This is a genomic window from Thermobaculum sp. T2p (genome assembly GCF_059335935.1).
Genome location: NZ_JANZYQ010000026.1, coordinates 1 through 87,688 on the forward strand (window position 1 = coordinate 1; position 87,688 = coordinate 87,688).

Sequence of the window (87,688 nt, forward strand, 5' to 3'; positions counted from 1 at the left end):
GTAGGCCGCCGCGCTCCCTGCCCTATATACCCCTCTGCTATACTATTTTGCTTGAATCTTCTGGTAGCTAGTAGTTAGGAGAAACTCTCTCTAGGGCAGGATTGACTCCAGGTCTTCTGCCAGCCTTAGCCATCTCTATCCACTCACCATTTACGCGTACCCTGACGACGTCCGCTGTGAAATCGGTGTTAGTACCATCGTCCTTGGAGTTGTTAAAAAGCCAGGAACCAACCGCGTATATGTCTACAGGCACTCCGAGCTGCTCAAATCTCTTTATCCTCTCAGGTGTAAAACCTCCACTAGCAACAATCTTGACCTGTCTGCACCATTCCTTAGCTCTCTCTTCCCACTCAGATGGTAAGTCCCAATCCTTCCAAGCGTTATCCATGGCGTTACGCATGTTGAATATCAATCTCGGAACCACTCCAAGGTCAAGCTCAGGGTCACCTAGAGGTTCTACACTTTTATCACGTAGCGAACCAGATGTGTCAGGCCTGACACCATATAGTCTAAACTTCTCGGCCTCTTCGTAATTACCCTCGTCGACACATCTCTTGAATTCCATAAACATAGCTCTCATAACCTGCAAAGTATCGGAAACACAGTCATTGTGAAAGTCCACGAGAGCTACCCTTGGTATGTCTACAGGGCGAGTACGAGCAAACGCCATCATAGCTGCGGCAGTGTCCCCAAGAAAGGAAGCTATCGCGGCGTGCGCTATAGTACCACCTCCCAGCCCCCCCCACCAGCTACCTTGTTCATCAGTGCTCACACTAATACCAGCGTCTTTAGCATACTTATGATTGAATAACTGCACAGCTATGCTGTACGCGTAACCATCAGCGGCTTGGACTTCGTGAGCATCGAACCTCGCAGGGAAAAAGAGCACTGTTTTACCATTAGCTGCCTTGAGTGTCTCATAGACATTAGTTGCGACCCTAGATCCCCTAGTAAGGACACCTACTATAGGCGTCTCCAAAAGAGCGAAATCCCTGTATCTACCTCTAATACGCATTACGGGCACAACATTGGAAGGATCTCCTTCATATGGCACCATTTCGCCATCATGCACGGCCTCTACTTCCAATCTATCGAATGTGTTCACAAAACAACCATTTTTATCATAGTACCCAGTACACTCTTTTAATATAGCTAGCGCCTTATCTACTCCCACGACGACAGCATAAGGCTTCCTACGATGGAATATCTGCATCTCGACTTCTATGTTGCCGATCTCATTGGCTCCAAGCCCCTTAGTGGCCCCAATAGAAGTAGGAGAGCTCCACTCTACTGGATAACCATCCTCTGCCAGAGCGGTCAATAATCCTACTATATTCAAGAAATACTTATCACTATACCAACCCTGACGCATGCGTTCGACATCAAGCTTAAACGTCGAAACAGGTAAACGCTTACGATCAAATATACTCACAGCTACTTCCCCCAAGTAACTGTCGATACGACTTTACAGCCAACTAGAGCTATATGATAAAGGAATAGTTGGTGCATAAGATCGCCAGGATGAGGCAAGGCACCTACCTTCATTGCATCCTCGACCCTTATGTCATATGTATCTACCAAGTTGGCCGGCACTATAACATCCACTTGCCTCTCATGTAGATAATTAGCAAAAAGTCGCAAGAAAACAGACGACTGGTAGACACATAGATCAGTACAATCACCCATAATTACAAAGGTGCTGATGCCTTCATTGATAAAGTTGGTAATTTGGGCGTCTATACCAGTACCTATAGCTGGGCTCAGGGTAGGTTTATCAACATAGATAAACTCAGAAGAGAAAGGCAAGCTCTTGATCTCTTCAACTGTCTCCTCCTCACCAGAACCCTTCACACAGTGAGGCGGAAAAGCGCTAAACTCCCTATCATCTTGTTTGTGTGTGTCCTCGACAACTATAAAACGCCTTACGCCGGCGCTATAGGCATCAGATAAAGATTGCTTTATAGGCTCTATAAGAGCTCCTATTCTATCACTAGCAAGGTTACCGGTCTTGCAGAAACCATTGACCATATCTACAACCATTATCGCTACATTCTGGACATCAGCTATCTCCTGCTTAGGCAGAGAGCTAACCCATTCATCCAGCCATCTTAGAAATGCTGAACGCTCATTAACAGGTGAACTAGTCCTACTATTTTCCATCATGAGACTTGCCTCCACATTCCTGAAGCTGTGACATAATCTTGTTTTTGTCCTCGCTGGAAAGCCATTCAGGATTTATTAATCCCTTTCTAATAGCGTCTATTGAATAAATACACATTGTAGAGATAATCTCCCTGTGATCAAATGCTAACTCATCAGGAATAGATTGCAACTCAAATATTTGTACCTTGGAAGCATCTGATCCAGCCTGTAATCTAACCTCTTCTAATAACGACAAACAGGCAAATGGAATACTTATTACTCTTCCTCGGGGATCCCTATTAGGATCATCAAAGGCTGGCCCTTCTATAAGATCTCGAGGCACAACTCCTATCTCCTCCTGTGCTTCACGAGCCGCAGCATTTCGTAATGTCTCATCTATTTCCATGAATCCACCCGGAAGCGCCCAATACCCTTTGAAAGGGTCGTTTAGTCTCTGTACAAGCGGTATGTATAGCTTATTACCATCCCAAAGAAACATTACCAAGTCTACTGTGAGTGAGGGCTTAGGATAGTCATCATGCTGCATAGCTTAACCCGCAAAAATAGGGTGCACGAAGTACCATTCTGGCTCTGATTGCAAGATTATAGCACACAGCAAAAAGAGGTAAGGGGCACATTATGAGATGAGTTTATATATAAAAAAGATGAGAGCTCCCAAGATTTTTGCCAAAAGCTCTCGTCTACTAGCCGATCTGGACTTGATCTTCTGCACTACTCTGGGCACGTCCCTGGACCCACGGAACGTGCATCGAGACTTCGAGTTAGTGCTCCAGAATGCGGGACTGTCGGGTGTTCCCTTTCATGATCTGTATTAAGTATCAGCCAGCTTGATGCTTTTAGCTGACGGTGCCCGTCAAGACGATCCAAGAGCGGCTGGGACACACTGGCATCTTGCTGACGTCGCAAACCTACTCCCAAATGCAGCCCACGATGCAGAAGACGGCAGCCGAACGACTCAGTAAGCTGCTGTCAGGGGAAGATAGCTAACAAAAGTTTGGGACAAAGCAGATTCCACAGTCTCAGCAGAGGATTTTCATACAGGAGCTGTGCTTGTAACCCTTAGAAAATAAGAGTTTCATTGGTGAGCCGCGTAGGACTCGAACCTACAACCCGCTGATTAAGAGTCAGCTGCTCTACCAATTGAGCTAGCGGCCCTTGCCACACACTAATATACAATGTCGATCTGTATACGTCAAGGAATAATTGGGATATTTCTTGCTATATTAAAGTCGGGTTGCCTAATGGTAAATACACAATAGAAGGCTATTACAACTTTGGATACAGAAACATTTATTGCTAGAGGCCAGAAAATATATCTTCGTGAGTTCACCCGCGCTGATGTTGATGAATGGGTTAACTGGCCTCCTCATGCCGATCCTCTATTCCAAGATTATAATCCTCCTCGATTGAGTCCTCTCGAGAGGGATATTTGGTACATAGAACGTGCCTCAAGGTCTGATATGATGCTTTTTGCTATTGTAGACGAAGATGGCAAACTCATTGGAAGACTATTTCTAAGGCAGGTAGATAGGAGTAAGAAATCAGCAGTACTAGGGATAGACCTTCGTAGTGACAAGCTAGACAAAGGTTATGGAACTGATGCATTGCAAACCTTCGCCAGATACTATTTTGAGGTATTAGGATACAAAGTACTTAGATTGGATGTTGCTGCCTTCAATAGAAGAGCTCAGCGAGTTTATGAAAAAGTGGGTTTTATATATACTGGTGAACATTGGAGCTCGTATCCACCACCATACTTCTCCGAGGTTTTTTCCGAAGATAAATACGAGAATATTAGAGGATACTTTCGACGGACAGGTAGCGGTATATCGGTGAAGCACTACGATATGGAATTAACCAGAGACCGTTGGAGTGAAAGGCAAAAGTATGAAGGCTGACATATTATCTATAGGTGCTGAGATTCTAGCAGGAGAAATAGTAGATACCAATGCAGCATACATAGCAAGGAAACTAGTAAACTTAGGCATAGAACTTAAGAGGGTCACTCAAGTTGGAGATAATCTAGCTGATATCGTCGACGCACTCTCACAGGCTTGTTCCAGATCAGACATTATTATCTGTACTGGTGGAATAGGTCCTACTCCCGATGATCTGACTAGGGAAGCTGTGGCTCAACTATTGGGGGAAGAACTTAGTATTGATCCAAATCTAGAGTCAAAGCTGCGAGATTTCTTCAGAAGTCGGGGTTCAAACATGCCCTCTATGAATATCAAACAGGCCACTCTCATACCTAGTGCAAGTCCACTCGACAACAAATGGGGAACTGCGCCTGGATGGTGGGTAGAGAAGGATAATAAGGTCATCGTGCTGCTACCCGGGGTGCCTAGGGAGATGTATGCCCTATGGGAGCATGAAGTAGAGCCTAGGCTAAGAAACATATCTCGACGACATATAGTTACAAGGACCATAAAGACTTTCGGGCTTGGAGAGTCCACAGTAGCGGACATGCTGGGAACATTATTTAGTTCTAGTAACCCACTTCTAGGGACTTATGCAAGGGCCGATGGTGTTCATGTTGTTGTCAGATCGATTGGAGATACACAAGAAGAGGCAGAGAAACTAGCTGAGGATGTAGTTTCTAAGATCAGGATTATCCTTCAAGGATATATTTGGGCAGAAGACGATGTTGATTTGTCACAATTAGTACGTAAGCTGCTTTCCGACGCCAAGAAGACATTGTCTACTCATGAGTGGGCCAGTATGGGGCTGTTATCAAGAAGTATTCTAACCCAAGGGACAATCTCTATATTTGCTGGAGGTGTAGTAGGTAGCGAACAACAAATACCAGCCGACCTACTTCTTGAGACTAGTAAAGCTATCGAACAGAGCGGTAGCTTGAAATGCTTGGTAAGATTGATAGACCTAAGCAACAACAATGAATTGGCTAAGAGCGAGGTATATGCTAGCTCTATTGATGCGCTAGCTGAAAGGTCTACTGTGAGCGCACTACACCTAGTACGTAGTTATCTGTCATGTAGAAGATGACAGATTATCAGAGCTTGTGAATGTGGATAGAGCCTTAGATACTATATAATCCACACGATTCTGCATCTCTTCTCTCTCTTGTGGAGTTTGATCATCCCACCCTAAGAGGTGAAGCAATCCATGTACCGCTAACACACTTACTTCAGTCTCAACAGGATGTCCTTGATCCTTGGCTTGTGCCTCCGCAGTCTCACAAGAGACCACTATATCACCCAGAAAATGAAAGTTCTCTCTATCAAAATCGGATGACGGCCAGGACATCACGTCAGTAGGCCCCTCGATTCCCATATGCTCGAGATGGAGCTTTGCGATCTGATCATCATCAGTCAACAAAACAGATACAGAATAGCCCTCAGGAACTTCTTCTTCCCTCAGAGCAACACATATCGCTCTTTTCACATATGGGATAAAGTGAGATAATTGATCGGAGCTTACAGCGATATCAATAGAGTATTTATGGTTACTACTAGACACTTTTAAAATCAAGAATTTTCAAGCATTTCTTTAGCCAAATTACTTACGACCTTCCCGTCTGCCCTACCCCTAACCTGTGGCATAACTATCGACATTACCTTACCCAGATCCTTAGGAGATTGAGCACCAGTAGTCGAGATAGCCTGAGCTACGATCTGCCTTATCTCCTCTTCGCTCATCTCTGCAGGCAGATATGACTGTATGATCTCAAGCTCCCGCCTTTCTTTCTCCGCCACATCGGATCGGCCTAACCTCTCATACTCCTCTATAGACTCTTTTCTACGTTTAGCTTCTCGCTGTAAGACAGAGAGCTCCTGCTGGTAATCCAGAGGAGCTCTGTTTTCTATCTGTTGGTTCTTCAATGCAGCCAGCAGCAGCCTTATTACACTCTTGCGATTGTCATCGCCTGAGCGCAAAGCTTCCTTAAGATCGTTGTTAAGCCTCTCGGTGATACTCAACTACCACTCGTCCTCCCAATTATCTACTTTGCTGCTGCTTTAGCTTGGCTTCTATCTTGCGTCTGCGAGCTGCTTCTTTGCGCTTCCGACGCACGCTTGGCTTCTCATAATGCTCTCGTCTGCGCGCCTCAGACAATATACCTGCCTGCTGCACTTTTTTGTTGAAGCGACGCAGAGCACTCTCGAAGCTCTCGTTCTCACCTACTACAACTTCGGCCATGCGCGCATTTCACCCCCCTTCTGTCCTGGAGTCGCGCGGCCGTTACAGGCCAACGTGTTGGACGCGTGATTATAAACAGCTGAGAGAGGATATGTCAATAGCTCCAACAATATCAGCCAGGAGGCCAACTCATACTGCGTCCACCAAGCACATGCAGATGCAAGTGATTGACGCTTTGCCCCGCCTCTGGTCCAGTATTGATTACAACACGATAACCAGAATCATTGATATCTAGCTTTCGAGCCAGCTCTGATGCCGTCAAGATAAGCTTGCCTGCTAGTGATTGATCCTGCAGTTGGTCAAGAGAGGTAACATGAGATACAGGAATAACCAATACATGTACAGGAGCCATGGGATTTATATCCCTGAAAGCAACCACATCTTGGTCACGCCAGACCTCATCAGCTGATATCTCTTTATTTGCAATCTTACAAAAGATGCAATCCTCAGCCACCCATTACCTCCGCAATAGTTCTAGTATTTTCCTCTCTTTCCCTAGCTTCCTTTTCCATCTTATAGGTTCTATATGCTACCCAGAGGGCTATAAGAAGCGTAAGAATATCGAAGCCACCAACACGCTTAGATTGAGATCTAAAAAGTCTATAAGACAATAACATTCTGGCCAAAGGTAAACGCCTCTTCTTAGCCATTGCAGGCTCCTCTACTCGCCTTCTGGTGTATAACTAGAATTGTTAAAATCAAACTCTCTGAATTCTGACCACTTATGCTTTATATAAAGCAGCAAAAGCACAAACAGAGCTATAAGGATAGGAATGTCGAAAGGTCGCATATAAGCCCTTATAACTTCCCAATTTTCACCGGTTATATAACCTAACCAAGCCAAAAAGGTGCACCATATGAATGAACCCATAAAGGTATAAACAGTAAACCTGATTGGATGCATCCTCACAACACCGGCCGGAAAGCTCACGAAAGTGCGAACTACCGGTAGGAGTCTACTAAAGAAAGCGATTTTATCCCCCCAACGATCAAACCAACTCTCAGCCCTGTGAAGGTCTCTTTTACTTATAAGCAGCCATTTTCCATATCTCTCGACAAAAGGCCTACCTCCCCATATACCTAAAGCGTAGTTCGTTAGTGACCCTACGGTATTTCCGACAGCTCCCCAAAAACCAGCAATGAATACAAAATATAGAGGAAGGTTTTGCTCCTTTATCAGCATCCACCCAGCTAGAGGCATTATTACCTCAGAGGGGAGAGGCACATTAGCACTTTCTATAGCCATAGCGACTACAACACCCAGCCAACCCAATGACTGCATTAGAGCCCTTAATAGTTCGATTATCCACTGCTCAAAACCGTGTAGCAAATATTGTCCTCCTTATATCAACAAAGCAAAGATAACACAAGAGTGGGAGAAGGAAAATGATTACCTCTCCCACTCTCTAAAAAGCTTGTCTTACTATGCAGGAGCTAAGCCACCAGATAAGTCTGGCAACCCTTTCAACTTATCATCTTCCTGAGGCTTAACTTCCTTAGTCTTACCGCCCAGCTGGGGTATCGGCACTACCTTAGGCTGGGGTCTTGGAGTATCGAACAGAGACTCCATATCTTCGTTATCCAGCGTCTCCTTCTCCACGAGCAAGGAAGCAAGCGCAATGAGTTTATCCATGTTCTCGGTTAGTATCTGCTTAGCTCTCTGATAGGCGTCATCAATAAGCTTACGTATTTCCTGGTCTATCTGCAGTGCTATCTCATCGCTATAGTTACGTTGCTCGCTTATCTCTCTGCCAAGGAAGATAAGCTCTTCCTTATGTCCCAAGGCTACTGGACCCAACTTCTCACTCATTCCATACTCAGTAACCATCTTGCGAGCTATATTAGTAGCCTGCTGAATATCATTCTCAGCACCTGTGCTGATCTCGTGGAATATCAGTTCCTCAGCTACTCTACCTCCCATCGCAAAGGCGAGGGTATCCTCGAATTGGCTCTTAGTCATAAGATGTCGGTCTTCGGTGGGTAGCACTCTAGTATAGCCTCCCGCCATACCACGCGCTACTATGGTTATCTTGTGCACCGGATCCATATTGGGAAGCATACGGGCTACCAAAGCGTGACCCGCCTCGTGGTAGGCCGTAACCCACTTTTCACGCTCGGTAATTATCCTACTCTTGCGTTCAGGTCCCGCAACTACTCTATCTATGGCATCTTCAAAATCTTGCCGTGTTATGACCTTGTGATTTCTCCTAGCAGCTAGAATTGCTGCTTCATTTACGGTGTTCTCGAGATCGGCACCAGAGAAGCCCGTAGTTTGTTTAGCCAAAGCATGCAAAGATACGTCCTTATCTATTGGCTTGCCTCTAGTGTGAACCCTTAGTATAGCCTCCCTACCCCTTATATCGGGACGGTCAAGCACGACCTGACGATCAAATCTACCAGGCCTAAGGAGAGCTGGATCAAGCACATCCGGACGGTTAGTTGCGGCTATAACTATGACATTAGTGTTGGTATCGAAGCCATCCATCTCAACCAATATCTGGTTGAGAGTCTGCTCACGCTCATCATGACTACCACCTAGGCCAGCTCCTCTCTGGCGACCTACAGCATCAATCTCATCGATGAACACGATACATGGAGCATTCCTCTTTGCTTGATCGAAAAGGTCTCTCACTCTTGAGGCACCAACACCAACAAACATCTCCACGAATTCCGAGCCTGATATACTGAAGAAAGGCACTCCAGCTTCTCCAGCAACAGCCCGACTTAGTAGGGTCTTCCCAGTACCAGGCGGACCCACCAAAAGCACTCCTCTCGGGATCCTTGCACCGAGGGCCGCAAACTTTTCTGGATACTTGAGGAACTCTACGATCTCAGCTAGCTCTTCCTTAGCTTCTTGTACCCCAGCTACATCATCAAATTTCACTGTGGGCTTATTACCATTGAAAAGCCTTGCACGGCTCTTACCAAACGAGAGCGCCTGATTATTTGTTCCCTGAGCCTGCCTCATAAAGAATAGGAAGACTCCGATAAGGAAAAGGGTTGGCAATATAAAACTAAGTACACCTAACCAGTTGCTCCAAGAAGAAGCAGGTTTAATATCTATCTTGATATTAGATTCGTCAACACCGCTCCTATCCAAAGCCTCCTGAATGGGTATCTGGGTACGAGATCTCTTTATCTCGCCATCATTGTATCTGACGACAATGTCGCTACTATCCACTTGGCCTTGGATAGACTCTATCTTACCTGCCTTAGCATCCTGAATAACTTCAGTAATTGGTACTTCAGGGATACGGGATTGACGATTCGAGAATAGAGTCATCCACACAGTGAGAAGAACTACTGCCGCAACCAGCCATACTAGGCTGTTGCGCCAAAGCTTTCTATCGTTCATAGGGGCCTCCGGCAATATTCATATTCCTTCCAATATTTATTTCTAAGGGTTCTATGGCTTAGAAGCCGGTCCCTCAAGCGATTATAGCGATGCGTGAGAGACCAGTCAATTTACTTTACAGAACAAAAAGACTAGGGAATTTACTCTTGCTAAAAGTGTTACATCTAATTGCCCTTTCTGTAAAATCTAATGCAAACGTAGGGTTCATAATTATACAAGATCTTATGTCGATCATCTATCCTCCAGCCTACCAACCATATGATCTCTCCATCCTGCTCGATAACAGGTACATGCTCCCTAATAAAATAAGGCACTTTGCGATCAAGTAGGAACTCATCCACAGTTTTTTCAAATTTCATGCCAAGGGGAATAAACTTATCACTTCTTCTGGCTGGCCTTAACCTTATCTTGTTAACATCACAAACAACATGCTCGTGAAGGTTATTTCCAGGCCAGGCATGTGGTTGAACCAGTGCCGTGGATGGGGTTACCTCCCAACCCCAGTTTGGAGATAGTCTGTAATCGTCCGCCATCAAGGGAAGTGAGTAAACTGCATCTATGGACAATGTTCCTGACCAAATTATCAAAGCCTTCGGGACCTTAATTGCCTTTATACCCCCTGGCAAGTTGATACTATTCCCGGATTTGCCCCTGGCCAAGAGATAAATGGCTTCTAGATGCCTTGAACCAAAACCTTCGTCGGATCCAAAGGCTTGAGATAACGCCCTTTTGAGAGCGCGAATGAACAAAGACTTAGGACTGTTCATAAATGCCATAAGCTCAATAGAAATAAAGTTATGTCTAATAACAGAATGTTGAGCTAGAAAATCCATGGCAAGGTTATCAAGAAGGTGCTTCTCCTGCTGAAGGATACTGGTCGTAAGAGCTATATGCTTCACCACCTCCTGATTTACCTGCTTCAAGGCCGGCAAAACAATGTGTCTAATCTTATTTCTTGTGAAATCTAATGATAAGTTGCTGGGGTCTTCTATAACTGGAAGGGACTTTAACCTACAGTAGCTTCTAATGTCCTCATAAGCAATATCCAAGAAAGGTCTGACAAGTTCTACATCAGGGTTACCAGGTACCCTATCTATCGGTAACATACCGCAAAGTCCATCTAGTCCAGTCCCCCTAGCTAGATTGAGCAAAAAAGTCTCGGCTTGATCCTGTTGGTTATGAGCAACACAAACCAGGGCATTCTCCTTCCTGGCGCAAGCCGCCAAGAAGTCGTACCTGTACTTACGGGCTGTATCCTCTATAGAAGCCTTAGCCTGCAATGCAGCTCCAGCCACATCGGCACTACCTAGATAGAAATCTACGTCAAATTGTTCTATGTACTCTGCTAGCTGATTTGCCTGGTCTGAGCTCTCGGGCCTGAGCCTATGATCAAAGTGTGCTACTGAGATATTTATCTCTAAGATACTTCGAAGCTCATAAAGAACATGGAACAGGGCTATCGAATCAGCCCCACCGCTTAAACCGAGGACCAAATTATGTCCTCTAATGTATTCCAATTGTTCCTTGCTAGCTAATAGGAAGTTATGCAGGAAAGAGTCTGGAGTGGAGGAATTAAGATCAGTCACAAGTAGAATACCGGATAGAGATATATATCAAGAGTTGGTGGCGAGGGTGAGATTCGAACTCACGACCAAGGGCTTATGAGTCCCCTGCTCTACCGCTGAGCTACCTCGCCTCTCACCTAGACAAAAAGGTGGGGCCTTTCGGCCCCACTGGTTGCGGGAGTGGGATTCGAACCCACGACCTTCGGGTTATGAGCCCGACGAGCTGCCGCTGCTCCATCCCGCGTCGACATTAGTAGTATAAGTCAGCATTCGAGTTCTTGTCAACCCTAGAAAAACTATACTTATATAGTAAACCTGGAAACTCCAATAGCATGCTGTATCTCTAATGTCCTTATGAGTATAATACGCTCAGAAAATATCAATGGAGGGTTGAGAATGAGGCTGATAGTTAACATCCTAGCTGTTATAGGTGGAATAACCGTTGCTGCTCTACTTGCTTTGGCAGGTCTCATATTATCCTGGGAAATAGAGCTCAGGCGAAACGAGGCGCAGCTAGAGGATGAAACCGTTGAAGTGCCTGTATCATAGCGACTGAGTTAGTAGGATAGAAGTATGAGCAACCAAGGACAGCAAGAATCGTTGCCCATACAGCTGTCCCTATTTGATGTCGAAAGCCCTGCGTTGGGAAGCAGACAACGCAAGAATAAACTAGATAAGAGATCTATAACTCCAGAAAGTGACCTTCAAACCGCTCGGTTCTGGTTCAGGGTACATCTTGAGTCTAGTGGACATCCCAAAAACACAGTGTATGCATATACAAATGATCTGGCAGTCCTAATAGACATCATAGGTAACAAGACGCTTAGACAGATAGACGAAAGGGATATAGGTATCTATCTAAACTCAGCACATAAAAAGAGCACTAGAAAAAGAAGACTAACATCTCTTAGGGAATTCTACGCGTATCTCATACATGACCTCAGACTACAGATAGACGATCCAACAACACCTTTTTATCCTGAGAGGGTTAATCTGAAAACCCCGGTCCCACTCTTTCCCAAAGAGCAAAAACGCCTTTTGGCTACTGCTAGAAAATTAGGTGACAAGTACTTTCTAATGGTGTATCTGATGCTGAAACTAGGACTGACCAGGACCGAGTTATTAGCACTCAAGAAGCAACATGTGGATGTGTCCGACCCATCAGAACCGATTATATATATCAACTATGGCGATCCCCGTTGGAGACACAAAGACAGGGCACTAAAAGCCGATAAAGAGTTCTCTCAAACCTATATTCAATATAGAGATACTATTGAAAGTGACACTCTATTCCCTATAATACCTCAATCAGTGAACGCTATACTGCATAGGATTGCAAAGATCGCTGAGATAGATAAGCAGGTAACACCCCAGCTGCTTAGAGACACGTTTGGAATCGAGCAGGCAAAGAGCGGCAAGGCTGAGGAAGAGCTGCTAGCGATACTGGGATTGGCTGATGACCCTAGAAATAGGGATAGCGTACGCAGATACATCCGTCTGGCAAATCCCGTGGGAGAAGTAGGAGATACCTCAAGTGACAGCAAATAATCCTAAAAATCAAAAGCTCGTAATCACAGTAGTCCAAAAGGATGATGGTGAAAATGTGCTCAATGCACTTCATAGGGATGGGTACGCATCACTCCTCATAAGTAGTTCAGGTGGTTTCTTGAGAAGGGGAAATGCTACTATTCTAACGCTCTGCAGCTCAGAAGCCGTGGATAAGGTAATCAAAATCATAGCAGATCATGCTAGCGAAAGAACTGAGATAAAAGAGCCTAACCTAGGAGTACAGGTTAGCGAGTGGTATGTGCCTCAAAGTGTTAAAATCCAAAGGGGAGGCGCTAGTATATGGGTGCTTGATGCAGAGTTAGCAGGTTATGTCCGCGCTGGAGCTTTCAAGTAAGGCACAGGCGAACACTACTCCATGAACATCCCTAGCTCCAGCTCTTAGTAAGACTTTAGCACACTCACTCAACGTCGCTCCAGTAGTTAGCACATCATCAACTAGTAACACTAAATCTCCGGACAGGCTCACATTAGCTACAAATGCATCTCGAACGTTGCGCCAACGCTCTTCTCCATTGAGCATATATTGGGGGTTAGTAACCCTAGCCCTACTAAGCACACTTTTCATAGGTATGCCCGTAAAGCTAGATAGGTATCTACCTATAACCTCGGATTGGTTGTATCCTCTATAGCGCCTTCTCTTAGGATGCATCGGTACTGGTACGATAGCACTATAGATATCTTGGGAAACAAGCGGAGCTATCTGCTGCGCCATCCACTTACCTATGGAGAACACCCCTCTATACTTAAATTCATGCACCAGCTCTCGAATGGTATCGGTGTATGCGTAGACGGCATAGGTTACAGTCAGGTGAGGAACAGTCCCAATCGTCAATGAATCCACACGTATACAGCTACCCAGGCAACTGGCACAAACCCAACCGCCAGATGATGCACAACGTACGCAGCGCTTAGGATAAAGAATATCCCATAACTTCTCTAAGTAATCATCAATCCTGGAAAACAATTACATCCCCTACCCTAACATCGCTGCGCACCAGAGTACCTGCAGGCAGTTCAATTACCTTCCTGGCATTCCTGACTATACCGGTCACACGCCAAGGTTTGAGCTCGCTATACATTCGCAGCACACGATTATTCTCATCCAGAAACATGGCATCTATCGGAAATCGCATGAAGAAACAGTGAATGCTATTGCATGGCATAATCATCAATCCCATTCCCTCGGACAAACTCTTCTTTCCCATCAACCCTATAAAGCGCGAGAAGAAATTATCTGCCACGCGGCAATCAACACATAACGGGAGACCATTTCTGGCAACTATAACTTTCACGCTCGATAACCCTAATACTTTACTAAATTTGGGAATCAGTTCAAATTATATTAGAAACTCCATTATTCGACCTATATTCAAAGTCGTTATATAATCCTCATCAACAAAAGGATGTAGAGCAGGAAGGAGGAGAGTGTGAGAGCTTATCCTACAAGCAGAATCAGAAACATAGGGCTATTCTCACATGGAGGCACGGGGAAAACCTCTCTTGCAGAAGCTCTGCTATTTGCCAGTGGCAATTCCAAGAGGCTCGGAAGAGTTCTTGAAGGTAATACTATAAGCGACTACGACCCAGATGAGATCAAGAGGCATTCTTCGATTAGCTTATCGCTAGTACCGATAGAATACAGGGATCATAAGATAAACCTAATAGATACACCTGGTTATTCGGAATTCATAGGTGACATGCAATGTGGTCTAAGAGTCGCTGATACAGCGTTGATACTAGTGGATGCACACACTGGCATAGAGGTGGGAAGTGATCTTATGTGGTCCGCAGCGTCCTCCCTAGGACTGCCAAGAGTCATTGTAGTCAACAAAATGGACCGCGAGAACAGCGACTTCGATCAAGTAGTCGAGCAGACTAGAAGCCAATGGGGATCAGCTGCTACCCCCCTATTCGTGCCCATAGGCAGAGAGCAGGAGTTCAAAGGCATAGCTAGTATTCTTACAGAGAAAGCATATATTTATAAGATCGATACTGCTGAGTTCCAAGAGGTAGACGTACCGCCAGAAATAAGGGAGAGTTTCGAAAGGTATAGAGATGACCTAATAGAAAGGATAGCTGAAACCAGCGATGACCTTACAATGAAGTACCTTGAAGGAGAATCGCTGTCAGCAGACGAGATTACGAATGGTTTGAGAGCTGGAATATTATCATGTTCAATATTTCCAATAGTTCCAGTATCGGCCCTTCACGTAATCGGAGCTAGTCAGATACTTGACTTCGTCGTCGACTTCTTGCCATCTCCAGATATGCAACCTTGCAAGGCATTACAGGATGGTAAGGAGGTAAACCTACAACCACAATCTTCAGGAGACCTAGCAGCACTTGTCTTCAAGACCATAGCTGATCCATTTGTAGGTAAACTTAGCTACTTCAGGGTCTACAGCGGTACTATTAGGAGCGATACGCACGTATTTAACCCAAGAACAGGTAAAGAAGAGCGTATAGGGCAGCTGTTCTTCGTGAGAGGTAAGGAACAAAAGCCTACAGATAGAGTAGAAGCTGGAGATATAGGGGCAGTTGCAAAGTTAGCAGAGACCCTAACTGGTGATACACTAACTAGCCAGTCCAAGCCGATACAGCTTCCCAAGATAGAATTTCCACACCCCATTTATACTGCTTCTATCAGACCTAAGACAAAGGCTGACCTCGATAAGATGGGCAGCGCGCTACAGAGAATGCTTGAGGAAGATCCCACCCTTCATGTTAGCAGAGATCCCCAAACAGGGGAGACTTTAGTAAGCGGTATGGGAGAATCTCATATAGAGCTGATGGCAGAAAGAATGAAGCGTAAATTCGGCGTAGAAGTCGAGATAGGTATACCAAGGGTACCTTACAGGGAGACTATCACAGCTCCAGCTAGAGCTGAATACAAGCATAAGAAGCAGACCGGAGGTCATGGACAATACGGTCACGTTATACTCCAGATTGAACCCAACCCAAACTCAGAATTTGAGTTTCAATCCACGGTAGTAGGTGGAGCTGTCCCCAAACAGTACTTCCCAGCGGTGGAAAAGGGTGTACAAGAGGCCATGCAGGAAGGAATCATAGCTGGTTATCCTGTGGTTAACGTGAAGGTTACCTTAACCGATGGTAGCTATCACTCGGTGGATTCTTCGGAAATGGCCTTCAAGCTGGCAGCATCGCAGGCTTTCAAGAAGGGAATGAGCGAGGCCAAGCCAGTCTTACTGGAACCTATCATGGAGGTATCCATATACGTACCGGACCAATTCGTAGGAGACGTAATGAGCGACCTCAACAGCCGCCGTGCCAGGGTGGAGGGGATGGATCCCTCAGGTGCTGGTTTTACCATAATTAGAGCTCAGGCACCACTAGCTGAGATGCAGAAATATAGTAGCCAGTTGAGATCGATAACACAGGGGAGAGGGACCTTCACGATGGAATTTTCGCATTATGAGGAGGTACCTCCCCATCTGACGGACCAGATAGTGCAGGAAGCCAAAGCTTATAGAGAGCTCCAGAATTCCAGTCACCACTAGTTAGCAGGGAAGCTTCCCTCTAGCAGAGATTGCAACAGATCATATAGTGTGTTGAAGACATAGTCAGGTTTACAAGTAGATATTGTTATGTCTTTTTGTGTCGACACGCCCGTGAGCACTAAGACAGTAGTAAATCCCAGTCTTTTACCTGCCTCTATATCCGTATCAAGACGGTCACCTATGACGATTACCTCCCCATCAGGGGGAAGAAAATCCAAAGCTATCCTATAAAGGTTGGGCTCTGGTTTTCCAATGACTATTGGTTTCCTACCCGTCACAGCTGTTATTACGCTGAGTAGTGCCCCGGCACCAGGAATAAGCCCTTCTTCTGATGGATAAGTAGTATCCAAATTCGTAGCCACAAAATTTGCGCCCTTCTGAATCGCCAAACAGGCCATCTTCAACTTGTTATACGTTATGTCAAAATCCGTGCCGGCCACTACCCATTCAGGATTATCCCAATCTGGCACGAAGCGGTTTTCAGGAGTAAAGATAGCTTCAAAGAGCCCTGCTGCCCCCACAACCATCACTCGCGCACCAGAAGGGGCTTGCTTACGAAGCCATTTAGCAGTGGCAACTGCAGAGGTAACTATCCTATTCTCATCTACACATATACCTAACCCACGTAGTTTATCAGCTACCTGTTTAGGAGTTTTAGTAGAGTTATTGGTAACCAAAGCATAAGAGTATCCTGCAGAACCAATATTCTCTAAGAATTCCTTTGAGCCTGGAAGCAAGGTATTACCTCTGTAAATTACACCATCCAGGTCTATTAGGAACCTCAAGTTTTCGGCCATTTACCCCCCAAGGCTTTGCAATTTTAGGGCTCTAACTATTAGATGGTAGCTTGCCATAGTATAGCTTATTGCCAGCAAGCAGAATCAACTTTGCATTAGCTTCGTCAACAAAGACTGCAGATATATTACCAGTTACTTTACCAGGTAAATCCGGAATCAATTGAGCAACCAGCTGACCATCAGCAGACATTTCTAAGATTCTATCTCGCCCCTCATCTAGAAAGTATAAATGCTGATTGGTGTCCAAGGCGACAATACCAAAAGGTGCCAACACGGGAGGGCTAGCCTCTATCCAGAGCTTCTTGTTGATCTTACCGTCAGTTATCTGTATGAGGCTACCATCCTTCGGAATCAAAGCCCACACATTGCCATCAGCGCCAATACTAGATGAGCTGAATGTAACGCCTTTCCTATTGCCCCTGATTATAGAGGCGGCACCAGGATTACGGACATCATATTCTAGAATCCCGTTGAACCCCTTAAGCGACACATAAGCCCTAGTCCCATAGGTATCAAAGCCGGTAACCTTATCCCAATCCCAATTCCCTCCTAAACGCGTTTGAGTCCATCTTCCTGACGTGAAATCATAATCAAATAGTCTTCCTGTTCTATCTAGAATAAGCAGTCCACCCTCTCGCCAAGAAATCCCGACAAATCTTATTGAACGTGAAGGAGAGATAAACCCTGGGCCACCCCCAGTTATATTCTTGATATAGACACGCCCACTATCCTTATTCAGGACCACAACCTTATTATCAAGCAGTATAATCTTGGCATCTGCAGAGGATCTTAGTCCCGGTACGGTTCCTAATAACTTTAGACTCTTGAGATGCTTTATCTTACGAACCTTTTCCCAATTTGACTGTATAGCAGCACGGACAACACCTATCTTTGTACTGGAAGGATCTATCTTCTCGGCATCCGCTACCAAGCTTTGAGCATTCTGAAGATGCCGCACAGCTTCCTGTAGAGATGCATTATGAGCTGCAGAAATTTCCTCCTGGGCCTTGGACAATAGGTTCTCAACCTTGTTAACTCTTTGGAATCCCTCAAATGCTCGGGCACCAAGTGCCATAGCTAGGGCAAATATTAGTACTATCCCAATAATAGAAGCTGTTCTTGCAAGTAGAGCTCGACTCTGAAATCTATGGCTTATAGTTCTCCTTGCATTAGTCCAAAAGCGATGGGAATTATTAATACGCACTAACGGTATAGGCCAACTCTGGTCATCCATGTTCGGAGCATGTTTATCTTTATGATCCTTGTGAACTAAACGCCCATCTATCTTTAGTTTGTTTTGCACCCAGGTAGACACACCTTGCCAAGATGGCATATTAGATAGGGGTCTTCTGTTGGGCGAATCCGGGAATTCGATTACTAAAGCATGTCCATCCAATATAGACTTCTCGATAGAAAGCATAAACAACTTGTCAATAACAGCCTCGTAGTCGTCATACAAAAATTCTTCCTTAGTAGACTCATATAAAGCGGAGGCCAGATCGGTAGAAAGTGCTACTACAGTATCGCCTTGCCTGAAACTACTTCTGTGCAGTTCAACCTCGGCACGCTGTTCAAGTCCCAAAGGAGTAAGTTCTTCTTCCGGCAGAATCCCATCAGGAGGAAAGAAACTTACTTTGCCACCATGTATAACGAGAACAGCAGCAGGCTGAACTTGCGCGACGTAAACCTCTTGGTCATGTAGCACGATACAGCTTATTCCAAGATAAGCTTGCTTATGTATCGGTGCTCCTGAATTGTACTCATACATGAGCCTATTAGCCTGGTTTATCGCTTCCTCTAGCGCACCAGTAATAGTAGGGGAGTTACTTGTGTAGTAGGACTCTTCGACCGTCTCCATCACAAGCTTGGCAGCTGTAGTTGCACCAACACTAGGACAAGCAGGCTGAGTCAGTATCCAAAGTTTACCCCTTGAACGCAAGATTCTAGCTGGTCTATCCCTGCCACCCTCCAAGGCAAAATCTGTTTGATCTTGCCTTATTCCGCTTATAATCCCTATCTGAGCTGTATTCACTTGTATCTTACTCATATTAAGGCCTCCTCAGACTTGGCAAGGCATACACTAACACCTTAGCAACCAGGACAATACCTAACTAGAGAGTGTTAAAGTTTGTTATCATCTTCTTCACGGAGGTGACTGGCAAACGTGCGCATAGGAATACTAGGACCTGTTGCTTGGAGAATTCCTCCCAGGAAGTATGGAGGGTGGGAAAATGTAACCTATCTCTTAGCTGAGGGACTAGTTAATCGAGGTTACGATGTAACCCTTTTTGCTACTGCTGACTCGGTAACGAGCGCCAAACTCGAGAGCGTAGTCCCAAGACCTTTAGAAGAAGATAGTTCATTACCCCCTAGAGTTTATGAGACTCTCCATATAGTGAATGCTTACGAAAAAGCTAAAAACTTCGATATCCTACACAACAATATAGGAGTATATGGCACTGTCTTATCCAAGCTCTCTCCGATTCCAGTGCTGACTACCCTTCATGGATCAGCAGCTGAGCCTGATAGCAGGATTATCTATACCAGATATAGAGATCATCCGTATGTTTCAATATCCAACGCCGAAAGAAGGATTTGCCCCGAATTAAATTATATAGCCACTGTATACAATGGCATAGACATATCCTCGGCACCAGAACCAACTACTCCAGAGGATTACCTGTTATTTGTTGGAAGATTATCTCCCGATAAAGGAATCCACAATGCTATAAAGGTTTCGCTCGCAACTGGAAGAAGATTAATTATAGCCGGCATAATACCTAAAGCTAATGAGGAATATTATGAGAAAGAAATCAGCCACTATATAGATGGCAGAAATATAATATACATAGGACCTGTTGATCCTATTAACCGAAATCACCTCATGAACAAAGCCTACGCTTTGCTTCACCTAGTGGAATACGAGGAGGCATTTGGACTAACCATGGCTGAAGCTATGGCAACTGGCTGTCCAGTAATAGGTAACAACCGGGGCTCAGTTCCTGAAGTCGTCAGGCACGGAGAGACGGGATTTGTGGTCAACACCTTGAACGAAGCAATAGAGGCCATAGATAAGGTTAAATCTATCGATAGAAAGAAGTGCAGAGAATGGGTCAACCAAAGGTTCTCTGCAGATCAGATGGTATCCGGCTATATCGAAGTTTATCAGAAGTTGTTAGGGTAGCAGTTTATGACTATCAATTCATATGCAGATGCACTCCGTTATATTTATAGCTTTGCTGATTATGAGAGGAACAAGCCTAGATCTCCCGAGGGGATGCACTTAGAAAACGTTAGGCTCTTGCTTGAAGCTGTAGGAAATCCTCATGAAAAGCTAAACCTAGTGCACATAGCAGGGACCAAAGGCAAGGGATCAACTTCCGCCATGATCTCCTCGGTACTCATATCATCAGGGTATAAGGTAGGCACATATACATCTCCTCATCTGCATACTCATAGAGAGCGTTATCAAATCAATGCTCAGCCCATCGATGAAGACACGTTTATAACTGTACTTAATAAAATAAAACCTATAGCTGACAAGCTTGCAAAAGATAGAAAAGTAACCACTTATGAGGTCACAACAGCCTTGGCATTTAAGTTGTTTGAAGAGGAAAATATAGACTGGGGTGTAATAGAGGTGGGACTTGGGGGGAGGCTGGATTCTACCAACGTGATCACCCCTAAAGTTTCGGTTATAACTGCTATAAGCCTCGACCATACTGAAGTATTGGGAGACACACTAGCCAAAATTGCAGCCGAAAAGGCCGGCATAATAAAACCACAAGTCCCTGTAGTTATAGCTCCACAATACCAGGAAGCTATGGAAGTTCTGAAGCAAAAGGCCCTTGATAACCACTCTCAGGCCTTCATAGTAGACGAGTTAATAGAGGCTAGAAATATACAAACCGAAGGCTTATCTAGGCAAAGTTTCACCTTGCACACGAATCTATGTCTACATAACCAGACCCTAGATAGCCAAAGCTTCACAATACCCCTTATAGGTAGATACCAAATAGATAATGCGCTCACAGCTATCACCACTGCGTGGTTCCTGTCACAAGATGCCGCGCTAGCTATTAACCTCACGGCTCTAATAGAAGGCTTGCGCAACGTGAAGTGGCCTGGACGGTTCGAGGTTGTGCCGGGAACACCACTAATAATCCTGGATGGGGCTCACAATCCAGAATCAGTAGGAAAGCTAAAGAACACAGTTAAAGAATTGTTGTCGAATAAGAGATGCATATATGTCTTCGGGGCTGGGTTTGGGCACGACTTTCATGGTATGTTAGAACAGCTGAGAGAAGAAGAACTGATAATATGTAAGTCTATCCACCCAAGAGCGGTACCTCCCGAGACACTAAGTCAAATCGCTTCCAGCTTAGGTATAAAGCATCAAGTTAGATCTACAGTGCAGGAAGCCTTAGATTTAGCAAAAAGCTTGGGCTATGTTGATGTGGTAATTGTGTGTGGTAGTCTATTTGTTGTAGCAGACGCAAGGCTAGCGCTAGGGCTAACTACTTACATCGATCCTGTCACTAGCTGACGGTAGCTTTCTTTTCCTTCTCGACTCATAGGGCTCTAAGTAGTATGTCAGACTCTGCATTGCGGCTACAGGATCTATATCATAAACCCTAACGTCATCGGGCACTTGTATGGTAGCTGGTGCGTAGTTCAGAATAGCTTTGATTCCAGATCTTACCAACTCATCAGCTACTTCCTGAGCAGATGATGGAGGCACTGCAATTATGGCAATGCGTATATCCTCTCGAGAAATCTGTTCAGGCATTAAACTTACGTCCTCAACTACCAAGCCATTTAACCTAGTATTTATCCTATTGGGATTATGATCATACACATGTCTGATACGGAAGCCGTGTTGCGTCAGCCTCGGATATCTAGTAACAGCCCTACCTAGCGAACCGGCGCCGACTAACACTACATCCCAGTCCCTATCCAAGTTCAAAATCCGTCGGAGCTCGGATAACAGCAGTTCTACACTATATCCCTTTCCCTGCTTACCGAACTCTCCAAAATAAGAAAGATCCCGTCTAACTTGAGTAGCAGTAACACCAGCAGATTTAGCTAACTCCTGAGAAGAAACTACATCTTTTCCCAGCTGAGCCATCTGCTGTAAGGAGCGATAGTAAATTGGCAATCTTTTTATAACTACCTCTGGTATATCTCTTTGCATTACCTAGCTGATAAACCCGCTGGAAATATTTTTACCTTCCTAATAGTAAAAGCAGCAATATAACTGAGGCAAGCGCAATTCTATAGAAGGCAAACACCTTTATTGAGTGTTTTTTCAAATAGTCGATCAAGAATGCAATACTAAGATAACCGACAACCGCAGAGGATGCCATCCCTATAAGGAAGGTAACTACCTCCCCTTCTGGTATGCCTTCCCCCAGAAGTTTCACAAATTCGAGCAAGCCTGCACCTAATATAACTGGCACAGATAGCAGGAAGGAGAATCTAGCAGCATCGGACCTGGCAAATCCCAGTAGCAAAGCCGCTGTAATAGTAATGCCAGACCTAGACACTCCGGGCATAAGGGCTAATGACTGGGCAATACCTATGAGAAAAGCGTCACTCATACTCACATGGCAAATCTGCTTCTTTCCGTAGCCCCTTGAATCTGCCCAGATTAAGATAAGACCTACAATGACCAGCCCAGCTACTATAGCTAACAAGCTGGTAGTGCTTCTGGTTCCAGAATGGAAAAAGTTATCTATAGGGTTTTCGAAAATGTAGCCGATAACTGCGGCAGGGATAGAGCCGATCGCAAGCAAAAGCAACATTCTTATTGATTCTGTATCCCTTTTGAAACCAGAGACGACACTTCTGATACTACCATGTGCTATCCCGAAAAGATCCTTCCAGAAATATATAAATACCGCTACTAACGTTCCTACCTGTAGTGCTACATTGAAGGCGAGCCCTGGTCCTCCCCAACCTAACATCCAAGGTACTAAGATTAAGTGAGCAGAGCTACTCACAGGAATGAATTCAGTAAGCCCTTGTACAATTCCTAGTATTAGGGCATGAAAAGGGTTGTCCAAATTTATTTCCCTCCAGAAAGATCTATAATCGCATCTTTGCCTGTAGCGAGGCTAGATACAACACTCAACCTAACACCAAGCAGAAACCATAATAAGGTACCAAATAGAATTACTGGAACTACCAAGACCACATGCAGGAGAAAAGCATATCCCAGTATAGCTTCTTTAGAAAGAAATGAGACCGATCCTAATGCTAACAACACCCCCGCCTCAAAGGTACCTATATAGCCTGGAGCTGCAGGTATGAGAGTGAAAAGATTTGCAACAGCTAGAGTTAGTAATACGTAAGAAAAACTAATATCGAAGTCGATGGATTTTGCCACCAGCCAGTAAGTTATCCCCTCGATCATCCATGAGACTGATGATAAAATAAGTCCCCAAAATACTATCCTAGGACTGCGAAGAATTTTCACACCTGATATGAACCTTGTACAGATCTCCCTGATCCTGTCAAAACCCCTAATAGGGAACATGCGGCTAATGAATGTGGTGGTGCTATAGGGGAAATAAGCGATAGTTATAAGAAACAGTATTGCCACCAAGAGCAGCAAAGCTACAATCAACATTACATGGACAGCATCTCTTGAAATTGATACCAAGAAACTGGCACCGAAGGCAATTGCCAACATCACAATGGCATCCATAAACCTCTCAATAAGTATTGTCCCAAGCGAGAGACTCTTGGAAACCCCTTCAAATTTAGACAGTAGGTAAACCCGTACGAACTCCCCAGCCCTAGCAGGTAATACATCGTTACCCATGTATCCTACGGTAAGTGAAGAAAAGAGATGTTTGATCGAGCATCTCTTGTATGGAGACAATAGCAATCCCCACCTGAACGCTCTGATTAGTACTCCTAAGAAGTACACAGCTATCGCTGCCAAAAGCTCTGGATAGCGAGTATTACTTAATATCGATGGTATCTGTCTTACATCAACACTCCTGAACGCTAGCCACAGAAAAACGAGACTTACCAAAAATGTAAACCAGCTCTTCCATGAAAACAGATATCTATAATTCTTATTCATCCCAGATAACTCTGACATTAGTGTTTATCACCTACTTCTGATTTGTCTCCAAATATCCTGCCTCCAAGCTATCAGGACGTTTTGTGGATACTGGTTTCCCCAACTAGTAGTGTCTCTAATAGTCTCTACGATGTAACCCTTTCTTGGAAGCAAACCTGAGCTAGTTGTGACATAAGCCTCGTCTGATGGCACCACCTTTCCAACGTTTACCCTTCTTAGATCACTTAGATACCATCTAGCTCCGTAGGCCAATTCTTGTGATACCCCGACGATCATAGCTCTGCCACCTTCAGGTTCACTGACAGTACGATCTAGTCGATAGACCTCTTTTGATACTTTAACGACTCTCTCAAAAGCTGATGAGACAACCTGAGAAGTAAATCCTACTTCAGCATAGCCTTCACCCGTTAGAGCAAGAGCACGATGTGACCAAGGCGTCAAAGAGCTGATAGCGGCTACAAACAAGAAAACTGCTAGTAAAGTCACCATCAAGACCCTACCTTGCAGAAGTCGAGTCAGAGCTAATGTAAAGAACCAGCATCCAATAAAGGTAGACAGCATCAATATTATGTAGACTGGGAAATCCAATAGTAGAACTAGCAGGGTCCCAAGCATCAGGATAGCCAACAGAGATAAAAACATATAGATCTCTACATGCAGGTTTCTATAATGCTTGAGATACAGATAGGCTACCAAACATGTAGCAAGGATCAAAACGAAGAAGGGCGCAGAGGTTATCATATAAACAAATATCCTCACCGGGCTGCCCAAAGGATCAGAAATATATCCCCCTTCGAAGATATATTCGAGAGCAGGAAGCTTTGTAAATCCATAACTTAGGGTAAAAATTACTCCCAATAACCAAGAAACAAATAAGCAAGCTATCGTAAAGTGTGTCCAACCTAATCGCCATGTACGATAGAGAGCCAAAGACAAGAGGAAAATACTCAAACAGATACCAGTAATACCCAGGCCGAATACAAATCCAATGGCAAAGAGCATAACTACCATAACTACCAATGACCTGGCGCTTATTAACCAGGGCAAAATCGAGAGAGTAAGAAAAATAGCTGAGCTCTCAGGCAGTGCGAAAGAACTTAGAGCCGCCCAAGATGGAAACAGAGATATTGAAAGTATGAAAGACAAAGTAGGAAAGCTATATCTACGATAGGAGTAGAGGTATGCCGTCAATGATCCAATAGCCGCTATACTAAGCAGCAAACTCAAGGCTCTGACTGAGTAATCCGACTTACCAAAGATAAACAACAATAAGGCTAGCAGCTGGACCTGAGCAGGAGCAAGAGAAATATCACTTACTTGCCCTTCCCTAAGCAAGTTTAGTGCTGCCAAAGCATACTGAATCTCAAAAGACGAGAGCGAAACCCTAACCAGGGACATAAGACGCAATAGTAAAGCTACAAGAAACGTAAAGGCTAGTACTAAGACAAGAAGATACCTACCTGAAAGGGTAAATAGACTAACGTCCTTAAGAGTCTTGAGCAGAGAACGCATCCTACTGCGTTCTCCCCTGGTTGAATAGAGGCAGTAAATCATTGCGAACGTAAACTACCATATCGAAAGAATCTAAGGTGCCATCAGGTTCGCGATATATGTAGTAACGCCATAGCTTTGCTTGTCTCTCCGGCTCACGTAGTTTCCATAGGCTATTGGCGATAGAACCCAGCTGATGGACAAACGAGTCTTTACCACTAGTTTCAGGTGCTAGATCTCTATACATGCTCTCTGGAAACCACCAACGCATTGGATAGACAAAAGAGGTATAGCCTTTCATATAAGGCTCAACTTTGTTTTGATTAGCAACGCCTACTATAACGAATTGCGCATTTTTTGGAGCAGAAGTTGGTCCCTGAGGTTCATAGCTAGCATTTGGAAAGTTTCTAAGGTACCAAACAAAGGGCCAGGATACCTCGGAATCGTAGATAATACTAGCACTTTCGGGGGTGCCGTTGATCTTCTCGGAAACATATTCAAACGCTTTGATTAGATTGGGAACTCTAGGAGTAGTCTGTACATATATAAGCATCTCTCTGGGTATATCACCATAGATATACGAAGCCTGTATGGCAGATCTGATAGTGTAGATAACACATAATGATAGTACAACAATAGTTAGAACCGTCATCGTGGTTCTAAATCTCAAAAACCAAAGGGAGATAATCAAGACTATTATTGCTGCTGTAAGACCTATATACAGAGGTGAGATACCAGGGATATTAGGGTTATAACCTGGAATTGAGACCTGATTAGCGGAATCAACCACCATTTTGGTCCAGCTAGCCATCTGAATGAAAGTCCACATAGCTATGATAAGCAGTACCGATATCGGTAGCAGTAATCTTCCTAGCTGCCCCTTTTTAACTAGAATTCCAACGTTCGATAAAAGATGAGAAACAACCACGGATGCCAACAGGAGAAAAGGCAAGGTTATGTGAAGAGAAAGCCAGGGCATCTTCTCTCCAGCCCAGCTATAGATTGCAAAGCTCATAATTGCCCAATACACGAGAAACATATAAGTGAAGAAAGGCAGGTCAATGTGAGAGTCCTTCTTATAAACTTTTCTAGTCAACCAGAACACGCCATAAAGTATTCCTATTAGCCCAAAGAGAGTAGGAACAGGCTCATATAGAGGCTGCATTACAGCGTAATAGAACCATGGTTGTCCACCCCGACGTTCCTCATGCTGCGCTAGCCAATAGAACAGCTGCCCAAAGGATCCACTTAGCAAGCCACCTAGCACATTTGTGTAGAGGCTGGTATAAAGAGGCACTGCTATTACCATAAAAGATCCAATCATCACTGCAAGCTGCTTACCAGGATGAGGCATGAATGCTATAGCTTCGGATAATGGATCACTGCTAACATAACCTTTCCTGATATAAACTAAACTCTTCCAAAATCCATCTCTCCTCAATATCACAAATAAGATCCCAAGCCAAACTATCAAGAACAAAGCTAATAGCTGTACTTGGGGGCTGGATATCATACCAAAAGCATAGTCTAAGCACTGAGAGAAAGTAGGGTGATCAAAAGGTATAGCCGGCAGTGGTGCCCAGTTCAGCATTTCGGGAAGAGCTTTAATCGTTAATAACCATGCTATAGGGACCGCTAAGTTCCAAATCAGGGCCTTCTTACTATGCACCAGCAGAAGATACAGATAGATAAAAGAAGCAAATATAAATATGATAATAAAACTTATCTCTTTGGCACAGAATAAGAAAACCCAACTTATCCATGCAATATGCATCCATAATGGGTTGCGGGATGCAACCCATCTGATCAAGCCTGCAAACATCAACAATCCCCAGAGGGCTCCATAGATATCATTACGTATAAACCTCGAATAATAGAGCATCTCTGGAGATATCAGAAGCAAAAAAGAAGCTAACAAAGCAGTTCTTCTACCAATTAGATCACGGAGAATAACTGGGATAGGAACTAAGATTGTACCAAATAGAGCGGGGACGATTCTAGCTGTATAGTCCGAGTCTCCAAACAGGGTATATATAATCGCGTTGGTATGAAACAGGAAAGGACCATGCATCATGGGGTCATGGACATACCCGAAACCTTTATAGTACAACCAAGAGAAATATGCATGCAGGCTCTCATCGTGATGAAGGGCACGACTACCCAGATCCCAGAATCTCGTAAGAGCAGCAATTAGAGTGAAAAGCACATAGAGAGCCAGCTCCCATCTACTTAACTGGGATCTGGTCTCGAGCTCTTTAGATGGGCTCGTTTCGGTACTTACGGACGAAGTCATCATAAAAGAGTGGCTGTCCTAATCTCCCTTTGTATGTAATCCTAGTAAAGGACGCAAGAAATTCTACATTAGTTTCAACTTGTGGCCATTCTCAAGACTAGAGCCAAGTCTCCTCTGAAAGCTCCTCTGGCTCACCAAACGATAGGAGACGAACAAGAATCGACCTTAAGAAGTAAGCAATTTGGCAGAAAAGCCACATAGAAACGGGCAATGCTATAACTAAGAACAAGCCGTAGATACTTACGGGACGCCCCGTAAGCAAGCATCTGAACGCATAGAGAACGAACAAGAAAGAACCAATTGTGGTACCCAGCCACATTAGGGCAGAAAAGCCAGTCGATTTATCCCCCGTTCTAAAGGAATAATATGCCAGGTCCAACAACTCTTTAAATATTGATGGTAAAGAAGAAACGAATATCCTAATCCAAAACATGCTTATCAAGATATAAGACTAAATTCCTTAAGGAGATAATAGAGGTGATAGTGGCCAAATACACAGAGACAATAAAAGTAGTTTAACTTAGACGATCTAGGTGTGGAGTCAGGAGGAAGGCTCTACCCTCTCCTGACTCTTGACAACAACCTTTCTCTAAGGTCTCTTCCAGATGAAGGTGCCTGTAGTAGTCCCACTATAACTCCCGCAAGTAAGCCCAAGATAAACCCTGGGATTAAACCACTTTCTGGGTCCTTCCTAATTATTACTATCTGGTTCTTACTCTCCTTATTTGCCATTACCTCTCCTCATAAAAGCCTGAACTGCGGCTCTAGCTCCAGCAGCAGCTGCTGATACCTTGATAAGCGGAGCAGTTATTCTCTCCCCTACAAAAGCAGTGGTACCCCTTACTGTCTCAGCACTCGAGTTAGCCTTATCGAGTATAGGGCCAATTTTTTCCCTAATAAGCGCAAATAATGCAATAAGAACGATCGTCAGCCCTACCATGAGTATGGCCCAAAGTAGTAAGAAGAAGCCCAATGCAATAATAACAATATCTCTCCACTGGGCTAGCGTAGGAGTAAAGATAACTCCTATCAGGACGATGATGAGGATCAACACAAGCAAACCTATACCTATAGCAAGAAAGGCTCTCTTCAAAAGATTCCCTCCGTATTTGATTTCCTAAGTGAAGAGTATAACTATAAAACGGATCTAAATGTGGCGTGTAGCAATCTTCACGCCAAGACACAATCAGGAAGTTGCCTTCCCCCCTCCCAGAACCTCTTCACCCTGATAGAATACCACAGCTTGACCTGGTGCCACATTACCCGGCCCCAAAAGTTCCACCCTTACAGACTTATCGTCTTCTGGATGTACAATAGCAGGGATACTAGCACCGCGATATCTGAGCTTTACCTCACACTCAAAAGATTCTGCTCTTGGAGAACCATCTATATAGTTGACATCGCATAACCTTATCTCACGCGAACTCAACTCTTCTTTGGTACCCACAACCACCATGTTCTTTTCCGGATCGAGTTTAACAACGTACATGGGCTTGCCCACAGTTATCCCCAAGCCCTTTCTCTGACCAATCGTATAGAAGGCCACACCATGGTGTACCCCCAGCTGCCGGCCACTTGTATCAACTATTGGGCCAGGGGACTCAGCATGGGGAGCTAAGCGCCTGACAAATGCTCTATAATCCCCGCTAGGAATAAAGCATATATCTTGACTCTCAGGTTTATTAGCCGTTACCAACCCATACTTCTTGGCTAACTCCCTGGTTTCAGCCTTAGTCTGCTCACCAATGGGCAAAAGCGTCCGCTCAAGCTCTCTCTGAGAGAGCATATAGAGGGTATAGCTCTGATCCTTAGCTGCATCCACCCCTGTAAGGAGCTTGACTCCGCTATCGGTTCTACGAAGACGCGCATAGTGGCCTGTAGCTATGTAGTCGGCCCCAAGGGCCATAGCCCTCTCAAAGAGATGGTGAAACTTGATATGGGCATTGCATGCTAAGCAAGGGTTAGGAGTTTTACCCTGCAGATACTCACTCACGAAGTAATCTACTACATCCTTCGCAAACTCTCTTTCCATATTCAGAGCGTAAAAGGGTATGCCTAACTTCCTGCACACCGCCTCGGCATCCCTCATAGAATCCAGCGTGCAGCATTGCTTACTTAGGCTATAGGCATTGGGATCTTCTTTGGAGTACAGACGTAAGTTGACGCCTATGACATCATAGCCCTGATCGCGCAGCATAGCTGCAGCGACAGAACTATCGACACCTCCGCTCATTGCAACTACTACAGTAGGCATATCTCTCCTAACAAGCCTTTCGTCTTCATACAATCACTTCATACAATATTTATGTTACCTAATTCAGACACTCGAAGTCATGCTTGGAACGAGTCAAAAAGTCTGCTAGCATCTAATGTATGTCTATACGGTCAACTACTAAGCATTGGCGAGTAAAGTGGTCAGGTGATAACTCCCTGCCAGCAACTGAAAAGCTACTACTGAGCAGGGGGTTAGTGTCTGCATATGATCGCGACCTGTTTTTCGTTGAGAATCCCCTCTACCAACTTGGAGACTTACTGGGAAACCCTTTCGAACTTCCTGATGCGGAGCAAGCTGCATTTGAAATCCTTAAAGCTATAAACAATAATGAGGACATCTGGATATATGGCGACTATGATGTCGATGGTGTGACCGCTAGTGCCATTCTGGGTAGGGGATTAAAGCAGCTAGGAGTTACGCCTAAGTTTTATATACCGCATAGAATCGACGAAGGATTTGGGCTCAACAAAGATGCTATTACCACCATTGCAGAAAAAGGCTGTAAGACCTTAGTAACAGTAGACTGCGGCGCCAGCAATGTAGAAGAAGTTGAGTACGCGACATCTCTAGGATTAAGAGTAATCATCACTGACCATCACACCACAACATCGGAATTAGACTTTCCTGTCCCAGTAGTGAACCCTATCAGGCAGATAGGAAACTATCCATATAGAGAGCATACAGGTGCTGGTGTAGCCTATTCCTTTCTAAGAGCTATAGTGTACAAAAGCCCCCATCGTAAAAGGATAAAGGTTCATCCACTTATACAGCTAGCAGCACTTGGTACCATAGGCGATGTTGCCCCCCTAACCGGTGAGAACCGGTTATTGGTGAGAGCGGGACTACAGTCAATGCGAACCGTCCCTCTGGTAGGATTGAGGGCTCTCTTCCAAAGAAGTGGCATAATTTCTTCTTTTGTAAATGAAGTAGATCTAGCATTCAAAGTCGTTCCTAGGCTCAACTCAGCAGGCAGGATGTCTCATGCAAAGGTAGCACTGAAGCTTCTACTGACAGATGACCCATTGGATGCCTTCAAGATATCACTGAACCTAGAAAAACTAAACGCACTTCGGAAAGCAACCACCGATAGCATGCTAGTTGAGGCTAGGCAGATGATAGAAAGCGGCATAGCTCTCAACGGTAATATAATCACCGTAGCTAAGGATGGCTGGTCACCAGCGCTGTTAGGTATCATCGCTGCCCAACTTGTGCGTGAGTATGGCAAACCTGTAATAGTTGCTAGCATATCAGGAGATAAGGCTAGAGCTAGCGTGCGATCAATTACTGGCAAGGATATTATGACCCCCCTTAACAACTGCTCTTCCCTGATGCTAGAGTTCGGAGGGCATTCCCATGCTGCTGGATTCACATGTGATATATCTGCTCTTCAAAACATACACTATCAGTTAGATGCTGAGATACCTAGCATTAGATCTGTTGAAGATCTACCCGAGGTGGATATAGAGATATCACCCGAAGACTTAAATGAGGAGCTATCAGATCTACTTTGCAAGATGGCACCATTTGGTCATGGGAATCCTGAGCTCAGGTTTGGCATAAACGATGTCCAAATGCACAATATACAGTTGGTGGGCAGTGATTTCTCGCATCTCAAGTTCGAGATTGAAGGAGCAAGCGGTAGAAGGATTGAGGTGCTTGGTTTTGGAGCAGGCAGGTATTATAGAGAAGCTATTAGAGCAAATACAGCTAGTATGGTTATTGCACCGCTGTTAGATAGATGTGGCAGCTACAAGCTGCTGCGCTTCAAGCTCATCCACTTGTTCTTAGCGTAACTCGACCACTCACCCAGCCTCTAATTTGCAAGGTTTTCCAAGAATAATACGCCAGCCAAAGACTATCCTAGGTATCTGAGGGTTTTGCATCTGCGATCGGTAATCCTCTCACAGGTCTTTCCAATATCAGGACTTATTCACCACCTTAGATGCACGAGTGCGATTGCAACCTTCTAATAGATTACAGTTTTGCTAACAAACCTATAACTTACTCCTGCTACAAAACTATTGAGTAGAGCTCTGGAGATCTAACAACAAATAGCAAAAGTTACCTAATCTTGGGGGACAAACTATATAGTACTAAAGTAACATTCCCATCACCCGTATCTAGCTCATATACTTTTCTCAAAAGCGTTGTATATAGTTGTATATAATTGTAGTTCTTGTTAGCTTGTTCGAGATTTATATGTGTATAGATAGTGATAACTATAACACTGAATATAATCAGATAGTTCATGAATCTTCTGTATACATTACAACGATCAACAGTAACACAAAAGCATATAAAGCTGTTTTACAGATCTGTAAAACACTTGGCTTCAAGGGGTTCACTCTTATGGAGAGGAATGATGAAAGAATCTCAATAAGAGTTCCAGCTGAGCTTAGGAGTCAAATACAAGACCGTGATCTAGATAAACTTGCTAGGGACATCTTTTACCATTCCAAGCAGAATACATTCAATTCCGAGAGCACGTGTTTTATAGATAATACAAGTAATATGTTAGTTACTTTGGGCGAGGACAAATATATAGCGCTCCTTGGCAAGAAAGCCGACTCCTTACCAATTCCATCCGATAGCCTAGAGAGTATACTACAAAAGCTATTGGACTTGGATAAAGAACATCGCTTACAAGCTCGAGCAAACGAGCTCGTATTAGATCTGAACGAAGCCTCAGATCCAAAGCAACTCTTGGCAAAACTATATGAGAAGCTTGTTGAATTCAGCGACCACTTAGCACTCGCGATCCGGATTTCTTCCCAAGAGACAATAGTTTACCACCCTGAAGATAAAAATATACTCAAGATCATAGTGGATGCTAAAGATGCTCAAGGCGAGGTACTTGGGTACATCCTGAAGTCTTTTCCCATATCCAATAAGGAGAATCCTCAAGATAGCATTGGGACCATATATGTGTTGGTTGATATTATGTCTTCATCCAGCTCCATCTATAGAGAGTTGTTGGAACTTATTGAGCTGCTGCTGCCACACCTCTATGTATGGATTAACAGATACCTTCAAGTCCATAAGATAGAGCTAGAAACTGAGAAGAAAAACCTCATATTCAACGCTACCTCAGATGCTATTCTCGTATTCTCAGAAGATAGGCTAATTCAGGTAAATCCTGCGGGTAAAAAGCTGCTAGGAATAGATCGGGTAGGCGAACGGCTGCAGGATCTCGATAAGATATGTGACATCGGAATAGACGAGATTCTAAATTTAGATTCTCCTAGCATCATTAGAATCGAGACTTCTATAGGCACTAGAGAGTTGGAGGTTAGAAAACTCGAGCCAGAGAATCCAAATGACAACCAAAAAATTATTACTATGAGAGATGTCACTGAGCAGAGAGAACTTGATAGAGCTAAGAGCAACTTTATATCTATGGTTTCTCATGAGCTCAGAACCCCTCTTAACTCCATACTAGGGTTTGCTAACGTCATACTCAGTGGCGCTACTGGTCCTCTATCGGATAGACAAAGAGAGTTCCTTGAGTACATACAGGCAAGCTCAAGACACCTAGTGCAACTGGTTAGCGATATCTTGGACCTATCTAGAATAGATGCTGGGACCTTTACATTACACAAGAGTAAAGTATTACCTGAGATCATAGCTAAACAGGTCGTCTCTCAGCTCTCTGGGTTAGCAGCGGAACAAAACATAGAATTAGCCTTCTTATCTGACAAGAAGATTCCCAAAATTGAGGCAGATGGGAGAAGAGTAGAACAAGTACTGATTAATCTCGTAGGCAATGCGATAAAGTTTACCCCCTCTGGTGGGAAAGTGATCGTTAGAGTAAGAAACAAAGGAGATCACGTGCTTTTCAGCGTTAGCGATACCGGCCCAGGCATCTCTGAAGAGGACATGGATCGTATCTTTGAGCGCTTTTACCAGCCAATCATGAATCCCCAAGCAGCAACAAAAGGAACAGGGCTTGGTCTAGCGATAGCAAAATCTTTGGTTGAACAGCATGGGGGTAAAATCTGGGTAGATAGTACTCCTGGCCAAGGGGCAACCTTCCACTTCACTCTTCCCATAAAGCCTTAGACTATCTTAAGCCTCGCCGAACTCGGACAATCAGCTCTTCCATGGAAAAAGGCTTTGTTATGTAATCATCCGCTCCTCTTTCTAAGCCGGCGGCAACTTCCTCTACACCAGCTAAGCCTGTGACCATAATGACAAAAGTATCACACAACAAAGGATCAGATCTAATATTTTCAAGAATATCGTAGCCGCTTATAGAAGGCATAGTTATATCGAGCAAAACAACTTCCGGTTGGAGACGTCTTATGGCTTCCATGGAATTAGAAGGATCCACCGCTAGGGCTTCTATATCCTCGCGATCCAACATCTCTACTAGAAGTTCGCGCATTTCTAGTTCATCGTCTACGATTACTACCATGTAGGCATTTCCAATCCTAGCTAGTTAAAACTAGCTAAACTTCTTCTCTTACTAGTAGAGTAGTTAGTATTACCCGTTGCCTCTAGTAATAAGTATCTAGGGAAAGTTATACAGAATACAGAGCCTTTTGGTTCGTTGTCTTCAACCCAAATCTTACCGCCATGAGACTCCACTATCATCCTGGCAAAGTAGAGTCCTAAACCTGCCCCAGCTACATCTCCAACATTACCACCCCGGGAAAAAGGTTCAAATATCAGTCCTCTATCTTTGGGCAATATACCCCTACCTTGATCAGAGATTTTTATAAGCAGCCCATCGGCTTCTATCGTTTCGAGATGTACAACTACCTGCGCCTCCTCAGGAGAATATTTGAGACCATTATTGATGACGTTAGCTATTGCCTGTTCTAGTAAAGTACGATCAGCAAAGACCTCGAACTTTTCCACTTGGGAATAAAATACTACCCTTTGGGAAGAATGTGTGACTTCAAACCTGTGTACAACCCCTCTTACCAGCTGTACCAAATCGATATTATGTTGATGCAAGCTGAGAGACGTACCAGTGCTGCTGTGAGCAATACGATGAAGCAAATCAACTATACGTTCTGCCTGGGATGTCATGAGCTCTACATGATGCATAACCTTTACTGGGATAAATTCTCGATCCTTCTTGATCAACTCTGCGCATCCCCTGATTACAGACACTGGAGTACGTATCTCATGGTCCGCTATCCGCAACATCTCTTCCCTAGCTTGAAGCAGGGCTCTTTTACGTTCAAACCTCTCTAGGTTGGTAATATCCCTTAGGATCAAAAGCATATCCCCTGAACCTAGGAAATCATTTATCCTATATACTGAGAGCGTAGCACGATGCTCTTGCCCATCCTTTCCACCTAGAGTGACTATTAGCGAACTGTCTGGGTTACAGGTAGTAATCTGTTCTATATCCGCTTCTAACTCACGATCGGGCAAACTAAGAATATCACCTATCGGCCTCCCATCAGCTTCATGATCTAACATCAATATCCTTCTAGCAGCCTCATTCATCATCTTGACACGTAGATTGCTGTCTAGAAGCACCATGCCGTCTGCGGAACTGTTAAACATCGCGTTCCAACACTGAATAGCGCTCCTTAATTTCAGATCCTGCTGCACACTAAATTTGAGAAGCACAACTCCTGAAAGCAGCACCATACAAAGGAGGATCAAGGCTAGTATTAGAAAGTCCTGTAGCCTTCCACTCTCCAGACCATCCTTGAGAGTAATTAGAAATATAGCTCCCGAGGCGACCACTATCATAAGGCTAGAAATAAAAACTATAGGGGCAAGAGAGGAGATTATCTTTGCCTTGCCAAGCGTTAGGACAAGAGCAACTATACCAGCCAAAAGTAGCATGGTAGCTGCCCAGGTAATACCATCGCTGTAAGATAGCAACATAGTCATGCATTTAGCATACTGCCTTTACCTGAAAGGTAGATTAACAAGGCAATGTTGGCACATGACAGAAAGGTGAATCTACTCTATATGAACCATGTCATCAACTAACGGCTCCGGGACAGCATCACCCGAGGGATCGAACATGGAGAAATTGAACATCTTCTTGAGCTGAAAATCTACTAGGTCTCTTCCTAGCCTATTCTTCTCTATACTAAAAACCACCCAGCCTGACATCTGTATTGCCTTGTAAGCCGTAAGGTCAACTGCCTGTCTAGAGACAATTCGACTCTTTTCGTTCATTACTACGATCAAGTCGGCCTCGTACAATAGAGCCGATGACCCTCTAAGGTGGTAAGATCTAAGCCTCCGCGCACGAATACCTTCCTTATCAGCTGCAACGATAGCTAGGATCGGGATCTCACGACTTAGTGCAAGGTCCTTAAGCCCCTCAACCACCTTTCCAGTTCTATCCTCCTCGCTCAGAGCACGCTCGTTGCTATAGACCTTTTGAAGGTAATCGATCACCAGAAATAGCCTATTGCCTCCATTAGCCGTATGTTCATCTACTAACCTTGAAATGACATCAAGGTCCGTACTAGAAGAAGAAGCCTTCGCAATCCTAAACTTGGAGGCATAATTCCCCATCTTCTCGAGAGCTAAACGGCCATATTGATCACCCTCAAGTCTTGCTAATGCACCAGCTGGAGAACTATTGGCTAATCGAAGCTCATCATACAGATCTGACAACCTTAATCCTGCCACATCGCCATTGGGTAATTTACGTACGCTTTCCATAGATATCAGTCTAAGCATCAGCTCCTCTTCGGAATGCTCATAGCATACATAGACCACATCTACCCCTTGGATGGCCATATTGCGCGCCACCTGAAGGGCAAAAGTAGTCTTACCAGCGCCTTCTCCTCCACCTAGCAGGAAGAGGTTGCCTCTCCTAAGCCCACCTGCAATCCTCCTATCCAGAGCACGAATACCAGTTGGATAACACTCGGAGGCGTTTAGGTTACCTTGCAACGACCTACGATGGAGATCTTCCATTAGCTCGTGAAGAGAGAAAGCTGTGATAGAAGTACCCTTTGTGTTCAACATGTATGATCAAACTCCTGGCTCGAGTCTAACAGGGATAATACTCCTTTACAATAAGTAATTGCTCAAAATGACTAAAGTGTCATGATTTCTAGGTGGTCTTTCATCTGTTTCTCACAATAATCGCTAGCCCTAAAGTTATGCTCAGAAGCATACTTAAGCTTGCTAAAGCGAAGTCCTAGAGATTATGGAACGATTTGTAATGTCTGAAGCCAACAAATGGACAGGCAGATGTTTTTTCTCACCTATCGCAGCTATCCTGCTGATAGTAGCTTTCTACTTCAGCTATCTCTCCTGGCAGGACTACGATATTTATTGGCATTTAGCGACCGGAAGATCCGCAATAGAGCAAGGAACAAGCCCATACATTGATCACTTCTCTTGGACCGCGGCCGGCCAGAGAGTAATAGCCCACTACGCCCAAGTGGACAAGCTCCTATTTCTTATCTGGAGTCTAATGGGAGACAAGGGATTACAGATCTTCTCAGGACTTGGGATAGTTCTTACCCTGCTACCTTTAGCCCTGCTTATCAGCAGGTTCACACTGCACCCACTATTAGAGGCTTCTGTGCTGTTAGTTTCAATACTGGCAATATTTCCGTACACAGGGGCCAGGCCTCATGTAGTAGGATTCGTGCTGTTCAGCTTGCTAGTGTTGATGTTGGACCTGCCATTTACACCTAATAAGGCAGTTATCACTGGCCTTATCTTGGGATTGTGGGCAAATGCCCACGCTACATTTCAGGTTGGCTTTGCAATGATGGCCGTTTCTGCTCTGGTGTGGCTTACATCGAAGCAGATAAAATCCGGATTACTAGCTTGCGCATCAATCCTGATAGGAATATTGCTATTTCTCTTTAACCCCCAATGGGATATCCTCTGGCGATGGCCAGTAATGCAGTGGACCGGAGCTTATACCCAAAAGTACAACCTAGACTGGACATCTCTCCAACCACTTAAATTATCTCTCCTTCCTACAGCTATATTGCTGTTAGCAGCATGCTCCCTAGGCATACTTAGATGGGAACCCAGGGCCATCGGAGCCCTAGGACTCACACTTCCCACTATCCAGACAGCACGTTATACACCTTTCTTGATACCTTTGCTGGTTTACTCAATACTGCTCTCGCTTACTAAAAAAAGAAACCTTAAAGCTCTCTTCACACAAGAGTTATTTGCGAATCCCAGAACCAACAAAAGGATAAGTATACTATCAACAGTTGCTCTATTGGCCAGCGTTCTTGTAATATCGCTACTTATACCACCAAGCGCTACAGATAACAGCAGCTTTACTTTCCCAAGAATGGCCGTACAAGAGCTAATTGCTTGTGGTAGCCCTGCACCTGTGTGGAATGATTATAACTGGGGTGGATTCATAATCTGGGAAACAAACGCCTCCTACTCGGTGTCATTCGATGGTAGAGCTGAGGTGTTATACAGCAAACATCTCTTCCAGGACTATCTGAAGGTTGTCAATCAGTCACAGGGATGGAAACAGATAGTACAACAATCTCCAGCACGCTATGCGGTATTCCCCGCTCACTCGTCACCAGCCTTTGAACGAATCAAAGGTTGGAGGTTAGTCTATATGGACGAAACTGCTATCATCTATGCTCGACGAGATGCTATATGGCGCTGTAAGGGTCATATCTAACCTAACAGAACTGTTATGTAATCTGCTATCCACATTCATGCATTGTTCAGAAGGCGCCAATATACTGAAGATATCAAGCGGGAACACCCCAAATATAAAACAAGAGGAGACGGAAATGCAGAAGCTAAACGAGTTGTATGTAAGGTTGATGACCGAGGTAAATCTCGCCCTCGAGTCAGCCATGAAGCCCAGGGAAGGCCAGGGCATGGTAGAGTACGCACTTATTATCGTACTGGTGAGCATCGCCGCAATAGTAGCGCTAGGTTTGCTCGGAGGCCAGATCAGCAACGTATTCCAGAGGATCACACAGACCCTATCAGGCAGCTAATCTCAGACTCAGCTCCCTACGCTAAGGGCCAGCTGTAAGTACAGCTGGCCCTTAGCCATAGTTTCCATAATGACGAGCCAGGGGAATTTTAGGATGAGTCTACAAAATCTATCTCGTAGGATCACCCAACTACCCAAGAAACTGCTCCTGGCAGTTGAGGGCCAAGGGCTTGTAGAGTACGCAGTCATTATTCTAGTGGTAGCGCTGGTAGTATTTGCAGCTCTTGATCTATTTGGGCAAACCCTATTGACCTACTATTACAGAGCAGTAAACGCTTTCCCATAAAAACATCTAGGACAATCTTAACTTGAGCATGTACGAGTATAGACAGGCACCAAGGAAATGTAAAACTTTAGAAGGGCAGTCTATAGTAGAGTTTGCCCTGCTCTTACCAGTGTTGCTGCTCATCACGCTGGGGTTGCTGGATCTAGGTAGGGCTTTCTACTTTCAGGAAACCATTACCAATGCCGCTCGCGAAGGCGCCAGGTACTATTCGTTCCATACAGATCAAAGTGGGCAGGCCAGATCGATAGCGGTAAGAGAGGCTGGCGCCCTAGGACCTTATATAACGGTTACACCCTCAGGACCTACCGTAGATCCTAGCACAGGCGACAGATATGTGAGCGTTACAGTGCAATATAACTTCAAGCTGATAACACCCTTGGTGCAACAGGTAGTAGGCCAGAGCATAAATCTAAGAGCCACCAGCAGGATGCCAGCAGCGCAGATCACAGTAAACCCTTAGGGCAAGAGCATATGATCAGAAGCATTATAAGGGACAACAAACACCTGCCAGGACAAGCGATAGTCGAATTCGCACTAGTTATCCCTATCATGCTTCTGCTCATCATGGTCACAGTAGACTTTGGCAGAGCTATATGGTACTACAATGCCATTGCCAACGGAGCGAGAGAAGGCGCACGCTATGGCATAGTTGGATCGCATTCAGATGCCGAGATCATCAATACAGTACTACAGAAATCTACCGGGGTACCGCTCTCGAACTCGAATATAACGGTCACACGCTCCGGTACATCCCCTAATGGTAGCATCAAGGTGAGTATAACCTACGACTTCAGGCCTATAACCCCCTTGGTATCCAACCTAATCCCAGGGGGCAAAATAAATCTTAAGGCAAGTTCGGAGATGTCACTAGAACAATGAGAAGTATGAGAGGATCAATGAGTATAAGATCTAGAGCTCGAAAGTTAGCTGCCCCAAGAAGTGGGCAATCTCTTGTATTGTTCGCACTACTATCTGTTGTACTAATAGGTTTCATCGCTCTAGGAATAGACCTGGGTATGGCTTACTCGCAAAGGAGATTCATGCAAAACGCTGTGGATGCAGCAGCGCTCGCAGCTACTAATCAACTGGCTAACAACCTGCAGGGCACCAGTGACGGTAGCTGGACTTTCCTAGTCAAAGACCAAAACATAAGAGATACTGTAAAGAGGTACATCGATGCTAATAGCGGAATAACTCCTCCAGGGGCATCTTATGGGGCTGCAGGAAGTTGTTCAAGTGGTCCTTTCTGTATAGAGTACTTGAACGTCAACAAGAGTCTGCTGGACAAAAGCCCGACATCAAATGGCCAAGTACCTAGCGGTACAGCTATAGTAAGGGTGAGCGTCAAACGAACATACTCCACGTTCCTTGCTACTGTCCTAGGAAGAAATAAGATGTCGGTCGGAGCTACAGCAGCAGCACGGATATTCCCGGTTTCTAAGCCCCAATACCCACCAACTGGGGTATGGCCCATGACTCGCAAGTACACTGGAAATGCTCTAACTGAGTTTCCCACGAACGGTGCTTGCCCTCCTCCTGTAGTGTTCTGGTCGCCAAACGATTCGGGATCAACCGTAGGAGACTTCAAAGGGTTATTCTATGTTGGCAAATACTCAGCATATGTACAGGAGAAAAATTATGACCCATCAAAGAAAGTCGCCGGTACTATCCCCAATCACGTGCAGATGATTACTGAGTTCATCAGCGACAACAACGATCCGTATGGAGATACCGAGGGTCCTCCAGCTAATCTGAACGGTAGCGACGTGCACGACTCATTAGTCCAGTGGTTCAGAAACGGACTCAGCATCAAACTAACAGCCGGAAGCTATCTGACACCGCCCTCAGATGCTAACGACGAGCCTACTACACCAAGCTACAGTGGAAAACTCTCAAGCTGGCAGATAAACCGCAATTCCACATATGCAGCATATGGGGATAAGGTAGAAGTGATCACTGGCAACCTTGGGAACAATATATCAGACGCCATGAAGGAATATGTACATAACCATGTGGTAGGAAAGGACTCATGTGGAGGTAACTACGCACTAGTAGCAGTTTACCTCTGGGATAAGGCAGAGACTTTCCAAAGCTCAAAGAGCTCAACTCAAAGGGGTAAATTTGTCACGCTGACCGGGTCCGGAGGAGATGTAAATAGAGTAAGTCTCAGGGATTGGAGGATATACAGGTTCTACGATCCCTATCAACCCAACGCATCAAGCTATCCAGTCCAGAGCTTTACCAACAGTTCAGAGATAAGAGGCTACTTCCCTTCTGTATCGGTGAATGCGCCTCCACAGTCTGGCAACCCATCACCGTTTCAGAATACCGTCAGGCTCATAGACTAATAGCTAGCCTAATCTGAAAGAAAAGTTAGGAAGGAGTAACCAGCTAGTCAGGGATTATTTAAGCTGCAGGGCTATCCTGTAATTAGGAGGTATCTATGCGTAAGAGAATTGGAATTTTACTGATGATAGTTGGGCTAGCTCTAGCAGCCTTTGCCGGACTTACAGTAATCAACGTCACTAGGGCAGCTAGAGAAGCCAAGCCTGTAATAAAACAGGTACAAGTGGTAGTAGCGGCTCAGGATATAGCTCAGGGCAGCCCTATAACAGCATCGATGCTGGAAACAAAGCCATTTCCAGCCGACTTTGCCCCCAACGAGGCTGTAAGTAGCATAAATGATGCTGTGAACCGCTATAGTGCTACGAATATAGTCAAGGGGCAGATAATAACTCGCCCTCTATTATCAGATACTAAGCAGGTAGGCAAACTTGCCCTAAGCATACCTAAGGGCAAAGTAGCGTTCGCACTACCCGCATCCGATCTGCTCAGCGGAAATGGGCAGATTCAGCCCGGGGACAGGGTAGATGTATTGGTCACTTTCTTTGTCAAGATGACATCAATTAGCCCTGACGGACAGACCTCGGAAGAGGAGAGAGCCACTACGCAAACTACCCTCCAAGATCTTGAGGTGTTGGACGTACTCGGTACCGGTAACGGAAGCAATGCTAAATCTCCAGCTGTTGTCCTACTGGTAGATCCACAGCAGGCGGTAACGCTCAAGCTGGCTAAGGATAGTGACAAGGCGGTCATTGATCTAGCACTAAGAGGGTCTTCAGACGATCACAAGCAGCACGACACAGACGGTGAGACCGAGGACTCTGTCATAGTGAAGTACAAGTTCCGCAAGCCGGAGCCGGTGAAGTAAACATGAGATTAGAGGGATAAACAGATGCCAGAACAAACTTCTTTGATGTCGCTCAAATGCTTGGTGCTAGATGACTCAGTGATCTACGCAGAGGCTATAAAGCAAATGTTAGCCTCTGAACCGGGTATAGAGATCATTAACTCACACACCAGTTTTGGCGAGGGAGTAAGGGCCGCCAAGAAACACAAACCCGATATAGTCTTGTTGGCAGGTGATACTCCTGGAGTGTCATCTATAGTTGAGTCCCTTGACTCCTCAGTGCCAGAGATCCCGATCATAGTATTATTTAGCAGCGAAGAGCCCGACCTGGCTAGGGAATGCATATTAGCCGGAGCGCAATTATGCCTCTACAGCCTGGATGACCGTAACGAGTTAGTAAGTTCTATCAGAAGGCTAGTAGCGAGGGAAAGACGTAGAAGGACCCAGATCGTAGCTCAAGCTACGGGAGACCAGCCAAGGTTAGCTAGAGTTCTAACCTTTCATAGCGCAAAAGGTGGTTCAGGCACCACCACAATGGTAGTGAATACAGCTATCTCACTTGCACAGTTCACCAAGAAGAGAGTCGTAATTGTGGATGCAGCTCTCCAGTCAGCGGATGTTGGCGTCTTACTTGATCTGGACCACCCAACGAATATAGCTGACCTGATGCCTCACATGAAGGAACTAGATGAGGATCTTCTATCAGAGATTATGGCAACACATAGCAGTGGAGTAAAAGTACTTCTAGCTCCATCTCAGATAGAGAGATCAGAGCTGATAACAGAAGAGCAGTTTCTTAGGATAATTGGTGTCCTACGCAAGGCAGCAGATTATGTACTCATAGATACCCCACATATTTTAGATGCAGTCTCGATGGCAGCACTTGATACCTGTGATCAAATAGTCGTGGTCAGCACCCCTGAAGTAGCAGCACTGCGTAATACTGCTCGCTTCCTTCAGCTAACCTCACGTCTAGGATATCCGCAGGAGAAGATATTCCTACTCATCAACAGGGCTGGAAGTAAAGGTGCAGTCAACCTGGATGATATCAAGAAGCATATAAAGTACGAGATAGGGGCTACTATCCCATCAGGCGGCAAGAAAATGATATCAGCAACTAATACGGGTGTGCCGGTGACTATGGAGAAGGGAAAGTCTTCCATGGCTAAAGCCTTTATTACATTGGCTACAAAGCTTAGTGAGGGCGAACTCGAGTCTAGACGTAAGAGAACAGCCAAGATAATTAGCTGGATACGCATTGGCAGGAAGCAGGAAAAACCCAATCCAGCAGTTGTGCAAAACACCTAATATCGTATAGGAGGCTAGAGTATGCCCTTTTCGATCTCAGATCGACTCAACAGAAATAACAATCAAGAACCTAATAACAACGGGCACACACCCACCGATGGAAAGGTCACGAGCACGAACGACAGCTCTCCTATTCAGACCATCGTAACACCGCCTATTACAGAGAGCGCGTCTCAGAGGGTCAATTGGCATCAAATCAAGTCTCTCGTGCAAAGAAGATTACTTGAGGAGGTAGACCTCGGAGGCAATATCGATGCCGAAAACATAACGACAATTCGGCGCACCCTAGAAGGCATGTTCAATGAGATACTAGCTGAGGAGAATATTCAACTTCCAAGGCCTGATAGAGTAAGACTCTTTGAAGCTATATCGGCCGAGATACTCGCCTTCGGGCCTTTAGAGCCTTTACTGCAGGACGAGACTATCACAGAAATCATGGTAAACGGACCAGATCATGTCTGGGTCGAGAGAAATGGCCGACTTGAAGAAACCAATGTCAAATTCGATAACGAAGAGCATGTACGTAGGATCATAGAGCGAATAATAGCTCCGCTCGGGAGGAGATGCGACGAGAATTCCCCGATGGTGGATGCAAGACTTCCAGATGGATCTCGTGTGAATGCAATTATTCCTCCACTATCATTAGTAGGGCCCGTGCTCACCATCCGAAAGTTCTCGGCTGACCCTCTAACAGTAAATGATCTACTACAATTTGGAACACTGACCCCACCAGTGGTCGAGTTCCTAAAGGCTTGCGTCAAAGGTAGATTAAACATGGTAGTCTCTGGAGGCACAGGCTCAGGAAAGACAACCTTATTGAACGTGCTTTCGTCATTCATTCCCGATAACGAAAGAATAATAACCATAGAGGATGCAGCAGAGCTACAACTTCGACAGAGGCACGTAGTCAGGTTGGAGAAGAGACCCCCAAATGCCGAGGGGAAGGGAGAGATTACGATCAGGGACTTGGTGGTCAACTCACTTCGTATGCGTCCCGACCGAATTATAGTTGGTGAGGTAAGAAGCGGTGAGGCCCTAGACATGCTCCAGGCGATGAACACAGGGCATGATGGCTCTCTAACAACACTACACTCTAACTCTCCAAGAGATACACTCGCACGACTGGAAACCATGGTTTTGATGTCAGGCATGGATCTGCCGCTTAGAGCCATCCGTGAGCAAATAGCTTCGGCCATCGATATCATAGTGCACCAGGAAAGACTGCAAGACGGTTCTCGTAAAGTCGTCAAGATCAGCGAGGTGCAAGGCATGGAGGGGGATACCATAGTCCTGCAGGATATATTCGAGTTTAGACAGTATGGTATGGTTGGTAGGCAAGTTGTTGGAGAGCTAGTTGCAAAGGGCACCAGGCCAAAGTGCCTCGAGAAACTCGCGGCTCACAACATACACGTACCTCCATCCATATTCCAGGCATCATAAAAGGGAGAAACAAGTGATCAACCTGGATAATATCTTCGCTCAGCCAGAAAACTTAGCTGGTATAACTGTAGCCCTAGGAGTTTTCTTGATTTTCTTAGGATTATCCCTATACATAAGGCATAGGAGATGGCAGGAGAGATTACACCAGTTAATAGGCAGGCATCTAGAAGCCACCAGTTCTTCCCATGATACGTCACCCGAGATCTTACCGCAAAAGGTGCTACTCAGCCTGAGAATTAGAGATAAGCTAAAGGATCTTATAATCACACCCAAGTTCCGAAGAGAGTTACTAACAGCGGGGCTGGGCATAGCAGCCGATAAGTTCGTATTGGTCCGTTTGGCTGGTGCGATGCTATGCTCTCTCCTAGTAATACTGTTTATTCCAGGTAACTATCCCCTGTTTAGAACCATAGCAGCAATTTTCGGGCTGATAGCCGGCTATCAACTGCCCAGAGCTTACCTAGCTCTGCGCCGAAAGAGAAGATTAAGCGCCCTAGAAAGACAACTTCCAGACGCTATAGATGTCTTGGCCGGAGCTCTAGAGGCAGGCTCTAGCCTTGCACAAGCAATGATGCTGGCGGCTAGAGAGATGTCTAACCCTATATCTGATGAGTTCATAAAAGTAGTGCGTGATCAGGAGTTGGGACTTAGCCAGGAAGAAGCTCTCAGAAGAATGCTGGAAAGGTGTCCTAGTGAAGATTTGGACATGATGATAACAGCAATAAATATTCAATATAGAGTAGGTGGTAGTTTGGCTCACGTTCTGAAGTCCATCTCAACTACGATTAGGGAAAGGCTGAGGATCAAGGGAGAGATAAGAGTCCTTACAGCTCAAGGGAGAATCTCTGCCTACATCGTGACTGCTATACCCTTCCTGTTGACTGGAGCAATATTTGTTTTGAATAGAAGCTACATAATGCCGTTGTTCACCACGAACATGGGAAGAATAATGCTTGGAGCGGCACTTGTGGGCATAACGATGGGCTACTACGTGATGAGAAGAATAATAGCTATAAAGGTCTAACAATATGAAGTTGCGCATATCAGTGTTAAGAATTAGCTTAGTTTTAGTTATTCTCATGTCCTGGTCATACTTGCCCACTGTGCTGGCTGCAGATTCCGGCCCTGCAGCTAAGGTAGATATCAGGGAGATCTCAACCACATCACAACCCAAGATAGCCATGACGCTTTCTGTGACCAACTCTAAGGGCTTACCAGTAACTGACCTAAGCGCGGACGACTTTATCATTAAGGAAAATGGGAAGGAACAATCCGATATAGCTGTCTATCCCTTTTACCAGAACCCTGATCCTGTAGATGTAATGCTGACTCTAGACACAAGCGCAAGCATGAATGACGATGCATTCACAGCTGCCCAAGATGCAGCCTACGGGTTGATCAACGGGTTGGCTCCAGAAGACCAGGTAGGATTAATAACTTTTGACAAGAAGGCAAGGGTTATAGAGCCTTTGACTCAAGATCATGCAAGAGTACAAGAATCCATTCAGAAACTCAGCCGAAGTGTGGGCACAGCGTTATACGAAGGATTATCGCTTGCGGCTCAAGAGGTTGCCAAGGGAAAGAATACTAAAGCAATCGTGTTGATGACCGATGGCTTCAATACCTCAGGAAATACCACTTTGGAGGAAGCCCTAGGCAAGGCTCAACAAGTAGGAGCATCCGTGTTCACGGTTGGATTCGGGAAAAAGGTAGATGCCCAAGGATTACAGAAAATAGCAACTGAAACCGGAGGGGAATACTTCTCAGCTCCAACTAACGCCCAACTCAGAAAGGTGTTTGCCGATATATCTCAGAAACTTCATCAAGAGTATAGGTTATCATACACATCTTCAACCATCTCAAAGGAAGGCGAGAAGGTAAAAGTAGATATCTATCTCAAATCCTCACCTTCTTCTCCTATATATAGCTTCTCTTATAGCTATGCTAGTAGGACAAGCGAAACTAGCAGCATACAGCCAATCAAGGTAGGCAATCTACCAGTGATAAACCCAGGCAAGCCAGCAGGTGAGGTACCACCTCCACCAGTAAGCTTACCTATCCTCGGGATTATTGCTGCAAGTGGTGTCCTATTTCTAATCTACGGGTTGGTTTTAGTTCAAAGGCCAAGTCCTATACAGAGAAGACTCAAGAAATTACTGCATGAAGAGCATCAAGATACAACTCCCGAAGTCACGGTCAATAAAAAGAAGACTTCCATAGTAGACCTGATAAAGCCATTAGTACCTTTAGTCTCAGTAACGGTAGTTAGATGGATTCCTGGTAAGTGGCAAAGGTCCATTGTAGATAAACTGATAGCTGCCGCCTATCCACACGGTATTCGCCTAGCACATTTCATTACAATACAGGTACTACTGGGCTTAGCAGGATTCTTATTAGGATTAGTACTAGCTCACAACTTAATATTGGGATTCGTGCTGCTAGCTATAGGGGTATATCTACCTTTGTTCTGGCTTTCACGAGAAATCAAGCAACGCAGACAAAGGATACTCTTACAGATGCCAGACGCCCTCGACCTTTTGACCATAAGCGTTGAAGCAGGACTGGGTTTTGATGCTGCCATGTTGGAAATAGTGCAGAAATGGGATAACGATATCGCTAGGGAATTTGCATTGGTTCTCAGCGAGATGAAACTCGGCAAGAGCCGTAGAGACGCTCTTAGATCCATGGCCGAGAGAGTACAGCTCGACGAGATGAAGTTACTCGTAAGTTCCATAGTCCAGGCGGATGAGATAGGGGCTAGTATAGGCAGAACCCTGTCTATACAATCAGAACAGATGCGACTTCGACGAAGGCAAAGAGCTGAGGAGTTAGGCCACAAGGCAGTGATCAAGATAATCATACCTATGGTGCTATTCATATTCCCAGCCGTGTTCATAGTACTTCTTGGGCCTGCCATCCCGGCCATCTTGAATGCGCTAGGTAACATCGGTAAGTAGAAATAAGCGCACACATCACCTAATGGGCAGGAGAATTCAAATATTAACCTCCTGCCCTTCCTGCTTTTACTCCCTACTAAGGCCAACAACTAGCAGGAACAGATGATAAATATAACTAATAATGTCTTATACTGTATGCGTGGATGTCTATAATGCCTGTACAAGAGTGCGAGGGATACAAAATGCAACCACGCAAGGCACTGATACTGGCTATCGATGATGATCCTCTAACAGGAAAACTTATAGATTTCCTGTTGGAAAACGAAGGTCACGAAGTTGAAATTGCTGCTGATCCGAGTCAAGCCTTGAGAGCATTAGAACAAAGAACTCCTGACCTTATACTTCTAGACGTCCAACTCCCTAGGATGGATGGTTTCACCTTGCTCAAACATATAAAGAAGCAATATCCTGAGATGCCTGTAATCATGCTTACCGCTCGTGCTGAAATGCAGGATAAGCTTACTGGGCTTGAATCCGGCGCTGATGATTACGTCGTAAAGCCATTCGAGCCTGCAGAGTTGGTGGCCAGAGTTAAGTCTGTTCTCAGGCGAGCCAATCGTCAATTGGCGGCTACTATGGATATGCTAATAGTGGAAAACGGCATCGAGCTTAACATACCAGACTTGACAGCTAAGCTGCCCACTGGGGAGAAGGTTACCCTGACCCCAATGGAGATGCGCATACTACAAAGGCTAATGTCCAGTCCTAATAGAGTTGTGTCAAGAGATGACCTAGCTATGTACGCTGCCGGATACGTTGCTGACACATCCAGCAACCAGATAGATGTTTACATTGGGAGGATCAGGAGAAAACTAGGAGACGACCCTAATGATCCCAAATACATAGCAACCATTAGGGGTAGTGGATACAAATTTCTGTCTCCAGAAAGGCTACGTAACACGAGGCAGAGTTGATACCCCTTACTATCCTACCCAAGCATGCTTGGAATAGCCTGGTCATACAAATCGATAAGTTCGCCCACAGGAAGCCTAATAATATCACCGACAATTAGGGTATCACCACCAACCACACCAATCCTCTCGAATTGCACACCATGCCGACCACATAACTCGGCCAACTCTTCCTCCTTATTAGCAGGAGCCGAAACAAGCGCTCTACCATGCCCCTCACCAAATAAGTACAAGGGGGTAACCTGAGGCTTCCAATTGCTAGCATCAATACCTACACCGCCTATGATGGCCATCTCTGCCAACGCTACCAGCAGTCCACCATCTGATACGTCATGTGCAGCACTAATAACTCCATCTCGGACGGACTCTACAAGTAGTCTGTGGAGAGATATTTCCTTATCAAGATCGCAAACTGGTGGATGACCTGACTCCTCATTAGCAACTACTGCTAGCCACTCGCTGGCACCCAAAGTAATCTGCTGAGATGTGTGTAGAAAGTAAATAGTATCCCCACTCCTTGCACCTGCCGACACAGAGCCTGAAGCTGATTCTATAAGCCCCACTAAACCTACCACTGGCGTTGGATATATAGCCTTATCGTTGCTCTCGTTATATAAGCTAACATTTCCGCTTACTACGGGTACTTGTAAGTACTTACAAGCATCACTTATACCAAGTATGCACTCCCTCAATTGCCAGTAGACCTCTGGCTTCTCAGGATTGCCGAAATTCAAGCAGTTCGTCATACCTATTGGTACTGCCCCAACACAAGCAAGGTTACGGGCCGCCTCAATTACAGCTGCCATACCACCACAGTAAGGATCTAGATAACAATACCTAGGGTTACAATCCATTGTTATAGCCACACCTTGGCCATTAGGACGAACACGCATGACAGCAGCATCTGCCGATCCAGGGCCCCTCATAGTACTAGTACCAATGGTATGATCGTATTGCTCCCAAATCCAGCGCTTGCTGGCTATATTGGGTGCAGAAAGCAGCCGTATAAGATCCGATTCGGGATTAAAGTTCACCCAACTAGAAAACTTGGAGTCCACATCGATTGAGGCTTTGTTTATCGCCTCCGGAGAGGGAGTTGCCTCCCTTACATACCTAGGAACATCTTCTGTTAGTAGCCTGATAGGTAGCTCACCTACTATTTCATCCCCATCACGCACTCGGAGCATACCATCAGACGTGACTATACCAACTACATCGGAGTGAAGATCCCATTTTTCGAAAACCCGCTTGACTTCTTCCAAACCCTCAGGACGGACTACTATGAGCATCCTCTCCTGGCTTTCGGACAACATAACCTCGTAAGGGGTCATACCAAACTCTCTGCGAGAGACCTTAGAAACGTCTATTTCAACTCCACTACCAGCACGACCGGCGCACTCTACAGAACTGCTCGTCAAGCCGGCAGCACCAAGATCCTGCATACCTACTACGTATTGAGAGTCTAGCAACTCCAGACAAGCTTCCATGAGAAGCTTCTCCATAAAAGGATTGCCTACCTGAATTACCCCCTTATGACTAGTATGTGGATCATCCACCGAGGCAAAAGTGGCACCATGTATACCATCCCTGCCTGTATCAGCACCCACTAACAACAATAGGTTTCCTGGGCTACCAGCTTGGGCACGGACTATTTTATTTATGTCTGCTACACCAACACACATAGCATTAACTAAAGGGTTCCCATTATAAGACGGATGAAACCAAACCTCTCCTCCAACTGTGGGGATACCTATGCTATTGCCGTAATCCCCAATCCCCTTAACCACTCCTGCAAGTAACCTTCGGTTCTCTGGCTCACTAAGAGGCCCAAAGCGCAGGGAGTTCAGCAAGGCTATGGGCCTTGCTCCCATGGTGAATATATCTCTTACTATGCCCCCCACACCTGTAGCCGCACCCTGGTACGGTTCTATTGCGCTCGGATGGTTGTGAGACTCCACCTTGAACACTACGGCCAATTTGTCATCTATAGCTACAGCTCCCGCATTTTCGCCGGGGCCCTGTACAACTTTCTCACCTTCTGTGGGGAAATATCTAAGCAATGGACGACTGTTCTTGTATCCGCAATGCTCGCTCCACATCGCACCAATTATTCCAAGCTCCAAACGATTGGGCTCCCGCCCAAGCAATTTGACTACAGTGCGATACTCTTCCTCAGTAAGAGCAACTTCACGCAATTCTGCCGCATTCATGCGAGCACCTCTTTCAAGGCCACAGCAAGAGACATGAAGATACGTCTTCCATCTGCAGATCCAAGCAATTGATCCGCGGACCTCTCAGGATGCGGCATAAGTCCCAGCACATTACCAGCCTCGTTGGTGATGCCCGCAATACTCATAACCGATCCGTTGTGGTTAAACTCGGGTGTTACCTCACCGTTAGGTCCACAGTATTGCAGAGCTATCATGTCGTTTTCCATTAGATAGTTCAAAGTGTCTTGGTCTGCAAAGTAATTACCCTGGCCATGGGCTATCGCCAGGCGTAAAACTTCCCCCTCCTGTAGGAGCGAAAGCCAAGGAGATCTATTACTCTTTACACGTACGTGAACTAGAGAGCATCTAAAGAGAAGACTCTTGTTTCTTATCAAAGCTCCAGGGAGTAGATGTGCCTCAGTTAGTATTTGAAACCCATTACATATACCAATAATAGGTCGTCCTTCGCTTGCAAACCGAGTCACCTCGCGCATTATCGGTGAGAACCTAGCTATAGCCCCAGCGCGGAGGTAATCACCATGAGCAAATCCTCCAGGAAGTATAAGGGCACTCACACCATGAAGGTCATGCTCTTTGTGCCATATCATTACAGGCTCAAATCCCGGTATCTCTCTAAGTGCATAGTAACAATCCCAATCGCCATTGGAGCCGGGAAAGGTTATTATGCCGATACGCACATCATTCTCCTTTGGAGACTTCGATCTTATAGGTCTCAATAATAGTATTAGCTAGGAGGCTCTCGCACATCTCAGCTAGTCGCCTCCTGGCATCTTCTTCTGTAGGGCTATCTAGAAGCACATCAATATGCTTACCCACACGTACGCTGGTTACCTCTTCAAACCCCAGTGTTTTTAGACCCTCGTACACAGCCAACCCCTGAGGGTCGTTTACGGAAGGCTTAAGAGTTACAGTCACCTTGCCATGCCAACGGCTCAAAGCTCAAGCTCCTTCCCCGTAAGCATCCTGTAAGCTTCTAGATAACGTTGCCTAGTCGCCTCCACCACGTCATCGGGTAGCTCCGGTGGTTGAGAGTTCTTGTCCCATCCAGATTGAGTTAGCCAGTCTCTGACGTACTGCTTATCAAGGCTTGGCAATGATTCGCCAGGCCGGTATTCGGACTCCAGCCAGAATCGAGAGCTGTCAGGAGTTAGCAGCTCATCTATAAGAGTAAGCTGCCCATCAACAAAACCGAACTCAAACTTGGTATCAGCAATGATAACCCCACGAGTCTCTGCGTAGTCTCTACCAGCCTGATAAAGCTGTATGCTTATATCCCTAAGCTGAGAAGCCAAATCAGAACCAACTTCAGACTCAAGGATTTCATAGGTTATATTCTCATCATGTCCCTCTTCGTTCTTGCGAGCAGGTGTGAAAATAGGCTCGGGCAGCTTATCTCCGTCCCTTAGTCCTTCAGGCATCGGCTTACCAGCTACTGTCCCCTGTTTCTTGTATTCTGCCCACCCACTACCTGTGATATAACCTCTAACCACACATTCATAATCAATTCTATCGGCCTTTTTGACGATCATCGATCGCCCTCTAAGGACATCACTATATGGCAATAGGTGAGAATAGTTATTTATGTTATCTGTAATGAAATGATTGGGAACAATATTTCCCAATCTCTCAAACCAGAACACAGATATCTGAGAAAGAACCTTCCCCTTGTCAGGTATCGGGGTGGGTAGAACCCAGTCGAAGGCGCTAATCCTATCTGTAGCTACCATTAGAAGAGAGTCACCTAGATCGTATGTGTCTCGAACCTTGCCCCTATGTATAAGATTTATTCCAGGTAGATTAGTCTCTGTCACTGCTCTGCTCAAAGCTTCACCCCCATACGTTCAAATCCTGTATGAATATATTTAAGATGTGGCTCCAAGCTAAACGCTTCTCTTAATCCCGACTCGCCCAGGAGATTCATAACAAGCTCATCTTGGCGGAGAAGATCGGTAAAGTTCTGCCCTGTCTCCCAGCTCTGCATAGCATATTTCTGAATCAATTTATAAGCCTCTTGCCTATCCATACCAGCCTCAACTAAAGCCAGCAATACCCTCTGAGAGAAAACCAAACCTCCGGTCATATGGAGGTTATACAACATCCGCTCGGGGTAAACCCTGAGCCCTTCAAGGTTATCCCTCATGAGGACAAGCATGTAGTGCACTAAGGTACATGCACCTGGGAATATTATTCTTTCCGTAGACGAATGGCTTATGTCTCTTTCATGCCAGAGAGCTATGTTCTCTAGAGCAGTGAGGGCATAGCCGCGAAGGATCCTAGCCAATCCACTGACTCTTTCCATCTTTTCTGGATTTCTCTTATGAGGCATAGCCGAGGATCCTTGTTGCTTTTCACCAAATGGCTGTTCAGCCTCTCTAACCTCAGTACGTTGCAAGTGCCTTATCTCGGTCGAATGCCTTTCAAGCACTCCCCCAATCAGAGCTATAGATTGCAGGAAATCAGCATGTATGTCTCTACCTATAACCTGAGTAGCTACTGGCGCTACCTTAAGCCCAAGTTTACCTAAAGCGCGTTCCTCGACTGAAGGCGGTACATTAGCATGTGTGCCTACCGCACCTGACAGCTTACCTACTCTTACATTTTCCACGGCAGAGGCCATGCGAGCGCGCACACGCCTCAGTTCATCCAGCCATACCAACATTTTGTATCCGAAGGTGATTGGCTCAGCGTGCACGCCATGAGTACGTCCTATCATTGGGGTATCTTTGTACTTGATAGCAAGATCAGTAACTACTTGTTCTAGTTCCGACAAGGTCCGAAGTATAAGCTTACCTGACTCAACCAGAAGAAGGGATAAAGCCGTGTCAACAACATCTGAGCTTGTCAGCCCAAGATGAATCCACCGGCGCTCGGGACCTACCGTTTCTCCAACAGCTCTAACAAAAGCAATAACATCATGATCGGTTTCTTTCTCGATCTCTTTGACTCTTCGGGGATCTACAGATGCATTTTGGAGTTTCTCTAGGTCCGACTGCGGTATAACACCTTCTTCCGCCCATGCCTCGCATACTGCAAGCTCAACTCTAAGCCACTGATTAAACTTATTCTCCTCGGACCAGATGGTGCCCATATCCGGGAGAGTGTACCTATCTATCAAGAGAAATCTCTCCAATGGTGTTAATTGAGCTCAGACGATTATACCGAAAATCCGGCACAATACTAACGAAAAGCTAGAATAGACCCGAGAAACAGAAAAGATCTTCAGGGGAGAGTAATGCTTACAGATTCGCACGCACATATAAATAGCACTGCATTTGACGATGATAGGGAACGAGTAATAGATAGAGCCGTTCAACAAGGAATAGGGATTATAGTAGATGTAGGGACTAACCCCGAAGAATGGCAGAAAAGTCTTCAACTTAGCCGTAGCTATAACATAATATTCTCCGCTATAGGCTTACATCCTAATGATGCAGATCTATGGAATGAAGAGGTTCAAAGCAAGCTAGAGAGATTGCTATCATCAGAAGAAGTAGTAGCTATTGGAGAAACAGGACTAGATTATTACCGAATGGGAGCATCGATAAATAAGCAAAAGGAGCTATTCTCTGTACACCTTCAGCTAGCAAAAAAGTTTTCTAAGCCAGTGATAATACACTGCAGAGATGCTTGGGAAGACGTGCTGGATGTATTGGATAGCGAAGGTAAAGACACAGTTGGCATCCTGCACTCATTTTCTGGCAACTTGGATCACGCACGTGTAGGCCTACAATTAGGGTACTACATCTCATTTTCAGGATCAGTCACATATAAATCTTCGTCCAGCCTCAGAGAGGCAGCAGCTTATGTTCCCTTGGATAGGCTACTGGTTGAAACAGACTCACCATATCTTCCGCCACAACCATATAGAGGCAAGCGCAATGAACCCTCTTACGTAAGAAAGACTCTGGAGGTGATAGCTGAATGCAGAGGATCCCAGTCAGAAGAGCTGGAAGCAGCTATCACCTCCAACGCGATCAAACTATTAGGTATAAAGAAGTTACCTGATTAGCCAACTACTATATTTATCAGCTTACCAGGTACCCATATAACATTCTTTACGCTCTTCCCATCCAGATAAGCCCTAACCTTCTCACTTTCCAAGGCCGCCCTTTGAGCTTCTTCCTGAGCCACATTGGATGGCAGCTCCAGCTTATCCCTGACTTTACCGTTCACCTGCACGACTATAGTAACCTTCTCATCTATAAGCTGCGAAGGGTCATACTCAGGCCACGGCTGAGTATGCACACTGTAAGCTCCACCTAACCTTTCCCAAAGTTCCTCCGCTGTGTGAGGAGCAATAGGTGCCAACATCAGCACTAAATTCTTCAAAGCAGCATCTAGCTGCTCCTTAGTCATGTCCGAACGAACATCAGCTATCCAATTGGACATCTCCATCAGAGCAGCGATTGATGTATGATACTTCAAATCTTCGATACCTTTGGTTACCCGATCGATAGTACGATGCAGCATCTTCATATCTACGCCGGGGCCGTTACCATAATCGTGCCTGGAGTCTACTAGAGAGTAAAGCCTGTTGAGGAATCTAGATACACCCTGGACACCATGCACACTAAACTCATTATCATCCTCGTAGGGCCCCATAAAAAGTAGATAAGTTCTCAGAGCATCCGCCCCATACTTCTCTATGTACTCATCAGGATTGACGACGTTGCCCCTGGACTTGCTCATCTTAGCCCCAAGGTGGGTAATGATGCCATGCAGCCTCAATCGAGTGAAGGGCTCGTCAAAATCTAGATATCCCAGGTCATACAGAACTTTGGTGACGAACCTAGAGTACAAGTGATGTAGAACTATATGCTCCTTGCCTCCCATATAGGAATCAACGGGCAGCCACTTACGAGTGATATCCTGATCAAATGGCCTATCATCAAATTCTGTTGACGGATACCGCAGATAGTACCAAGAAGAATCTAAGAATGTATCAGAGACATCAGTCTCGCGTACAGCAGGGCCTCCGCACTTGGGGCATTCTGTCTTGTAAAACTCCTCGACCAGGGCCAGCGGCGACTTACCAGTTCCCGTAGGGCGGAAGTTCTCAATATATGGCAATTCCACAGGCAGCTGATCTTCAGGCACTGGCACCTCTCCGCATTTGTCGCAATAGATAATCGGTATAGGCGGGCCCCAGTATCTCTGCCTGCTTATCAACCAGTCCCTCAACCTGTAGGTGACTGTGTGCTTTCCAAATCCTCTTTCCGCAAGCCAGTCAGTGATAGCCTTTTTGGCTTCCTCATTGGGCATTCCATCAAATTGACCACTGTTCTTCATTTGACCAGGGCCTATATATGCTTGTTCTTCTACACCCTCAGGAGACTGGACAACTTCGACTATTGGCAGACCAAACTTTTTAGCGAACTCATGGTCACGCTCATCATGAGCTGGTACTGCCATAATCGCACCAGTCCCGTAAGTCATTAGTACATAGTCGGCTATCCACACGGGAATGCGCTCACCATTAGCGGGATTTATAGCATAGGCACCAGTAAACACTCCCGTCTTCTCTTTCTCCAGAGAGAGCCTCTCTATCTCGCGCTCCCGCATAGTCGCTTCTTTATAAGCTTGTACAGCTTCTCTGCATTCAGGAGTAGTTATCTTGTCTACCAGAGGGTGTTCCGGAGCCAGAACTACATACGTTGCACCAAAGACTGTATCCGGCCTGGTAGTGAAAACAGGAACCTTATCACCTGTATTCTCGATGGTGAATATAAGCTCTGCTCCTTCGCTTCGACCTATCCAGTTTCTTTGTAATCTCTTAGAAACCTCGGGCCAGTCCAGCTTATCTAGATCATTGAGTAACCTTTCAGCATAATCAGTAATCTTGAAAAACCACTGCACCATCTCACGCTGGATGACCTCGGTATCACATCGCTCACAGCGCCCATTTATCACCTGCTCATTGGCTAATACAGTTAGGCACTGAGGGCACCAGTTGACAGGTGCACTCTTACGTACGGCCAAACCTGCCTTATACATTTGCAGAAACAGCCACTGTGTCCACTTATAGTAATTAGGCTGGCTGGTATTCACCTCATGCGACCAATCCCACATGCAGCCTAGCCTGTTCATCTGGTCTCTGAAGCGGGACACGGTACGCTGAGTTAGCACCATAGGATTTATTCCCAACTTCAATGCATAGTTCTCAGAGTGGATACCGAAGGCATCAAATCCCATGGGCTCGAACACATTGTAACCCCGCATACGTCTATAACGACCGTTAGTATCGGCCCCACTATAGGTATAGACATGTCCTACGTGCAGCCCTTCACCCGAAGGATATGGGAATTCCATCAAGTTGTAATACTTGGGCTTGGATTCATCCCTAAGATCAGTTTTATATATCTGAGTTTGCTGCCACCTTTGACGCCACTTGGCCTCTATAGCATGAATATCATTATTGTTTGGAGATTGAACGCTTACATCAGGCTTATCGACCATTGCTACAGCCTCCCAAAAATCGAAAGTCCCCACATATAGGGAGACCTCAAGGGATTGAGAATTAGATAAATTATTCTAAACCCTACAATACATGAAAAGCCAATCGAGGATACATAAGGACACAGCAAGAGGAAAGTAGCATACCTATAACTTTGGTGGAGGTGAGGGGATTCGAACCCCTGACCTCTACAGTGCGATTGTAGCGCTCTCCCATCTGAGCTACACCCCCATCAGATATAGAGTATAACCCTCGCCCGCTCATAGTGTCAAAGTGTTGTTGTAGACTCTGATAGAATAGCCAGGATTCCGCTTTACGGGGCACATATCAGCAGTGACTTATATTCTAGCTTTTATAGCAGGCAGTCTCCTTTCGATAGTGCTGACCCATCTACATATTCGGATATGTTACAAGATGGGCTGGCTAGTTTACCCATCACCTAGAAGGATACATAAGGTACCAACTCCACATGTTGGAGGATTAGCTTTATACCTAGCATTCACATTAGTAATAACCTCGTTCGCTGTTGCTAGGCAAGTATCTTCCTATCATGCAATAGCGATAGTGGGATTTAGTACAGCTCTCATGCTTTTGGGATTTGCGGACGACCTCTACGATCTAAGTGCCGGTATACGTTTACTTTTTCAGATAGCGTGCGCTATAGCTGTATCTGCAGGATTTGGAATCATGATCCAAAGTATAACGCTGCCAATTTTAGGGACTATCTATCTTGATAGAACCATATCGGGATACATGTTCACGATTTTTTGGATAGTTGGGATGATCCAGACAGCTAACCTGTCAGATGGCATAGATGGTCTAACTGCAGGCCTATCTACCATTTTCTCCGTGTTCTTGTTGCTAGTAGCCATAAGGCTAGGACAATACGAGCTAGGTATTTATGCTTCAACACTTGCGGGTGTGTCCTTGGGATTCCTAAGATACAATTTTGCCCCAGCTAAGATCTTCATGGGAGATTCAGGAGCTTACTTCCTGGGATTCTTGATGGCGGTACTATCCATACTGGGTAGTGCAAAACTCACGACTGCCCTGCTAGTAATGGGAGTACCAATAGCTGATGTGGCCTACAGCATTATCAGGAGAATTCGGGCTGGTGTCGTCATACACATGGCAGACAAGGAGCACCTGCATCAAAAGCTCGTAACTCTGGGGTTATCCCAAAGAGTTACCGCGATCATCTTCTACATAATAGCTATACTATTCGGAGCAGCAGGACTAATCCGCACCAGAGAAATAAGGATATTAGCGCTGGCAAGCCTATTTGTGCTTGCTGCAATTATCATCCTATATGTAGACAAAAGATCCAGGTTCATACAGAACAAACACATGGAATCAAAAAAAGAAAATTAGCTGACAGCTTTTAGTTCCAAGTCTCTCTCAAGCATAGGTCTGAGATACTGCCCAGTATAGGAATGTTCGCACATAGCAACATCTTCCGGAGTGCCTTGGGCAATCACTTGCCCTCCGCCCTCTCCACCTTCAGGACCAAGATCTATTATCCAGTCTGCGCACTTGATCACATCAAGGTTATGTTCTATGACCAGAACTGTATTACCAGCATCAGTCAGTCTTTGTAGTACATTTAAGAGCTTATCCACATCGGCAAAGTGCAATCCTGTTGTAGGTTCATCGAGAATGTAGAGCGTTTTACCCGTAGCCCTCTTGGAGAGCTCTGTGGCTAGCTTCACTCTCTGAGCTTCTCCCCCAGACAGAGTCGTGGCTGGTTGACCCAGTTTAATGTATCCGAGGCCAACCGCACATAAAGTCTCTAGTTTGTTCCTAATAGCTGGTATATTTTCGAAGAACTCCATCGCGTGCTCTGCCGTCATCTCAAGAACATCGGCTATGGAATAACCCTTGTACTTGATCTCAAGTGCCTCGCGATTGTATCGCTTACCATGGCATACCTCACAAGGCACGTAGACATCAGGCAAGAATTGCATCTCTATCTGGATGATACCCTCACCTTTACATGCCTCACACCGACCACCTTTGACATTGAAGCTGAAACGCCCAGGCTGGTAGCCTCTAGCCCTAGCCTCAGGGACCTTTGAAAATACCTCACGAATATAAGTAAACACCCCCGTATATGTGGCCGGGTTGGACCTAGGTGTTCTTCCAATGGGAGATTGATCTATATCAATAACCTTATCTAGGTGATGAATTCCTTCTATCCTGTCGTGATCGCCCGGCTTATCCTTCGACCCGTAGAACTCCTGAGCCAGACGCCTGTAAAGGATATCGTTAACCAGGGTGCTCTTTCCTGATCCTGACACACCAGTTACACATATGAACTTACCTAAGGGTATCTCGACGTCTATGTTCTTCAGGTTGTTCTCGCGTGCTCCCACTATGCGCAGGAATTTACCGTTACCCTCTCTTCTCCTAGAGGGTACCCTAATAGATTTCCTGCCAGACAAATATGCTCCCGTTATAGACTTTTCAGATCTCTCAATATCCTCAACTGTACCTTGAGCAATGACTTCCCCCCCATGTTCGCCAGCCCCTGGGCCCAAATCGACTATCCAGTCAGCCGCGCGCATGGTATCCTCGTCATGCTCAACCACCAATACAGTGTTTCCCAGATCTCGGAGCTTGACCAGCGTGTTTATCAATCTAGTGTTATCTCTTTGGTGCAAACCTATGCTGGGCTCATCAAGGATATAGATAACTCCCATAAGACTGCTACCTATTTGGGTAGCTAGCCTGATACGCTGAGCCTCTCCTCCAGCTAAGGTATTCGCAGATCTATCAAGGGTAAGATAGTCAAGCCCAACATCTACCAAAAAGCCCAATCTCTCCCGAATTTCCTTGAGTATTGGTGCAGCTATTAGAGACTCTCGCTTTGTAAGAGGAGCCTCACCAGTATGTCCAGATAGATACTGGACGAAAGCTAAAGCCTCCCGGATACTCATAGCAGTTATCTGTACTATGTTCTTACCAGCAACTGTAACCGCTAGAGCTTCAGGCTTCAGTCTTGCACCTTTGCATACTGGGCAGGGCCTATTAGACATATATCTCTCCAGCTCCTGCCTGATATAATCTGACCCAGTCTCCTTGTAGCGCTTACGCAGTATGGAAACTACACCATCAAACTTAACTTCAAATCGTCTTCTATGATGGCGCACGATAACCGGTTCGGGTGCACCGTACATCAGTATTTTCAATTTATCTTCAGTCAGTTGTGAGACTGGTACATCCATAGGTATGGAGTATTGCTCACATACAGCAGTAACTACTTCCATGTAGTAAGCGGAGGTGTTCTGACCCATCTTTGTTAGGGGTTCGAGGGCTCCATCTATTATGGATACGTCCGGAGACTTGATTATCAGCTCTGGATCAAACTCGAGCATGCTCCCAAGGCCAGTACATTCCGGACATGCACCGTGCGGACTATTGAAGCTGAATGTACGCGGCTCAAGGACTCCGACACTTATACCACAAACAGGACAAGCGTTGTTCTCAGAGAACAACATATCTTCCCCATCTAATATAGAGACAACTACTAGCCCTTCGGCCAATCGCAAGGCAGTCTCTATAGAGTCAGCTAACCTCTGCCTCTCGGAAGAGCCATCTTCATCGCTATGCCTTATAACAATTCGATCAACTACTACTTCAATGGTATGAGATTTGTAACGCTCCAGCTGAATAGGTTCGTCCAGGTTATATATTCGCCCATCCACTCTAGCTCTAACAAAGCCTTTCCTCATCAAGTCGGCAAACAGCGATGAATACTCGCCCTTCCTGCCTCTTACAACAGGGGCTAGTATCATCAACCTCGTACCCTCAGGAAGCTTTAAAACGGCATCTGTGATCTCCTCTACGGTCTGACCACTTATCTCCCTCCCACAGTTAGGGCAGTGAGGATGGCCCACCCGAGCAAACAACAGGCGCAAATAGTCATAGATCTCTGTGACGGTGCCCACGGTTGATCTGGGATTACGGGTTGTTCCCTTCTGATCGATAGATATAGCTGGAGAGAGCCCTTCTATGAGATCTACGTCGGGCTTTTCCATCTGCCCTAGGAACTGCCTAGCATAGGCAGAGAGACTCTCCACATAACGCCTCTGGCCTTCCGCATAGATAGTATCGAAAGCTAGACTACTTTTCCCTGAGCCAGAAAGCCCAGTTAGAACTACGAGCTTATCTCTTGGTATATCTAAGGATATATTCTTGAGGTTATGTTCACGAGCACCACGTATACTGATCTTATCAGGAGGCATACCACCAACTCTAGAAGAAAAGTCTAAATAGTTTACCTATGCACTAATACTACAGTCAACCAAATCTTAGAACTTTAGTCTCAGGCATCTCTGTCTCAGAATGACAAATGATTAATCAGATCAATTCTCAAATCGATCCCTAGCCTTGTAATCTCTTGCCACAAAAGACTACTCTACCGTTCATATCAGTGTGATAAACGTATTCTCTTGAAATAGCTATAAGTATTATCTCATAACCATCAGTGGGAACTTCTGGATATTTCTTCCCAGGTTCAGGACATCCCAGACTAGCGTCAGGCCATCTCATCTTCTTTACAGCAGCAACGACTACTTCAGGCTCGCTAACACCAGCCCTAGTAGCACAGTCTCTTCGAGCTATATCCAATGCGTTGATAACTGCCTCTTCGACCATAACTCCTCCATGGCGTACTACTGGGTATCTACTTCAAGCTCCTCCCTTACTTCTATTACCCCTGGAACAGTGCTGGCAACTGACTCTGCGTTCTCAGCATCCATAAGAGTAGGAACTCTACCTCTAAGTATAACTACACCATCACGAGCATACACATCTATATCAAGATCTGCCGTTGTGGCATCCCGTCTCAAGGTATCGATCACTCGCTGTGTAAGCTCATCATCAGGTACTTCTAACATCTGATCTTCGTCATAATCGCTAAGCAGCGATTCATCGTTTCCAGAGGAGAACCCTCCCAATATATCCGCACCGCCTTCGTCATTAGCTCTTGGTTCTATCACAGGATCGGTAGGAGGGAAGTAAGGTTCAGCCTCTTCGGAGGCTATGATGGCGGAAGACGAAGATGTTTCATCTGTTGTGAAATCCACCTCGTCATTGTCAAGCCTCAAGGTATCCTCATCAAAAGTTTCATCAGGTATAGGAACCTCAGAAGGCACATCTACACCTTCCTTGTCCTGTTCTTTCGGCGCCTCATGAGACAAATCTCGCCTATCATCCATAGGAAACACCTCCTTGTATATTTCCACAGAACAAAGAGAGAGCAAGAGGAGTGCCATATGTCCAACTTGGAGCTGTTTCCCATGTTTGACACTGATCCAACGGTCTCATAACATTACTTCAAGGGAAAGTGATTTAAGGCAAGGGAGAATATCCTATAGCAGTCATAGATCTAGTGCTGAACAATAGATACGAGTTGCTTCAACCGCTTGGCCAAGGCGGCATGGCTAAGGTATACCTAGCCAAAGACAGGTTTCTAGGTAGGAGAGTAGCGGTCAAAATACTACATCCATCCCTGAGCGATGACCACAGATTCCTAGCTAGATTTAGGAGGGAAGCTGAAGCCGCTGCGGCTCTAAATCACCCACATATAGTCAGCGTATACGATGTTGGTAACGATGGCAACCTTCACTATATAGTAATGGAATATGTCGAGGGACTGAACCTTAAAGAGCTGATAGTTCAGAATGGAGCTCTATCACCCAGAAGAGCAGTAGATATAGCTTGGCAAGTTGCCAACGCCCTGCAGTACGCCCATGAACATGGCCTGGTACACAGAGATATCAAACCTCACAACATAATTGTAGCTCCTAGCGGTATAGTAAAGGTCACAGACTTCGGGATAGCAAAAGTCACTACAGAGGCAACTCTTACCGAAGAAACCGTCACACTAGGTACAGCTCAGTACCTTTCACCAGAACAAGCCCAGAACGGTCCTGTAACTCCCAGAACGGACATCTATCAGCTTGGCGTAGTACTATACGAGGCTGTGACTGGGTTCGTGCCTTTTCCAGGCGAGAATCCTATTGCAGTAGCTTTAGCCCATGTTAAGGAAGAGCCTGTTAGACCTACCCTTCTTCACACAGACGTCTCCCAAGACCTAGAGAACATCATACTCAAAGCTATGGCCAAAAATCCTAAGGACAGATTTGCATCTGCCGAAGAAATGGCCCAGGCTCTTCAGAGATGGGAATCCAAATCGCTTCCTACATCAACTGGCTACGACATTAGCGCCAATCGAGGAATAACTTCTATAAGAGATAGTAAAAGCTATTCCTCAACAGCCAAAGTTTCGGGGCCTAGTGGCTGCATAACGAAACTAGTAGGAATAATAACCATTGGAGTAATATTGAGTGCTATTCCCATCGCTGTACTCTTGTATAACAGTAATGATAGAGCTAGTCAGACTCCAGCTATCGAGGAAAAACCTATAGTCGTCACTGCCACCCCAACGTCAAATGGTAGCAATCAGAATACAACATTAATACCTGCTAACAGATAACCGTTCTTCCGAATTCCGACCTAACCACCTTTTAACTTCAGAAGCTAGTAATCGAGCTGGTCCTTTCTGCATCTTGCAGTTAGGCAAAGATGTTAGGAACTTGACGCCGTATCTCTTGGTAAGAACCCTTTTATCGAGTATGACTACCACACCTCTATCACTTTTACTCCTGATTAATCTGCCGAAGCCTTGCTTCAACCGAAGTATAGCCTGAGGAATAGCATAGTCATTGAAAGCATCAGCAAAAGTCTCACTTCTAGCCACAAATACGGGTTCATTAGGGACCTCGAAAGGCAACTTGGCTATTATCAACAGGCTAAGAGCATCACCAACCACATCGACACCTTCCCAAAAGGACCTAGTGCCAAGTAGAACTGTCCTAGGATTTGACTTGAACTGCTGGAGCAACCTATGTCGGGAACCTTCCCCCTGGGAGAGTACAAGTATGTCACGTCTTGCAAGCTCCCTATAGATAGCCTTCTGGGTAGCCTGCACCGCACTGTGAGAGGTAAATAGCACCATTGTCCTCCCCTCAGCAGCCAACACAAGCTCAGCTACCAATGATTCCACAGCGTCCTGGTAACCAGGTGTGCCTGGCTCAGGTATATCTGTAGGTACTAGCAATAAAGCAGTGTCTTGGTAATTAAATGGTGACCCCAACATAAGTTGCTGGAATTCATATAATCCCAAACGCCCAGTTACATAATCAAAGTTACGGTCTGTAGTTAGGGTGGCTGAGGTCAGTATAACTGCCTTCTTCTTAGAATAGAGCTCTTCCTGTAGTATGCCTCCTACATCTAAGGGGGCTTTATGCAAAGTAATCGTTCCATATCTGCGGGAGTAAGAGAGCCATGTCACATCATTATCTGTAGGTGAGATGATAATAGAATTTATCTCATGGATATAGTCTTGCAGGGACACCTCTATAGCCTGCACCTCTGCCAGCAACTCCTCATACTCTGCTATGTGCAAACCCTCCATGCTCTCCAGAAGCTCTCCACAGCGATGTACCTCATCCACCAGCTCCCTGAGAGCAAGCCTCAGATTCTCCCAGGCCAGCAACACCCCCTCCCACTGCTCCCCTCCTCTCACCTCAGCAGTCAGCCTCAAATGCTCATCATAACCGTTGTGCATTCCCAAGGAGGCAGGCAGCAACCTCCCAAGGCTGGCAAAGAACTCATCTACCCTAGCTCTAGCCCTGTCAGCCCTCTGAGCAAGCCTCATGGCTATGTTGGTTACCTGATCTAGGTTTGCGTTGGAGGCACGACTACCCTGCATATGGACCGGCAATCTGGCGGATATGCCCTCTGGGCGGATAGGATTGGAGTTATCCATTACCCTGTTGAGCAGCTCATGTAACGCCCTGCTATCTACCTCAAAGCCAAGATGATTAGTAGCCTGATCCTCTAGTCTATGAGCTTCGTCGATTATCAGGTAATCATAGTTGGGGAGGACAGAGTTATTTGAAGCAAGATCAGAGAGTAATAATGCGTGATTTACGACCACAAGGTGAGAGGACTCAGCCTCTACTCTAGCGCGGAACAAGAAACATTGCCTTCCCTTTCGGTTTCGGCAAACTCTTGTCGTGCAAGTCTCCTCGGTAGCAGATACTCTTTGCCAGAATTGCTTCTCATCCGAGGTCAGCGGCAACTCAGACACATCGCCTGTGATCGTGGTTTGCAACCATAACAGTACCTTTACCGCAAACTTAGCTTCTTCCGGTGTATTTATTCCCGATCTTAGAAACCTTTCCCACCTGTTCAGACAGAGGTAATTACTTCTACCCTTCACTAGGCTAACTCTTAGATCTTTACCCTTACTCCCAAGCAACTTCCTAACGGCAGGAATATCTTTGTTATAAAGCTGATCCTGCAAGTTGATGGTATCTGTAGAGATTACCACTCGCTGGTTATTCTTCAGAGCAAATATAGCACTTGGGATAAGGTAGGCTAGGGACTTTCCTGTTCCAGTACCAGCTTCTACAACCAGGTGTTTATTATTGTTAATACTCCTGACCACTTCTAGGGCCATATCTATTTGCTGGTCTCGCACCTCATAATCAGGAAAAGTTTTAGACAGCTCCCCATCAGGTGAGAAAATAGATTCTATATAGGATTCATCCAAATATTCGGTAATCTCTTTGGGCTGCAGAGGGGAAGGCCTGGGTGATTCTGACAACAAGTTACTTGTTATGTCTTCTTCGGTTATCCCCTTCGATGCCAGCAAGGATCCTATGTTGCCGGAAGGACGAGCTGCCTGTGACTGCCAAACCTCCTCATATAGCGTCTGGAAGACCATTTTCATCGGCCAGTCAACATTATCTGTAAGCTTGAGTACTTGGGTAACCAGTTTTGGATTCAATCTTCTTAACCTAGCAAGCAAACCTAGGAACACTTGTCTAGTGATCTCCGCATCCGCCAAGGCATCATGATGATTGTCGACGGACACACCTAAAGCAGATGCAACTCCCTGCAAAGAATAAGCATTGAGACTAGGCATTAAAAGCATGGCTAGCTCCCAAGTATCTAGGCTGGGATTCTCAAGAGCTAAGCCTTGCTTGGCAAGAAAGGATAAGTCATTCCCAATACTATGACCAACAATTGGATGATCCCCTACAAAGGATCTCAACTTATCCTTTATCGAATCAAAGACCGGAGCTTTATTGAGATCGTTAGGGTTTATGCCTGTGAGCCTTGCTATACGAAAAGGAAGCTTGATCTTAGGTCTCACAAGCGTTCCCCATCTCCCAAGAACCCTAGTCTGAGTGAACTTAACCGCACCTACCTGAATAATCTCATCCTGTTCTGGATCTTGCCCTGTCATCTCAAGGTCTAGGGCCACAAATATTCTTTCAGCTGCCATAACAACCCACGTTTCTAGCTAAAATAGTCGAACATATGAATTTAGCCTACCTTATCGCACTTAGTCAAAGGGATTTTCAATTTCTATAATTGTCGCTATATCCGCTATAATCTACTAGCGTGAACTAATGTTCAAAACTATAATGTATAATAATGAAATATACACAAAATATAGTAAAGGGGGTACCCTGTGGCGAAAGACAAATTAACAGCTAAGCAGCAACAAATACTATCCTTCCTGCAGGAATTTATACAAGAGTATGGCATCCCTCCAACAGTCAGAGAGATACAAAGATCTCTAGGACTGTCTTCTACTTCTGTAGTTGACTACAACCTGAAGCAACTAGAAGAAAAGGGATATATAACCAGGAACAAGAACATAAGCCGTGGTATATCCCTACCGTTCAAAAAGGTCGAGGAAAATGTAACCACTATACCGGTAGTAGGAGTCATAGCTGCTGGAAGCCCTATTGAAGTTCCAGAAGATCTTAGTGATCCAGCAGTATGGGCCGATACCATAGAGGTAAACAACTCATTGCTCAACCTCAAATCTGATGGCTTGTTCGCTCTTAGAGTGAAGGGGCATTCCATGGTAGATGCGCTAATAGACGATGGCGATCTTATTATCATGAGGCATGCTAACACAGCGGAAAATGGAGAGACCGTTGCCGTCTGGCTTGAGAAGGAAAAAGCTACTACACTCAAGAAGTTCTACCATGAAGGAGACAGGATCAGACTGCAGCCAGCAAATATAACCATGCAGCCTATATATGTCTCGCCTGATGACATACAGATACAAGGCAAGCTGGTAGCAGTAATACGGCAGATTAGCAAATAACTCGGCAAATAGAAGCTAGAATAGAGAAAACACTCCTATATTACGCTGAGGCTAGCCTATATGGATCCCCTAAGCTCAATAGCTACAGGTTTTGGAGCATCGGCACCTGCCGGATGGAATCCTTATCTAGCACTTCTACTCATATCGCTTGGTGCTAGATTCGGATGGGTTAAGATCGCTGATAACTTCAGCTTTCTTACATCCACAATGGCCATAGTCATACTGGTAATACTCGTAACATTAGAAGTAGTGGCCGATAAGGTACCAACTATCGATCATCTCAATGATCTAATAGGTACAGTTATTAGACCATTAGCTGGTGCCATTCTTTTTGCAGCAGTGGGTTACAACTTCGATGGCAACACTTGGATTTCCTACCTACTAGGCGCTATATCAGCAGGTAGTCTGCATGCTATCAAAGCTAGTACACGGCCCTTGTGGACAATAACTACTGGAGGACTTGCGAACCCTGTAGTGAGCGTCTTCGAGGATCTGGGAGCAGGCACAGTAGTGATCCTAGCAATGCTAGCTCCAGTAGTCGGTCTATTCATCCTGATATTACTACTATTTGTCGTTACATCCTTGTTGATGCTGCTTCGGCGAAGGGTTAGAAGGAAACCATCTGCAAAGATTTCTAAGGTCTAGGGAAGATACGCCGGATGAACAAGAACTACTATGAAATATTAGGCGTAAATCAAAAGGCATCTCAGGAAGAAATACGTGTCGCCTATAGAAAACTAGCTCGACAATATCACCCTGACCTACACCAAAACAGTAAAGAGGCCGAAGAGAGGTTCAAGGAGATAAACGAGGCTTACCAAACATTAATTGATCCTGAGAGACGCAAAAAATACGATCGCGAGATTGCCTCTTTTCGTACTTACTCCAAACCTGAAACTGAAAACATCTCGGATATTTTCAAGAATATATTTACCACTGGCCGAAGAGTTCAAACGACTAACCGAACTCGTACTTCTAGCTTTCAGAAGGGTGATGATATAGAACAAAAAGTAGAAGTATCACTACAGGAAGCCTTTCTAGGAACAACAAGGATACTGCAGCTACAACAGGAGTCAACCTGTCCTGAATGCAATGGTAGGGGGTTAAGAGCCTCACGTTTATGCAATACCTGTCGAGGCAAGGGAACAGTAGATGTAAATAAGAGGCTTGAGGTTCATATCCCTGCAGGAGTAACCAATGGCAGCAGGGTGAAGATCCCTGGTAAGGGCAACGCTAGAGAAATCGGCGAAGAGCCAGGGGACTTATATCTGCTTATAAGCATTAAACCTGATAAATCCTTTCAGGTAGAAGGAAGGGATATCAGAACAGAAGTGATGGTTGACATCTACACATGCATCTTTGGTGGAGAGGTACCTCTCACCACCCCTGACGGTAAAACACTAATACTGATGATTCCTCCTCACACTCAAAGCGGTACCGTATTGAGATTAGCAGGCAAAGGACTGCCTAATATAGGAAAATCCAATACCCCAGCTGGTGATCTATTGGTGAGAGTGCTAGCCAAAATTTCTGGCGATCTAAGCAATGAGGAACTGGAGCTATTCAGAAAGTTGAGGAATCTGGATAAAAGTAAAAGGGATTAGGTCGCATTCTCGGACCAAACATCACGTGCCATTACCCACTGTCCAGGATGTCTCTGTATATGCTGACTAAATATATCTGCAAGCCGCTGCGTAAGTATCCTTACATCTTGCTCAAAATCTCCAGTAGAGGGCTTCTCAAGCTCCTCGTAGAGTTTGAGGTGTACTCTGTTCCCATGCATCCTAGTTATTAGAAGAGGGCATAAAGCTGCACCTGTTCGTAACGCCAATGTAGCAGCACCAGCTGGGAGTAAAGTTCTATAATTACAGAATGTCACCTCTACTCCTTTATTGGACACACTTCTATCAACAGCTAACACTACCGTACCATTTGCTCGAAGCACACGCAGTATGTTCCTAACTACAGATGAATCGGCCTCAATTATGTTCACACCTGGTGAGCTCCGTAAAGATGTTACTAACTTACCTACCTTGATGGGTCTGAGAGGCTCAACGACCACCCAGACAGGAAATCCGAGTACGGTTGCCAATTCAAAGGCAAGATTAAATCCAGCCATATGAACGAAAGCTATTATCAGACCTTTCCCCTGTGATAGAGCCCTTTCCGCGTTCTCTACCCCCTCTACACTAAGCCTGTCTAGCATGGCACCACGCCTTTTGGTCGACAGCAGAACCAGGTCATAATAATCTTTGGCTATGTTAACAAAGACCTGTCTTACACACTTGTTGATGAGTGACTTTGAGGTGGTAGGACCCAGCACATGAGTTATGTTATTTGTTATAGCTTTCCTAGCAGGTCGATTGAATACCCAGAAGACAAGTCCAACAAGACTACATATAAAGTAACCAACATCGTGAGGAACTCTAGGAGCGATAAAAAGAGCTATCTTGAGCGCATAGTAGGTTGGCACTCAGGGATCTATCCCCCTTTCCGGATATTATAAGACCTAAGGCTTCACAATAAGACAGATCAATGATAGAGGGTTATGAGGTTCGTTTACAACTCACGAGAGAACCCTAGCTCTAAGCTGTCTTTGCAGCAGAGGCAGAAGGAGTCCTACGTCTGACCTCTATAACATCTGGCAACCTCTCTAGCTTGAGAAGCAGCCTGCTCAGCTCAGCGCCATCAGCAACTTCTACAGCAAACTGAATAGTTACCGTATGGTCCTTATGATCGAAGGTCTGTACATCTCTCATATTGATCTTCTCATTTGAAACTACAGTGCTCACATCTCGGAGCAGGCCAACCCTATCTATGGCCACTACCTGCAGAACTACAGAGTAAAGCTGCTTCTGAGTACCATCCCAGCTTACCTGTATGATCCTCTCGGGATCCGCTTTTTGGATGTTTGGGCAGTCAGCTCTGTGGATAGAAACGCCACGCCCTCTAGTTACATATCCGAGTATCTCATCACCCAACATCGGAGAACAACATCTTGCCAACGTAGTCAACAAATCTCCAACACCCATCACCTTGACATCTGTCGCAGCTGCGACAGCTTTGGGCAGAGTCTCGGACATGATGGTCTTTTGCTCTTGGACCACCAACTTACCAGCTATCTGAGATGTATTGATAGCTCCGTAACCTACAGCTGCTAAGAAGTCATCCAGCTTCTGATAGTTTGGGAAATGAGCAGCAACCTCTTCTAGCTTTAGATGCTCGAGGCCAAGCCTTCTTAGCTCCCTTTCAACCATTTCTCGGCCCTGAGCAATATTTTCTGTTCTCTCCTGCTTCCTGAACCACTGCCTGATCTTCTCCCTGGCAGAGGCTGTGCGCACGTAACCATAAGCAGGATTTAACCAATCTCTGCTTGGTCCTTGCTTAGTCTTGCTAGTACGTATCTTTACCACATCGCCGTTCTGAAGGACGTAATCTAGCGAGACAAGCCTACCGTTGACAGTTGCTCCTACACAATGATGGCCTATCTCAGTATGAATTCTGTATGCGAAATCAATCGGCGTAGCACCTCTGGGAAGCTCAACAACATCCCCATTAGGGGTAAAAACATAAATGTGCTCTTGGAGTAGATCGCTTTTCATAGATTCAACAAACTCTTGTGCATCGGCGACCTCATCTCGCCATTCCAAGAGCTGTCTAAGCCATGTAATCCTATGTTCAGCAGCCTCGTTAGCCTTCTTCCCCTCTTTGTATCTCCAGTGCGCAGCTATACCATACTCTGCAACCTCATGCATATCTCGAGTACGTATTTGTATCTCCAGGGGTTTACCATCCAGTCCTACCACAGCAGTATGCAGTGACTGGTACATGCTTTCCTTGGGCATAGCTATATAATCGTCGAACTCCCCCGGGATCGGTCTCCAAATACTATGGATCACCCCCAATGCTGCATAACACTGCATCACCTCGTCGGTGATCACACGCAACCCAAGGACATCAAAGATTTGATCAAAAGAGCGCTGTTTTTGCTCCATCTTGCGATATATGCTATACAGATGTTTGCGTCTTCCAGTAATCTCCGCAGGTATTCCCTCAGCATCCAAGGCCTTCTTGAGAACATCTATAGCCTGTTCTATATACTTACCTCTAGTAACCCCAGACCTTTCTACCTGTGCAGCTATCTCTCTATATTTGTCCGGGGAAAGAACCTTGAAGCTAAGATCTTCAAGCTCACTTCTGAACTTGAATATTCCCAATCTACCAGCCAAGGGGGCATAGATCTCCAGCGTCTCTCTAGCCTTCGATAATTGCTTGTCGCGAGGAAGATGCTCAATAGTGCGCATGTTATGCAGACGATCAGCAAGCTTTATAAGGACTACTCTGGGATCCTCAACCATAGCCAAGAACATTTTTCTTAAGTTCTCGGCCTGGGCCTGCTGCTCCTTAGGATCTTTCTCTTCATCGGGACTGAGCCGTATCTTGTTAAGCTTAGTTAGCCCATCAACAAGACGAGATACTTCAGGACCAAAAATAGTCTCTATGTCGTCTAGTGTGAGGTTTGTATCTTCAACCGTATCATGTAACAACGCGGATGCTATAGCTTGAGCATCCTGCTTGAGGTCTGCGAGTATCAGGGCTACGTTAACAGGGTGCGAAATAAAAGGCTCTCCAGATTTACGATATTCTCCCTGATGAGCCCTATCGGCAACCTCATAAGCACGACGTATGAGCTCCTTGTCAGAGGGTGATAGGTAATTTGTTCCCTTATCGAGTGCTTCCCAATAGCCCATAATGCAGACCTCGCTTATTCAAGAGGCTATGCGCAAATAGTGTATCATTATCTTGAATGCACTATTCGATTGTCAATCAGGTGATAAGACCTTCTACTTTAGAAACAATATATCAAGGTATCAGATTTCAATAAGAAACCCCGACTCGGGCATTCATGTGCTGAGCCGGGGTTTCTTAGGTGGCAAGAAGTTACTGGCTAACAGTTACCGACTGCTTATCAACTTCAGAAGACGCCGGAGAGGATACTTGAGCATATACATCCATTACAGCCTCAGCCAAAAGCTGAGGATCATGCCTTACGTATGCACCAGTCTTCGTGAGAGGTCTTACAATAAGTTTGGGTACCAGCTGATGGCATTCTGCCAAGTCGATACTTACAGGTACTGATTTCTGTTCGGCATACCTTTGAAGCACATCCGATGGTATGTGCTCATGATAATTAATTATCGCGTAGTCTAATCCAGAATGCCCTCTAAGATATCTTAGAACCTGTCTTATGAAATCAGAGGCTTTGTAGCCATCAGTTTCACCGTGCTTAGTCATTATGTTGACTACAAATATCTTAGTAGCCCTACTTCTCCCTATTGCCTCAGGAATACCATCAACCAATAGGTTTGGTATAACCGAGGAGAACAGGTCTCCAGGTCCTATGACTATAACATCAGCGTCCTCTATAGCCTGAATCGCTTTCTGATTAGCTTCTGCAGGTGGATCCAAATATACCTTATCGATAGGATCTTCCGGGTCGTCCCTCCTTATATCTATATTTGTTTCACCCTTGATCACATTACCACTTGCTGTGACCGCCACCAGATGAGTATCTGTTAGTGTAACTGGAACAACCTTTCCCCTGACGTTTAGAATATTAGCCGCTTCTTCAACAGCCTTATCTGTACTACCTGTTATCTCAGTGAGAGCCGTCAGGAATAGGTTACCAAAGGTATGACCACTTAGACCGTTACCCTTCTCAAACCTATATTCAAATAGCCGACGAAGCATCAAAGTGGCTTCATCATCTGCAGCCAAGGCAACTAAGGCCTTCCTAAGATCTCCCGGAGGTAAATGACCGAACTCGTCTCTAAGTCGGCCAGTGCTTCCTCCGCTATCAGCCATGGTTACAATAGCAGTAAGGTTTTGGGTATAGTGTTTAAGTCCCATTAGGGCCACATAAACACCAGTACCACCACCAATTACAACCACCTTGGGTTGCGTGTAAGCTTGATTAATCGCTTTATTTTCCATACGGCAAAACCCCTAGTATGATCTACACATCCCCTTGCACTATAGGAGACAACACTTAGTTTACAGAAAAATATCACTTACTATCTCCGCTATGATTAAGAACGTTTATACATCGAGTTCGTTACATAAAATAACATGATCAGGTTATTCAACAAATTTATACCTAGTAAAGATCTCGCTATCACTAACATAAAGGCTAACCAATTGCAGTTTAGTCTTAACTGGTAATTCGGAAGTTGGCACAACCATTGGAAGTCCTTCTTTACCTATAACCTTTGGCGCTATAGTCCAGAAGAGCTCGTCCACAGAACCTGATTCGATAAAGGCGGCGTTGAGCTTTGGCCCCCCTTCCAAAAGCAGCCTGATAAGCCCATACCGGTCCCTTAGAGTAGATATCACCTCTTCAGGCTTAGGATATGGATGACTACTAACGTGTACAGAAGCATAATCAGAGAGATCCAACAGGGATTTGTTGCTACCAAAGATAATAAGATTTTCTTTACCTAGCTCCATGAGAGATTTATACAGCTTTACCTCGCCCTGACCAGAGACTATAACAAGACGTGGATTAGCTGCTTTGCCAGCAGCTATCCTCTCATGCTGCATATCTTCAGTCATATCTACAGATACACGTTCATTACGAACCGTCCCAGCCCCGACTATCACGGCGTCTGCAAATGACCTTAGTCTACGCATCAGATAATGATCAGCATCATCACCGATAGGATATGCTTTACCATCTATAGTAGCCCTGCCGTCAACTGTCGTTACCATATTCATGTACACATATGACTCATCAATAGGCAGCCACAAGTCTGTATATACGTCAGCTAATCTGCATTCTCTTAGACAAGGATATACTTGCAACATGATCACTTATCTTTAAATCTAAGAAGTAATGGAGTATTACACTAAGGATACAGTATAATTCTTCCCACTAGGCACTATCCAGGAAGGAAGAATTAATTCTTTAGAAATTCTTATCTTAGTAGGTTGAAAGGACACCTAATATGTTGTCTCCCAAAGAGGAGAAGATACAAATTCTTGGGGAAGGTGTTTATCTAAGATCTACTGTTTACTCAGCGCCTTGCTTATACGGATCAAGCGACCTTAGTAAGCTATTCGACACTGACCTAAGCTCGCTAGGTGCGCTCTGCAGCGACCAATCACTATTTAGCGTCTCTCTGGAAGACATCTTGCTCCTAGACTTGGAAACAACCGGGCTATACCATTCATCGGAGACCTACATTATTGCGGTTGGTAGTGCCTACTTTCGAGACGGGAACATAATCGTACAGCAGTTATCTATTGAGCATCCCAATTATGAAAGGGACATGTTAGCTTATCTGCTCACTTTCATGACCAATTTTTCAACTATACTCTCTTTCAATGGTAAGATGTTCGATTTACCGATGCTAGAGTTTAGGTGTTCTGAGCTAGCCCTAGATTGGAAAGCTATAACTGTAAGCATACATAGGCACGCAGATATGCTCTACCCAGCTAGAAGGTTATGGAAAGAGAGGTTAATTAGCTGCAGGCTAACCAATTTAGAGAGAGAACTGTTAGGAGTTGTGAGGGCAAACGATCTGCCTAGCAGGCTGATTCCGGAAATGTATGCCCTCTATCTACTACAAGGAACCCCCCAGATTATTGAGTCCATATTAGATCATAACAAGTACGACCTATTGGCGCTAACCGGTATCACTTTGCTGTCATGTCAGTTATACAACAACGGTTATAAGCTTCAATCTTTGTATCCTTTGGATGCTTATAGCTTAGGGAAAATATATGAATCTAACGGTGAATATGAAAAAGCCTTGATTGTATATAACTACTCCCTATCTTATCCACTGCCTAGACATATACAGCTGGATATATGTCGAAGGCTCAGCTCTATCATAAGAGGCATGGCACAAAAGAGTGACTTAATAATGGCACTCCACAACATTGCTTTGCATTCTGATAACAAATCAGCACTGATATTAGAGGAACTGGCCAAACACTACGAGCACGAAGAGAGAAACTACCATAAAGCGCTAGAAATGGTGCAAACTGCTATAACTATAGCCGCTTCAGATTGCTGCCTACACACTAACCTACGCAGACTACATAAGAGACTGCATAGGCTGCAAAGCAAGATAGATGGGCTCCACGCAACATCTTCCACTAGTAATCTGGACCTAAACTAGAAACTTCAGCACAGGAATATCTTTTCGCTTGATCATGTATAAACCTATAGGTATACTCCAACACGGAGCTCCAAATGGACCATGAATTTTTCACCAGGTACAGAAGAAGAGCCCATAGAGCGCATCCATGGGAGAGATCTATGGAAAGAGAGTGCTCTGAAGACTCCCAGCTAACAGAATCAGAGATAGAACAACTACTGAAGCATGGAGAGATTAAGGGAGGGGCTCTGGCCCCTTGGGGCTCTAATTACACCTACTTCGTCCAAGTATCCTTGGGAAGCCTGAAACACAGAGCAGTATATAAGCCAAGAGTTGGAGAAGCTCCACTTATCGACTTCCCGGACGGTACTCTTTATCTGCGAGAGTACGCTTCTTACATCACGAGCAGATGGCTAGGCTGGAACCTTATCCCACAGACGGTAATTCGTACCGGTCCAAAAGGCATTGGCACGCTGCAGATATACGTGGAACCCGAGACTGAGCCACACATCTATAGTTTACAAGCCGAGGATATCCCACAGTTACAGAGGTTGGCTTTGTTCGACATTATAGTCAATAATGCCGATAGGAAGCCTGCTCACGTTTTCCGAGGCAAAAACCATAACGTCTGGGCAATTGATCACGGTCTTACCTTTCACCCCAGGCCGAAATTGAGGACGGTTATATGGGAGTTCTGTGGAGAACCTATACCAGAGGATATCCTTATCGAGCTTGAATCGAAGGTATCGGACAAATCTAAAGTAGAAGAACTCAATAAGCAGCTGAGGGAACTTTTGACTCCACTGGAGATAGAGGCTTTCTGGCATAGAGTGGAATCAATACTCAAAAGCCGCACCTACCCCATCTTAGATCCAAGAAGGAATATACCGTACGGATTTATGTAGAGAGTAGGAGTTACTAATAACTCCTACTCTCTATTTCTATTACCTTCCAACTAGATGCATCGGCATGATGACATGAGTATAGCTACTATTGCCAATTGGGCGAATCACCCCAGGTGAGTTTGGAGATTGTGTTTCTAGTGCAACTCGATCAGACTCGATTACCGAGAGTACATCGGTTAGATATCTACCATTGAATGCGATTTGTCCTCCCTCGCCTTCCACAGTAGCTTCTAGGGAATCACTACCTGATCCTACCTCTGCAGCGGTAGCACTTACAACTACTTTGCCTGTATCAACCTCATCACCTGGAGATATAGTTAGTTTCACAGCATTTGAACTATCTCTTCCAAAGATCAGCGCCCTAGTTATAGCCTCCCTAAACTCCTTAGTGTGTATTACAGTCCGCGTAACGTATTGCTTAGGAATTATCTGTGCATAGTTAGGAAAGTTACCGTCTATCAATCTAGATATAACATTTATATTATCAGACTGGAAGACTATTTGTGATTTAGTAGGATTAACGGTAATCTCCACCTGTTCCTCATGATCCCCAATAAGCCGCGACAGTGCGTCCAAAGCCTTAGCAGGCACTATCACGCTCATGTTCTCAGCCGAGCTATCTATACCCTGCTCCCTAACCGACAGACGGAACCCGTCAGCTGCGGCCATTGTAAGCTTGTCACCCTCAATTTTGAACAAAACTCCAGCTAGAACTGGGCGGCTATCATCTGTGGCAGCAGCAAAAACAACCTGCTCTATCATGTCCTTTAGCACGCTGGCATCCAACTTCAATGTAGGTTCTTCCGACGGCGAAGGCACCGTTGGAAAATCCTCAGGATCCATACCGTGAATATCAGCAGCAGAGTGACCAGCAGCTACATGTAGCTTGTGCCCTTCATTAAGTTCAAGAAGAACCTTCTCATTTGGGAGACTAGATATAAATTCAGTGAATAGCCTAGCAGGGACAGTAGTTACACCTTCTCTTTCTATATCTGCCCCCACCCAAGTAGTTATGACAAGCTCCAAGTTGGTTGCCTGGAGCTTCAGCCTACCGCCTTCAGTAGCCAGAAGTATGTTACCTAGTATGGGGAGAGTAGCACGAGGGCTAACTGCTCTGCTTACGACTGACAGTCCTCTACTTAAGTTCTCTTGTAGACACCAAAGCTTCATATATCTCTCCCTAGGACCTCCATCAATAACCATCTGCGTTCACGGATTATAAGGCCCCCAGGTACTGTTTGCAACTAAGATGTTACTGGAGAGTAGATGGCAGGAAGCTCTCTCTTGTGAGATGACCTACGTACCATAGACTGCACCATCAAGAACACATCCTCAGGAACGCCGTTTCTCTCCCCTTTTTCAATAGCCTCCAAGGCTCTATCTAGTTGCTCATAAGTAATACCCATCTCTCCCTCATCAGTTTGACCTGGCCACAAACCTGCGCTAGGAGGCTTAGCTATTATCTCCTCAGGAACCCCAAGCACCTTAGCCAATTCCCGAACATCCTTCTTGTAAAGGCCTCCTATAGGGAGTATATCTACACCACCATCACCATATTTGGTGTAGTAACCTACCATTATCTCAGTCTTATTACCAGTACCGACTACTAATAGGTTATTAGTATTAGCAATATAGTATATGGTTATCATCCTCAGCCTTGGCTTCAAGTTCGCCTTTGCCAAATCAGAGCCTTCAGGCAAAGTCCGTATAAGCAGATCAAACACCGGTGAAAGATCTATCTTCTGAGGGTTGAGTCCAAACTTTTGAGCAACCAGCCGAGCATGCTCCTCATCCTGAGGGTTACTATGTACGGGCAGAATTAACGTATGCACATTATCAGCACCAACAGCCTTGACCGCCAGACCTGCTACGGTTGCAGAGTCTATGCCGCCCGAGAGGTTAAGAGCTATGCCATGAGCTCCCGCCTCATCGACCTTGGATTTTATCCAGGCCGCTATGTCATCAGCCAAAGATCTGTAATCCATTATCTATATCCTCCTTAGGAGTTGTTACTAGATTCTATCTCCTTTGGGCCTTATTTTTCTGGCTTGGGTGGCTTCGGAGGTTTGGGCAAATCTTTAGAATTTTTATTATCTTTTCGTTCAGTCTGCACAACAGGGGCTGCTTTCGATGGCTGGGTCGATTGCTCATCGCCTTGATTACTCTGAGATCCAAATGAGACCCACGCGGATGGCCCAGCTATAGATTCCCCACTGAGCTGGGAGGCTAAATCAAGTAAATTACCACTACGCTTTCCCGAAGCTGTGGTAACTGTGACCATTAAGTCTCGAGCAGGATTAGCTTCTATTCTAAGGTATGTATTAGCCTCTATCTGCCGATACTCACCGGGGAGTAAATCAAACTCATTTGTATCCCCATCGACTGTCGTCTTGACATGAACGTTGTTTGTAGCTAGTAGCTGTCCGACTATCTTGCCAGGCACAGGCTCTATATTAGGCGTAGGGCTTCCAGATGGAGCATTTTCGCTAGCGCCTTTCCGAGATGAGAGAACTACCGTAACATAGCTACCTTTGTCGACTTTTTCGCCTGGGGAGGGTGACTGAGATACGACTACTGATCCCGTTCTTCCATCTTCGTACCTGACGCGTAATTGAACATCACTCCGTTGAGCAAGCTGCCTTGCCGACCTCAGACTCATTCCTACGAACGAGGGTACAGTTATCTTAGTATCTGATGTGGTTAAAGTTCCGGAGCCTAATCCTCTTCCTAGAGAGTAGACATCTGGCCATCTCCATAAGGTAATCGCTAATATTAGCATTACCAGCAACAAGGCAATGGGGAGAGCCCGTATTCTTCGTCTATTAGTGATTCCACTCTTTGGTACAAAGCTGGTTGGAATCGTTACGGTGCTCTCCTCCGATAAAGCCGTCGCCGAGCGAGGAGACAGACCATGTAAATCTCTAAGAAACGCATCTATGCTCTGATACCTATCTTCCGGTAACTGCGATGTAGCCTTCTTGATTATCCTTAAAATCTCAGGACTAACTTTACCTTGATCTAAGCGAACAGGTTCCCAAACTTGGGATCTCTGGGGAGGAGTACCCGTAATACATTCCCAGAGCACAAGCCCCAGACTGTATATATCGGTACGCTCGTCAACCTTATCTCCAACTAGCTGCTCGGGTGCCATATATAGCGGGGTACCGTACGCCCTGGCTGAACTAGTCTGAGTGCTATCTATCTGGGCCTGAGCGATGCCAAAGTCAACTAGCTTAGCCCTTCCATCTTTACTAATAAGTATGTTCTGGGGCTTAACGTCACAGTGTATTATCTTATTTTTGTGCGCATAGGAAAGAGCATCAGCAACCTGCGAAATTATAGCTTTAGCCCTTTCTAATGAAAGCCTCCCCTGGTTCTTTATAAACTCCTTTAAGCTTTGACCATCAACATATTCCATGACAATAAAAGGTGTGCCATCTTCTTCGCCCACATCGTAGACATCAACTATGTTAGGATGATTCAGCACAGCCACAGCACGAGCTTCACTTAAGAATCTGCGCTTGAGTCCAGGGTCCACATCAGGGTTCAAAACCTTGATAGCGACAGAGCGGCCCAACAATGTATCTGTAGCAAGATAGACGGTAGCTACTCCCCCCACCCCTATCTTACGCTTGACTTCGTATCGTCCATATCTTGTAGACAATGTTACTGCTCCGAGGCTTCTACCATGCTGATTATTATCGGGAAAACGACATCAACATCGGCAGATGGAGCACTATCGTTGAAAGGTACAACTATCATTGGTGCTCCTAGTTTTTCTGCTACCGCAACTCCTGGATCATTGGTATCCATTACACATATGGTCTCTATGCCGCGGTTAACTGCCCCACCAGCAAATCCATGATCAGCGATCGCTAGGTCCGGAATATCTATCTTGGATAAGAGCTCTTCCATTAGGTGGTAGTCATGAGTATGTACAGGATTATCACTCACAGAAGCCACATAGACACCATTAAGCAACGATAATTTCAGGCCATCATAAGATATATTCTCGGGTATGACATCAATGATCCTACAACCTCGCCGGCTCACGTAGTCAGCAAGCTTCGAATAAAGACTTAGCATATTAGCCGGATGCCCAGTAGCAAATATGAAAGTAGACTTCATGTCAATAGCTTGCCTTATGGCTGTGCTTGCAGACAACAGAGCCTTGTACGTGGAAGATGGAGCTATGTAACCTTGGCCAGATAAATGCTCTATATCCGTTGGGCAACCGGTCCATGAAGCTATTGTATCCAATACCTCTTGAGGCTTCAGCTTACCTTCATCCAAAGCCTGATGTATCAGTTCTATACCTAATGTAACTCCTAGCTCACCTCTCACAAGCTTATATATATGATCGATATTATTCTCACGCGAATGTGCTAATCCAGCCCCAGCTAATCTATGCTTTACTAAGATATTCTCAACTTCTTCACGTGTATATCTAACCAACTGCCCCTCTCTTCTCCAGGTACTTTTCTTCCAAAACTAGATTATCGAAACCAGAATAGATATTGAACTTATTACCCCTAGCATAACCTATTAGGGTTATGCCTATCCTATTACACACCTCTATAGCCAGGGAAGTCGGTGACGTGTGAGATATAATAACAGGGCAGCCCAATCGAGCCGCTTTGAGGGCCATCTCGGATGAGATCCTCCCACTTGAGATAAGCCATTTATCCCTTACATCAATCCCTTTCCACAAGGCTTCACCAACTATTTTGTCAACAGCGTTATGCCTGCCAACATCCTCAGCAACCACTAGTAAGTCATCTTTCTGAGACAAGGCACAAGTATGTATGCCTCCTGTCTCACGGTAAGTTTCCGAAGCAAGATGTAGATTATGCATTACACTGATTACATCTTCTGGCCTCAATTTGCTTTGACTTATTGGTGTGTTGTACTCATCAAGTATGGTAAAGGATACTCCCCCACCACAGCCAGAGGTGATAGATCTCGGCTTAGATAGCAGTTGGTCTAGGTCTTGTTCGGGAACAGCAAGCATTACCTCTATAACATTATCTTCTTCACATACCCTAAGGTACAAAAGGTCGTCAAGACTCCTAATGATTCCAGAAGTATAGAGGAAGCCTATGGCCAGAAAATTTAGCTTAGTTGGGGTGGCCATGAGAGTCACCCATTGACTTCCATTTATGTAGAAGGTAAGCGGGACCTCTACCGGCACTGCTTTGGTATCCTCGATAATGCCTTGGCCTGACATATACTTATAGTAATTGACCATAATGAGACCTCCTACCGAGAGCTATTGTACATCAAACCCGCTTATACATATCGACTACCGAACAGAAGGAGAATCTATGATTCACAGGGCTGACTCAGAAGAAAATATGCTACAAATAGTCGTTAGTTGGGCACGTGATGAAGAACCAGAAGCTATCGCAGTGCTACTAGCGGGTAGTAGGGCCAGAGGGGAGTCTCAGAACTTTAGCGATATAGATATAACTACCGTGACATCACAAACTCCTAGATGCTCCTACCGAACTCTTTTCTTAGAAAGCGATGATAATCAGCTCACACACGTATCTATGGGAGCTCAAAGCCTACAAGACTGGCAAATGGAACACGAACAGCCTGTAGATTGGAGTATGTTTCTTCCTGCAGAAGAGCATTACAGAGTGCTATGGGTAAGTCCCAAGTATGAATCCCTTTTCTCCTATGGGAAGATCAATCATCCCTCTCCTGGCATGGAGGTAGAAGACTTCATTGAGTGCGTCAGCAAAGCCAAGAACGCTTGGTTGCATCGAGACGATATAGGCGTCAGATGGTCAGCTATGGAAGCAGCTAAGTACCTACCTGGCATACTTAGACCTCTCAATCCTGAAATAGCAGCTAAGAATAAGATGGATGCGTTGAAACTTGCCCTGAGCTTGACAGTTACTCCTGATAATTATCAGAACGACATGATGATATGCCTTGGGCTAATGCCGGTAGAAGATACACGCGAGATCATAGAAGCCTTGCTTAGGCTGGCATTGGGAGCTATCAAGCTGATAAAGGATAAGGCATTAGAGTTATCTGAACTGATAGGACAACCATATATACCAGAATATATATACAACGGAACTGTAGAAAGATATTTGCTGCAAGGCATAGATGATCTTGGAATAACAGTAGTCAAATAAACATGTCTGGGCGTAGCCAACTACGCCCAGACAGAAAACCACGTAAATACTATCTCACTCCGAGCAACAGCTCCATTACTAACTGATCCAGCTCCTCATACTTCCTTCCGCGCTGCGATAGTGCGGTGACATCAAACTTATAATCCTTTACCTCTTGCGCATGCTCCCTAGAGTAGCCGTCTGAGGCACTTGGTCCCTGATAGTTTTCATCTTCAGCCCTGATCTCAGCTAGCAGTCCTTGAATTTCGGCATCTTCATTAAACTTTTGCGCCTTTTCCTTCAATATCAGGTAGGATCGCATGCATCCTCTGGCAAAAGCCCAAACCCCTTCTTCATCCTCTGTCCTATAGGCATGAGCATCGAAGTGCCTGGGCCCATCGTAGCCGCTGTCCTCAAGTAGCTTCACCAAGAAGAATGCGCGCTTGGGATTTTCAGAGGCGAATCTGAAATCTTGATCGTATCTCCCAATTATCTGATCATTCAGATCTATGTGAAATAGCTTACCAGCCTCTATCGCTTCAGCCACCGCATGTACGAAGTTCAAGCCAGCCATGGTCTCATGAGCAAACTCGGGGTTTAAACCCACCATATCGGGATGATCCAAAGTAGAGATGAAATGTAGCATATGTCCTACTGTGGGGAAATAAATATCTCCTCTAGGTTCATTAGGTTTAGGTTCTAGGGCAAAACGCATGTTATAGCCCTGATCGATCACGTAATCACACAAATAGTTAATTGCCTCTCTAAATCGCTTGATAGCATCAACAGGATTCCTATAGGCATCGGTCTCGGAACCTTCTCTTCCTCCCCAGAAGACATAAGTAGTTGCTCCTAGCTCCGCTCCCAGATCTATTGCCTGCATGGTCTTTTGTAGAGCAAATGCCCTAACCTTAGCGTCTGAGGATGTAAAAGCACCATCTTTGAATATAGGGTGTGTGAAGAGATTGGTAGTAGCCATGGGAACTACCATACCGGTATCTTCTAGGGCCTTCTTGAAGCTTTTGACTATCCTATCTCTCTCCTGTGCCGATGCTCCAAACGGAACTAGGTCGTTATCGTGGAAGTTCACGCCATAGGCCCCGAGCTCGCTGAGCTTATGTACTATATGCTCTGGGGTCATGGGCGTTCTTACAGGATCACCAAAGGGGTCTCGACCTATATTACCTACGGTCCATAGTCCAAAGGTAAATTTATCGCTCTTCTTAGGGGTATAATCTGCCATGTGACCACTCCTTGCTCATGTTCTAACACTCGGTATCATAGCATCAAAGGTAGCTCCGTGGAGAAGTGAAAATTTGAAAATAACTGGAGAATAGAAAGGATTTGCTCCCAAAATGTCGTCCAAGTCGATAGCTATGTTGATGTCAAAAGTTGTAACCGCAACGCTCATTGTTATGCTAATAGCTGCCTGTAATTTACCATTTACCACTAGGGATAACAACGGTATGGCAAGTTGCAAAGATATGGGGTTACCAGACGCAGGAATCACTAGTACAATGCCGGGGATAAATACAGACCAAGAAGCTAAGCAAAGATTTCTCTCGGCCTATGAGCAGAGCAAAGCTTCTTGTTGGACAAGAATATTCCCGGGATACGATAACAAAGAAGTCAGAGAGAGAATCTATTTTGATGACTCACCTAGGGTACTCAAAGTAAGCATAGAGACACCAGTCAATAATAGTAAATCCTATATAAAGACCGATTACACTTGCGAAAAGTTAGTAGTCAGGGGAGATAAGCTGCAGTTAGTGAACTGCAGTACGACAGACGGGAGGATAGTCGAGATAGCTGTTCCCTAAGAACTAATCTTCCGAAGATGACTCATAAGATACCGGTATAGGCTGGTGGGCTAGATAGGCATGCTCCTTTAGTATGCACCTATCCATGACAACTCGTATGCCAGCTCTACGAGCTCTTAGTGCAGCCAGATCATCTATAACTCCCTCTTGCATCCAAACAGCTTTTACTCCCTTCTGAATGGCCTCATCAACAACCTTACCTGCAGCATCTGACCTGCGGAATATAACCACCACATCGACCGGAAATGGAATGCTTGCAAGATCTGGATATGCTTTTTCTCCTAGGACCATTTCTACATAGGGGTTTACAGGCACTATTCTATAGCCATGCCTCTTCAGGTACGAAGCTACCACATGACTAGGTCTGAAAGGATCAGGAGAGAGTCCCACTATAGCCATCGTGTGATACTTCAAAATTGCCTCTATATCTTCTTGCTTCGCGAATTCATCACGAGCTATCATAATGCCTTCCTCCTTGCATTAAGCAGAATATGGCCAGGCAATAGCCCGGCCATACAAGCTATTAGCTATTACACTACAGCACCGAGTCAATAACAGCAGACAGCTTATCCTTAGTCGTAAACCCAACCAACCGTTGTACTTCCTGTCCTTCCTTGAAAATGATGAGAGTAGGAATACTGTAGGTGCCAAAGGTGCTCGGCGTCTGCATGTTGTCATCCACATTAAGCTTTGCGAAGAGCACTCTGCCTGCATACTGACCAGCCAACTCCTCAAAAACAGGAGCCATCATTCGACACGGGCCACACCAAGGAGCCCAAAAGTCAACGATAGCTGGGATTTCAGATTTCAGGATCTTCTCCTCAAAATTCTCGTCCGTAACTTCAATTGGGTGAACTTGAGTAGCCAAAATACAACCTCCGTTTACAATTGACCTCGAGATGATTAGCATTTCTCTTGCCAATCATTATAACATTGAGATTGGTTAGATTATTTCAAACTTCTACCACGACCCTTTTAGGAGAGATAACTGTTGTACGAAAGTAAAGGTCATGCTTATCCTTCGGAAGAGATTCACACTTACCTTGTCTCAACAGAGGAAACCATAGGCATAATTAAGTCTCTTTCCAAGAAGCTTAAGCCTTGGCAAACAATTGACACAATTCTCTTTGTAGCTATTAATCACTTACCACACACCTACTTATCTAGAAAAACCATGTCTATGATTTCAACCTTCTGCCAGCATGGTTTATGTTGGATCATAGCAGATGTGATCAACTTCAAGATGACAGGAGACTATAAATTCTCCCTTCGAGTGTTGGCAACTATAGCCTCTACGGACGTCCTAGTAGAGCAGATAATCAAGAAAAGGTTCAGGAGGCGTAGGCCTTATATAAAACTTATTAGAGCCATGGTCGTAGGTCGTAAGCCCAATAGCTGGTCATTTCCCAGCGGGCACTCAACCTTAGCCTTTATAGGGGCAGATTTGTTCGCAAGAAAGTACAAAAAGCTGAGAAAGCTATTTTACGGATTTGCTGCATTGGTAGGCTTTTCAAGAATATACCTGGGATTCCACTATCCCAGTGATGTCCTGATAGGAGCAGGTACTGGCATAATTCTTAGCAGATTATCTGAGAAACTATCAAAACTAATCGGACTTGCTTGAATACTAGATTACTAACTAAGCAATAGGGCCAAGAAGTATAATGGGCTCGAAAACAGCAAGTAAACATAATTTTATGAAACATGTAGAAAAATACTATGCCACCGTACCCAACTTATTGGCTCTTTTTCGACTATTATTGGTGCCTGTCCTTTGGGTAGTAGCGCTACTAGGATACGCAAAACTGGTGGCGTTTGGTCTGATCATAGCCGGATTAACGGATGCTCTTGATGGACAGCTAGCAAGAAGGTTGAACCAAGTTACAAAAGAAGGTGCAAGAATAGATTCCCTATCAGATAACCTCCTACTCGCATCTACAGTCATATGGCTTTTAATTCTTAAGCCCCAGGTATTTAAAGATAATACTTTGCTTTATATATTAGTAATAGTTGTTTACCTCATCGTAATTTCAGTAGGATGGATAAGATTCCGAAGAATAGGTAACTTGCATCTGTACTCGACAAGGGCAGCTGTAGTCATAGGCTATATATTCCTAGTGCACACCTTCCTTTTTCCGGAATATAGTAAAACATTGTTCTACGCAACAGTAATTGCACAACTCATAGCCTCTGCAGAGATCTTAGCAGTGTTATTGACACGAGAATATGTGGATGAATATATAGGCTCCATACTATTATGGCGTAATAGGAGTAAAAAGCTACCACCCGAAAAATGATGCTGTACTGGTTCAATAATTGCTATCTAGACTAAGAAACGAAAGGAGGAACTAAACAGAATGCCTGAGAATGGAGGAGTAAGGTTTGGGGTGTTCGTGCCGCAGGGATGGCGGATGGACCTAGTGGAGATCCCAGATCCAGTAGAGCAGTACGAGGCCATGACCAACGTGGCCAAAACAGCCGATTCCATC

The 87,688-nt window shown here is 45.1% G+C and carries 84 protein-coding genes, 4 tRNA genes and 1 pseudogene; 37 read left to right on the forward strand and 52 right to left on the reverse strand.

The window, feature by feature from the left end:
• Positions 1-67 precede the first annotated feature (67 nt).
• Genes N2245_RS11875 through N2245_RS11885 form a run of 3 tightly spaced genes read right to left on the reverse strand, consistent with a single transcriptional unit; the run spans position 68 to position 2,689 of the window.
• Complete coding sequence (locus tag N2245_RS11875) at positions 68-1,432, reverse strand: nicotinate phosphoribosyltransferase (protein WP_494536953.1); 1,365 nt, start codon at positions 1,430-1,432, stop codon at positions 68-70.
• Between the two features lie 2 nt (positions 1,433-1,434).
• Positions 1,435-2,163, reverse strand: coding sequence for a cysteine hydrolase family protein (locus N2245_RS11880; RefSeq protein ID WP_494536954.1), 729 nt, complete (start codon positions 2,161-2,163; stop codon positions 1,435-1,437).
• Positions 2,150-2,689, reverse strand: a complete 540-nt coding sequence (locus tag N2245_RS11885; RefSeq protein WP_494536955.1) for an NUDIX domain-containing protein — start codon at positions 2,687-2,689, stop codon at positions 2,150-2,152. Before N2245_RS11885 ends, N2245_RS11880 begins: the two co-directional genes overlap by 14 nt.
• Before the next feature lie 97 nt (positions 2,690-2,786).
• On the opposite strand from N2245_RS11885, the gene N2245_RS11890 reads away from it, so the two are divergent.
• Positions 2,787-2,978 carry a hypothetical protein gene (locus N2245_RS11890; RefSeq protein ID WP_494536956.1) on the forward strand — a complete coding sequence of 64 codons (192 nt, stop codon included), beginning with the start codon at positions 2,787-2,789 and terminating at the stop codon, positions 2,976-2,978.
• Positions 2,979-3,242: 264 nt separating this feature from the next.
• On the opposite strand, the gene N2245_RS11895 is transcribed toward N2245_RS11890, so the two are convergent.
• A tRNA-Lys gene (locus tag N2245_RS11895) sits at positions 3,243-3,318 on the reverse strand.
• 119 nt (positions 3,319-3,437) lie between these two features.
• Between N2245_RS11895 and N2245_RS11900 the strand changes: the two genes are divergently transcribed.
• On the forward strand, positions 3,438-4,061 hold the full coding sequence (locus N2245_RS11900) for a GNAT family N-acetyltransferase (protein ID WP_494536957.1): 624 nt from the start codon (positions 3,438-3,440) through the stop codon (positions 4,059-4,061).
• Positions 4,051-5,169: a competence/damage-inducible protein A gene (locus N2245_RS11905; protein ID WP_494536958.1), complete on the forward strand. Its 1,119-nt coding sequence runs from the start codon at positions 4,051-4,053 to the stop codon at positions 5,167-5,169. The genes N2245_RS11900 and N2245_RS11905 overlap by 11 nt, the downstream gene beginning before the upstream one ends.
• Here N2245_RS11905 and ybeY read toward each other — a convergent pair.
• The 10 genes from ybeY to N2245_RS11955 form a co-directional block, all read right to left on the reverse strand.
• Positions 5,155-5,643: an rRNA maturation RNase YbeY gene (gene ybeY / locus N2245_RS11910; RefSeq protein ID WP_494536959.1), complete on the reverse strand. Its 489-nt coding sequence runs from the start codon at positions 5,641-5,643 to the stop codon at positions 5,155-5,157. The genes N2245_RS11905 and ybeY overlap by 15 nt on opposite strands.
• An 8-nt stretch (positions 5,644-5,651) precedes the next feature.
• Positions 5,652-6,101 carry a GatB/YqeY domain-containing protein gene (locus N2245_RS11915; protein ID WP_494536960.1) on the reverse strand — a complete coding sequence of 150 codons (450 nt, stop codon included), beginning with the start codon at positions 6,099-6,101 and terminating at the stop codon, positions 5,652-5,654.
• A 19-nt stretch (positions 6,102-6,120) separates the two neighbouring features.
• Positions 6,121-6,321 carry a 30S ribosomal protein S21 gene (gene rpsU / locus N2245_RS11920; protein WP_012875007.1) on the reverse strand — a complete coding sequence of 67 codons (201 nt, stop codon included), beginning with the start codon at positions 6,319-6,321 and terminating at the stop codon, positions 6,121-6,123.
• 112 nt (positions 6,322-6,433) lie between these two features.
• A complete protein-coding gene (locus tag N2245_RS11925; protein ID WP_494536961.1) occupies positions 6,434-6,775 on the reverse strand; it encodes a histidine triad nucleotide-binding protein in 342 nt (113 codons plus the stop codon).
• Positions 6,768-6,971: a hypothetical protein gene (locus N2245_RS11930; protein ID WP_494536962.1), complete on the reverse strand. Its 204-nt coding sequence runs from the start codon at positions 6,969-6,971 to the stop codon at positions 6,768-6,770. The genes N2245_RS11925 and N2245_RS11930 overlap by 8 nt, the downstream gene beginning before the upstream one ends.
• Before the next feature lie 11 nt (positions 6,972-6,982).
• Complete coding sequence (locus N2245_RS11935) at positions 6,983-7,651, reverse strand: DedA family protein (RefSeq protein WP_494536963.1); 669 nt, start codon at positions 7,649-7,651, stop codon at positions 6,983-6,985.
• Between the two features lie 93 nt (positions 7,652-7,744).
• Positions 7,745-9,676, reverse strand: a complete 1,932-nt coding sequence (ftsH, locus tag N2245_RS11940; protein WP_494536964.1) for an ATP-dependent zinc metalloprotease FtsH — start codon at positions 9,674-9,676, stop codon at positions 7,745-7,747.
• Between the two features lie 164 nt (positions 9,677-9,840).
• Entirely contained in the window at positions 9,841-11,262 is a 1,422-nt protein-coding gene (gene tilS, locus N2245_RS11945) for a tRNA lysidine(34) synthetase TilS (protein ID WP_494536965.1), read from the reverse strand.
• Between the two features lie 35 nt (positions 11,263-11,297).
• A tRNA-Met gene (locus N2245_RS11950) sits at positions 11,298-11,372 on the reverse strand.
• 38 nt (positions 11,373-11,410) lie between these two features.
• Positions 11,411-11,485, reverse strand: a tRNA-Met gene (locus tag N2245_RS11955).
• 152 nt (positions 11,486-11,637) lie between these two features.
• On the opposite strand from N2245_RS11955, the gene N2245_RS11960 reads away from it, so the two are divergent.
• Genes N2245_RS11960 through N2245_RS11970 form a run of 3 tightly spaced genes read left to right on the forward strand, consistent with a single transcriptional unit; the run spans position 11,638 to position 13,144 of the window.
• Positions 11,638-11,790: a hypothetical protein gene (locus N2245_RS11960; RefSeq protein WP_012875001.1), complete on the forward strand. Its 153-nt coding sequence runs from the start codon at positions 11,638-11,640 to the stop codon at positions 11,788-11,790.
• A gap of 24 nt (positions 11,791-11,814) precedes the next feature.
• The gene (locus N2245_RS11965) at positions 11,815-12,789 is read left to right on the forward strand and encodes a tyrosine-type recombinase/integrase (RefSeq protein ID WP_494536966.1); all 975 of its coding nucleotides are present in this window, start codon (positions 11,815-11,817) and stop codon (positions 12,787-12,789) included.
• Positions 12,776-13,144 carry a cyclic-di-AMP receptor gene (locus N2245_RS11970; RefSeq protein ID WP_012874999.1) on the forward strand — a complete coding sequence of 123 codons (369 nt, stop codon included), beginning with the start codon at positions 12,776-12,778 and terminating at the stop codon, positions 13,142-13,144. The genes N2245_RS11965 and N2245_RS11970 overlap by 14 nt, the downstream gene beginning before the upstream one ends.
• On the opposite strand, the gene N2245_RS11975 is transcribed toward N2245_RS11970, so the two are convergent.
• Together N2245_RS11975 and N2245_RS11980 are read right to left on the reverse strand one after the other, a co-directional pair.
• Positions 13,109-13,651: a ComF family protein gene (locus N2245_RS11975; protein WP_494536967.1), complete on the reverse strand. Its 543-nt coding sequence runs from the start codon at positions 13,649-13,651 to the stop codon at positions 13,109-13,111. The genes N2245_RS11970 and N2245_RS11975 overlap by 36 nt on opposite strands.
• Positions 13,652-13,757: 106 nt before the next feature.
• Positions 13,758-14,102, reverse strand: coding sequence for a DUF192 domain-containing protein (locus N2245_RS11980; protein WP_494536968.1), 345 nt, complete (start codon positions 14,100-14,102; stop codon positions 13,758-13,760).
• Between the two features lie 135 nt (positions 14,103-14,237).
• Here N2245_RS11980 and fusA point away from each other — a divergent pair, with 135 nt between their 5' ends.
• The gene (gene fusA, locus N2245_RS11985) at positions 14,238-16,328 is read left to right on the forward strand and encodes an elongation factor G (protein WP_494536969.1); all 2,091 of its coding nucleotides are present in this window, start codon (positions 14,238-14,240) and stop codon (positions 16,326-16,328) included.
• On the opposite strand, the gene N2245_RS11990 is transcribed toward fusA, so the two are convergent.
• Entirely contained in the window at positions 16,325-17,125 is an 801-nt protein-coding gene (locus N2245_RS11990; protein ID WP_494536970.1) for an HAD-IIA family hydrolase, read from the reverse strand. The two genes, fusA and N2245_RS11990, sit on opposite strands and share 4 nt — an antisense overlap.
• A 31-nt stretch (positions 17,126-17,156) precedes the next feature.
• Positions 17,157-19,172 carry a hypothetical protein gene (locus tag N2245_RS11995; RefSeq protein WP_494536971.1) on the reverse strand — a complete coding sequence of 672 codons (2,016 nt, stop codon included), beginning with the start codon at positions 19,170-19,172 and terminating at the stop codon, positions 17,157-17,159.
• A 117-nt stretch (positions 19,173-19,289) separates the two neighbouring features.
• Between N2245_RS11995 and N2245_RS12000 the strand changes: the two genes are divergently transcribed.
• Together N2245_RS12000 and N2245_RS12005 are read left to right on the forward strand one after the other, a co-directional pair.
• Complete coding sequence (locus tag N2245_RS12000) at positions 19,290-20,309, forward strand: glycosyltransferase family 4 protein (protein ID WP_494536972.1); 1,020 nt, start codon at positions 19,290-19,292, stop codon at positions 20,307-20,309.
• 6 nt (positions 20,310-20,315) lie between these two features.
• Positions 20,316-21,671, forward strand: a complete 1,356-nt coding sequence (locus tag N2245_RS12005) for a bifunctional folylpolyglutamate synthase/dihydrofolate synthase (protein WP_494536973.1) — start codon at positions 20,316-20,318, stop codon at positions 21,669-21,671.
• Here N2245_RS12005 and N2245_RS12010 read toward each other — a convergent pair.
• From N2245_RS12010 to N2245_RS12025, 4 genes are read right to left on the reverse strand one after another with little or no spacing between them, the layout of a single operon-like run.
• Entirely contained in the window at positions 21,639-22,319 is a 681-nt protein-coding gene (locus N2245_RS12010; RefSeq protein ID WP_494536974.1) for a redox-sensing transcriptional repressor Rex, read from the reverse strand. The genes N2245_RS12005 and N2245_RS12010 overlap by 33 nt on opposite strands.
• Before the next feature lie 31 nt (positions 22,320-22,350).
• Positions 22,351-23,190 carry an undecaprenyl-diphosphatase UppP gene (gene uppP, locus N2245_RS12015; RefSeq protein ID WP_494536975.1) on the reverse strand — a complete coding sequence of 280 codons (840 nt, stop codon included), beginning with the start codon at positions 23,188-23,190 and terminating at the stop codon, positions 22,351-22,353.
• A 2-nt stretch (positions 23,191-23,192) separates the two neighbouring features.
• Positions 23,193-24,236 carry a lysylphosphatidylglycerol synthase transmembrane domain-containing protein gene (locus N2245_RS12020; RefSeq protein WP_494536976.1) on the reverse strand — a complete coding sequence of 348 codons (1,044 nt, stop codon included), beginning with the start codon at positions 24,234-24,236 and terminating at the stop codon, positions 23,193-23,195.
• 9 nt (positions 24,237-24,245) lie between these two features.
• Complete coding sequence (locus N2245_RS12025; protein ID WP_494536977.1) at positions 24,246-24,959, reverse strand: hypothetical protein; 714 nt, start codon at positions 24,957-24,959, stop codon at positions 24,246-24,248.
• A gap of 247 nt (positions 24,960-25,206) precedes the next feature.
• Between N2245_RS12025 and N2245_RS12030 the strand changes: the two genes are divergently transcribed.
• Complete coding sequence (locus N2245_RS12030; protein ID WP_494536978.1) at positions 25,207-25,389, forward strand: hypothetical protein; 183 nt, start codon at positions 25,207-25,209, stop codon at positions 25,387-25,389.
• Between the two features lie 342 nt (positions 25,390-25,731).
• Here N2245_RS12030 and N2245_RS12035 read toward each other — a convergent pair whose 3' ends face one another.
• From N2245_RS12035 to mnmA, 4 genes are all read right to left on the reverse strand, one after another.
• Positions 25,732-28,005 (reverse strand): flippase activity-associated protein Agl23, encoded by a 2,274-nt coding sequence (locus tag N2245_RS12035; RefSeq protein ID WP_494536979.1) that lies wholly within the window; start codon positions 28,003-28,005, stop codon positions 25,732-25,734.
• Between the two features lie 552 nt (positions 28,006-28,557).
• Positions 28,558-28,734, reverse strand: a complete 177-nt coding sequence (locus N2245_RS12040; RefSeq protein WP_494536980.1) for a hypothetical protein — start codon at positions 28,732-28,734, stop codon at positions 28,558-28,560.
• Positions 28,724-29,095 (reverse strand): hypothetical protein, encoded by a 372-nt coding sequence (locus N2245_RS12045; RefSeq protein ID WP_012874985.1) that lies wholly within the window; start codon positions 29,093-29,095, stop codon positions 28,724-28,726. Before N2245_RS12045 ends, N2245_RS12040 begins: the two co-directional genes overlap by 11 nt.
• 93 nt (positions 29,096-29,188) lie before the next feature.
• Entirely contained in the window at positions 29,189-30,256 is a 1,068-nt protein-coding gene (gene mnmA / locus N2245_RS12050; protein ID WP_494536981.1) for a tRNA 2-thiouridine(34) synthase MnmA, read from the reverse strand.
• A gap of 119 nt (positions 30,257-30,375) precedes the next feature.
• Between mnmA and recJ the strand changes: the two genes are divergently transcribed.
• Both recJ and N2245_RS12060 read left to right on the forward strand, forming a co-directional pair.
• Positions 30,376-32,070 (forward strand): single-stranded-DNA-specific exonuclease RecJ, encoded by a 1,695-nt coding sequence (recJ, locus tag N2245_RS12055; protein WP_494536982.1) that lies wholly within the window; start codon positions 30,376-30,378, stop codon positions 32,068-32,070.
• A 556-nt stretch (positions 32,071-32,626) separates the two neighbouring features.
• Complete coding sequence (locus tag N2245_RS12060; protein WP_494536983.1) at positions 32,627-34,336, forward strand: sensor histidine kinase; 1,710 nt, start codon at positions 32,627-32,629, stop codon at positions 34,334-34,336.
• A 1-nt stretch (position 34,337) separates the two neighbouring features.
• Here N2245_RS12060 and N2245_RS12065 read toward each other — a convergent pair whose 3' ends face one another.
• The 3 genes from N2245_RS12065 to N2245_RS12075 all read right to left on the reverse strand — a co-directional run bounded on the left by N2245_RS12065 (position 34,338) and on the right by N2245_RS12075 (position 37,231).
• Complete coding sequence (locus tag N2245_RS12065; protein ID WP_494536984.1) at positions 34,338-34,691, reverse strand: response regulator; 354 nt, start codon at positions 34,689-34,691, stop codon at positions 34,338-34,340.
• 20 nt (positions 34,692-34,711) lie between these two features.
• Positions 34,712-36,133 carry a sensor histidine kinase gene (locus N2245_RS12070; protein ID WP_494536985.1) on the reverse strand — a complete coding sequence of 474 codons (1,422 nt, stop codon included), beginning with the start codon at positions 36,131-36,133 and terminating at the stop codon, positions 34,712-34,714.
• Between the two features lie 72 nt (positions 36,134-36,205).
• Positions 36,206-37,231, reverse strand: a complete 1,026-nt coding sequence (locus tag N2245_RS12075; protein WP_494536986.1) for a DnaB-like helicase C-terminal domain-containing protein — start codon at positions 37,229-37,231, stop codon at positions 36,206-36,208.
• Positions 37,232-37,430: 199 nt separating this feature from the next.
• Between N2245_RS12075 and N2245_RS12080 the strand changes: the two genes are divergently transcribed.
• The 12 genes from N2245_RS12080 to N2245_RS12135 all read left to right on the forward strand — a co-directional run bounded on the left by N2245_RS12080 (position 37,431) and on the right by N2245_RS12135 (position 49,304).
• On the forward strand, positions 37,431-38,882 hold the full coding sequence (locus tag N2245_RS12080) for a hypothetical protein (RefSeq protein ID WP_494536987.1): 1,452 nt from the start codon (positions 37,431-37,433) through the stop codon (positions 38,880-38,882).
• A 115-nt stretch (positions 38,883-38,997) separates the two neighbouring features.
• Entirely contained in the window at positions 38,998-39,210 is a 213-nt protein-coding gene (locus N2245_RS12085) for a Flp family type IVb pilin (RefSeq protein WP_494536988.1), read from the forward strand.
• Between the two features lie 93 nt (positions 39,211-39,303).
• Positions 39,304-39,495: a pilus assembly protein gene (locus tag N2245_RS12090; RefSeq protein ID WP_494536989.1), complete on the forward strand. Its 192-nt coding sequence runs from the start codon at positions 39,304-39,306 to the stop codon at positions 39,493-39,495.
• Between the two features lie 28 nt (positions 39,496-39,523).
• Positions 39,524-39,955 carry a TadE/TadG family type IV pilus assembly protein gene (locus tag N2245_RS12095; protein ID WP_494536990.1) on the forward strand — a complete coding sequence of 144 codons (432 nt, stop codon included), beginning with the start codon at positions 39,524-39,526 and terminating at the stop codon, positions 39,953-39,955.
• A gap of 11 nt (positions 39,956-39,966) precedes the next feature.
• On the forward strand, positions 39,967-40,374 hold the full coding sequence (locus tag N2245_RS12100) for a TadE/TadG family type IV pilus assembly protein (RefSeq protein WP_494536991.1): 408 nt from the start codon (positions 39,967-39,969) through the stop codon (positions 40,372-40,374).
• A gap of 17 nt (positions 40,375-40,391) precedes the next feature.
• On the forward strand, positions 40,392-41,843 hold the full coding sequence (locus tag N2245_RS12105) for a TadE/TadG family type IV pilus assembly protein (RefSeq protein ID WP_494536992.1): 1,452 nt from the start codon (positions 40,392-40,394) through the stop codon (positions 41,841-41,843).
• Positions 41,844-41,938: 95 nt separating this feature from the next.
• Positions 41,939-42,706 carry a Flp pilus assembly protein CpaB gene (cpaB, locus tag N2245_RS12110; protein ID WP_494536993.1) on the forward strand — a complete coding sequence of 256 codons (768 nt, stop codon included), beginning with the start codon at positions 41,939-41,941 and terminating at the stop codon, positions 42,704-42,706.
• A 24-nt stretch (positions 42,707-42,730) separates the two neighbouring features.
• Positions 42,731-43,993, forward strand: coding sequence for a CpaE/TadZ family protein (locus N2245_RS12115; protein WP_494536994.1), 1,263 nt, complete (start codon positions 42,731-42,733; stop codon positions 43,991-43,993).
• Positions 43,994-44,014: 21 nt separating this feature from the next.
• Positions 44,015-45,433, forward strand: coding sequence for a TadA family conjugal transfer-associated ATPase (locus N2245_RS12120; RefSeq protein WP_494536995.1), 1,419 nt, complete (start codon positions 44,015-44,017; stop codon positions 45,431-45,433).
• Positions 45,434-45,446: 13 nt separating this feature from the next.
• Entirely contained in the window at positions 45,447-46,457 is a 1,011-nt protein-coding gene (locus tag N2245_RS12125) for a type II secretion system F family protein (RefSeq protein ID WP_494536996.1), read from the forward strand.
• 55 nt (positions 46,458-46,512) lie between these two features.
• Positions 46,513-48,390 (forward strand): VWA domain-containing protein, encoded by a 1,878-nt coding sequence (locus N2245_RS12130; RefSeq protein WP_494536997.1) that lies wholly within the window; start codon positions 46,513-46,515, stop codon positions 48,388-48,390.
• Positions 48,391-48,572: 182 nt separating this feature from the next.
• The gene (locus N2245_RS12135) at positions 48,573-49,304 is read left to right on the forward strand and encodes a response regulator transcription factor (protein ID WP_494536998.1); all 732 of its coding nucleotides are present in this window, start codon (positions 48,573-48,575) and stop codon (positions 49,302-49,304) included.
• A gap of 14 nt (positions 49,305-49,318) precedes the next feature.
• Here N2245_RS12135 and purL read toward each other — a convergent pair whose 3' ends face one another.
• From purL to purB, 5 genes are read right to left on the reverse strand one after another with little or no spacing between them, the layout of a single operon-like run.
• On the reverse strand, positions 49,319-51,511 hold the full coding sequence (purL, locus tag N2245_RS12140) for a phosphoribosylformylglycinamidine synthase subunit PurL (RefSeq protein WP_494536999.1): 2,193 nt from the start codon (positions 51,509-51,511) through the stop codon (positions 49,319-49,321).
• Positions 51,508-52,209, reverse strand: a complete 702-nt coding sequence (gene purQ, locus N2245_RS12145) for a phosphoribosylformylglycinamidine synthase subunit PurQ (RefSeq protein WP_494537000.1) — start codon at positions 52,207-52,209, stop codon at positions 51,508-51,510. The genes purL and purQ overlap by 4 nt, the downstream gene beginning before the upstream one ends.
• 1 nt (position 52,210) lies before the next feature.
• Positions 52,211-52,468, reverse strand: coding sequence for a phosphoribosylformylglycinamidine synthase subunit PurS (gene purS / locus N2245_RS12150; RefSeq protein WP_494537001.1), 258 nt, complete (start codon positions 52,466-52,468; stop codon positions 52,211-52,213).
• Positions 52,465-53,355, reverse strand: a complete 891-nt coding sequence (locus N2245_RS12155; RefSeq protein WP_494537002.1) for a phosphoribosylaminoimidazolesuccinocarboxamide synthase — start codon at positions 53,353-53,355, stop codon at positions 52,465-52,467. Before N2245_RS12155 ends, purS begins: the two co-directional genes overlap by 4 nt.
• Complete coding sequence (gene purB, locus N2245_RS12160) at positions 53,352-54,647, reverse strand: adenylosuccinate lyase (RefSeq protein ID WP_494537003.1); 1,296 nt, start codon at positions 54,645-54,647, stop codon at positions 53,352-53,354. Before purB ends, N2245_RS12155 begins: the two co-directional genes overlap by 4 nt.
• Positions 54,648-54,764: 117 nt before the next feature.
• On the opposite strand from purB, the gene N2245_RS12165 reads away from it, so the two are divergent.
• Positions 54,765-55,541 (forward strand): TatD family hydrolase, encoded by a 777-nt coding sequence (locus tag N2245_RS12165; protein WP_494537004.1) that lies wholly within the window; start codon positions 54,765-54,767, stop codon positions 55,539-55,541.
• Here the strand turns inward: N2245_RS12165 and leuS are convergent.
• Together leuS and N2245_RS12175 are read right to left on the reverse strand one after the other, a co-directional pair.
• Entirely contained in the window at positions 55,538-57,988 is a 2,451-nt protein-coding gene (gene leuS / locus N2245_RS12170; RefSeq protein ID WP_494537005.1) for a leucine--tRNA ligase, read from the reverse strand. The two genes, N2245_RS12165 and leuS, sit on opposite strands and share 4 nt — an antisense overlap.
• 153 nt (positions 57,989-58,141) lie before the next feature.
• Positions 58,142-58,217: transfer RNA gene (locus N2245_RS12175), tRNA-Ala, on the reverse strand.
• Positions 58,218-58,400: 183 nt separating this feature from the next.
• Here N2245_RS12175 and N2245_RS12180 point away from each other — a divergent pair.
• Positions 58,401-59,357 carry an MraY family glycosyltransferase gene (locus tag N2245_RS12180; RefSeq protein ID WP_494537006.1) on the forward strand — a complete coding sequence of 319 codons (957 nt, stop codon included), beginning with the start codon at positions 58,401-58,403 and terminating at the stop codon, positions 59,355-59,357.
• Here the strand turns inward: N2245_RS12180 and uvrA are convergent.
• The 3 genes from uvrA to N2245_RS12195 all read right to left on the reverse strand — a co-directional run bounded on the left by uvrA (position 59,354) and on the right by N2245_RS12195 (position 63,205).
• A complete protein-coding gene (uvrA, locus tag N2245_RS12185; protein WP_494537007.1) occupies positions 59,354-62,230 on the reverse strand; it encodes an excinuclease ABC subunit UvrA in 2,877 nt (958 codons plus the stop codon). The genes N2245_RS12180 and uvrA overlap by 4 nt on opposite strands.
• A gap of 139 nt (positions 62,231-62,369) precedes the next feature.
• On the reverse strand, positions 62,370-62,642 hold the full coding sequence (locus N2245_RS12190) for a DUF8738 domain-containing protein (RefSeq protein ID WP_494537008.1): 273 nt from the start codon (positions 62,640-62,642) through the stop codon (positions 62,370-62,372).
• A gap of 17 nt (positions 62,643-62,659) precedes the next feature.
• A complete protein-coding gene (locus tag N2245_RS12195) occupies positions 62,660-63,205 on the reverse strand; it encodes a BON domain-containing protein (RefSeq protein ID WP_494537009.1) in 546 nt (181 codons plus the stop codon).
• 173 nt (positions 63,206-63,378) lie between these two features.
• Between N2245_RS12195 and N2245_RS12200 the strand changes: the two genes are divergently transcribed.
• Positions 63,379-64,485, forward strand: a complete 1,107-nt coding sequence (locus N2245_RS12200) for a protein kinase domain-containing protein (RefSeq protein ID WP_494537010.1) — start codon at positions 63,379-63,381, stop codon at positions 64,483-64,485.
• On the opposite strand, the gene N2245_RS12205 is transcribed toward N2245_RS12200, so the two are convergent.
• Entirely contained in the window at positions 64,465-67,347 is a 2,883-nt protein-coding gene (locus N2245_RS12205; RefSeq protein ID WP_494537011.1) for a helicase C-terminal domain-containing protein, read from the reverse strand. The genes N2245_RS12200 and N2245_RS12205 overlap by 21 nt on opposite strands.
• A 189-nt stretch (positions 67,348-67,536) precedes the next feature.
• On the opposite strand from N2245_RS12205, the gene lexA reads away from it, so the two are divergent.
• The 3 genes from lexA to N2245_RS12220 are packed head-to-tail and all read left to right on the forward strand — an operon-like array spanning position 67,537 to position 69,788.
• Positions 67,537-68,184: a transcriptional repressor LexA gene (gene lexA, locus N2245_RS12210; protein WP_012874953.1), complete on the forward strand. Its 648-nt coding sequence runs from the start codon at positions 67,537-67,539 to the stop codon at positions 68,182-68,184.
• Positions 68,185-68,244: 60 nt separating this feature from the next.
• Positions 68,245-68,829, forward strand: a complete 585-nt coding sequence (locus N2245_RS12215) for a DUF4126 domain-containing protein (RefSeq protein ID WP_494537012.1) — start codon at positions 68,245-68,247, stop codon at positions 68,827-68,829.
• Between the two features lie 14 nt (positions 68,830-68,843).
• Positions 68,844-69,788 carry a DnaJ C-terminal domain-containing protein gene (locus N2245_RS12220; RefSeq protein ID WP_494537013.1) on the forward strand — a complete coding sequence of 315 codons (945 nt, stop codon included), beginning with the start codon at positions 68,844-68,846 and terminating at the stop codon, positions 69,786-69,788.
• Here the strand turns inward: N2245_RS12220 and N2245_RS12225 are convergent.
• The 4 genes from N2245_RS12225 to N2245_RS12240 all read right to left on the reverse strand — a co-directional run bounded on the left by N2245_RS12225 (position 69,785) and on the right by N2245_RS12240 (position 74,958).
• Positions 69,785-70,657: a lysophospholipid acyltransferase family protein gene (locus tag N2245_RS12225; RefSeq protein WP_494537014.1), complete on the reverse strand. Its 873-nt coding sequence runs from the start codon at positions 70,655-70,657 to the stop codon at positions 69,785-69,787. The genes N2245_RS12220 and N2245_RS12225 overlap by 4 nt on opposite strands.
• A 112-nt stretch (positions 70,658-70,769) precedes the next feature.
• Entirely contained in the window at positions 70,770-72,935 is a 2,166-nt protein-coding gene (locus N2245_RS12230; protein ID WP_494537015.1) for a RelA/SpoT family protein, read from the reverse strand.
• Positions 72,936-73,125: 190 nt separating this feature from the next.
• Positions 73,126-74,178 carry a gluconeogenesis factor YvcK family protein gene (locus N2245_RS12235; protein ID WP_494537016.1) on the reverse strand — a complete coding sequence of 351 codons (1,053 nt, stop codon included), beginning with the start codon at positions 74,176-74,178 and terminating at the stop codon, positions 73,126-73,128.
• Positions 74,179-74,322: 144 nt separating this feature from the next.
• The gene (locus tag N2245_RS12240) at positions 74,323-74,958 is read right to left on the reverse strand and encodes a RibD family protein (protein ID WP_494537017.1); all 636 of its coding nucleotides are present in this window, start codon (positions 74,956-74,958) and stop codon (positions 74,323-74,325) included.
• 230 nt (positions 74,959-75,188) lie between these two features.
• Between N2245_RS12240 and N2245_RS12245 the strand changes: the two genes are divergently transcribed.
• Both N2245_RS12245 and N2245_RS12250 read left to right on the forward strand, forming a co-directional pair.
• A complete protein-coding gene (locus N2245_RS12245) occupies positions 75,189-76,367 on the forward strand; it encodes a ribonuclease H-like domain-containing protein (RefSeq protein ID WP_494537018.1) in 1,179 nt (392 codons plus the stop codon).
• Between the two features lie 74 nt (positions 76,368-76,441).
• Positions 76,442-77,251 carry an SCO1664 family protein gene (locus tag N2245_RS12250; protein WP_494537019.1) on the forward strand — a complete coding sequence of 270 codons (810 nt, stop codon included), beginning with the start codon at positions 76,442-76,444 and terminating at the stop codon, positions 77,249-77,251.
• A 39-nt stretch (positions 77,252-77,290) separates the two neighbouring features.
• Here the strand turns inward: N2245_RS12250 and dnaN are convergent, their stop codons facing one another.
• The 5 genes from dnaN to fdhD all read right to left on the reverse strand — a co-directional run bounded on the left by dnaN (position 77,291) and on the right by fdhD (position 82,499).
• Positions 77,291-78,421 carry a DNA polymerase III subunit beta gene (gene dnaN / locus N2245_RS12255; RefSeq protein ID WP_494537020.1) on the reverse strand — a complete coding sequence of 377 codons (1,131 nt, stop codon included), beginning with the start codon at positions 78,419-78,421 and terminating at the stop codon, positions 77,291-77,293.
• A gap of 74 nt (positions 78,422-78,495) precedes the next feature.
• Positions 78,496-79,236 (reverse strand): NAD+ synthase, encoded by a 741-nt coding sequence (locus tag N2245_RS12260; RefSeq protein ID WP_494537021.1) that lies wholly within the window; start codon positions 79,234-79,236, stop codon positions 78,496-78,498.
• A gap of 50 nt (positions 79,237-79,286) precedes the next feature.
• Positions 79,287-80,915, reverse strand: a complete 1,629-nt coding sequence (locus N2245_RS12265; protein ID WP_494537022.1) for a protein kinase domain-containing protein — start codon at positions 80,913-80,915, stop codon at positions 79,287-79,289.
• Positions 80,916-80,917: 2 nt separating this feature from the next.
• On the reverse strand, positions 80,918-81,706 hold the full coding sequence (locus N2245_RS12270; RefSeq protein ID WP_494537023.1) for a phosphatase: 789 nt from the start codon (positions 81,704-81,706) through the stop codon (positions 80,918-80,920).
• Complete coding sequence (gene fdhD, locus N2245_RS12275) at positions 81,699-82,499, reverse strand: formate dehydrogenase accessory sulfurtransferase FdhD (protein WP_494537024.1); 801 nt, start codon at positions 82,497-82,499, stop codon at positions 81,699-81,701. Before fdhD ends, N2245_RS12270 begins: the two co-directional genes overlap by 8 nt.
• 76 nt (positions 82,500-82,575) lie before the next feature.
• On the opposite strand from fdhD, the gene N2245_RS12280 reads away from it, so the two are divergent.
• Complete coding sequence (locus tag N2245_RS12280; RefSeq protein ID WP_494537025.1) at positions 82,576-83,400, forward strand: aminoglycoside 6-adenylyltransferase; 825 nt, start codon at positions 82,576-82,578, stop codon at positions 83,398-83,400.
• A 49-nt stretch (positions 83,401-83,449) separates the two neighbouring features.
• Here the strand turns inward: N2245_RS12280 and xylA are convergent, their stop codons facing one another.
• Positions 83,450-84,622, reverse strand: a complete 1,173-nt coding sequence (xylA, locus tag N2245_RS12285) for a xylose isomerase (protein ID WP_494537026.1) — start codon at positions 84,620-84,622, stop codon at positions 83,450-83,452.
• A 139-nt stretch (positions 84,623-84,761) separates the two neighbouring features.
• Here xylA and N2245_RS12290 point away from each other — a divergent pair, with 139 nt between their 5' ends.
• Entirely contained in the window at positions 84,762-85,199 is a 438-nt protein-coding gene (locus tag N2245_RS12290) for a hypothetical protein (protein WP_494537027.1), read from the forward strand.
• A 3-nt stretch (positions 85,200-85,202) separates the two neighbouring features.
• Here the strand turns inward: N2245_RS12290 and N2245_RS12295 are convergent, their stop codons facing one another.
• Entirely contained in the window at positions 85,203-85,661 is a 459-nt protein-coding gene (locus tag N2245_RS12295) for a CoA-binding protein (RefSeq protein WP_012874936.1), read from the reverse strand.
• Positions 85,662-85,734: 73 nt separating this feature from the next.
• Positions 85,735-86,067, reverse strand: a complete 333-nt coding sequence (gene trxA / locus N2245_RS12300) for a thioredoxin (protein WP_494537028.1) — start codon at positions 86,065-86,067, stop codon at positions 85,735-85,737.
• A gap of 123 nt (positions 86,068-86,190) precedes the next feature.
• Here trxA and N2245_RS12305 point away from each other — a divergent pair, with 123 nt between their 5' ends.
• From N2245_RS12305 to N2245_RS12315, 3 genes and pseudogenes are all read left to right on the forward strand, one after another.
• The gene (locus tag N2245_RS12305) at positions 86,191-86,823 is read left to right on the forward strand and encodes a phosphatase PAP2 family protein (protein WP_494537029.1); all 633 of its coding nucleotides are present in this window, start codon (positions 86,191-86,193) and stop codon (positions 86,821-86,823) included.
• Between the two features lie 73 nt (positions 86,824-86,896).
• A complete protein-coding gene (locus N2245_RS12310) occupies positions 86,897-87,496 on the forward strand; it encodes a CDP-alcohol phosphatidyltransferase family protein (protein ID WP_494537030.1) in 600 nt (199 codons plus the stop codon).
• A gap of 60 nt (positions 87,497-87,556) precedes the next feature.
• A pseudogene (locus N2245_RS12315) lies at positions 87,557-87,688 on the forward strand (LLM class F420-dependent oxidoreductase); the annotation flags it as partial.

Excerpts from the sequence above, each read along its gene's own strand:
- N2245_RS11880 (WP_494536954.1), bottom strand. The coding sequence starts at position 2,163 with ATGATGGAAAATAGTAGGACTAGTTCACCTGTTAATGAGCGTTCAGCA.
- N2245_RS11885 (WP_494536955.1), bottom strand. The coding sequence starts at position 2,689 with ATGCAGCATGATGACTATCCTAAGCCCTCACTCACAGTAGACTTGGTA.
- N2245_RS11890 (WP_494536956.1), top strand. The coding sequence starts at position 2,787 with ATGAGTTTATATATAAAAAAGATGAGAGCTCCCAAGATTTTTGCCAAA.
- N2245_RS11905 (WP_494536958.1), top strand. The coding sequence starts at position 4,051 with ATGAAGGCTGACATATTATCTATAGGTGCTGAGATTCTAGCAGGAGAA.
- rpsU (WP_012875007.1), bottom strand. The coding sequence starts at position 6,321 with ATGGCCGAAGTTGTAGTAGGTGAGAACGAGAGCTTCGAGAGTGCTCTG.
- N2245_RS11930 (WP_494536962.1), bottom strand. The coding sequence starts at position 6,971 with ATGGCTAAGAAGAGGCGTTTACCTTTGGCCAGAATGTTATTGTCTTAT.
- ftsH (WP_494536964.1), bottom strand. The coding sequence starts at position 9,676 with ATGAACGATAGAAAGCTTTGGCGCAACAGCCTAGTATGGCTGGTTGCG.
- N2245_RS11960 (WP_012875001.1), top strand. The coding sequence starts at position 11,638 with ATGAGGCTGATAGTTAACATCCTAGCTGTTATAGGTGGAATAACCGTT.
- N2245_RS11965 (WP_494536966.1), top strand. The coding sequence starts at position 11,815 with ATGAGCAACCAAGGACAGCAAGAATCGTTGCCCATACAGCTGTCCCTA.
- N2245_RS11990 (WP_494536970.1), bottom strand. The coding sequence starts at position 17,125 with ATGGCCGAAAACTTGAGGTTCCTAATAGACCTGGATGGTGTAATTTAC.
- N2245_RS11995 (WP_494536971.1), bottom strand. The coding sequence starts at position 19,172 with ATGAGTAAGATACAAGTGAATACAGCTCAGATAGGGATTATAAGCGGA.
- N2245_RS12005 (WP_494536973.1), top strand. The coding sequence starts at position 20,316 with ATGACTATCAATTCATATGCAGATGCACTCCGTTATATTTATAGCTTT.
- N2245_RS12010 (WP_494536974.1), bottom strand. The coding sequence starts at position 22,319 with ATGCAAAGAGATATACCAGAGGTAGTTATAAAAAGATTGCCAATTTAC.
- N2245_RS12020 (WP_494536976.1), bottom strand. The coding sequence starts at position 24,236 with ATGTCAGAGTTATCTGGGATGAATAAGAATTATAGATATCTGTTTTCA.
- N2245_RS12025 (WP_494536977.1), bottom strand. The coding sequence starts at position 24,959 with ATGATAACCTCTGCGCCCTTCTTCGTTTTGATCCTTGCTACATGTTTG.
- N2245_RS12030 (WP_494536978.1), top strand. The coding sequence starts at position 25,207 with ATGGCAAAGAGCATAACTACCATAACTACCAATGACCTGGCGCTTATT.
- N2245_RS12035 (WP_494536979.1), bottom strand. The coding sequence starts at position 28,005 with ATGATGACTTCGTCCGTAAGTACCGAAACGAGCCCATCTAAAGAGCTC.
- N2245_RS12040 (WP_494536980.1), bottom strand. The coding sequence starts at position 28,734 with ATGGCAAATAAGGAGAGTAAGAACCAGATAGTAATAATTAGGAAGGAC.
- mnmA (WP_494536981.1), bottom strand. The coding sequence starts at position 30,256 with ATGCCTACTGTAGTAGTTGCAATGAGCGGAGGTGTCGATAGTTCTGTC.
- recJ (WP_494536982.1), top strand. The coding sequence starts at position 30,376 with ATGTCTATACGGTCAACTACTAAGCATTGGCGAGTAAAGTGGTCAGGT.
- N2245_RS12060 (WP_494536983.1), top strand. The coding sequence starts at position 32,627 with ATGGAGAGGAATGATGAAAGAATCTCAATAAGAGTTCCAGCTGAGCTT.
- N2245_RS12065 (WP_494536984.1), bottom strand. The coding sequence starts at position 34,691 with ATGGTAGTAATCGTAGACGATGAACTAGAAATGCGCGAACTTCTAGTA.
- N2245_RS12070 (WP_494536985.1), bottom strand. The coding sequence starts at position 36,133 with ATGACTATGTTGCTATCTTACAGCGATGGTATTACCTGGGCAGCTACC.
- N2245_RS12075 (WP_494536986.1), bottom strand. The coding sequence starts at position 37,231 with ATGTTGAACACAAAGGGTACTTCTATCACAGCTTTCTCTCTTCACGAG.
- N2245_RS12080 (WP_494536987.1), top strand. The coding sequence starts at position 37,431 with ATGTCTGAAGCCAACAAATGGACAGGCAGATGTTTTTTCTCACCTATC.
- N2245_RS12085 (WP_494536988.1), top strand. The coding sequence starts at position 38,998 with ATGCAGAAGCTAAACGAGTTGTATGTAAGGTTGATGACCGAGGTAAAT.
- N2245_RS12090 (WP_494536989.1), top strand. The coding sequence starts at position 39,304 with ATGAGTCTACAAAATCTATCTCGTAGGATCACCCAACTACCCAAGAAA.
- N2245_RS12095 (WP_494536990.1), top strand. The coding sequence starts at position 39,524 with ATGTACGAGTATAGACAGGCACCAAGGAAATGTAAAACTTTAGAAGGG.
- N2245_RS12100 (WP_494536991.1), top strand. The coding sequence starts at position 39,967 with ATGATCAGAAGCATTATAAGGGACAACAAACACCTGCCAGGACAAGCG.
- N2245_RS12105 (WP_494536992.1), top strand. The coding sequence starts at position 40,392 with ATGAGTATAAGATCTAGAGCTCGAAAGTTAGCTGCCCCAAGAAGTGGG.
- cpaB (WP_494536993.1), top strand. The coding sequence starts at position 41,939 with ATGCGTAAGAGAATTGGAATTTTACTGATGATAGTTGGGCTAGCTCTA.
- N2245_RS12115 (WP_494536994.1), top strand. The coding sequence starts at position 42,731 with ATGCCAGAACAAACTTCTTTGATGTCGCTCAAATGCTTGGTGCTAGAT.
- N2245_RS12120 (WP_494536995.1), top strand. The coding sequence starts at position 44,015 with ATGCCCTTTTCGATCTCAGATCGACTCAACAGAAATAACAATCAAGAA.
- N2245_RS12130 (WP_494536997.1), top strand. The coding sequence starts at position 46,513 with ATGTCCTGGTCATACTTGCCCACTGTGCTGGCTGCAGATTCCGGCCCT.
- N2245_RS12135 (WP_494536998.1), top strand. The coding sequence starts at position 48,573 with ATGCAACCACGCAAGGCACTGATACTGGCTATCGATGATGATCCTCTA.
- purL (WP_494536999.1), bottom strand. The coding sequence starts at position 51,511 with ATGAATGCGGCAGAATTGCGTGAAGTTGCTCTTACTGAGGAAGAGTAT.
- N2245_RS12165 (WP_494537004.1), top strand. The coding sequence starts at position 54,765 with ATGCTTACAGATTCGCACGCACATATAAATAGCACTGCATTTGACGAT.
- leuS (WP_494537005.1), bottom strand. The coding sequence starts at position 57,988 with ATGGTCGATAAGCCTGATGTAAGCGTTCAATCTCCAAACAATAATGAT.
- N2245_RS12180 (WP_494537006.1), top strand. The coding sequence starts at position 58,401 with ATGGGCTGGCTAGTTTACCCATCACCTAGAAGGATACATAAGGTACCA.
- uvrA (WP_494537007.1), bottom strand. The coding sequence starts at position 62,230 with ATGCCTCCTGATAAGATCAGTATACGTGGTGCTCGTGAACATAACCTC.
- N2245_RS12190 (WP_494537008.1), bottom strand. The coding sequence starts at position 62,642 with ATGGTCGAAGAGGCAGTTATCAACGCATTGGATATAGCTCGAAGAGAC.
- N2245_RS12195 (WP_494537009.1), bottom strand. The coding sequence starts at position 63,205 with ATGGATGATAGGCGAGATTTGTCTCATGAGGCGCCGAAAGAACAGGAC.
- N2245_RS12205 (WP_494537011.1), bottom strand. The coding sequence starts at position 67,347 with ATGGCAGCTGAAAGAATATTTGTGGCCCTAGACCTTGAGATGACAGGG.
- N2245_RS12215 (WP_494537012.1), top strand. The coding sequence starts at position 68,245 with ATGGATCCCCTAAGCTCAATAGCTACAGGTTTTGGAGCATCGGCACCT.
- N2245_RS12220 (WP_494537013.1), top strand. The coding sequence starts at position 68,844 with ATGAACAAGAACTACTATGAAATATTAGGCGTAAATCAAAAGGCATCT.
- N2245_RS12230 (WP_494537015.1), bottom strand. The coding sequence starts at position 72,935 with ATGGGCTATTGGGAAGCACTCGATAAGGGAACAAATTACCTATCACCC.
- N2245_RS12235 (WP_494537016.1), bottom strand. The coding sequence starts at position 74,178 with ATGGAAAATAAAGCGATTAATCAAGCTTACACGCAACCCAAGGTGGTT.
- N2245_RS12240 (WP_494537017.1), bottom strand. The coding sequence starts at position 74,958 with ATGAATATGGTAACGACAGTTGACGGCAGGGCTACTATAGATGGTAAA.
- N2245_RS12245 (WP_494537018.1), top strand. The coding sequence starts at position 75,189 with ATGTTGTCTCCCAAAGAGGAGAAGATACAAATTCTTGGGGAAGGTGTT.
- N2245_RS12250 (WP_494537019.1), top strand. The coding sequence starts at position 76,442 with ATGGACCATGAATTTTTCACCAGGTACAGAAGAAGAGCCCATAGAGCG.
- dnaN (WP_494537020.1), bottom strand. The coding sequence starts at position 78,421 with ATGAAGCTTTGGTGTCTACAAGAGAACTTAAGTAGAGGACTGTCAGTC.
- N2245_RS12260 (WP_494537021.1), bottom strand. The coding sequence starts at position 79,236 with ATGGATTACAGATCTTTGGCTGATGACATAGCGGCCTGGATAAAATCC.
- fdhD (WP_494537024.1), bottom strand. The coding sequence starts at position 82,499 with ATGGTCAATTACTATAAGTATATGTCAGGCCAAGGCATTATCGAGGAT.
- N2245_RS12280 (WP_494537025.1), top strand. The coding sequence starts at position 82,576 with ATGATTCACAGGGCTGACTCAGAAGAAAATATGCTACAAATAGTCGTT.
- xylA (WP_494537026.1), bottom strand. The coding sequence starts at position 84,622 with ATGGCAGATTATACCCCTAAGAAGAGCGATAAATTTACCTTTGGACTA.
- N2245_RS12290 (WP_494537027.1), top strand. The coding sequence starts at position 84,762 with ATGTCAAAAGTTGTAACCGCAACGCTCATTGTTATGCTAATAGCTGCC.
- N2245_RS12295 (WP_012874936.1), bottom strand. The coding sequence starts at position 85,661 with ATGATAGCTCGTGATGAATTCGCGAAGCAAGAAGATATAGAGGCAATT.
- N2245_RS12310 (WP_494537030.1), top strand. The coding sequence starts at position 86,897 with ATGAAACATGTAGAAAAATACTATGCCACCGTACCCAACTTATTGGCT.